At 36.2% G+C, this 115,343-nt stretch carries 94 protein-coding genes (2 of these 94 cut by a window edge); 55 read left to right on the top strand and 39 right to left on the bottom strand.

Translation table 11 applies throughout. The annotated features are described in order from the left end of the window. The 3 genes in view from galK to JKP34_RS09615 are tightly spaced (at most 3 nt apart) and all read right to left on the bottom strand, a layout consistent with a single transcriptional unit that may run on beyond the window. On the bottom strand, positions 1–1,135 hold the 5' portion of the coding sequence (gene galK, locus JKP34_RS09625) for a galactokinase (protein WP_201920277.1). It extends 17 nt beyond the left edge of the window; the window shows 1,135 of its 1,152 coding nt (coding positions 1–1,135); the start codon lies at positions 1,133–1,135; its stop codon lies beyond the left edge, outside the window. Further along, a complete protein-coding gene (locus tag JKP34_RS09620; RefSeq protein ID WP_201920274.1) occupies positions 1,135–2,706 on the bottom strand; it encodes a sodium/sugar symporter in 1,572 nt (523 codons plus the stop codon). The genes galK and JKP34_RS09620 overlap by 1 nt, the downstream gene beginning before the upstream one ends. A gap of 3 nt (positions 2,707–2,709) precedes the next feature. Continuing rightward, a complete protein-coding gene (locus JKP34_RS09615) occupies positions 2,710–3,777 on the bottom strand; it encodes an aldose epimerase family protein (RefSeq protein WP_201920272.1) in 1,068 nt (355 codons plus the stop codon). 100 nt (positions 3,778–3,877) lie between these two features. Between JKP34_RS09615 and JKP34_RS09610 the strand changes: the two genes are divergently transcribed. Then, positions 3,878–4,588, top strand: coding sequence for an NUDIX hydrolase (locus tag JKP34_RS09610; RefSeq protein WP_201920269.1), 711 nt, complete (start codon positions 3,878–3,880; stop codon positions 4,586–4,588). A gap of 2 nt (positions 4,589–4,590) precedes the next feature. Here the strand turns inward: JKP34_RS09610 and JKP34_RS09605 are convergent, their stop codons facing one another. The 5 genes from JKP34_RS09605 to JKP34_RS09585 form a co-directional block, all read right to left on the bottom strand. After that, positions 4,591–7,020, bottom strand: a complete 2,430-nt coding sequence (locus JKP34_RS09605; RefSeq protein ID WP_201920267.1) for a glycoside hydrolase family 2 TIM barrel-domain containing protein — start codon at positions 7,018–7,020, stop codon at positions 4,591–4,593. A 6-nt stretch (positions 7,021–7,026) separates the two neighbouring features. After that, positions 7,027–8,178 carry a glycoside hydrolase family 53 protein gene (locus tag JKP34_RS09600; protein ID WP_201920264.1) on the bottom strand — a complete coding sequence of 384 codons (1,152 nt, stop codon included), beginning with the start codon at positions 8,176–8,178 and terminating at the stop codon, positions 7,027–7,029. A 64-nt stretch (positions 8,179–8,242) separates the two neighbouring features. Next, positions 8,243–9,394 (bottom strand): SusF/SusE family outer membrane protein, encoded by a 1,152-nt coding sequence (locus JKP34_RS09595; protein ID WP_201920261.1) that lies wholly within the window; start codon positions 9,392–9,394, stop codon positions 8,243–8,245. A 26-nt stretch (positions 9,395–9,420) separates the two neighbouring features. Then, positions 9,421–11,022, bottom strand: coding sequence for a RagB/SusD family nutrient uptake outer membrane protein (locus JKP34_RS09590; RefSeq protein WP_201920258.1), 1,602 nt, complete (start codon positions 11,020–11,022; stop codon positions 9,421–9,423). Positions 11,023–11,033: 11 nt separating this feature from the next. Beyond that, positions 11,034–13,982: a SusC/RagA family TonB-linked outer membrane protein gene (locus JKP34_RS09585; protein ID WP_201920255.1), complete on the bottom strand. Its 2,949-nt coding sequence runs from the start codon at positions 13,980–13,982 to the stop codon at positions 11,034–11,036. A 266-nt stretch (positions 13,983–14,248) separates the two neighbouring features. On the opposite strand from JKP34_RS09585, the gene JKP34_RS09580 reads away from it, so the two are divergent. The 5 genes from JKP34_RS09580 (at position 14,249) to crcB (ending at position 20,881) form a co-directional block, all read left to right on the top strand. Further along, positions 14,249–16,810: a glycoside hydrolase 5 family protein gene (locus tag JKP34_RS09580; protein ID WP_201920251.1), complete on the top strand. Its 2,562-nt coding sequence runs from the start codon at positions 14,249–14,251 to the stop codon at positions 16,808–16,810. 131 nt (positions 16,811–16,941) lie between these two features. Further along, positions 16,942–17,424, top strand: a complete 483-nt coding sequence (locus JKP34_RS09575) for a DUF4293 domain-containing protein (protein WP_201920248.1) — start codon at positions 16,942–16,944, stop codon at positions 17,422–17,424. 228 nt (positions 17,425–17,652) lie between these two features. Further along, on the top strand, positions 17,653–19,539 hold the full coding sequence (gene htpG, locus JKP34_RS09570) for a molecular chaperone HtpG (protein WP_201920245.1): 1,887 nt from the start codon (positions 17,653–17,655) through the stop codon (positions 19,537–19,539). A 76-nt stretch (positions 19,540–19,615) separates the two neighbouring features. After that, positions 19,616–20,497 carry a toxin-antitoxin system YwqK family antitoxin gene (locus JKP34_RS09565; protein ID WP_201920241.1) on the top strand — a complete coding sequence of 294 codons (882 nt, stop codon included), beginning with the start codon at positions 19,616–19,618 and terminating at the stop codon, positions 20,495–20,497. A 6-nt stretch (positions 20,498–20,503) separates the two neighbouring features. After that, positions 20,504–20,881, top strand: coding sequence for a fluoride efflux transporter CrcB (gene crcB / locus JKP34_RS09560; RefSeq protein ID WP_201920237.1), 378 nt, complete (start codon positions 20,504–20,506; stop codon positions 20,879–20,881). Here the strand turns inward: crcB and porU2 are convergent. Beyond that, on the bottom strand, positions 20,874–25,880 hold the full coding sequence (gene porU2 / locus JKP34_RS09555; protein WP_201920234.1) for a putative type IX secretion system sortase PorU2: 5,007 nt from the start codon (positions 25,878–25,880) through the stop codon (positions 20,874–20,876). The genes crcB and porU2 overlap by 8 nt on opposite strands. Continuing rightward, complete coding sequence (locus JKP34_RS09550; protein ID WP_201920231.1) at positions 25,867–26,958, bottom strand: putative type IX sorting system protein PorV2; 1,092 nt, start codon at positions 26,956–26,958, stop codon at positions 25,867–25,869. The genes porU2 and JKP34_RS09550 overlap by 14 nt, the downstream gene beginning before the upstream one ends. 353 nt (positions 26,959–27,311) lie before the next feature. Here JKP34_RS09550 and JKP34_RS09545 point away from each other — a divergent pair, with 353 nt between their 5' ends. From JKP34_RS09545 to JKP34_RS09525, 5 genes are all read left to right on the top strand, one after another. Beyond that, positions 27,312–27,647 carry a PadR family transcriptional regulator gene (locus JKP34_RS09545; protein WP_236664955.1) on the top strand — a complete coding sequence of 112 codons (336 nt, stop codon included), beginning with the start codon at positions 27,312–27,314 and terminating at the stop codon, positions 27,645–27,647. 55 nt (positions 27,648–27,702) lie between these two features. Beyond that, positions 27,703–30,168 carry a GIN domain-containing protein gene (locus JKP34_RS09540; RefSeq protein WP_201920225.1) on the top strand — a complete coding sequence of 822 codons (2,466 nt, stop codon included), beginning with the start codon at positions 27,703–27,705 and terminating at the stop codon, positions 30,166–30,168. A gap of 216 nt (positions 30,169–30,384) precedes the next feature. Beyond that, a complete protein-coding gene (locus tag JKP34_RS09535; RefSeq protein ID WP_201920221.1) occupies positions 30,385–30,963 on the top strand; it encodes an RNA polymerase sigma factor in 579 nt (192 codons plus the stop codon). After that, on the top strand, positions 30,950–31,633 hold the full coding sequence (locus tag JKP34_RS09530) for a hypothetical protein (RefSeq protein WP_201920218.1): 684 nt from the start codon (positions 30,950–30,952) through the stop codon (positions 31,631–31,633). The genes JKP34_RS09535 and JKP34_RS09530 overlap by 14 nt, the downstream gene beginning before the upstream one ends. An 18-nt stretch (positions 31,634–31,651) precedes the next feature. Then, the gene (locus JKP34_RS09525; protein ID WP_201920215.1) at positions 31,652–32,941 is read left to right on the top strand and encodes a porin family protein; all 1,290 of its coding nucleotides are present in this window, start codon (positions 31,652–31,654) and stop codon (positions 32,939–32,941) included. A gap of 53 nt (positions 32,942–32,994) precedes the next feature. On the opposite strand, the gene JKP34_RS09520 is transcribed toward JKP34_RS09525, so the two are convergent. The 7 genes from JKP34_RS09520 to JKP34_RS09490 form a co-directional block, all read right to left on the bottom strand. Continuing rightward, positions 32,995–33,504, bottom strand: coding sequence for a hypothetical protein (locus tag JKP34_RS09520; RefSeq protein WP_201920212.1), 510 nt, complete (start codon positions 33,502–33,504; stop codon positions 32,995–32,997). Positions 33,505–33,586: 82 nt separating this feature from the next. Further along, positions 33,587–34,450 (bottom strand): substrate-binding periplasmic protein, encoded by an 864-nt coding sequence (locus tag JKP34_RS09515; RefSeq protein ID WP_201920209.1) that lies wholly within the window; start codon positions 34,448–34,450, stop codon positions 33,587–33,589. Positions 34,451–34,497: 47 nt separating this feature from the next. Continuing rightward, entirely contained in the window at positions 34,498–35,187 is a 690-nt protein-coding gene (locus JKP34_RS09510) for a tetratricopeptide repeat protein (protein WP_201920207.1), read from the bottom strand. Then, the gene (locus tag JKP34_RS09505; protein WP_201920204.1) at positions 35,184–36,602 is read right to left on the bottom strand and encodes a CCA tRNA nucleotidyltransferase; all 1,419 of its coding nucleotides are present in this window, start codon (positions 36,600–36,602) and stop codon (positions 35,184–35,186) included. The genes JKP34_RS09510 and JKP34_RS09505 overlap by 4 nt, the downstream gene beginning before the upstream one ends. 167 nt (positions 36,603–36,769) lie before the next feature. Beyond that, positions 36,770–37,381: a bifunctional nuclease family protein gene (locus tag JKP34_RS09500; RefSeq protein ID WP_201920201.1), complete on the bottom strand. Its 612-nt coding sequence runs from the start codon at positions 37,379–37,381 to the stop codon at positions 36,770–36,772. Positions 37,382–37,392: 11 nt separating this feature from the next. Then, complete coding sequence (locus JKP34_RS09495; protein ID WP_201920198.1) at positions 37,393–38,349, bottom strand: electron transfer flavoprotein subunit alpha/FixB family protein; 957 nt, start codon at positions 38,347–38,349, stop codon at positions 37,393–37,395. A 53-nt stretch (positions 38,350–38,402) separates the two neighbouring features. Beyond that, positions 38,403–39,140 (bottom strand): electron transfer flavoprotein subunit beta/FixA family protein, encoded by a 738-nt coding sequence (locus tag JKP34_RS09490; protein ID WP_201920194.1) that lies wholly within the window; start codon positions 39,138–39,140, stop codon positions 38,403–38,405. A gap of 187 nt (positions 39,141–39,327) precedes the next feature. Here JKP34_RS09490 and JKP34_RS09485 point away from each other — a divergent pair, with 187 nt between their 5' ends. Together JKP34_RS09485 and JKP34_RS09480 are read left to right on the top strand one after the other, a co-directional pair. After that, positions 39,328–39,651, top strand: a complete 324-nt coding sequence (locus tag JKP34_RS09485; RefSeq protein ID WP_201920191.1) for a tetratricopeptide repeat protein — start codon at positions 39,328–39,330, stop codon at positions 39,649–39,651. Positions 39,652–39,730: 79 nt separating this feature from the next. Then, the gene (locus JKP34_RS09480; protein ID WP_201920188.1) at positions 39,731–40,963 is read left to right on the top strand and encodes a nucleoside recognition domain-containing protein; all 1,233 of its coding nucleotides are present in this window, start codon (positions 39,731–39,733) and stop codon (positions 40,961–40,963) included. Between the two features lie 53 nt (positions 40,964–41,016). Here JKP34_RS09480 and JKP34_RS09475 read toward each other — a convergent pair whose 3' ends face one another. After that, positions 41,017–41,214 (bottom strand): hypothetical protein, encoded by a 198-nt coding sequence (locus JKP34_RS09475; protein ID WP_201920185.1) that lies wholly within the window; start codon positions 41,212–41,214, stop codon positions 41,017–41,019. A gap of 9 nt (positions 41,215–41,223) precedes the next feature. Continuing rightward, a complete protein-coding gene (locus JKP34_RS09470) occupies positions 41,224–45,540 on the bottom strand; it encodes a T9SS type A sorting domain-containing protein (RefSeq protein WP_201920182.1) in 4,317 nt (1,438 codons plus the stop codon). Positions 45,541–45,906: 366 nt separating this feature from the next. On the opposite strand from JKP34_RS09470, the gene JKP34_RS09465 reads away from it, so the two are divergent. From JKP34_RS09465 to JKP34_RS09455, 3 genes are all read left to right on the top strand, one after another. Next, on the top strand, positions 45,907–47,739 hold the full coding sequence (locus tag JKP34_RS09465; RefSeq protein WP_201920179.1) for a cation:proton antiporter: 1,833 nt from the start codon (positions 45,907–45,909) through the stop codon (positions 47,737–47,739). 45 nt (positions 47,740–47,784) lie between these two features. Further along, positions 47,785–48,150 (top strand): BlaI/MecI/CopY family transcriptional regulator, encoded by a 366-nt coding sequence (locus JKP34_RS09460; RefSeq protein ID WP_201920176.1) that lies wholly within the window; start codon positions 47,785–47,787, stop codon positions 48,148–48,150. A gap of 170 nt (positions 48,151–48,320) precedes the next feature. After that, positions 48,321–48,776 (top strand): hypothetical protein, encoded by a 456-nt coding sequence (locus JKP34_RS09455; protein ID WP_201920173.1) that lies wholly within the window; start codon positions 48,321–48,323, stop codon positions 48,774–48,776. On the opposite strand, the gene JKP34_RS09450 is transcribed toward JKP34_RS09455, so the two are convergent. From JKP34_RS09450 to JKP34_RS09440, 3 genes are all read right to left on the bottom strand, one after another. Further along, the gene (locus tag JKP34_RS09450; protein ID WP_201920170.1) at positions 48,760–49,254 is read right to left on the bottom strand and encodes a hypothetical protein; all 495 of its coding nucleotides are present in this window, start codon (positions 49,252–49,254) and stop codon (positions 48,760–48,762) included. The genes JKP34_RS09455 and JKP34_RS09450 overlap by 17 nt on opposite strands. Before the next feature lie 50 nt (positions 49,255–49,304). Further along, entirely contained in the window at positions 49,305–50,828 is a 1,524-nt protein-coding gene (locus JKP34_RS09445) for a SpoIIE family protein phosphatase (protein WP_201920167.1), read from the bottom strand. Between the two features lie 62 nt (positions 50,829–50,890). Further along, the gene (locus tag JKP34_RS09440) at positions 50,891–53,068 is read right to left on the bottom strand and encodes a carotenoid oxygenase family protein (protein WP_201920164.1); all 2,178 of its coding nucleotides are present in this window, start codon (positions 53,066–53,068) and stop codon (positions 50,891–50,893) included. A 188-nt stretch (positions 53,069–53,256) separates the two neighbouring features. Here JKP34_RS09440 and JKP34_RS09435 point away from each other — a divergent pair, with 188 nt between their 5' ends. Then, positions 53,257–53,982, top strand: coding sequence for a head GIN domain-containing protein (locus tag JKP34_RS09435; RefSeq protein ID WP_201920162.1), 726 nt, complete (start codon positions 53,257–53,259; stop codon positions 53,980–53,982). Between the two features lie 13 nt (positions 53,983–53,995). On the opposite strand, the gene hisB is transcribed toward JKP34_RS09435, so the two are convergent. After that, positions 53,996–55,093: a bifunctional histidinol-phosphatase/imidazoleglycerol-phosphate dehydratase HisB gene (hisB, locus tag JKP34_RS09430; protein ID WP_201920160.1), complete on the bottom strand. Its 1,098-nt coding sequence runs from the start codon at positions 55,091–55,093 to the stop codon at positions 53,996–53,998. A gap of 218 nt (positions 55,094–55,311) precedes the next feature. Between hisB and JKP34_RS09425 the strand changes: the two genes are divergently transcribed. From JKP34_RS09425 to gldC, 20 genes are all read left to right on the top strand, one after another. Beyond that, entirely contained in the window at positions 55,312–57,528 is a 2,217-nt protein-coding gene (locus JKP34_RS09425; protein WP_201920158.1) for a sodium-translocating pyrophosphatase, read from the top strand. A gap of 146 nt (positions 57,529–57,674) precedes the next feature. Continuing rightward, the gene (locus tag JKP34_RS09420) at positions 57,675–59,606 is read left to right on the top strand and encodes a GAF domain-containing protein (protein ID WP_201920156.1); all 1,932 of its coding nucleotides are present in this window, start codon (positions 57,675–57,677) and stop codon (positions 59,604–59,606) included. A gap of 360 nt (positions 59,607–59,966) precedes the next feature. Then, complete coding sequence (locus tag JKP34_RS18290) at positions 59,967–60,092, top strand: hypothetical protein (RefSeq protein WP_262895657.1); 126 nt, start codon at positions 59,967–59,969, stop codon at positions 60,090–60,092. A gap of 12 nt (positions 60,093–60,104) precedes the next feature. Then, positions 60,105–60,620 carry a glycine-rich domain-containing protein gene (locus JKP34_RS09415; protein WP_201920153.1) on the top strand — a complete coding sequence of 172 codons (516 nt, stop codon included), beginning with the start codon at positions 60,105–60,107 and terminating at the stop codon, positions 60,618–60,620. A 142-nt stretch (positions 60,621–60,762) separates the two neighbouring features. Beyond that, the gene (locus tag JKP34_RS09410; protein ID WP_201920151.1) at positions 60,763–64,029 is read left to right on the top strand and encodes an ATP-binding protein; all 3,267 of its coding nucleotides are present in this window, start codon (positions 60,763–60,765) and stop codon (positions 64,027–64,029) included. Between the two features lie 41 nt (positions 64,030–64,070). Next, on the top strand, positions 64,071–65,669 hold the full coding sequence (locus JKP34_RS09405; RefSeq protein ID WP_201920148.1) for an ATP-dependent DNA ligase: 1,599 nt from the start codon (positions 64,071–64,073) through the stop codon (positions 65,667–65,669). Continuing rightward, positions 65,662–68,094: a ligase-associated DNA damage response DEXH box helicase gene (locus JKP34_RS09400; protein WP_201920145.1), complete on the top strand. Its 2,433-nt coding sequence runs from the start codon at positions 65,662–65,664 to the stop codon at positions 68,092–68,094. Before JKP34_RS09405 ends, JKP34_RS09400 begins: the two co-directional genes overlap by 8 nt. A gap of 67 nt (positions 68,095–68,161) precedes the next feature. Further along, complete coding sequence (locus tag JKP34_RS09395; protein ID WP_201920141.1) at positions 68,162–68,587, top strand: DUF2147 domain-containing protein; 426 nt, start codon at positions 68,162–68,164, stop codon at positions 68,585–68,587. Positions 68,588–68,590: 3 nt separating this feature from the next. Further along, complete coding sequence (gene pdeM / locus JKP34_RS09390; protein WP_201920137.1) at positions 68,591–69,256, top strand: ligase-associated DNA damage response endonuclease PdeM; 666 nt, start codon at positions 68,591–68,593, stop codon at positions 69,254–69,256. A gap of 189 nt (positions 69,257–69,445) precedes the next feature. After that, positions 69,446–69,991: an RNA polymerase sigma factor gene (locus JKP34_RS09385; protein ID WP_201920134.1), complete on the top strand. Its 546-nt coding sequence runs from the start codon at positions 69,446–69,448 to the stop codon at positions 69,989–69,991. A gap of 6 nt (positions 69,992–69,997) precedes the next feature. Further along, positions 69,998–70,891, top strand: coding sequence for an anti-sigma factor (locus tag JKP34_RS09380; protein WP_201920131.1), 894 nt, complete (start codon positions 69,998–70,000; stop codon positions 70,889–70,891). A gap of 142 nt (positions 70,892–71,033) precedes the next feature. Continuing rightward, entirely contained in the window at positions 71,034–71,930 is an 897-nt protein-coding gene (locus tag JKP34_RS09375) for a cell division protein FtsX (protein ID WP_201920128.1), read from the top strand. A 2-nt stretch (positions 71,931–71,932) separates the two neighbouring features. After that, on the top strand, positions 71,933–72,139 hold the full coding sequence (locus JKP34_RS09370; RefSeq protein WP_201920125.1) for a DUF3098 domain-containing protein: 207 nt from the start codon (positions 71,933–71,935) through the stop codon (positions 72,137–72,139). Then, the gene (locus JKP34_RS09365; protein WP_201920122.1) at positions 72,140–72,937 is read left to right on the top strand and encodes an undecaprenyl-diphosphate phosphatase; all 798 of its coding nucleotides are present in this window, start codon (positions 72,140–72,142) and stop codon (positions 72,935–72,937) included. Further along, complete coding sequence (truB, locus tag JKP34_RS09360) at positions 72,934–73,623, top strand: tRNA pseudouridine(55) synthase TruB (RefSeq protein WP_201920119.1); 690 nt, start codon at positions 72,934–72,936, stop codon at positions 73,621–73,623. Before JKP34_RS09365 ends, truB begins: the two co-directional genes overlap by 4 nt. After that, positions 73,620–74,552 carry a bifunctional riboflavin kinase/FAD synthetase gene (locus JKP34_RS09355; RefSeq protein WP_201920116.1) on the top strand — a complete coding sequence of 311 codons (933 nt, stop codon included), beginning with the start codon at positions 73,620–73,622 and terminating at the stop codon, positions 74,550–74,552. Before truB ends, JKP34_RS09355 begins: the two co-directional genes overlap by 4 nt. 10 nt (positions 74,553–74,562) lie before the next feature. After that, positions 74,563–75,258: a CoA transferase subunit A gene (locus JKP34_RS09350; protein ID WP_201920113.1), complete on the top strand. Its 696-nt coding sequence runs from the start codon at positions 74,563–74,565 to the stop codon at positions 75,256–75,258. A 2-nt stretch (positions 75,259–75,260) separates the two neighbouring features. Continuing rightward, complete coding sequence (locus JKP34_RS09345) at positions 75,261–75,923, top strand: 3-oxoacid CoA-transferase subunit B (protein ID WP_201920110.1); 663 nt, start codon at positions 75,261–75,263, stop codon at positions 75,921–75,923. A gap of 2 nt (positions 75,924–75,925) precedes the next feature. Next, on the top strand, positions 75,926–76,738 hold the full coding sequence (locus tag JKP34_RS09340; RefSeq protein ID WP_201920107.1) for a M48 family metalloprotease: 813 nt from the start codon (positions 75,926–75,928) through the stop codon (positions 76,736–76,738). Between the two features lie 20 nt (positions 76,739–76,758). Then, positions 76,759–77,097: a gliding motility protein GldC gene (gene gldC / locus JKP34_RS09335; RefSeq protein WP_201920104.1), complete on the top strand. Its 339-nt coding sequence runs from the start codon at positions 76,759–76,761 to the stop codon at positions 77,095–77,097. Between the two features lie 78 nt (positions 77,098–77,175). Here gldC and JKP34_RS09330 read toward each other — a convergent pair whose 3' ends face one another. The 4 genes from JKP34_RS09330 to JKP34_RS09315 form a co-directional block, all read right to left on the bottom strand. Next, on the bottom strand, positions 77,176–78,579 hold the full coding sequence (locus tag JKP34_RS09330) for a sodium-dependent transporter (protein WP_201920102.1): 1,404 nt from the start codon (positions 78,577–78,579) through the stop codon (positions 77,176–77,178). 835 nt (positions 78,580–79,414) lie between these two features. After that, the gene (locus JKP34_RS09325) at positions 79,415–80,746 is read right to left on the bottom strand and encodes a dihydrolipoamide acetyltransferase family protein (protein ID WP_201920099.1); all 1,332 of its coding nucleotides are present in this window, start codon (positions 80,744–80,746) and stop codon (positions 79,415–79,417) included. 144 nt (positions 80,747–80,890) lie between these two features. Beyond that, entirely contained in the window at positions 80,891–82,141 is a 1,251-nt protein-coding gene (locus JKP34_RS09320) for a competence/damage-inducible protein A (protein ID WP_201920096.1), read from the bottom strand. 2 nt (positions 82,142–82,143) lie between these two features. After that, a complete protein-coding gene (locus JKP34_RS09315; RefSeq protein WP_201920093.1) occupies positions 82,144–86,364 on the bottom strand; it encodes a S8 family serine peptidase in 4,221 nt (1,406 codons plus the stop codon). Positions 86,365–86,661: 297 nt separating this feature from the next. Between JKP34_RS09315 and paaN the strand changes: the two genes are divergently transcribed. Next, on the top strand, positions 86,662–88,329 hold the full coding sequence (gene paaN / locus JKP34_RS09310; RefSeq protein ID WP_201920090.1) for a phenylacetic acid degradation protein PaaN: 1,668 nt from the start codon (positions 86,662–86,664) through the stop codon (positions 88,327–88,329). Positions 88,330–88,499: 170 nt separating this feature from the next. Here paaN and JKP34_RS09305 read toward each other — a convergent pair whose 3' ends face one another. Both JKP34_RS09305 and JKP34_RS09300 read right to left on the bottom strand, forming a co-directional pair. Continuing rightward, positions 88,500–89,954: a prenyltransferase/squalene oxidase repeat-containing protein gene (locus JKP34_RS09305; protein ID WP_201920087.1), complete on the bottom strand. Its 1,455-nt coding sequence runs from the start codon at positions 89,952–89,954 to the stop codon at positions 88,500–88,502. Positions 89,955–89,970: 16 nt separating this feature from the next. Then, positions 89,971–90,597, bottom strand: a complete 627-nt coding sequence (locus JKP34_RS09300; protein ID WP_201920084.1) for a MarR family winged helix-turn-helix transcriptional regulator — start codon at positions 90,595–90,597, stop codon at positions 89,971–89,973. 96 nt (positions 90,598–90,693) lie between these two features. Between JKP34_RS09300 and JKP34_RS09295 the strand changes: the two genes are divergently transcribed. Further along, positions 90,694–93,066 carry a TonB-dependent receptor gene (locus JKP34_RS09295; protein WP_201920082.1) on the top strand — a complete coding sequence of 791 codons (2,373 nt, stop codon included), beginning with the start codon at positions 90,694–90,696 and terminating at the stop codon, positions 93,064–93,066. A gap of 184 nt (positions 93,067–93,250) precedes the next feature. Beyond that, on the top strand, positions 93,251–95,005 hold the full coding sequence (locus JKP34_RS09290; RefSeq protein WP_201920079.1) for a DEAD/DEAH box helicase: 1,755 nt from the start codon (positions 93,251–93,253) through the stop codon (positions 95,003–95,005). Between the two features lie 75 nt (positions 95,006–95,080). Here JKP34_RS09290 and JKP34_RS09285 read toward each other — a convergent pair whose 3' ends face one another. From JKP34_RS09285 to proC, 3 genes are all read right to left on the bottom strand, one after another. Further along, a complete protein-coding gene (locus JKP34_RS09285; RefSeq protein WP_201920076.1) occupies positions 95,081–96,280 on the bottom strand; it encodes a glutamate-5-semialdehyde dehydrogenase in 1,200 nt (399 codons plus the stop codon). 76 nt (positions 96,281–96,356) lie between these two features. Beyond that, entirely contained in the window at positions 96,357–97,145 is a 789-nt protein-coding gene (proB, locus tag JKP34_RS09280; RefSeq protein ID WP_236664954.1) for a glutamate 5-kinase, read from the bottom strand. A gap of 1 nt (position 97,146) precedes the next feature. Further along, on the bottom strand, positions 97,147–97,971 hold the full coding sequence (proC, locus tag JKP34_RS09275; protein WP_201920071.1) for a pyrroline-5-carboxylate reductase: 825 nt from the start codon (positions 97,969–97,971) through the stop codon (positions 97,147–97,149). A gap of 340 nt (positions 97,972–98,311) precedes the next feature. Between proC and JKP34_RS09270 the strand changes: the two genes are divergently transcribed. Then, on the top strand, positions 98,312–98,689 hold the full coding sequence (locus JKP34_RS09270) for a PH domain-containing protein (RefSeq protein WP_201920068.1): 378 nt from the start codon (positions 98,312–98,314) through the stop codon (positions 98,687–98,689). Between the two features lie 26 nt (positions 98,690–98,715). Then, positions 98,716–99,882: a hypothetical protein gene (locus tag JKP34_RS09265; protein ID WP_201920065.1), complete on the top strand. Its 1,167-nt coding sequence runs from the start codon at positions 98,716–98,718 to the stop codon at positions 99,880–99,882. Between the two features lie 2 nt (positions 99,883–99,884). Here JKP34_RS09265 and JKP34_RS09260 read toward each other — a convergent pair whose 3' ends face one another. From JKP34_RS09260 to rsmA, 6 genes are all read right to left on the bottom strand, one after another. Beyond that, positions 99,885–100,277, bottom strand: coding sequence for an HIT family protein (locus JKP34_RS09260; protein ID WP_201920062.1), 393 nt, complete (start codon positions 100,275–100,277; stop codon positions 99,885–99,887). A 9-nt stretch (positions 100,278–100,286) separates the two neighbouring features. Next, positions 100,287–100,760, bottom strand: coding sequence for a transcription elongation factor GreA (gene greA, locus JKP34_RS09255; RefSeq protein ID WP_201920058.1), 474 nt, complete (start codon positions 100,758–100,760; stop codon positions 100,287–100,289). A 129-nt stretch (positions 100,761–100,889) separates the two neighbouring features. Then, on the bottom strand, positions 100,890–101,726 hold the full coding sequence (locus tag JKP34_RS09250; protein WP_201920055.1) for a pentapeptide repeat-containing protein: 837 nt from the start codon (positions 101,724–101,726) through the stop codon (positions 100,890–100,892). 80 nt (positions 101,727–101,806) lie between these two features. Beyond that, positions 101,807–102,733, bottom strand: coding sequence for an NAD(P)-dependent oxidoreductase (locus JKP34_RS09245; protein WP_201920052.1), 927 nt, complete (start codon positions 102,731–102,733; stop codon positions 101,807–101,809). Between the two features lie 12 nt (positions 102,734–102,745). Continuing rightward, complete coding sequence (gene mgtE, locus JKP34_RS09240; RefSeq protein WP_201920049.1) at positions 102,746–104,113, bottom strand: magnesium transporter; 1,368 nt, start codon at positions 104,111–104,113, stop codon at positions 102,746–102,748. Then, on the bottom strand, positions 104,100–104,882 hold the full coding sequence (gene rsmA / locus JKP34_RS09235; protein WP_201920047.1) for a 16S rRNA (adenine(1518)-N(6)/adenine(1519)-N(6))-dimethyltransferase RsmA: 783 nt from the start codon (positions 104,880–104,882) through the stop codon (positions 104,100–104,102). Before rsmA ends, mgtE begins: the two co-directional genes overlap by 14 nt. Before the next feature lie 90 nt (positions 104,883–104,972). Between rsmA and pdxA the strand changes: the two genes are divergently transcribed. The 7 genes from pdxA to accC all read left to right on the top strand — a co-directional run bounded on the left by pdxA (position 104,973) and on the right by accC (position 110,567). Continuing rightward, entirely contained in the window at positions 104,973–105,983 is a 1,011-nt protein-coding gene (gene pdxA / locus JKP34_RS09230) for a 4-hydroxythreonine-4-phosphate dehydrogenase PdxA (RefSeq protein ID WP_201920044.1), read from the top strand. Positions 105,984–106,045: 62 nt separating this feature from the next. Then, positions 106,046–106,576: a YceD family protein gene (locus tag JKP34_RS09225; RefSeq protein WP_201920041.1), complete on the top strand. Its 531-nt coding sequence runs from the start codon at positions 106,046–106,048 to the stop codon at positions 106,574–106,576. A gap of 18 nt (positions 106,577–106,594) precedes the next feature. Then, on the top strand, positions 106,595–106,786 hold the full coding sequence (gene rpmF / locus JKP34_RS09220; RefSeq protein WP_201920039.1) for a 50S ribosomal protein L32: 192 nt from the start codon (positions 106,595–106,597) through the stop codon (positions 106,784–106,786). 205 nt (positions 106,787–106,991) lie between these two features. Continuing rightward, entirely contained in the window at positions 106,992–107,987 is a 996-nt protein-coding gene (locus JKP34_RS09215) for a beta-ketoacyl-ACP synthase III (protein ID WP_201920036.1), read from the top strand. Positions 107,988–108,004: 17 nt separating this feature from the next. Further along, positions 108,005–108,571 carry an elongation factor P gene (gene efp / locus JKP34_RS09210; RefSeq protein ID WP_201920033.1) on the top strand — a complete coding sequence of 189 codons (567 nt, stop codon included), beginning with the start codon at positions 108,005–108,007 and terminating at the stop codon, positions 108,569–108,571. A 118-nt stretch (positions 108,572–108,689) separates the two neighbouring features. Then, positions 108,690–109,169, top strand: coding sequence for an acetyl-CoA carboxylase biotin carboxyl carrier protein (accB, locus tag JKP34_RS09205; protein ID WP_201920030.1), 480 nt, complete (start codon positions 108,690–108,692; stop codon positions 109,167–109,169). Positions 109,170–109,217: 48 nt separating this feature from the next. Then, positions 109,218–110,567: an acetyl-CoA carboxylase biotin carboxylase subunit gene (gene accC / locus JKP34_RS09200; RefSeq protein WP_201920027.1), complete on the top strand. Its 1,350-nt coding sequence runs from the start codon at positions 109,218–109,220 to the stop codon at positions 110,565–110,567. A gap of 232 nt (positions 110,568–110,799) precedes the next feature. Here the strand turns inward: accC and JKP34_RS09195 are convergent, their stop codons facing one another. Next, the gene (locus JKP34_RS09195) at positions 110,800–111,408 is read right to left on the bottom strand and encodes a TetR/AcrR family transcriptional regulator (RefSeq protein WP_201920024.1); all 609 of its coding nucleotides are present in this window, start codon (positions 111,406–111,408) and stop codon (positions 110,800–110,802) included. Between the two features lie 54 nt (positions 111,409–111,462). Here JKP34_RS09195 and JKP34_RS09190 point away from each other — a divergent pair, with 54 nt between their 5' ends. The 6 genes from JKP34_RS09190 to JKP34_RS09165 form a co-directional block, all read left to right on the top strand. After that, a complete protein-coding gene (locus tag JKP34_RS09190) occupies positions 111,463–112,587 on the top strand; it encodes an FAD-dependent monooxygenase (RefSeq protein WP_201920021.1) in 1,125 nt (374 codons plus the stop codon). Beyond that, complete coding sequence (locus tag JKP34_RS09185; protein WP_201920017.1) at positions 112,584–113,048, top strand: GNAT family N-acetyltransferase; 465 nt, start codon at positions 112,584–112,586, stop codon at positions 113,046–113,048. Before JKP34_RS09190 ends, JKP34_RS09185 begins: the two co-directional genes overlap by 4 nt. Before the next feature lie 154 nt (positions 113,049–113,202). Then, on the top strand, positions 113,203–113,754 hold the full coding sequence (locus JKP34_RS09180) for a CPBP family intramembrane glutamic endopeptidase (RefSeq protein WP_236664953.1): 552 nt from the start codon (positions 113,203–113,205) through the stop codon (positions 113,752–113,754). 243 nt (positions 113,755–113,997) lie between these two features. Next, entirely contained in the window at positions 113,998–114,837 is an 840-nt protein-coding gene (locus JKP34_RS09175; protein ID WP_201920011.1) for a class I SAM-dependent methyltransferase, read from the top strand. Continuing rightward, positions 114,827–115,042 (top strand): hypothetical protein, encoded by a 216-nt coding sequence (locus JKP34_RS09170; protein ID WP_201920009.1) that lies wholly within the window; start codon positions 114,827–114,829, stop codon positions 115,040–115,042. Before JKP34_RS09175 ends, JKP34_RS09170 begins: the two co-directional genes overlap by 11 nt. A 275-nt stretch (positions 115,043–115,317) precedes the next feature. Beyond that, positions 115,318–115,343: the 5' portion of a DUF1272 domain-containing protein gene (locus JKP34_RS09165; RefSeq protein ID WP_201920007.1), read on the top strand. 256 nt of this gene lie beyond the right edge of the window; the window shows 26 of its 282 coding nt (coding positions 1–26); its start codon is at positions 115,318–115,320; the stop codon falls past the right edge of the window.

The raw sequence follows: 115,343 nt of genomic DNA, 5'->3' as shown, positions 1-115,343 counted from the left end.
TTCCATTGGCTGTTTTAACTGAATAGATAGAAGGTTGTATTTCGAATTTCTCTAGGTACTTTCTAGAAATTTCCTCTTTAAATTCTTCAACATGTTCAGACTTGACTAAGTTAATAGTACAACCTCCAAATCCACCTCCCATCATTCTTGAACCAACCACATAGGACATTTTCTTGGTTTGCTCTACAAGAAAGTCAAGTTCTGTACAACTCACTTCAAAATTATGTTGAAGACCACGATGAGTTTCATACAATAACTCTCCAAAACAATCTACATTATTATTTGAAAGCTCTTTAGTAGCCTTTTCAACTCGTTCAATTTCATTAATAATGTAGGCGCCTCTTTTGTAAGCCTCTCTTGAGATATCATCTTTTACATCGTTAAGACTCTCATGATCTGCATCTCTTAAAGAATTGATTTCACTATTCACTTTTTTCATAGCACTTACAGCTTCCTCACATTCAATTCTTCTTGTATTGTATTCTGAAGAAGCTAGAGAATGCTTAACCATAGTATCAACTAATACAAATACATGAGATGAAACATTTACTGGATATGCTTTAAATTCCAGACTTCGGCAATCCAACTTTAGTGCAGCATTTTCCTGCCCAAATACACTGGCAAACTGATCCATTATACCGCACATTACTCCCACATAGTTATTCTCAGCCGCTTGAGAAATCCTTACTATATCCCATTTAGAAAGCTTCAAATCAAATAATGCATTATAAGTGAATGTGGTAACACACTCTAAAGCTGCAGAAGATGACATACCAGCGCCCATGGGAATATTTCCAGTAAATACAATATCTAAATTATTCAGCTTATAGCTAGCCTTGAGTAACTCATCAATTACCCCAATAATGTATAATGCCCAATTGATTCTAATAGATTTATAATTTTCTAAATTGAATATCACTTCAGAATTTTCATCAATAGAAAATATGCGGGTTTCATTCAATCCATTTGGTGCCGCTAGCATACAAATTTCCTTATCAACAGCTGCAGGTAAAACAAAACCATTATTATAATCAGTATGCTCACCTATTAAATTAATTCGCCCTGGAGAACGAAACACCCGAGCTTCCTTATCGTACTTTTCTTGATATATTTTTTTTAGTGCTCCGTAATCCATTACCAAAAAATTGCATAAAGTGCGGCCAATATCAGTATAATACCCATGGCCAATCCATTAAAAATAGCTGTGGTTTTAAAGCTATCTTTATTGATACTGATAGCCTTCGGTGATTTATCTCCCTTTAATGTAGCCTTTGATAGAGCGACTATTAGAATGGTAAGAGCAATAAATACAATACCCATTTGATCTAAAAAAGGCATGTTAGGAAAAACCAAATCTACCGTAATGCTAAAGGGAACGGAAGCAATGGCTGTCCAAAGAGCTGCTGTTCCAGTAGTTTTCTTCCAAAACAGGCCAAATAAGAATAACACTACTATTCCCGGACTTACATATCCGGTATATTTCTGAATGAACTGAAATACTTGATCCTGACCTCCCAACAATGGTTGAGCTACCAATACTGCTATGAGCATGGCACTAAAACCAATGATTCTTCCGGTTGTTACCAAACCCTTCTCGCTAGCATTTTTATTGATAAATGGTTTGTAGATATCCATGGTAAATATGGTCGCTGTACTATTCATCATGGAACTTAAAGAAGAAAGTGCTGCAGCAATAAGTGCTGCAAAAGCTAATCCTTTAATACCTGTAGGAACCAAAGTACTCAGTAGCCAGGGATATGCTTCATCATATTTGCCAATATCAGCTTGTAAAACATAAGCCGCTATACCCGGAATAACTACAACCAGCGGAATAATCAGTTTTAAGTAACCAGCAAAAGCTAATCCCTTTTGCGCTTCTTGTATATTTTTAGCAGCTAAAGCCCTTTGAATGATGTATTGGTTACAGCCCCAATAGCTTAAATTGGCAATCCACATACCACCAACCAAAACACTTATGCCAGGCAGGTCATTGTAAAAAGGATTATCTTTACTCAATATCATATCAAACTTCTCAGGGGCTCTCTCCCATAAAGTAGATAATCCTGCCAGCACGCCTTCACCGTCACTAACTGCGTCTAATGCCAAATAAGTTGTAATAAGCCCTCCAAAAACGAGGAAAATAACTTGAATAACATCAGTCCATGCAACAGCTTTTAATCCTCCATAAAGTGAATAAGCAACTGCTACCACTGCTAATCCAATAATAGATTGTGAAATACTAATACCCAGCACCACGGAAAGTGCTAAAGAGGATAGATAAAGTACGGTTGTAAGGTTAACGAAAGTGTATAACAGTATCCAGAATACGGCCAATATGGTTCTAATTCTACTATCATATCTGATTTCAAGAAACTGAGGTAAAGTGAAAATACCTTTGTTTATAAATATTGGCAGAAAATATTTAGCAACAATTATTAAGGTTAATGCGGCCATCCACTCATAGGTAGCAATGCCAAGTCCCAAGGCATAACCAGAACCAGACATACCTATAAATTGCTCTGCAGAAATATTTGATGCGATAAGAGAAGCTCCAATTGCCCACCATGGGAGAGTATTACCAGCAAGGAAATAATCGGAAGAATTCTTCTCATGTCCTTTCTTCTCTCTTGAAATCCAAAAGCCGAAACCGACAATCAGCAGCACGTAGGCTATAAAAACGATGATATCAATAGTTGAAAGCTCCATATATTAAGCTATGCTAAAAGTGTAAGATGTATTAAATTTATATTTCTTTCCAGGTTTTAAAATTGCTTTTTCTGCCCCCTTTAAATTTGGTCCATTGGGGAAATATTGGGGTTCAAGACATACAGCATTAAACATGTTTGGCTGAGCTTCATTTTTACATGCTGTGTAAAATTGTAGACCTTCCTGATCAGTTTCAATTGACATTTGAATACCGGTAAGTGGAGAGTTCAGTACGGCAGCTGGTTTCTTCTTAGTATTTAAATTAAAGCAATGATCAAAGCCAGCACATATATCTAGCTGTTCATGCTCTCCTTTTAACTGTTCTCCTATTTTTCGGAAATCCGTGTAATCAAAAACTGAGTTTTTCACTGAACGAAACTCCGCTGTGGGAATCATACTTGTATTGACTGGTAAAAAACTATCTGCATTTATCATCAGATTATGATTCTCAATACTGGTATTTTCAGATCCGTTCAAATTAAAATAACCATGATGCGTTAAATTAACCGGTGTATCTTGATCTGTTTCGGCTTCCATAAGTATATTGATTTTATTCTTATAAAAAGTGAAATACGCCCAAACCTTTAAATTACCCGGATAACCAGATTCGCCAGCTTTACTAAAATGATAAAGTGATATTTTAACTTCATCTTTAAGCGTCTCAATATTATCAATATCCCAAACTGCTTTATTAAAACCGTAAGCCCCACCATGCAGATGGTTTGGTTTTTCATTTAAATCCAGTTGAAATCGCTTCCCGTTGATTTCAAATGCACCATTATTTATTCTATTAGCGTACCTGCCAACTATAGCACCCATATAAGTATCATCTAGCATATAATCCTTAACATTAGGTAAGCCAAGCAATACATTAGTGGCCTTCATATCTTTATCGGGTACCTCAATAAATTCTAAAATACCTCCATAATTCAGAAGAGAAGAGCGAAGGCCATTACCAAAGATAACCTCCAACCTTTTTATCTCTTTACCCAAGTGTTTTCCTATAACCGCTTCCTTAAAGGTTGGTCGCAATTGGGTATTTGTCAGGTTATGCGTTGTAGTCGAAGTCAAACTTATAATTTTATAAACGTAATAATAACGTTTATATTGATAAATTTAAAATGTTGTTCCATTTTAATTAACTTAAGCTTTAAGTTTGTGGTAAGATCTTATGAACGATAAAATTAAATCAAACATACAGTATACTAATGCAGCCCCTATTTTGGCCGCAGTGGACTGCATTATTTTTGGTGTACAAGAAAATGAATTACAGCTTCTTGTATTTAAAAGAGAGGTTGAACCATTATCAGGACAGTGGTCTTTAATAGGTGATTTTATCAAAAAGGATGAATCTGTTGCTGTGGCAGCCAGAAGGGTTTTAGAGGAAGTAACTGGCTTTAATGATATTTACATGAAACAACTCCATTTATTTGGAGAATTAAATAGGGATCCAGGTGATAGGGTACTATCTGTTGCTTATTGGAGCTTAATAAGAATTGATCAGGTACATCAAAGTTTTAAGGCTAGAAACCACGAATCGAAATGGGTATCATTTAATAAAATTCCCGATTTGGTACTCGATCACAACGAAATGGTTAATATGGCCATACAAACTTTAAGAGAAAAAGCCCGCTTCCACCCCATTGGGTTTGAACTTCTACCTGCAGAATTTACTATTCCACAATTGTTGATGGTTTACGAAGCTATTTACAATAGAAAAATAGATGACAGGAATTTTAGAAAAAAGATTCTTAAATCCGAGCTATTGGATAGGTTAGAAAAGAAAGATAAAAGCACATCTAAGAAAGGATCCTTCCTTTACAAGTTTAATAATGAAACCTATAAAAAACTTCAAAAGGAAGGATACTATTTCGATTTTTAAAATTACTCTATTTGGATAGTCACTGAATCTAGTTTAAGCCCTTCTGCTGAGGCAGTTAATTTAGCCTTACCGCTTTTATATCTTGATTTAATGATAACTACCGCCTTACCATAAAACAGATCCACATAATTTGCTTGAAAAGGTTCAAATGATTGTGGATTTCCATTTCCAACACCTGCAATTTCAGCATTGCCTGTCAGTTTAAGTTTCACTCTATTCATAGCTAGAGGATGGGTATTACCGTTTTCATCTAAGCCTTCAACTGTAACATAAGCTAAATCTAAACCATCTGCTGTTATAGTCTTTCTGTCAACAGTCAACTTTAATTGGCTGACCTCTTTAGTTGTTGAAAGGGTTTCTTCCCCTATTTTGACACCATTTTTATAGGCAATCACTTTTAATGTGCCAGGCTCATAAGTAACATTCTTCCACATTAACCTAAACCGCTCAGTGGAATTCTCAGACATTGGGTTTTTAGCTCGTTTACCCAAAGATTTATCGTTAAGGAACAACTCTGCTTCATCTCCATTTGTGTAAACAAATACAGGTACATTTTTACCTACTCTCTCAGGCCAGTTCCAATGTGGTAGAATATGAATTGTATTAACATTCGGAACCCAATAACTTTTATACAAGTAAAATCTATCCTTTGGTAAACCGACTAAATCAACCGCTCCAAAATAAGAACTACGAGATGCCTCTTTATCTGTCATGCCCATTTCTTTAACTGATTGATTATCATAAGGTGTGGGCTCACCAAGATAGTCGAAACCAGTCCACACAAATTCACCTGCTATGTAAGCTTCATCTTGCTGCCACATAAAATCGTCATCGGCAATTTCGGCCCACCACGGGGCATTTAAGTCGTAACTACTGACCTGCAGAGACTTTGTGAAATCGGTTTTTTTATCAGGTAGAGGAAATTCATAAAAACCTCTGGTACTAAGTGTAGAAGCTGATTCGCTAATAACTACAGACATGTCAGGCTCTAATTTACGGGCTATTCTATAGCGCTGACCATAATTCCAGCTATGCACATCATAATATCTAAAATGGCGTAATTTGGCACTTTCCATTTGGTCGTTAACCAGTGTTACCGGCCTGAAAGGATCATACTTTTTTACATAATTCACCATAGTATGTAAGCGATCAAAGCCATTATTAATATTCCATTGAACATCTCCTATCTCATTACCCACGCTCCATAAAAATACCGATGGATGGTTTCTGTCACGCATGACAAAATTCCGAATATTTCGATGGGCAAAATTCTCAAAGTTGGTTGTGTCAAGAATATCGGCTTTAGCATCATACTTATCAAAAACCTCATTAAAGAACAGCAGGCCCATTTTATCACACATTTCCAGTAATTCAGGTGCAGCCACATTATGGCTATTCCTAATTGCATTCACACCCATATCTTTCATGATCTGAAGCTGTCTTTCCATTGCACGAGGGTAAAACGCGGCACCTAATGGTCCGTGCCCATGATGTAAATTAACACCTTTGAGTTGTACTCTTTTATCGTTCAGGTAAAAGCCATCATCAGCAGTAAACCGTATCGATCTAATCCCAAAGGATGTATTTAATTCATCAGACACCTCTCCATTCACATAAACTGTACTTTTAGCTGAATACAAAGTAGGACTTTCAATACTCCACAAGGACGGGGCATGAACTGCAAGTGTTCTTTCAAATTTCTTTGCAGTATTGGCCGCGAGCTCATAAGAAATTGTATCCTCCGATAGCTTGTTATTATTCGGGCTGTAAACAGATTGAATTACCGTAACCTTTTGATCACTATTTGAGCTGTTCTTAACAGATGAACTAATAGTTACTTCAGCATAGTGTGGTTTAATAATAGGTGTATGCACATGATTACCCCATATTTCTACATACACAGGATTTGTCACTAATAATCGAACTTTTCTGTAAATACCTGCACCAGGGTACCAACGACTATCGTGCTGTCTGGTATCAGCCTTTACAGCTAAGAGGTTACTACCATCTACATTCAAAAAATCTGTTATGTCAAAGTAGAAGGAGTTATAACCATAATCCCATTTACCAACCAATTGCCCATTGATATATACTTCAGGAAATGCCATTACGCCATCAAAAATGATATGGACTCTTTTTCCTTTGGCTTCTTCTACAATATTAAACTCCTTCCTGTACCAACCTATACCCTTCCAAGGTAATTTTGCGGTACTTCCGTTACCTTCCAGTTCAAATGGACCCGAGATAGCCCAGTCATGAGGAATGTCAACTTCTTCCCAAGCTGAATCATCAAATTCAGGTAACGCTGCAGATGCAGTCTCGCCAAGTTTAAATTTCCAGTCTCTTTGCAGGTTGATGTAATCTCGTTCTTGTGCCACCAAATTGTATGAGAGTGATACACAAAAAAACAGAAATATAATTTGCTTGATCATAGGGCTTTAATCATTTTGGCTATTATAAAAATCCAGGGCAATTGTAGCTTGGTTATTATGATCAAACATGGTGGCATTATCCCAGTGTGAGCCTTGTCCCCATTGCGTACTGCAGGTTGTTGATACCCAGGCAGGCTCCCAATATATAAGGCCTGAACCTCCACCAGCTTGGATTTTCTCGCTTAGCGTATTTAAATACTCCAACTGACCTTCAGGGCTAGCGGGAATGCCTTGCACAAGTGCATCATTATTAAGAATGTTGTTTGCAGCATCAGCATTTTCAAAAGTGAAGGGATAAGCTGTTTCTACAACCATAAGCTTTTTATTGTAAGTATCAACCAGAGTTTTGATTGGTTCATTAACATTTTCCAACTCATATTCAGACCAGATAGGATAATATGACAATCCAATCCAATCAAAATCTGTGACTCCATTCGCTGTAGCTTGTTCAAACCACCATAAGGCATTCTCAGGTTGAGCGATGTGTAACATGAGCTGTATGTCAGCATCTGCTTCATTGGAAACTTTTCTTACAGCTTGAATTCCTTTATTAATTAGAAATGCATTTCTTTCCCAGTCTATCGGCCATTCAAGTTCCTCTTCCTGAAGAATCATGGGATTGATTTCATTACCAACTTGAACAAAATCAGGTAATAATTGACTTGATTTTAAATCATTTAAGGTTTGATAGGTATAATCATACAACAGTTCACCGAGCTTCTGAGTATCGTTAATATGAGGCCTCCACTCAGCCGGTATTAATTGCCGACTTGGGTCCGCCCAGGTATCCGAATAATGGAAGTCGAGCATTATTTTCATGTTTAATTCTTTCGCTCTTCTTATAGATTTTTTAACATCTTGAAGAGTCGAATAATCTGTCCAATCCGGATCATACCATAACCTAAGCCTTACTAACCCTGTACCTGCATCAGCAAATATTTTGTATGGATCTTCCTCAACTCCTTCCCTATTTTTATAGATAGCGCCACAATCTTCCATCTCATTGACATAAGAAAGATCAGCACCTAAATAGAAACTATCATCCAATATCAGCTCTTCCTCATTCTCACGAGGACCTGTTTGGATATCATCATCTTCAGATGAACAAGCACATGAAAATAAACCTATAAAGAAAAGTGAATAAAATATATTTTTCATAATAACATTCTTTTAAAAAGAAAGGGCCGTTTCCAGCCCTTTCAACCCACACAATCTAAATGAATTATTCTAGTTCAATTGTTTTATTTACTTCGTCAAGTCTGAAGGTATAAGTTCCTGCAGCACCTGTGAATGAGAAATTGGAATCTCCATCTTCAGCATTAGTCAAATCAGAATTAATGGTGTAGCCTTCATCATTATAATAAGGATAATTTCTACCTGAATCCCAGTTACCCTCTTCTGTAAAAACTCTGAAGGCACCTGTTCCACTTAAAGTCACCGATCCACTATAAATATAGGGAGCTTCCTGAACTAATTCTACAGGGTTATCCCAGTTCCAGCCAGCCTGAGTACCATCACCTACAAGAAAATAAGATCCACTAGCATCTGTAAGTGTAATGGTTTTATTTCCTTCATCAATTATTAATTCATAAATACCAGGGGTTCCTACAAAACGGAAGTTATTATCTGCATCATCGGCATTCAATTCAAAATTTTCATCAATTGTATAGCCTTGATCAACAAAATACTGATAATTCAAACCCGAATCCCAATCGCCTTCATTTTCGAAAAACCTAAAGATATCATTTACTAACTCTACTCTTACTGAGTAAACGTTATTTTCGCAGGTAAGCTCAATTGGTGAATTCCAATTCCATCCTGCTGCCGGAACACCATCACCAACTGCCCATAATGAAGGACACGCACCATCATTAACCTTCTCAATTACCTCTATTTCCAGGCTTGCAGTATTTGTCCACTTCTCATTTTCAGTTGTTCCTTGTGTACCTACAAAACCTCTAGCTCTAAAATAAACTGTGCCTGTATTGTTTGGCTCATCATTAACTGTAGTGGTAGGATCATCATCTAAACCAAGAGAATCTGCAAAAACCAACATTTGGGCCACGGTAACGGCTGCATTGTTGTTAGCTGTAGTAGCCACATTTACGCTTGCCGACATATCTTCATTCACGGAAGCGTATAATTCGTAAGTCAGGTTAGTAGCAACTCCTAAATCAAGTTCGTTCCATACAAAACGTTCTGCTACATTATCTTCTGTTTGATCACTCAAATAATAGGTAGATTGAAAATCGTTCTGAAACATTAAAGAATCAGCGTTTATATCAACCATAAACTCGGGACTTATATTCTCATCCTCACAGGCTGAAAACGTTATGAATGCCCCAATAAATAAAACGTATATTAACTTTTTCATTTTTCTGAATTTTAATTTCCTTTTTATTAATACCCTTCGTTTTGGGTTAAATTTTGATTTGCTCCTAAACTTTGAGTTGGTATAGGGTACAACCCTCTATAATTATCAATGGCAGCCCCATCAGGTGAATTACCCTTCCATGCCCAATTATACCTGGCTCCTGTAAAGCTTTCAAATCGAATTAAGTCTTGTCTTCTGTGTGCTTCCCAGTAGAGCTCTACTAAGCGCTCATCAAGGATAAGATCAAGTGTTAAGTCAGCAGTTGTGATGAGTTCAGGATTGTTGGCTCTGGCTCTTAATGCATTTATTAAACTCGCTGCTTCTGCTGCAGTACCCCCTCCACCTCTAAGATGTGCTTCAGCATACATCAGATAAACATCTGCCAGTCTGAACATTGGGAAATCTATGTCAGCAAACTCCTGATTCTTTCCAGCTGTATTATCTGGATCGGTGGATGGAACATTTGACCACTTTTGAATGACATAACCAGCGTCATCATCTGAAATAGTTGAAACCTCTATGTTTCTTTCCGCGGTGAGGAGTGTATTTCTGTCGTCTGTACTATATGGTCCGTTGATAAACGTTTCAGAAAATTGTTGAGTGACCCTCAAAGCGCCTCCCCAACCACCAGAACTTACACCAAATTGAGCTCCGTTTGACTCTATTGCACCTATCTGCCCGTTAACAGCAACCGTTGTTGGCCCATAGTTTTGCACTACAGTTCCATCAGAAATAATCGGGAAAATGATTTCTTGTCGGCCGCTATTGGTATTATTGTCCGCTCTGAACAGATCAAGATAATTAGGACTTAAATCATATACTGAATTTATTATCTGTTCGCAATAGTTCACGCATTCAGTATATTTATCCTCTCCAATAAAAACTTCAGCATTTAAGTATAGCTTAGCCAGTAACATCCAGGCTGCCGCTTTATCAATACGTCCATATTCATTTTGTAAAGGATCGAGTAACTCTTCCTCTATAGCTACTAGTTCAGATTCAATAAATTCAAATAACTGAGTTCTTGAATATTCAGGAGATTGATAAGCACCTACAGGATCTGTCTCCAAAATGAAAGGAGACTTTCCAAAAAGGTCCATCATATGATAGTAGGAAAGTGCTCGCAAAAATCGGGCTTCAGCACGATACACCTGAATGTCGGCTACTACATCAGAAGCGACTCCCCTTTCACTGAGAACCGAAGCTTCTGTTTGTCTCAAATACTCATTTGCAAAAGCAACTGAAAGCATTACCCTCCCAAAAACACCTCTGATCACAACATTATCTGCTGCCCATGTTGTTCGATTAAGTTCTCTCAAACCAGGGTCATTTTCCCATTTCCAAATCGCTTCATCTGAAACAAGTGTTTGTAAGTTCCATAGGCCACGTCCGTATTGACTAGTTCCAGCATCAAGACCTGCAATAAAAGAGCTGCCGGGCCCATCGGTACCGGTTATGCTAAGGTTAGCATAAACAGAAGCTAAACCTTCTTTATAGGATTCAGGACTATCATAAAAATCTTCATCTAAAAATAGGTTAGGATCCTCCGGTTCCACATTCAAATCGTTGAAACAGGCTGATAAAAAGATGCCTATAAAGAGTAATATTATATAATTAAGAGTCTTCATATTTCGAAATTTTAAAATCTAATGTTTGCTCCCAGGAAATAGGTTCTCGCTCTTGGATATATTGTGTTATCTATCCCTCCAAATACTTCAGGGTCTAGTCCTGAATAATTTGTAATGGTAAATACATTTTGAACACCAGCTGATACTCTTAAACTACTATTTTTCACAAGTAAATTCTCAAAAGTATAACCTAACGTAATGTTATCCATTCTTAAGAAAGAAGCGTCTTCTATGTAATAGTCTGAGAGTATCACATCCTCAGTTTGAACAAAACCTGTATTTTGAACAGAAGTAGGAATGTTAGAAAGATTAGAATTCAACGTAATTAAGTCATACTGAGCTCTTGCTGAATTGACATTGTTGTACATATAGTTCCCTGTATTAGCCCTGATATTAAAGGTGAAGTCTAGTGGTCCGTAGCTCATATTTGATAGGAAACCAAAATTCCATTTAGGTGTAGCGTTATGATAAATATACTTATCATCATTGTTGATAATATTATCACCATTTAAATCAGCATATGCACCCTCAATTGGATCACCGTTTGTATCGTATAGCTGCTTATAAACGTAAAAACTATAAGGATCATAACCAGGACGGTATATCTGAACAGTACCACCTGTACCACCCCCAATACCACCTACGAAAGCATCTTGATCAAAAGCTAATCTGGTAATTTCAGTATTTAATGTTGTTGCGTTTAGATTAAAATCCCAGTTAAAACCTTCACTATTACTGAACACAACTGTATTAATTGCTAATTCTAAGCCCTTTACGGTGAAGTCACCTAGATTCTGAATACCTGCATTACTAAAATTTGAGCCTTCGGCAATAGTAGCATTATAAAAAAGGTCCTGGGTTTCCTTTATAAAATAATCTACGGTCCCTGTAAATCTTTCATTAAACAATCCATAGTCAAGTCCGATATTATAACTTGTGGTTTCTTCCCATTTCAAATTAGAATTCCTGAAAGCCGGCACTCCAATGGTATAAGCCTGATTGCCAAACTGATATTGTGAACTTGGTAGTGACGTTCTGTAAATAGGTAGATAAACCTCCTCGTCACCAGGTATCTGCTGCTGACCGGTAACACCATAGCCTAGTCTTAACTTCAACGAGCTTATTTGATTAACTTCTTTCAAGAATTCCTCCTTAATTTGCCAGGCAAATGCTGCTGCAGGAAAGAAACCCCATCGGTATTCATCTAAAAATCGCGATGAAGCATCATTTCTAAAAGAAAGCGTTAATAAATATTTACCATCATATGAGAAATTAGCTCTCCCAAATAAACCAATCAATACAACATCTGTAGGGATAGTAGTTACTGGCTCAGTATCTTCAGTGTCTAATAATTTCTCACCAGAAGTATAATTCTCCAACTCAAAAATCTGATATGAATAACCAGCTGTTGCATCAACATTTAAATTACCAAAGCCTTCTTTATAATTGAGGTAAAAATCAAATAGTCTATTTTCTCTTATATTATAATAATCGCTCTCAGAACCAATAATAGAACCATCATTTTGAGCTAACGGATTCTGGTTTGAGACCTTAATAGAACCTTCTCCACGTTGATAATCTATTCCTGTATTAATAGTTGCTGATAAACTTGGAAAGAAGGGCATGGTATAATCAAGCTTTAGGTTTCCATAGAATCTATTAACATCTGAAACATCTCTCCTTTGAAGCAATTCAGCAACAGGATTAAAAGGCGCCAAGCTTAAAAAATCGCTTTCATTTAACTCATCGTCATTAGGATCATAAGTATCAGAGAGATATTGGAAAAACCCTCCAAATGGGGAATTAGGATCATATACAGGTTGAGTTGGATCATAAATTAATGCATTACCCTCTTGTCCACTAGCAAATCTATTTTGCTCGTTCGCGTAATTAGCATTTAAATTCACTTTTAAATTATCATTCAGTAAAGATGGTGTCATATTAAGATTAACCGTATTCCGCTCGAAGCGAGATGTTAACCGAATACCCTCTTGGTCTGATCGACCCACTGAGATTCTTGCCGGCAAAAAATCAAAGAATGTTCCTTGTACGGAAGCATTGGCGTTGTACATATAAGCCTGTCTATATATCTCATCTTGCCAATCTGTATTGGCGCCTCCTAAGTCCTCAACTCTATCCGGCAATCTTTCTTCAATTAAAGAGCGGAATTCTTCAGCTGAAAAAACATCTATTTTATTGGGTAATTCGCTCATACCCCCTTGTAAGTCAAGAGATACCTTTAAGTCGTCAGTTCCCTGTTTAGTTGTAATCATTATCACACCATTAGCTGCCCTAGAGCCATATATAGCTGTTGCTGAGGCATCCTTTAAAATGGTAAATGATTCAATGTCATTAGGGTTTATAGTACTTAGTACTGACCTACTGCCACCAACAGAATTCTCATCGATAGGCAAACCATTGATAACAATTAAGGGATTGTTAGATGCTGATAGAGATGAGCCTCCTCTAATTCTAATAGTTGATCCCGAACCTGGAGCACCTCCAGTACTTACATTAACACCTGCTACCCTTCCTGATAGAAGGTTTTCAGGTGTAACGATATTACCTTTATTAAAGTCAGATTCATCAATAGCAGTTAATGAACCGGTTGCATCTTTGGTAGTAGTTGTACCGTATCCGATTACTACCACCTCACCTAGCTGGGTTATATCAGTTTGCATTTGTACATCTATGGTACTCCTACCATTAACAGGAATTTCAATCGTTTGCATACCGATAAAACTAAAAATCAAAATAGCATCACTATCAGAAATAGCTATTTTGAAATTACCATCTAAATCAGTTACAACTCCATTGCCTGTACCTTTTTCTCTTACTGTAACACTAGGGAGTCCCTCTCCTGCTTCAGCATCAGTAACCTTTCCGCTCACCACCAATTTTTGAGCACTAAGTTGAAAGCTTACAGCAAGCATCAAGCATATCGTAAAAATTTTCCTCATAGTTTATTATTTTAATTACTAATTGACATGGCTTTCTAATCAATTATCACACTCAGATCTTGCATGATTTTCAACCAAACAATGGAGAGATGACCACATCTTATTACCATAATTAGCTTGAATATAATAAATGTATTTTATACGTTTATAAAAATAAACGTTTTTTTTACGTTATTTAAAAAATAAATTAATGAGGGCTTCATAAGTCTGTGAATTTCGAACCTATTTAAGGTTGCAGAGAACAACTATTTCTTAAACATATAATCATGCGATACATCTTAATATCCCTATTATTCATTCATTTTAATTCACTTGCCCAGGAAAGAGCTAGTACTTATGTAGATAACCAAGGAGTTATTAGATGGAGTAATTCTGAGGAGGAGGTTAAAGGTTTTGGAATTAACTATACCGTCCCTTTTGCCCATGCCTATCGAACTGCTGAAAAATTAGGAATCAACCAAAAAGAAGCTATTGAAAAGGACATTTACCATTTCAAAAGGCTTGGTTTTAATCTCTACCGTATACACGTTTGGGACACAGAAATAAGTGATACACTTGGCAACCTTATTAACAATGAACACCTAGATCATTTTGACTACCTCCTACACAAGCTCAAGCAGAATAACATAAATTATGTTATAACACCAATAGCTTTTTGGGGCAATGGTTGGCCGGAACCTGATCAGAACACCTCAGGGTTTTCTAATAAATACGGAAAAGGAGATTGCCTTACTGATCCAAAATGCATAAGTGCCCAGCAAAATTATCTTACCCAATTCATGAATCATGTGAACAGCTATAATGGCATTTCCTACAAAGAAGATCCCAATTTGATTGCTATTGAAGTGAGCAATGAGCCCCACCATAGAGGCGAAGCTCAAGAGGTAACAAAATTTGTAAAAGGAATGGTACAAGCCATTAAAAAGTCAGGATGTGAGAAACCTATATTTTACAATATGAGTCATGCTGTACATTTTGCCGATAATTACCTTGATGGTGGCATTGATGGCGGTACCTTTCAGTGGTATCCAACAGGTTTAGGCTATGGCAAAGAGCTTACAGGAAACTTACTTCCTAATGTGAATGACTACAAAATTCCATTTGATTCATCTTTTAAATCATATGGAGCAGCAAAATTAGTTTATGAATTTGACGCAGCTGATGTAGGCCGATCATACATATATCCAGCAATGGCCAGAAGCTTCCGATCGGCTGGCATCCAAATAGCCACTCATTTTGCATACGATCCAACTTTTATGGCTCGCTACAATACTGAATACAATACACATTATATGAATTTAGCCTATACTCCTTCAAAAGCACTAGGTTTAATGATTGCAGCTAAAGTTTTTGAAGAGGTGCCTATGTATAAATCTTTCGGTTCCTATCCTGATAATAAGACTTTTCAAAACTTTCAGGTAAATTATCAAAATGATTTAGCTGTCTATAATTCTGAAAGCACTTTTATATATACGAATAACAATGATATTTTGCCAAAGAGTATAAAAAGCTTAAATGAAATAGCAGGCTTTGGCAACTCAAGCATTATTGAATACAAAGGGAAAGGCGCATACTTTCTAGATAAACTTGATAAAAATAGCTGGAGATTAGAATTAATGCCAGATGCTGTTTGGGTTAACAATCCATTTGGTAGAAATAGCCTCAGCAAAACTATTGGCGTAATCAATTCAGTGAAGCACGATTTAAAAATAATCCTTCCCAATTTAGGAAATGATTATTTTGTTCAAGGCATCAATAAAAACAATACATACCAAACTCAAGCTAAAGAAGGAGTCATTCAAATTTCTCCAGGCACGTATATCCTATCATCTGCAAAGGATACGAAAATACAAACTGGTACTCCATTTAAAGGAGGCTACATAAGCAGTTTTATTGCCCCTAAGGATAATGTTGACAAAGTATACTTTAGCCATAAGCCTTATGAAGAAGTAATTATTGGAGACTCAATAAAAGTTGAAGTTCAGTACATTGCTCCCGACAAGCCTGACTCCATTTATGTTTCTTATTTTAAGGGATGGAGACCTCAAGCCATAACACTAACTGAAACTACACCATACATATATACAGGATATATTCCTGTTGAGTTAGATCATGCAGGCTTTCTTAATTATTATGTAATAGCCACGCAAAATGGTAAGCATATAACCTATCCTGCTCAAAAAGAAGGACTCCCCTTTCAGTGGGATTTCTATGAAAGAGCAACTTATAATGTAAAAGTAATTCCTAAACACTTTCCATTGCATTTATTCAATGCTAAAGATGATACAAACGATTTAGTGAGACAATGGAGAAAAGGCTTTCAGCTGGTTCCAACTACTGAAGAAAATGAATACGAGGCTCAAATGTATATTGAGAAACTCTTTATAATAGATAATGAAAACCTGAATGCCGAACCTATATATGATTATACCTTCAAGCATTTCATTAAAGACAATATAGATAGTAGAGAAGACAACTTAGCACATTTTACAAGAATCAACATTAAAGCTAGGTCATTAACCAATACCCCCTTAAAGTTGCAAGTAGCATTGGTCATGGATAATGGAATATCATTTGGTGGTTTGGTTGAAATCGCAGATAAAACTGATATTTACAGCATAGAGCTTAGCAGCTTGAAGCTAGTAAAGACAGTAACACTACCAAGACCCTACCCTAGTTTTTTACCATACTATTTTGATCATGAATTAAGTGATTCATTCGATATAAACAGGGTTGAAAGCATTCAATTTTCAATTGGTCCTGGCTTAAATGATGAAGAGCAAAAGCAAGCTCATGGTTTAGGCTTAATAGCAGTAGATTTAAAATAATTTTCAAATTGCATAATTTGCTTAATCATTTTAACATTACAGAGGTATTGTCCATTTGAAACTTTATAATAAGACTCTAATTTCATTAAAACTCAGTTTTATAATTATCTTTGCCGCTAAACCAAAAAGCAATGATTCAAAGAATACAAAGCATTTTTTTATTAGTTGTAGGCCTCTGTCTTATCATCTTTCTTTTTGCACCTATCTGGGAGAAACAAGATGTTAATTCTGGACAGTCTTATTCCCAAACAGCTTTCTATGTTGAAAAAGTAGCGAACATAGAGTCAGAAATTCAATACGTTTTTGTTCCATATTTTATTCCGGGTGCGTTAGCCTTAATAGCAGCTTGCCTGGCTCTTTTCTCTATAGGAATGTACAAAAAGAGAAATCGACAGATTATGATTTCAAGTGTTAATTCATTGCTGATGGGTACTACCTTAATTCTTTCAGCCTGGTGGGCCTCAAAAGCAGAGTCGAGTATACTGGCCGGTGCCGATAGTGGTTATCAATACGGATTATTTTTACCGGCCATCGCCTTAATATTCAACTCCTTGGCAATACGCTTTATAAGAAAAGATGAGAAATTGGTACGATCAATGGATAGATTACGATAAGCTAATTATAAAGAATCATATACCTAAAAAGGGTTGAATGGCTATTCAACCCTTTTTTTGTTCCTTAATCTCTGGCAGATATAGGCTGCAAACTTTACAGACTGATTTGTCAATATGTGCTAATTGCTGTCAGCCTGACAGAAAATTACCATTAATCAAGACAGTTTGAGAAATGGAATAGGCTTTGATATATGGCAGGCAGACTTAAAATTAAACTGAAAATATATTATGCAAGAGAAAGGTACCATTTCAATACATTCGGAAAATATATTCCCGATTATTAAGAAATTCCTTTATTCAGATCATGAGGTTTTTCTTAGAGAATTAGTTTCTAATGCTGTTGATGCCACTCAAAAAATCAAAAGCTTATCAGCATTAGGTGAATACAAAGGTGATTTAGGTAATACCAACATCGAAATCAAAATCAACAAAAAGAAGAAAACTCTTCATGTGATCGACCGAGGTATTGGGATGACCGCTGAAGAGATCAAAAAATACATTAACCAAATCGCCTTCTCTGGTGCTACTGAGTTTGTAGAGAAGTATAAAGAGAAAGGTGAAGGAGCTGGTATTATAGGTCATTTTGGTTTAGGCTTCTACTCAGCTTTCATGGTGGCTGATAAAGTGGAAATTAAATCTCTCTCGAGGGAAGAAGGTGCCAATCCTGCACATTGGATTTGCGATGGAAGTACTGAATTTGAAATTAACGAGGGTGAAAAGAAAGAAAGAGGTTCTGAAGTAATCCTACACATCAATAAGGATTCTGAAGAATTTTTAGAAGAAGCCAGAGTTAGAGAAATTCTTAATAAGTATTGTAAATTCTTACCAGTACCAATTGTTTTTGGTGAGAAAGAAGAAACCATTAAGGAAGGTGAAGGCGATGATGCTAAGGAAAAAACTATCAAGAAGCCAGATGTAATTAATAACCCTGAGCCACTTTGGACCAAATCTCCGGCAGATTTAAAAGATGAAGATTATAAAGAATTCTATAAAGAACTTTATCCATTCAGCGAAGAGCCTTTATTCTGGATACACCTAAATGTGGATTACCCTTTTAATCTGACAGGTATCCTTTACTTCCCTAAAATCAAGAATGAGTTAGAGATTCAGAAAAATAAGATACAGCTTTATTCTCGTCAGGTATTTATTACTGATGAAGTGAAGGATGTAGTTCCTGAATTCCTGATGCTTTTACATGGTGTTATTGATTCACCTGATATTCCTCTAAACGTATCGAGAAGTTACTTGCAAGCTGATAGTAATGTGAAGAAAATCAACAACCACATTACTAAAAAAGTAGCTGACAAACTTTCTGACTTATTTAAAAAGGACAGGAAAGGCTTCGAAGAGAAATGGGACAGCATCGGCTTATTCATCAAATATGGCATGATGAGCGATGATAAATTCTATGACAAAGCTCAAAAATTCTGCTTACTAAAGAGTATAAATGAAGATAAGTACTTCACTATTGATGAATACAAAGAGCAGGTAAAAACCAATCAGACTGATAAGGATGATAATGTAAACATCATTTACGCGACCAATCCTGATAAGCAAGATGCATTTATCACATCAGCTGAGAAAAAAGGTTATGATGTAGTTTTATTGGATAGCCCTATAGATAGCCACTTCATTAATATGTTGGAACAAAAGCTTGAGAAAACCAGCATGAAGCGTGTAGATGCTGATATTGTTGACAAGCTTATCGATAAAGATGAAAAAGCTGAATTAGTTTTATCTGACGAAGAAAAGGAAAAGTTAAAAGGTATTTTTGAGAGTGCTGCTGACAATCAGTCAATGAATGTGACTATTGAAGCATTATCACCTGATGAATTACCTGTAACCATAACGCTTCCTGAGTTTATGAGAAGAATGAAGGATATGGCGCAAACAGGCGGTGGCGGTATGCCCTTTATGGGTACTATGCCTGATCAGTTTAATATGACGGTAAACGGTAATCACTCCGTAGCCAGTAAAATCTTAAAAGAAACTGATGAAAACAAACAGAAGGCAATGGCAAAGCAAGCTTATGACTTAGCGCTATTGTCGCAAAATATGTTAAATGGTAAAGATTTAACCTCATTCATCAGCAGAAGTGTTGATATGATGAAATAACATTTATAAGATCAATTCTTTAATTTTGAACAGCCTGAAGATTTCAATATCTTCGGGCTGTTTTCGTTTCTGAACCATGCGCAAATTAATACTATTTCTTTTCTGCTTTACAGGATTACTCTTTTATGGCTTTACTCAAGAGAATAAACCGGCTGACACAACCAAAACAGCTAGCGACAGTGTAAGAACAACCTTCCAGTTCTTAGATGGTGCTCCTGTAAATATCGACCTTGAAACTCCCGAAGAGGAAGAAGAGGAAGATGACAAGGATAAGAAAGAGAAAAAACCAAAAAGGAACTTCTATTATGGCAAGAAAACCAGAAAAGGCTTTAGCATTTCAGGAATTGGAGGTGGAACAAGGGAATTATTTAATACACTTAAAAAAGAGTGGGCTAAACCTGATCCTTTTGTAAGAGATTTTTATTGGTACGATTACCGCAGAAAAGCCATCAGAAATAATAGAAATCCTGACAAGAAATTCTCAGCTATTTTACATGGCCCTTACGAAAAAATAGTTGATGATGTAGTGGTTGAATCTGGCATGTATTGGAACGGCCTAAAACATGGCCGATGGATGCGACATGATAAAAATGGAATTCTACTTAATAAGCAGGTTTACTTTAAAGGATGGCCTATCGAATCTGAAATCATCTATTATGATGCCGAGCGAACTAAAGTAAAAGAAGTTACCCCTATTGAGTATGGAGAGAAAGAAGGTACTTACTTATTCTTTCATGAAAATGGAGAAATAGCAGTGCAAGGTGAATACAGGTTTGACAATAAGGTAGGTCTTTGGGTTGAATATTACGATAATCGTAGAAGAAGAAAGAAAACTATTGAATACGGCAACGATCCATTCGCTAAAGATTTCAGGCCTTACATAAAACAGGAATGGAATGCCGGTGGTAAGCTGGTGTATGACAGAAGTCGTTGGGAAAGAAAATTTTCTTCTAATTAAAATGACATGCTGAAATCATTTATTCTTGTTGGCTTAGGAGGCTTTTTTGGTAGCGGATTCCGCTATCTTCTGTCTTATTATCTCAATGGTAGCAAAACTATATTTCTGCCAATAGGCACTTTGCTGGCTAACCTGCTAGGCTCTTTTCTATTTGGTTTCTTAATTGCCTATTTAATAAAAACTAATGAACCTAATTCGTTTTGGGCTTTACTTTTAGTAACAGGATTTTGTGGCGGTTTTACTACCTTCTCAACCTTTACTTTTGAGAATTTTAGCTACTTACAAAATGGGGATTATTTGTACTTCATCTCCTATACATTAATTAGCCTATTAGTAGCATTGTTACTGATAACAGCTGGATATTGGCTTGGTAAGTCTATCTGAGGATATAAAGCTTACCATATCCTTTCTTGAAAGCCTTATCAGCACTAGTAGCTCGCTGTTCCATAAAGTTGCCATTATTTCTGACTAATACTCTATATAAGTAAACACCATTGGCCAGCTTATCTCCGAATTGATCACGACCATCCCAGGCATATTCAGTGATATTATTACCTATATGAATCATACCAATTTCATCTTGAAGTATTTCTCTAACTACTCTTCCGCTTACTGTTAAAATCTGAATTTTGATTTCATTAGGAATTTCAGAACCAGTTAAGGTAAATACAAATCTAGTCTGTGTTGAAAATGGATTAGGATAAGGATAAAAATTAGTAATAGTTGAAGCATTAACCACCTCAAAGCTCACCTGAAAAGGCTCTTCTCCGGCACTATTACCACTTGCATCTTCCGCTGATGCCCTCAAAGTATAGGTTCCATCATCAAATTTTTCCGGATTATAAGTAACTGTAAAAGGTCTTTCATCAGTAGCGGCTTCAAAGGAAACCCGTGGATTTGAAAAATAAATAGGTTGACGCTGACAGCTCTCACATTGCTGTTCTATGCTGAGTGAAAGGCCGCTGGTGTCTGTTCTAAGAATAAAATCGTTCTCATCTTTTAACACCATCTTTATGATTGGTGATGGTGAAACAATATCTCCATCCAGAATATTAATTCCATCGAAAGTAACATCAATAAATGGTGGTAGTGAATCTCTTTTAACATCAATTAAATCGTTAAGACTTATTTGATTATTAACTGATCTATACTCCGAACTTTGATTATTACTATTTAAAATAACCGCAGCATTATTTACCCCTACTTTCCCACGAGTATTAATACCTACTGAAAAATTAACGGTTTCTTCAGCCTCTAAAGCTTTAAGTTTAAAATTGTTTATTTCTTCAGTTCTGGTAGTTTGGTTAAAAATTCGTTGACTGTAGGTAATACTATCGGTAAAACTATTCGGTGTAACATTAACTGCTGAATAAGTACGCTCATAATCTTCTCCCTCTGCTAAAACAGGTTGGGTGGTAGGTACCTCATCGTTTAATAATAGAACAGCATCTGGCAATTCCTCGTAAGTCACTTGCCATTGTACCAATCTTGGAGGTGTTAGTTCAACACTATCAGTCAAAACAGTTCTTAATCTTAATTGAGGATATATAGAAGCATCTACACTTTCAATTGAAGCAGGTAAACTCACATCGGAAAATAAAAGGGTTTGATTATTGAGTGTATCAATTCCAAAAACATCTACTCTTATATCATCACTTGCTTCAACACCATCAAAATTAGCATCTACACTTTTCCAGCTTCTTGCCGGCCCAACTACCGTAGAAGTAACGGAGCCTGATTGAAAACTAATATCAATTGTTTGATTCAAACTTATTGTTAATTGCTTACTGGGATCATTATCAGGTTGATCAAAAGAATATGATTCAATTCCCTGTCCCTCTCCTATTCCCTTTCTTCCAAATAAAATATAAGGGTTCCCGTTTTCAATATTATCAAAAACAGCAGAGCTAGCACCCAGGTCTAGTACTTCTTCCCGATTATTAGCTCTTAAAACATTCCATGCCGCACTATCAAAAGAGAGCATCAACACATAATCGCCTGCAGGCAATTGATCATAATAACTCTGAAAATAAGTAGTCGGGTTATTTAACTGGCTGTTGGGTATTTCGTTAATAACCTGCGGACTTCTTCCACATGAAAACGGATCGGTCCTATCAAAACCTCCATTATTAAGAATTCTATACGGCTCACCTGAGAATTGATCAAAAGCTACTAAGTGTACGGCCTGAGGTGCGCATTGGTCTACCGCAAAACCATATGGTGAAAATTCCTCTGAATTAATCCTGATACTCATTCTTTGAGCTCCTGAATCAGCTGGACTAATCACATTAAGATCAATAGTATTTTCTTCATATGACCAATCTGAATTCTCTATGACCAAGCCACTAACCTCACCGGCATTAAACTGATCAGTTTTATTTTGCGCCCAACCTTTTTCTAATGCTGAATTAAATATAAAACTTGAAGTGCTCCATTGATCGACCTCTCCTTCCTCAATAGCAGCAAACTTACTTCGCCAATAGTATGACTGATTGCTATTATTCAATAAAGAAGTACTCCACTTAGCAATAACTTTAGCAGTAACTGTTTCTTGCTTTAAGAAAGGAGAATCGAAGGTTGGTGTAGTGTCAATTTCAAATAAATAATTACGTTCTTTTGAAAGCAAATCAATAGACTGAGCAGTTAAAGTAACATCGGCTTCATTAACAATAGAAAATGGATAAGGATATAAGTTTAATGTAGTTCCCAGACTAAAGAAGTAGTTAAAACTAGCCATATTATTGTCCTCTCTCATTTCTGAAATGCTATCTAAAGGATCTAGCTGAAACTCAAAAGTACTTTCTCCGAATTGACCTAAAGAGGTATTTTCTACAAAAAACCTAATAGTGTCCTGATTATAAGGTGAGTCATAGTATTGGGTATCAAGTGGAATTAGAGAGTTGTCAGGAAGCCTTCTGTTTACAGTTATTGCTAATGAATCATCTGTTGTAATACCATAATTCTTTATAATGAGATCAAAAGCAAATTCTGCCGTTGTTGCATCAATTGGCAGTCCATTTAAAGAAACTAGGTCAATAGCATTATTGGTTATTTCAAAATCAGGTTGATTTGTAGGAAAAAGCCTATAACCAGGATCTCCCATTAAGTTAAATTGCTGTGCCTGGGCTATAAATAATTCAGCAGGATTATTACCAAAAACCTCCAAATAAGCTTTAGAAGTTTCTAAATGTACTTTACCAATTGGTTCATCAATAAGAGCTGAGTCACCAAAAGCCTTGGCATAAAAAATATCTGAATACCTTTTTAGCTCGTTTTGTAAGCCTAAGGCAGTATGAGCCATTACATGTAATGCACCTTTGTTCGGAGTATTTACCCAATCTTCTCCAAAAGTTATAGCATTTCTTTCAATTTGATATATGGAGCCGGCATTGCAACCATTAATGTATATCAATGGATACTTCCCTTGATTTTGGTACCCTAAATCATCGTTACTTACGAACCCAATATCGATATCAGAAGAACTTGTTTCAGAATGACCGAAGAAAGTAATCATATTCACTCCTTGATTAACTTGTTCTGATACGTTTAAACTTTCGATAACTTGAGTACTTTCTTTGGTTATTTCCTCGGCACTACCACCTATATATGGAGCTCTTGCAAAACTTGAGAAATCATCAATATATCCACTAAACTCGTTAATTTCATTCTCACTTAAACCACCAGATAAGTGGAGAAAAGCCTTTCTTCTCAAATTATCAATCGGTTGAGTCTCCATTTCTATTATCTTATCCAAATAATTAGCTACTATTTCAGGTGAATGAGCATTTAATCTTCCGTAAGCCAAAGTAGGTCGATTATTTTCTAGAATATTATAGCCATAAAGATTATCTGCCCCAGGATAACCTGCACTTGGTACATACTCGCGGTAACCAGTAGTATCATTAATTACTCGGTAGGGTTTATGAAACCAGTTCAACCCCTTTCCAATTAAAAAGACATATTCCGCCTTGGTATTTTCTACTAAAAACCTACTAAATCTGTAAATGGCTAAAGGCGAAGTTTCTCCATAATTAAATTGGTTAAAAAGCTGATCCATAAACACTGTCAAAGTATCATAACCTCCTCCTGCCATGGTAGCTCGGTAAGAACTGTAAGCCTTAACAGGGTTATTATACTCACCAAATGGTCGGTCTAAAAGTTTATTGCTAATGATGATGTAATCAGGATTAGCACTATTGAGGTTTCTAAAACTGACCTTTTTTAGATTGGCTGAAATTGTACTTTGATTCTGCACATAAATTGGAACATTATTAGCTGCATTTTGAACAACAGTAGAAATAGTGCTTCCTATACGATTAGTTTCCAGAATCTGAGGGTCATTAAAATTATCTATTCTAAATAATCTAGCGGTACTATTTGTGTTAGTAAACTCAGTATAGACTGAACCCTGGGAATTACCTATTAATTCAAGTCTGCTATTTAGCTCATTGTTCATATCAAAAGACTTATTATAAGTCAATTGAAGAAAAGAAACTGAAACGCGATCGTTGCCGCTGGCACTGCTAACTATTCTAACATATAAGTCACCATTGGAGTTAATATCCGACCAGTCAAGCTCCGCACTAATTCTATCAAATTCAAACTTTTGAAAGTTTGTGTTCCCTATGCTTCTAAGATTTGTCGAATTTGGTCCAACAAATACTTCTACCTCATGAAGCAAGTTATTCCTTCCTTGAACCAGTATTTCAAAATTGAGATTATCATCGGTTCTAACTTGCTTACTTATATTGTTAAGCACTATATTTCTTTCTCCAATGAAAAAACCTCCGGTCCATCCTTCACCATAATCAAAAGCAGATTTTAGTACTTCATTAGCTGGTGGGTAAGTACTGCCTGCTACATCCGCCCCTACATAAAGATTTCTAACAGTTTTTAAATAAGAACTCTGAATTGGTAAACCACCGCTATTACTAATAGGGTTGATTCGCTCCATGCGTTTACCAAAACTGCCATCTAACGACCATGTTAAAAAATAGGATGTGGTATCATTAAAAAGATTGTAGTATGTATGAGGCTGCGCGTCAGGCTCTACATAAAGCGGTGTATCACTTTCTCCATCGTTTGGTTTGCCTAAAAACTGTATCACATCACCTTGGTTTATCCTTCCATCACTTTGACCGGTAACATTGAGTGCAATTTCCTCTCCCCGATGATACATTTTAAATGTACGGGCATCAATACTGTTTAAGTTAATTTGAGCAGCATTAAGCGAATTGAAGTCTAGTTGATAAACACCTTCCTGTGCAACTTCAATTTTGTAATAAGTCTGATTGAAATTGATCCACTCGTTTCCATATTGGGCTTTTAATGAAAACAGTGGGGTGATGATAAAAATGAAGTAAAATAATCTATTCTTTAGCATCCCAATTAAGTATGATGGTAAAAATATGAGAGTAAAGAGATTCGGAAGCATCTCCTAAATCAGTATAGGCATAATCTATCTGTAGTATTTTGTACTTAAATCCCATGCCAATATTGGATTGTCCATTCCAACGCTCGCTCCCGTTAAAATTCCTTATCTTCTGTAAATTATTACCTCCAAACCTTAAAAAAGCTAAGTTCTTGTAGGCTATTTCAATACCGAATTTTGGATCAATCGAATACATATCTTCTGATATATAAGTATTTCTAGGCCCATCAAATGTAGTTTCCAGATTAATCTCACCTAATATAGATAAGTTATAAGGTAATTGTTGGGTATAAGCTGCACCAAGAACTAGACGAGGCAGTGTCATCTCAGTAGTGTTCTCCGGAATTTCGTTTCCCGTTTGTAAATAAACATCCTCTATAAGGCTGGTATTATGATACCAGGTAGTGAAAGTTCCAAATATATCTTTACCGACTAAGGCAAAATCAAAATTATTCAATTGGTAGGCTAAGGCTGCATCTAGCCCAAAACCCCAGGCATTGGCAAATTTACCAACCGACCGATGCACCACTTTAGCATTTGCACCAAAGTTCAGTCCTTCTAGCAAGCTCAGCGGACGAGCATAAGAAAATTGAAAAGCATAATCTGCCGCTGAAAAGAACCTTATATTATCATAGTTAATAGCTCCATTGGCATCATACAAATACCTTGTATCCGGTATGTCGTCAACACCAAATCGAATAAATGAGATGCCCATTACTCCTTTTTCATCTATTGGAGTAGCATAACCCACATAATCATAAGCAGCAATTCCAGCAAAGTACTCCGCATGTTGTATGGTAAGATTATTATCTGCTTTAACCCTTACCAAATTAGCCGGATTCCAATAAGTGGCAGAAGCATCAACTGTTGTAGCAACCACTGCATTACCCATTGCTAATCCTCGAGCACCTACCCCAATGGCTAAGAACTCATTGGCATATTTGGGTTTGCTCACCTGAGCCCTGGTAGAATTGATACCACCGAGCACTGTGATAAAGCAAATTAAAATATGTTGAACTTTGATTTTCATCCTGAATTAAAACTAATAAATATCTATTGATTTTAGAGAATGCATAATCATAAATAAACCAACAGCATGCATAATTAATTTCAATTGTGTACGTAGGCGTACAATTTTCATCCTTATGCTTGGCAATTACGAACACCTCATCATTCCATTTCCACAAGGCCAACACCTTCATCTTATAAATAAATCATGCAATAGAGGCTTCAAATGGGTATTACGCTTGAAAAAATTCATTTTAAAAAATCGGTAAAAAGACTTGGTACACATCTTGGCATAGAAGCAATGATGAGAACGGTGGCAACACCAAGGTTGTATTTAATTTAAATTCTATGATAGCAGAACAAATAAAATCACAAATGAGAAAAGGAATTCTCGAATATTGTGTGATGCAGATACTACTTCGAGGAGAGGTTTATGCATCTGATTTAATTGAGGAGTTACAACAAGCCAATCTATTGGCTGTTGAAGGGATCATATATCCACTTCTGCTCAAATTTAAACATGAGGGACTTCTTACATATGAATGGGTGAATTCAGAAAGTGGCTTACCGAAAAAACACTATCAATTAACGGATGAAGGTAAGCAAACAGCCAATCTATTAGCTGATGAATTACATGCTCTGCTCAATACTACAAAAGCATTTGAAGCAAAGTCTGTAAACGATAAACCTGAAACAAACCAAGAAAAATAAAGACACATCTGCTAATTAATGGCAGCATTCATTCAAAAAACTTAATTTTAAAGCAATGAAGAAGAACGTAAGTATAAATATAGGAGGCATCATTTTTCATGTTGAAGAAGATGGCTATGAAAAGCTAAAGAATTACCTCGATACAATTAATAGCTATTTCGCTGATTTTCAAGAAAGTCAGGAAATCATAACAGATATTGAAAATAGAATAGCCGAGATCTTTTTAAGTAAGCTTAAAGACGACAAACAAGTTATCAACCTGGAAGACGTTGAAGCCCTAATTGCTACATTAGGTAGTATAGAAGACTTTAAGAAGGCAGAAAAGGAAAGCGAGCCGGGTCAAGAGGAATATACAACAGAAGAGAAAGAATTTTACGAAACGGAAGGTTCAAAAAAATTATTCAGGGATACTAAGCGCAAAATAATTGGCGGTGTAGCTGCTGGCTTAGCACATTATTTTAAGGTAGATGTACTTTGGATCAGGTTAGTTTTAATACTTCTGGGAGCTCTTACTTTCTGGAATGGTGTTGGCCTAATCGTGGTGGTTGCCTACATTCTTAGCTGGATTTTCCTGCCTGCCGATCCATTTTTACCGGAAACAGAAAAGGTTAAGAAGCTATATAGAGGAAAAGATGGAGTTGTAATAGCTGGTGTTGCTAAAGGTCTGGCAATCTACCTTGGTGTTGAAGTAGCCATAATAAGATTACTATTTGTATTACTACTTATCCCTGGATTTGCGGGTTTCTTCATCTATCTGGTTTTATGGTTAATTACACCTAAAGCCAACTCTTTAACAGAAAAAATGCAAATGGAGGGTACTCCTATTACTTTATCAAATATTGAGAAAAGCATAAAATCTAATTTTAAAGATAAAGATGGTGAAGAAAGCGTTTGGGCAAAGATTTTACTATTTCCATTCAGATTAATTGCGATCATATTAACAGGTCTTGCCAAAGTACTAGGTCCTATTCTAAACGTAGTGGTTGATATAATAAGAGTAATAGTTGGTCTTGTATTTATAGTGCTGGGTCTGTCATTTGCAACTAGCGCATTTAGCCTTGTACTATTCAACGAAGGATGGTTGATACCTGAAAGATTTATGAGAGAGCTAGATGCTCCTTTACACATATTCGCTAATACAGTAAGTGTCGAGCAGAATATCGTTATGTTTTTACTATTGGTAATTCCTGCTGTATTCATTACAATAGCTGGGATTAGTGTATTAGCAAAAAAATGGGTACTTAATAAAACATTCGGTTTCTCATTATTGGGTCTCTATATAGTTTCGTTAATAGTTGCGGGGTTCATGATTTTTAACACTGCCATGAATTTTAACAAAAAAGGAGTATTGACTGAAACAACAGAATTTAACCTTAATGGCAAAGAAACATTGGTGCTTGATGTAAGACAAATAGGCTATGACGATTATGATGAGCCATCCCTAACAATTTTTGGATACGATGGCAATACTATAAAACTTGAGCAAAATTTTGACGCAAGAGGATTTTCAAGGGAAAACGCAATTGAAAATGCTGGAATGATTATGCATGAAGTAATCCAGAAAGATGATTCAATATTAGTATTCGATTCTGACTTGAGATTCAAAGAAAATGCCATTTTTAGAGCACAGGATCTTGAAATGAACCTTTACATCCCTTTTAACCAGAAATTTGAAATGGATAACTCGCTGAGGGATATTTTAAGAAACACTATTTATAGAAATGGATATTCTGCTTATCAGATACCAAATAACACCTGGGTATTTACAGAAGAGGGGCTAGAGTGTTTGACATGTGAAGAAAATGCCTTTGATAAGCCAAATTCTAATGATAATGCACTAAATAATGACTATAGCTATAATGGCGATTTCTATAAAGCTCCATTTTCAATTGATGATGCTTATATAAGAAGATACAGTAATAGTAACTTTAGCAAGTTAAATATAACTACAGGCATTTTTGTTGAAGTAAGTGAAGGAAGTAACTATTCAATCACTATATACAGCGAAGAGGATGATTTTGAAAATCTTGGACTAGAACAATCAGGAAGCACATTAAAAATGTATCAAGAGCATAACGGTTTCTGGGATGGTGATAACCATAAAATCAAAGCAGTAATAACAATGCCAAATATAGATGTGATAAGTGCTTCTTCGGCTGCAACTGTTCACCTATTTGGTTTTGAAGAAGAATCTTTTGACATAGATATAAGCTCTGCCGCAAAAGTTTATGCAGAAGGAAGGTATAAGAACCTCGATGTAGATGCTTCCAGTGCGGCAAGTGCATATTTAAAAGGTAGTGCAGAAAAGCTTGAAGCAAAAGCAAGTAGTTCCGCTTCTATAAGAGCATTTGAACTTAGTAGCAATACCATCGATGCTGATGCTTCCAGCGCAGCCCGTATTGAAGTAAATCCTGTTAGAACACTTAATGCAGACGCTTCAAGTGCAGGAAGAGTAAGATATAAAGGGAACGCAAATGTTAATGCAAACAGTGGCAGCGGTGGAAGAGTAAGCAGGGATTAAAACCTAAATAAACTATTTTTGAGCACCAGTCTTTAAGCTGGTGCTTTTTTATTGCCAAATTTTTGGTTTTCCATACAAACTTAAAAATTACCTAAACAGCTGTTTTTCTGACATTTAACTATCTTTATAAAAATAGATTCAATAATATTTAAAAAATCTTAAATACTGACGCAACGCTTTCAATAGCTCGTGCATCTTCCTTATGTAACCATAAAAATGAAAGTGTTTATCCAAAAATCCACCACCGAAGAAAGCTTAATTGCCGGGTGTAAACGTCAGAAGGCAAGTGCACAAAAAGCACTATTTGACAAATACTCCGGAAGAATGCTTAGCATTTGCTGCAGGTATATAAAAGATAGACTTGAGGCAGAAGGAACAATGGTTACAGCCTTCGTTAAAATTTTTGAACGCATTGATCAATATAGTGGTGAAGGAAATTTTGAAGGCTGGATGAAAAGGATAATGGTGAATGAGTCATTAATGTATTTGAGGAGAAACAAAAATATGGCTTTAAGTATTGACATTGAAGAGGCATATGATAATCCAAACTTTGAAAGACTTGAAGACCACCTTGAAGCCAATGATTTATTAAAACTTATTAGTGAGCTGCCTGTAGGTTATAGAACGGTTTTCAACCTCTATGCCATTGAAGGCTACTCACATAAGGAAATAGGAGAACAATTAGAAATTAGTGAAAACACTTCCAAATCGCAGTTAAGTAGAGCGAGAACATTGCTTCAAAAAAGACTGGCTGAAATGGAACAAAATATACAGCTTAGCCATGGAATCAAATAAATTAGATACCCTATTTAAGAATAAGCTTGACCGACATAGTGAACAGGTTTCAGCTGATGCCTGGGCTCAGTTACAAGCTCAGCTCGGTAATAATAAAAAAAATAAAAAACCTTTAGTGTGGTATGCGGCAGCTAGTGTAGCCCTACTATTTACTTTAGGTATAGGCTATACATCTTATCAATCCGGAAATACAGAGAAAGCAGTAGCTGTACAGCCAATTGAGTTAAACAACAGCTTAAACATGGCACAAAATACTGATAATCAGCTTCTGATACCTGCCACAAAAACAGAAACTGTTGATAATAAAACAAAGCAATCAGCAAAGGTTAACACACAACCGAATACAACAACCTTGAAAAATATGGTGCCCAATAAAAACGAAATAATGTTGGCTACCAATAACATTACCTTCAAAAAACTGGAAGCAAAATCAACAACACTTTTCGCTGTTATTGATGATAATTTTCAGCCAGATTTCAGAAAAATAGAATCTGAGATTGTAGTAGAAATGAACTACAAGCCTGTGGAAGGTGATAAATTTAATGAGTTCAAACAAAAGACAAACAAATTAAAATCACTGGCCAGTGAGATTTCTTTAGCAGATTTAAGATCTGCAAAAAATGAGCTTTTCGCTTCAGCTCTTCAATTTGAAAAGAAGCGTGTTAATTAATTCTAAATGAACAAAAAGATGAAAAAGATAAGTACAATACTCGCTTTAGCATTATGTATGTTAATTGGCCAGTCGGCACAAGCCAAAAACTGGCAGTCTGATACTTTAAAAGTAATCAAGCAAGATGGTGAAATGGTTTTCTTAATACTTAAGAATATTAGCAATAAGGCTGATGTAAAATCAATGGACCTGAGTAAAATCATATCAGGAATAGAAAAAAATAAGGATAAAATTGGTGAAGATGCTGTTGTAGTACATGGTTCTAATAAAAGTTACAACCTTAAAGCAAATGGCGACTATTATTACCTCTCTGCCTTAAGCAATAAAAGTAATGATAGTTTTACTGTGAGAATCTTTGAAAACACCACTAGAAAGCAACTAGAGGCTTTTAAAGAAGACGCTGAAGAAGAGGGTATAAACGTTAAATACACCAATTTACAAATTGTTGATGGTAAAATAGACGCTATCAGTATGGAGGTTGACTGCAACGATGGTTTTTCTGGAAACCTATCCGTAACAAATATACCTGAATCAGGGGTAGGTTTTATAAGGGATTACTCAGCAGATGCAGATGCACCTTTTGTAATAGGCAAAGTTTTTGATGCAAATGATGACTCATACAACTGGCTAAGTAATGATGACGATTATTCTGAAGCCTTTAATAAAGAAAGCAGCGTAACCCGAGATGACAAGAAAAAAGGTATTGATTACAATCACGACTTTGAATTTATGATTGGCTTAAACAACTATCTAAATTCAGATAATCAACTACCGGATAACGATAACGCAGTGTATAGTCTTGATCCAATTACCTCATGGACTTACGGTTTAAATTCAGTACATGAAGTAGAGTTTTCGCCTTACTTTAAATCGCTATTCCAGTTTGGTTTACAGTGGTATAACTTTGCTCTGGCTGATTCGAAATACCAAATTGTAAAAGGTGCTGAAGAAGTAGAATTTGTAGACCGAAGCGCAGACTTAAGTGCCACCAGAAGCAAATTGAATATTACTTACTTAAATGCGGCAGTAGTGCCTATGTTTAAACTTGGCAAGAAAAATTCTGCCTTCAGATTTGGAGCTGGAGTATACGGAGGTTATAGAATTGGAAGTAAGTCAAAATTTAAATATGAGGATGATGGAAAAGATGTTGACAAAAATAATTTCCACCTAAACAGTGTACGCTATGGAGTCAAAGCTCAAATAGGCTGGAAAGGTGTAGACTTATTCGCTACTTATGATCTTAACTCACTTTATATTGAGAATAGAGGCCCTGAGTTAAATGCAGTCTCATTCGGATTAATTTTCTAATACATATCAAACCAACATAAAAAAGGGAAGCAAATGCTTCCCTTTTTTATTGACTACGGTAAAATATTAGTCTTATAATCAATTTGCCTAAATGTCTTTTCACTCATTCTTAATGAACGTTTTGCCGTCTGTAGCTCAGGCCTAAAGAAGGAAGCATAAAGTAATAAACCTGTAAAAAGCCCCATCAGCCCATTATGATAAGTAGCTGCATAAGCTATAACAACTATCAACTGTAACACACATAAAACAATATACTTCGTCATAGTAGCTTGTCTGTACGCATTCATTTTAGGTCTTATTTCTTCTATGCGGGCTATCAACTTATACTTTTGCCTGATGTATAACAACAGTATGAGCGCAATTACAACTGACACAACTGATACGGAAACAACTAAGTATGTTTCTTCGTCCAGTCCAAGATTTACTATTTTGTTATTCCCATTTTCAGCCCTAAGAAAGGCAATCGCAAATAGAAATAATGGAGCAGCAAGTAAACTGTAGTATGTCATTTGTAATGACTGAAAAAACCTTTCCCAGTATTTGATGTCTTTATTGTCTTCCATATTAGTAAATTAAGAATTGTAAAAGCTAAGACAAAAAAAATGCGCACCATAATGTGCGCATCTCTTTAATGACTTAATGAGATCATTCAGAGGTAGTATCCAGTAATTTCACTGCACTTAAACCTAAATGATTAACCAATATTTTTTTGTATTCAGTAGTATTCTTATACCCACCGTTTGCTGCAAAAAACTCATCCATTATCGGTTGCCAATCACTTGATAAAGGCATAATGAAGGCAAACTCTTCAGAACCTTCATCTCCTACCTGGTGCCTTTTAATAGGGTCTCTATCCTTTACAGCATCAAAATAAAAGGCTAAATCCAGAAATGAGAATGACTGCTTATCTGCAAGTATTTTATCAAGTACTTCAGGACTTGAGTTAACGTACTCTATTTTTAAACCTGGGTAGTACTGATCCTTAATTGCATTAATTCTTTTCTCATTTAATGTTCCTTTAGCGGTGTAAGCTGTAAAACCATTAAACTTTTGAGGTATTTCTGACTTTGAGTTTAGTGTAGGAACACTATTGTGTGTTACCAGAATTGCAAAGTTCTTTATAAATGCCGGACTAAACTTGATCTCAGATTTTCTAGCTTCGGTCATAGTAATATTTCCTAAACCGAAAACACCTTTAGAGCCATTTTTAACCCCATTATACATGGCACGGAAACTGCTTCCATTACCAACAAATCTGGCATTAACATTAATACCATAAGTTGATTTCACGTAAGTCAAGAAATCGTCCATGATATCAACACATATACCTGTTAACTTACCACTAGCATCTTTATAAACGAAGCCCGGTGTTTCAACATAAGCAAAAGTAACCGTTGCTTTTTTAGCTTGATTAGCGGTAGCGAAATTATCACCAGATAAGTTTTGTCCTGTAGCAGAAGTACCGATAATCAGTACTAAAATTGCCGCTCTAAATAGTAATCTCATCATTCTATTAGTTGTTAATTAGTTTGAAACTAAACATGTAAAGAAAATAATTACTTTGATGTATTCAAATTTTCTTTAACTAAAGCATAATCAGGAGCTAATTCAAGTGCACTATTGAAATATTTTTTTGCACTCTCCTCATTACCCTGAGCTCTTGCTATTAAACCTTGCAAATTGTATACCACTGCTTTAAACGGCACCTGAATTTCTTTATTCTCTGCATTTTTAACGACTACCATGTTATTATTAACGACAGACTTACCTAAAAGAAGTTCTGTATTTATCATGGCTTCATCATAATTTTTTAATTCATACTGTTGATTAGCAATCTCGAATAACACAAATGCATCATCAGATAAGTTATACAAACGTTGATACATTTTTAATGACTGATCGATAGCACCTAATTGATCAAAACTTTGAGCAGCAACTTGTAAAAGCACCTGATTTTGGGAGTTGTATTTTAGCGCTTCCTTACTAGTCAATGCTGCTGAAGCATATTGTCTAAACTCGAAATACATAAAAGCTAGCGAATCGAGGTATGAATGGTTAGTTGGCTCAAGTACCATTAGATCATAAATAGCACTTTTAGCCTGAGCATAGTCATTAAACTGAAGAGCCATTCTATACTTTATTTTGGCTCTATCAATTGATTCTGACTTAGCGTCTTGTGCATTGACATTACTATTCAATAAAAATAAACCCAGTACTAAAACTGATACTCTTAATAAATTCTTCATTTCACACTTTTTAAATTAAGTTTTTCACCGAGGGTCAGCATATAGGCATGTGCCTCTTTATAATTATTTTGAATCACGCCATCTAATATGGCCTCTTTTATGTCATTCTTGATTATTCCTACCTCTCTGCCTGGAGGAAGCTCAAAGGTATCCATAATTTCCTCACCTTTTATAGGTGGTTGGAAGTTACGAACATGGTCTTTAGCCTCCACCTCTTTCATTTTCTGCTCAACTATATCAAAGTTCTTTAAATACTTCTGAACTTTGTTAGGATTTTTTGAAGTAACATCAGCTCTGCAAAGCGTCATTAAATCCTCAATATCATCACCCGCATCGAACAACAACCTCCTAACAGCTGTATCAGTAATATTGTCCCTTACAAGAGGAATAGGCCTTAAATGAAGTAAAACCAATTTCTGTACATACTTCATTTTCTCGTTCATGGGTAATTTAAATCGCTTGAAAATTTTCGGAACCATACGAGCTCCTTTGTCCTCATGCCCATGAAATGTCCACCCTTGTTTAGGATGAAAGCGTTTTGTTGCTGGTTTAGCAATATCATGCAATATAGCGGCCCATCTCAACCATAAATCACCACCATATTTAGCGGTATTATCCAGAACCTGAAGTGTGTGATAGAAATTGTCTTTATGTTTTAAACCATTCTTTTCATCAACACCCAGTAGATTTTGAAATTCAGGAAAGAATTTATCCAACAAATTAGCATGGTACAGCAACTTAAAACCATAAGAAGGTGTATCTGATGAAATAATTTTATTGAATTCATCAGTTATACGTTCCTGAGAAATAATTTGAAGTCTATCAGCATTTTTGATAATACTATCAAAGGTATCTGGTTCAATATCGAATTTGAGTTGAGAAGCAAAACGTACCGCTCTCATCATCCTTAGGGGATCATCAGAAAAGGTCACATCCGGATCAAGAGGTGTTCTAATGGTCTTCCTTTTTAGATCTTTAACTCCATCGAAAGGATCAACTAAATCTCCATAGGTCTCCTCATTTAAGCTTATAGCTAATGCATTAATTGTAAAATCCCTTCTGTTTTGGTCATCAGCCAGAGTACCGTCTTCAACTATGGGTTTGCGGCTGTCACGCTGATAGGACTCTTTTCTTGCACCAACAAACTCAAGATCATATGACTTATATTGAATACTTGCAGTCCCGAAATTCTTAAATACCTGAATTTTCTTTTCTGCGTGTATAGCACTTGCCACCGATTTGGCTAGTTCTATGCCACTTCCAACACAAACAAAGTCAATGTCTTTGGAAGGTCTTTTTAAGATTAAGTCACGCACAAAGCCTCCCACCACATAAGTTTCAACGCCTAACTTAGCAGCGGTAGATTTTACTTTCTCAAAAATGGGCGAACTATCAAGAACTGATCGGAAATTCATTATTTATGGAACTGACTCAAGGCTTTACTTAAGAGATGTCAAATTTAGTATATTCTTTGAAGAAGCCTTATTTAAAAGACTATGATTTCTAAAATACTTTTGTTGAGAAATAAAAAAAGGCTGATTTTGAAATAATCAAAACCAGCCTTAAGGCAAAATTTTAACTCTTAATTTCTACGGTTAATTTCATCCCTGATTTTAGCAGCCAATTCATAATCCTCATCTTTCAGAGTCTTATCAAGCATGTCATTTAATTTATCCATAGACATGTTTTTTAACTGTTCATTTTTGTCAGTGCCTTTGTCACTAGATTCTTCACTTCTGGCGATTGGCTTTTTAAGCTCAGAAATATCGCCTTCCGGTGAATCATCAGATAATACTATTCCAGCTTCTGACATAATCTTCTCATAAGTGTATATTGGTGCATCGAACCTTATACCAATAGCTATAGCATCCGAAGGACGAGAATCAACCTCTATGGTGTCCACGCCATTATCGCACACAATTTTGGCATAAAATACACCTTCCTTAAGATCGGATATGATGATTTCTTTAACCGTGAAATTAAAGCCATGAGCAAATGATTTAAACAAATCATGCGTCATAGGCCTATTAGGAACAATTTTCTCAATCTCGATAGCAATAGCCTGCGCCTCAAACATACCTATTATAATAGGTAGTCTTCTGTTACCCTCAGACTGCCCCAAAACTAGAGCAAAGGAACCTGATTGCGATTGACTCGATGAAAGTCCTAATATTTCAAGTTTAAGTTTTTCCACAAATACAAAAATTAATTTTGAGCGGCTTTAAGCGCCTCAGTTAATTTTGGTACTACTTCAAAAGCATCTCCAACTATACCGTAATCGGCAGCTGCGAAGAAAGGTGCTTCAGGATCCTTATTAATTACCACTATATTTTTAGAAGAGTTTACACCTGCTAAATGCTGAATAGCACCAGAAATACCTATTGCAACATATAACTGAGGAGAAACCTTAACTCCTGTCTGTCCTACGTGCTCATGGTGAGGTCTCCATCCCATATCAGATACTGGCTTAGAGCAACCTGTAGCTGCACCAAGAGTTTTAGCAAGCTCTTCTATCATTCCCCAGTTTTCTGGTCCTTTCATTCCTCTACCTCCAGAAACTACTAGTTCTGCTTCAGGAAGAAGAATTTCACCCGTTGCCTTGTCTTGAGATGTAATTGTTACTTTGAAGGAATCATCAGATAATAATACATCAAATTTCTCAACCGTAGCTTCACTTCCATCAGTTTTAAGCTCAACTGCGTTCTTCTTTAGACCTAATATCTTTTTATCTGTTTTGATTTCTACGTTAGCAAAAGCTTTCCCTGTATAAATACTTCTCTTTACTTTGAAGCCATTTGAAGTATCAGGTAAATCACTTACATTAGAAACAAAGCCTGCTCCTTGCTTGGCTGCTACCCTAGCTGCTACAGGATCACCCAAAGATGATTTAGCCAACACTAAAATCTCAGCTCCAGTGCTTTCCATTGCCTGGTTTATTACCTGCGCATACGCCTGTATAATTCCTTTTTCTAATTTCTCATCGGTTACGTGTAAAACTTTAGAAGCTCCAGCATTTCCGGCTGCTTTTAAAGCACCCTCATCAATACTTCCAACAGCAAGTCCGATAACCTCATCACCCATTGCAGCTGCGTAAGAAACAGCTTCTAAAGAAGATTTTTTTACCACGCCTTCTGCGTGTTCTATAAATACTAATATTGCCATTTTAATTTTTTTAAAGTTGAATTATAAATATGTGATCGAAATAAGAATGTTACTTATAATACTTTGGCTTCATTCTTCAATAACTGAACAAGCTCTTCAACATTATCAGCATCAATCATTTTCACCTCACCTTTTGCAGGAGGCATCTCATATTTCTCTAAGGTTGCAGCTTCTGTGGCATCGGTAGGTTCTATCACCTCTAGCTTTTTACTTCTTGCCGACATAATTCCTCTCATGTTAGGGATTTTCCATTCAGCAATTGGTTCCTGACATCCGGCAACAAATGGAAGTGATAATTCTAAGTATTCTTTACCACCTTCAATCTCGCGAGCTAACTTAGCTGTTTCACCTTCGATATCAAGTTGCATTACAGGTGATATTGCAGGCATACCAAGTAATTCACCTACCATACCGTGCACCATGCCACCATTAAAATCAATAGATTCTCTTCCCATCATGATTAAATCATAACCACCGTCTTTTGCATGATTAGCAATTTGCTGTGCAACAAACATAGAATCAGTTGGCTCTGCATTAATTCTAATGGCATCATCAGCTCCTATAGCCAATGCCTTTCTGATAGTTGGTTCTGTTTCAGCTGTTCCTACATTAAGAACAGTTACACTTCCGCCACTGGCTTCTTTTAACTCTACTGCTCTTGCTAAAGCATAATCATCGTAAGGACCAATGATAAATTGAACACCATTTGCGTCAAATTTTGTATCATTATCCGTGAAAGAAATTTTAGCCGTAGTATCAGGTACGTGTGTAATACAAACTAATATTTTCATATATTTTAAAAGTTATATTATAGATTTACGCTCTATTTTTTAGAGCATTATTAAAAACAATTAATTTTAAGCTAGAAGGTTAGCCATATTTAACTAACCTTTGATAGTTAACTAGAATTAGGGCTCGAAGTTAAGTAATATTGAAAAAAATAAAAATTTGTTCCACCATTCAAATTTGTATTAATTGATGAATGAAGCGAGAATACAACAACTTCTCAAGTTTTTAGAAGAAACTCCTGACGATCCTTTCTTGATCTATGCGCTGGCAACAGAATATAAAGAAGACAACAAGCAAAAATCAAAACATTATTTTGATATGTTGTTAGCAGAGCATCCGGATTATGTTGGTACATATTACCATGCCGCAGCGCTTTATGCAGAAGAGTTCGACATCAATAAAGCTGAAGCAATTTATACTAAGGGAATAGAAGTCGCAAAAGCACAGGGGGATCATCATGCATTAAGAGAACTTCAAAATGCCTATACTAATTTTCAATTCGAAAATGAATAAATCGTTTAGCCTTTAGGAAGGAGTAATCGTACGGACTTTAAATTTTGATTTATATTTTTATTCTCTCTTATTTGCGCTTATGGTTTTGAATTACATCTGGGTAGCATTCTTCGTAATTGCTTTCGTCTTTGGTTTAGTCAAATGGATTTTCATGGGTGATATGGAAATATTCCCGGCAATGACCAATGCCACTTTTGAAATGGCAAAAACTGGATTTGAGATATCACTAGGACTTACCGGAGTAATGACATTATGGTTAGGTATTATGAAAGTTGGCGAAAAAGGTGGAATGGTTGGCTTACTTTCCAGGGTTACTTCTCCCTTATTTTCAAGACTTTTTCCGGAAATACCCAAGAATCATCCTGCCATGGGTGCTATGTTGATGAATATATCTGCTAATATGCTTGGGCTTGATAATGCGGCTACTCCATTAGGAATAAAAGCTATGCACGGGCTTCAGGAACTGAACCCCGATAAAAATAGGGCTAGCAATGCTCAGATTATGTTTTTAGTACTCAACACATCTGGCCTAACAATTATTCCTATTAGTATTATGGTTTATAGGGCACAAATGGGTGCTGCTAATCCCGCAGATATTTTCATACCTATTTTGCTAACAACTTTTTTCTCTACGCTGGCTGGCCTTCTGGCTGTTGGTATCGTTCAGAAAATCAACTTCTTTAATAAGCAAATATTAATCTCTTTAGGCTTGGTAAGTGGTTTTATAGCTTTTGTTATTTGGTACTTTACTACACTTAGTCAATCAGAGATTGGTACCATATCATCGGCAATTGCCAACTTCATTATTTTTGGAGTAATAGTATCATTCATCATTATGGCTTTCCGAAGAAAAGTAAATGTATATGAGACATTTATTGACGGTGCTAAAGAGGGCTTCAATTATGCCATTATGATCATACCTTATTTAGTAGCCATGCTAGTTGCCATAGGTGTGTTCAGGGCTAGTGGTGCCTTAGATTTGGTTGAAGATGGAATGGCATGGCTTTTTGTACAAATGGGTGTTAACGCTGATTTTGTACCAGCTATTCCCACTGCCACAATGAAACCGCTAAGTGGTAGTGGAGCTCGTGGGCTAATGCTTGAAGCAATGGAAAATTATGGTGTAGATTCATTTGTTGGTAGAGTAGTAAGCGTAATGCAAGGCTCCACAGAAACTACTTTTTATGTATTGGCTGTTTACTTTGGAGCTGTTGGAGTGAAAAACACACGTTATGCAGTTAGCTGTGGGTTAATTGCTGATTTAACAGGAATTGTAGCGGCAATACTTATTAGCTACCTCTTTTTCTATTAAACACAAAAGCCAGCAATAGCTGGCTTTTTAATTCTTACACTTCTATATCTAAATTATTTAGATTTCTTTTTATCATAAATCTTCTTCGCACCAAATGCAGCACCTGCAGCAATTAAATACTCTATTCCGGTAATAGGAACCGGATTATCATCTGGTGGATCCGGTGGACCAGGTTGAGCACTAGCTACTGATATATTAACGACTAATGTTATTAAATATCCTAAAATTATATTTATTAGTATCCTATTCATTGTTCTTAACTATTGCTTCACAATTCGCTTGGTTACTACACCTTTTTTTGTGGCAATTTCAATTAAATATATTCCTGATTCTAAATAACTCATATCTAACTCAGAGTGATTGCTTAACTTTTTGTTAGATGAAATAAACTTCCCTGAAAGATCAAATATAGTAATTTCCATAGAATCAATTTCACTATCCTCGAAATCTACCGTCATATTATTTTCTACCGGATTCGGATAGATTGATAATTTATTACTTAGTTCTTTATTAACAGACAAGACACTTTCATCAAATGTAATTGCGTCACTCACATGACTACATAACTTACTAAAGACCTCAACTTTGTATTCTCCCGAATTTTCTACTATTAAGATTTTGGATGTTTCACCTTCCAGCAAAACATCATCTTTGAACCATTGATAGGCTTCTGCATTTATCGAGGCTTCCAGAATGTTATCAGAAACAATAACCTCAGGTTTATTTATTGAGTCTAAGGTAACATTAAAGGTCAGCTCATTTGAAATACAACCATTCTCCGAAACTGCATTAACAGAATATGTACCACTTACTTCAGGAACAAACTCCATAAGCCCATTTGTGCTTGTTAAAATTGTCTGATTTTCATTACTCAACTCGAATGACGCTGCGGATACGTTATATTGTACATCTAACACTATCTCTTCACCTTTACAGATACTGATATCATCTACTCCATTGATCGTCATTTGCTCATGGACCATTACGCTAATTGGCTGATAATTAAAACTCTGACAATCTCCATATTTAGCAATTATTTCAATCTTGTTTTCTCCTATGTCTAATAATGAATCAGGCAAAGAAACAACTAACTCACCACCATTTCCCTGAACTGTTTGAATTTCAACACTACCTATTTTGAATAAGTATGAAACTTGAGCTTGTGTACGTAATGATATATTTGCAGCAGTGATATCACAGCTCTCACTCCCTTTTATTGAAATAGATTCATCTATTTGGAAAGTATCATAAAAAATGTCAACCGTTTGATCCAAATACACAGCATTACAGTTTTCTTGAACAGCCAAAACATCAATACTATTATCTCCTGATTGTAATAAGTTAACATTTAGTCGCCCTTCAAACATTTCTCCATTGCCATTAACTGTATCTATGGTGTCGGAACCTTGAATTAGGTAATAACTAATACCATTCTGCGTATTTATAGAATAATCTGCATTATCTGCACTATAACAAATATTTGATCCAGAAACAGCTCTACTCTTATCAATTGGGGAAGATACTTCAACAGTAAATGAATCAATTTCAACAGTATCACAAAGAGCATTAGAAGCTTTAAGAGTGTATTGGTTTAAACCTTCATTTAATTCATCAGCTAATAAGCTTAATTCCGTTTGTCCTGAATCAAATGACTCAACTAATTGACCTGATTCGTTGAAAACATAATAATTTGTATTATTCTCTAAAGTTGGTAAATCAATATTAATTGATTCGTCAAAACAGCTAGTTACATCCGAAATATTGAAGGAAGTAGGTGCATTTTTTACAAAAACTAACTCAAATCTATCTTTATTTGCGGTTTCACCTGAATCCTCAATTTCAAAACTAACCAAGCTTTCATCATCAATGAACTGAGAGTTTCCCGTTTTGTGATCAATAAGCTCAAACTGATATTCTTCAATATTTGCTAATCCGTTAAAGTCAATTTGATAATTCACTCCAACTTTTAATTGTTCTAAATCAATAAATAAAGATCTTCTGCAGCTGTCAGATGAATTTATAGCCGCCATTCTATTTACCTTCAAAGACTTTCCATCATTAGACAGCGTAGAGATTGTTTCATAAGTATTTAACAAACGCGTTGCATCAAAAGCTGGCTCATAATTATCTGTTGCACCTTCTGTAAAATGAACTATTGAAATATCATCATAATTTGGAGTCTTCAAAATTATTTCAAATCTCTCAAGAGATTCTTCTCTATAAAAGGTTGGAGTAGTACCTACCACTTTTGTCGATTCACTAGCAGTAACTTCAGCTGAACCACTTGTTGCTCTTACCCAAAAGCCTTGTCCCTGAGGAATTAATTGTTCGCTACTAGCATCATACGCTATGAAGTTCCCATTATTTGAGTTATAGACATAAGCAGTAGACCCTTCAATATCAGTCTTTCCCCAATTTTGCCAATCAGATGGGGCTGGATAAGGATTTGCCACTATATGCCAACCTGCATCAGGGTCAGTTCCTGTAAAGGAAAGTGATCTTGAAAAGTCCCCTGAAAATACTGAACCGGAACCATCAATGGTCACTGGAATTATTCCTGGATACGTATATAAGTAATATCCTTCTCCTACACTAAATGATTCTGAGTTGTTCGAGTTTGGAAATGCCACATAACGTTCATTGAGATTTAAACCAGCACCAGCTGATTCGTTATATGCATAAAGTGATGGATTATTGTCAAAACCAGTACCAGTACTTCTACCTGTAAATGTACCCGTAATAGGCATCTCAGCTTGAACGTCAGAAACTGTTACCCCAGTCATCGGGAAACCGATCACATGATAAGCATTATCACCAGCATCCGTGGCATATAGCGCTCTTTGAACAGTTAATTCTCCTGTTAGTGAAGAGGTACCTGGAATTTGGCCTATATAAGCATCTTTACTAGATGTAGAAATTAAGATCACTTGACCTGAGCCACTACCATCTAAATCTAATATTGTATTAGCATCAACAGTAATTCCGTCTTCAACAGCTACTGAGGCGTTATTAACATTTACAGTACCTCCACTTACATTTAAATTGAACAATGAAAGTGCACTAGAACCACCAATGCTTCTTGTGCCAGTTCCTGTCATATTAACAATACCGCTATTATTATTAAAAGTACCATTATTAATAAATACGCCAGAAATATTTAAATCACCAGAAACAGGATTCGGAGCTGTTAACGTATTTGTCACAGTCAAATTCCTAAACTCTCTAGATCCAGATCCAAGAAATTCTGTTATACCATCAAATTCGAATATTCCTGGATCACTACCTGCAATCAAAGTGCCATCGATCCTCATATTGCCAGAAACATTAATATCTTGATCACTTGGATCGAATGAACAGCTCGGATCAACATCTAACTCACCATTAATGTCAACTCCAATATTGCTTAAGCTCAGACCTAACGTATTACTTACCCTTAAACCAGCTCCGAAAGTTGTTAAATTATTACCATTTATAGATTGGGCACTTGTGCCGTTAAATATAACTAACTGTGTAGCATTCCAAGTACCATTATTCACGTAGCTTCCTGATAAACTTATAGGATTACTGTTTGACGAAGAGTTGAAAGTTACATTGGCTGAATTAATCCTGAATGCTCCCGAAACAACAAATGTATTTCCAGACTGTAAAGTTTTAATAGATGATGATGCCGGAGAGCTTAAAGTTAAATTTCCATAGGTAGTAGCTCCTACTACTTGATCAGCACTTGCTCTGTAATTGACAGTTGAAGCGGCATCTATATTAAAAGACCCTGTTGGGAAAGTAGATTGATACCACCATCCTTGTGTTTGATTTGAGCCGTTAAAATTAACGTTAAATAAACCCGAACTGCTTAAGTCAAAATCAACAGAATTTATATAACCAGAAACACCAGTACTGACTGTACCATTAATTGTAACATTACCAAACCGAGAGCTATTAGAACCATCTCCATTTATTGCTCCATTAACTGTTAAAGTTGCTCCACTTTCTACTACTAAATTAGAATTTGCATTTGGGTTTGAAAATATATTTGATGCTCCTAAAGTTAAATTTGTTCCACTGGCAATTGTTAAATCTCCTCCATCAACCGCAATATTAGAATTAATTGTCGTAGAGCCTCCAGTATCGAAAGTCAAATTATTAAAAGGTGACGCTGATGACCAGTTGTTTATAACAGCAGACCCAGTTCCAGCAATTATTACAGAAAGATTTGGCGTATTCTCTATTATTTGAGCTGAAGGACTACCTGTGCTTGAAAGACTTAAATTAATTGTAAGGCTGACCGGAATAAAGGTAAAAAAAGGGTCATTGTAATAAATTGAATTGGCCACTGAATTGGTTACAGTCAGTCGATCCACAATTATATCCCCATCTATTGGATTTAAACCAATTTGAAACCCACTAGTTATCGCTACATCCCCCGAACCAGGTATTCCTGCACCCGGAGTACCACCAGGACTAGAAGCCCACGTATTAGGATTACCCCAATCACCGTTTGCAACAGCAAAAAAAGTTGCTGCTTTTAGATTACTAGTTAAAATAAAAAGTAAAAAAATGAGAATGCTCCCCTTCTTCATAATATTTTATATAATTAACAAAGGCTAAATAATAGCTTAATCCGTAAAGGTAAAATAAATCTTACCCAAGCCGTAAATAATAAGCTAATAAACCTTACATCTTATCGAAAAATAGCAAAATATCTATAATAGTTTATCCAAAACCATAATTATCTACGAATAAAGTACTTTTACAGATTTCTATTTTGTCAAGTAATCAGAGGAAAACTAATTTTAAGATATGTTTCTTTTTAAAATACTATATAACAATTAGCCTCCTTATACATTCTTATTGATTCAGTTCTCCTACTTTGATTTCAAAACAATAATCAATAGTTACAGAATTTTACTTATTTTAGGATTTACTTTTTACAAAAATCAATAAGAATGTTAGAACTAGCGGGCATTTTAGTATTAGGAGTAGTTGCACAGTGGCTTGCATGGAAAATCAAGCAACCTGCCATTTTACCTCTAATTATTATAGGCTTGTTAATAGGACCTATTTCAACCTTTTTCACGCCTGATGGCAGTAAGTTGCTTGATGGTGATCAAATCTTTTCGGGAGATTTGTTGTTCAGCTTTGTTTCACTATCAGTTGGTGTAATACTATTTGAAGGAGGCTTAACCCTTAACCTTAAAGAAGTAAAAACGGTAGCTTCAACTGTTAGGAATTTATTAATTATAGGTGTGCTTATCACTTTTATTGGAGGTGGACTAGCAGCTTACTTAATACTTGACCTTAGTGTTTCTATAGCTTTATTATTTGGTGCACTCATAATTGTAAGTGGGCCAACGGTTGTGCTCCCAATTTTAAGAAATGTTAAACCCAACGCAAAAATAAACACCATCCTTAAATGGGAAGGTATTTTAATCGATCCTCTCGGTGCCTTAATTGCTGTATTAGTTTATGAATTTATCAAAAGCTCATCAGATGGTAATTACTACACCGTTGAAGCTCTCAAAGACTTCTTCATCACCATTTCAATAGGATTCTTTATTGGTGGAATTGGTGCTGTGTTTATATGGTATTTAATCGGTAAAAATAAAATCCCTGATTACTTAAAAAATGTCTTCACTTTAGGCATGGTAATATTAGTATTTACCGTTGCTGATATCCTTCAAAAAGAAGCCGGTCTTTTAGCAGCAACCATTATGGGTATTGTATTGGCCAATCTAAAACTCGATGATTTCAAAAAAATACTCTCCTTTAAGGAAGATATAAGTCTTATTCTAGTAACCTTATTATTCATTCTGCTGTCATCCAGAATAGAAATTGTTCAGATAGAAAAGCTTGGTACAAGAAGCCTTTTATTATTTGCCGTAGTTATTTTTATCATAAGACCTTTAGGTGTTTGGTTAAGCTCAGTAGGTTCAAATTTGAGATGGCGAGAAACCTTGTTTATTGCCTGGATTGGTCCTCGAGGAATAGTAGCAGCCGCTGTTGCTTCTCTATTTTCTCTTGATTTGATAAATTCAACAACTAATTCAGCAGAGATAAGATCAGATGCCGAATTACTGCTACCATTGGTATTCTTAGTAATTGTGGGAACTGTAGTTATACAAGGCACAAGTGCTAAATGGATTGGTAAACTTTTAGGTGTATTAAGAAAGGAGCCTCAGGGTGTACTATTTGTAGGAGCCAACGAGCTATCTAAAAAATTGGCTAGTTTTCTAAAAAAAGAAGGATTCTATGTGCTTCTGGCTGATACAGCCAAACATAATGTAAAAGAAGCTCGCAAGCTTAACCTACCTGTTTATGAAGGTAATGTGCTTTCTGAAGAAATTTTTGAGGAAGTGGACCTATCTCAAATTGGTAAATTGATGGCCGTAACCAGCAACTCAGGCCTTAATACATTGGCTATGAACTGGTTCGATTCTGAGCTTGGAGAACAAAACACCTACAGACTTGTAAGTAAAGAAGAGGCTGAAAATGAAAATATCCCATTACCGAAAAATGTGCTCTTCAAATCCAGGTTAGATTATTTAAGCCTCAATCAGCTTATGCGTAGCAATGAGGATATTTCTGAAGTCAAATTCTATGGAGAAGCTGAATATGAAGAATTCATTGAAGAAAAAGGGAAAACAATAATACCGCTATTTATTATTGATGCTGATAAAAAGTTACATATTATTTCTGGCTATCCTCATGAGGTAAACAAAGATGATCGTTTAATTTTTCTGAAAAATAAAAACTATAGTATGGATGAGGTTTCCAACTAGCTAAATTGTTGAAAACACTACCAAAAGTTAAAAATAAAAATACCCGTGTCACAATTAACAAAAGCTGAAGAACAAATCATGCGAAAACTGTGGAGCTTGAAAAAAGCTACTGTTCGTGAAGTTCTTTCAGAATTACCAGAACCAAAACCTGCATACAATACCGTAAGCACAATCATTAGAATACTTGAAAAGAAAGGAATTGTAGATCATGAAGGATCAGGCAAGACTTTCACCTATTTCCCTTTGTTAAAACAAGAGGATTATAAAAAGCAGAGCTTAAAAGAACTTATTACAGGCTACTTTGATGGATCCTTTAGTAAAATGGCCTCGTTCTTTGCAAAAGAAGAAGACTTAAGCACTCATGAAATAGATGAATTGATGAAGCTACTGAATGAAAAGAAAAGTGAATAAATGCTGAAAGCTAGTTAATTAAAGCTTACATACTCAGTATTCCTTTAAATAGATGCTACAAACGATTAGATTCGAATATTAGTCGAATAACCAGACAGATTAAAAGAATAAATTAGCCTACATTTACATCTAATTAAAAAATTATCTATATTATTTGAAATTTTAATTTTATGATAATCAGGCTATTACTACTCACAACATTTCTTTTCAACATCACTTTAGATAGTAAAAAGAATTTAGCCGATGATGCTTTGCAAAAGGTTCTTGAGCTAGATGAAGTTGAATCGTTTTTCTCTAAAGCTCCCAGATTTAGTTCAAGCAGTGATCGTCAGGTACTGCTTTTAAAGAGCAAAGAAATTGAGTTAGCCAAAGAACATAAGATCAATCAAATCCCTCTTCTAATTGCTAATGAAGATGCCAAAACAGATAAAGCATTAACTGTATTTCTGCATCTAACAGAATTTAACCTAACAGAAAAAGAGGCCTTTTTAGAGTTGAAAATTCAAAATGCGGCTCTATTATATGAGGAAAAGAAGAATGTTAGACTTGAGGCACAGTTAGAAAGAAACGGTAACAAATGGGAGGTGAAAACTTATAAATTAGATAAGGTTAATATTTCCTATTAAATATCTCTGAGTAAATAAAAGCCTTTTTAACAGTATCAGGATTTTCAAAATCTTCGCGTATCTCTGCCGCTAAAGAATTATCAGACGAAGCTTGACTATAAGCTGAAAAGCGACTTTTCGTTTCCATTTTCTCTATATCAACAAGTTCATTAAGGGTCTTTAGTTTTTCTCCTTTTTCATAAAGCTCCTTTAATGTACTATCAGCATTTTCATATTCAGCTCGGCTAATTTCCTGATCTAAAGGGCGCTCTTCTGTTTCTATCCTATCGGTTTCTTCTAACACACTTTTACCTGCTTCTTTATTTTCCCCACTTAGCTCTGCAAGTATCTCTTCAAATGTTTTAGGGCTAGACTGTTCATCTTGATTCGATGATGGCCTTTTCTTTCTTGTGACAGGTTTATTCTTTTTGTTAAACGCTTTAAAGAGCGAATAAAGAATAAAGCCTACAATATAAATGAGAAATTTATAGTCTTCCATAATGGATTAAAAGTAGCAATTTGCTTCTTTAAATAATAATAGATTGACGATTAAAGCTTAAAACCTATTACCATTACATCATCTGTTTGAGCAAAACCATTTTTCCATTGTATAAATGACCGGTCCAAAACATTATATTGTTCAATGATAGGCAGCTTACTGACTTCTACAAGTAGCTGTTTAAAGCTACTAAGCATAAACTTCTTATCCTTAGTTCCGCCAAATTGATCCGCGTATCCATCAGAGAACAGGTAATAATGCATACCTTTTTGGAAAGGTACAGATTGCTTTTTAAAAGATAACAAATTCCCGTCTTCGCGTTGGCCACCTATCGTTACTTTATCACCCTTGTAAACATTAAGTTTTCCATTGACATCAATGGTTACTAAAGGACTTTTAGCTCCGGCAAATTCAATCTGCTGGTTTTCTTCATCAATAACAACCAGAGCCACATCCATACCATCTTGATTTTCACTTTCCGATTGGCGCAACATATTGTATACTCCTTCATGTAAGGCTTCTAAAATATACTCTGGTGATGTTATTTGATTACCTATTACAATTTCATTAAGGTTGGTTTCTCCTATTAAGGACATGAAAGCTCCAGGCACACCATGTCCTGTGCAATCAACCGCAGCAATCACTTTCTTACCATTTACTTCAGCAGCATAATAAAAGTCCCCAGAAACAATATCTCTAGGTACATAGTAAATGAAAGAATTAGGAAGGATAGATTTAAAATATTTTTCGCTAGGTAGCATAGCATTCTGTATCCTCTTAGCATATCTTATACTACCTATAATATCCCGATTCTGGCGTTCAATGTAATCCTTCTGCTGCTCCATAGCATCACGCTGCGACTGAATTTCCTCCTTTTGCATTTGAAGCTCCTCATTCTGCTCAGATATTTGATTACTCTTAAACCTCAAATCCTGTTGTGCTTTTATTAAGCTTTGATTTCTTTCTTGTAGCTCAAAGTGTGCCTCCTGCAAGGCTACACGATGCATAAAGTTATTCTTTAGAATATAATACCTAAATGCGGCAATCGAAAAGCAAGCGACTCCGATTACTATGAGGATGTTAACACCTCTCATTAAAAAATAATCAGCTACTGAAGCATCGCAGAAGTATGAATGCACCATGACTTGGATGGCCATTACAAAAATAAAATTAATGATGAAGTAAAAAGGCCTGAGGATTACAAGAACAGCACTTGTAAAAAATATAGTAGAAACTGAAATGATATAACCCATCCAGTCACTACAATCTACCATATAAGCACCTGAAGTGAATAGACAGAAGGCAATTATTTCAAAAAGTAGTTCGTGACTAAATTTGAATTTTTGATGTATTAAGAATACAACCGCCATTATAACGGATGGCCCAAATCGAAATAAATACCAAATATTGATATTTGGTTTTGGAACTGGTAATTCGGGAATAACACTTAATGGAAATAAAAATATAACCAATAAAGCCCCCCACTTGGCATAAATAGAGCCAATTCTTATATACTCCTGCTTCCAGGCATCAACAAGGTTTATTCCGAAACTATCAGTGAGGTTTAACTTCATTTAATCCAAGATTACTAAAATCTGTACAAATTTCTAATCATTTAAAGGCTTTTAAAAACTTTTTATCGAAAGTGTGGATAAACATGCTGATTCATTAATGATTGCACTTTTCTACGTATCCGCCTTCTTCTGATGTGTTTTATTTGTTCATTATAATCTTTCCTAATATCTAATTTATATGGAGGCTCATCAACTTCCTGAGCCTCAGCTACCCATACTGAATGTATAGTGAAAGCAAATTGTAGCTCTTCATGCTCTAGCTTTACTACGGGCCCTTTTTTCAAATTATTAGCATCAAAAAGCCATATCTCGGAAAAATAACTATCTGTATGATTATCAGAATTATCCTTACCTATTACTGTAGTTAAAACATATCCATTAAGAGATTCTGGAATATCACTATTCTCATTTCGAGACGGCACGAATTGTAATGACCACATATAGGTATCTTTCGGAAAAGAGTAGTGATCTGTCACATTCATCGAATCGGTATCAACAGTTTGTAAAATAAATGGTGCTCCCTTACTCGTGAACTCTAAGATTTGTTCTGCCTGATAAGTACGGTTTCTCTTCGGATCTTTATAAAGGTTATACATGAAATTTGTAAGCATATCATCTTGCAAACCATATGCCTGCCAGAAGATGTGTTTTATTTCCCCAACATTCTTATCAGGAGATAACATGTCACGATACGTATACAAACCTATAGCCCAGGTATGTGGGCCTGGATCGGTAGGATGATCCAAATCACCAGTTAAATGAAGAAATTTAGATTTATTTTCCCAAACGTCTCTATTAGGAACATCAATAATCACTTTACCAATCTTACTAATATCCATTTCACCGACAGCTATTAAACCGACTTTCTGGAGGTCAATAGGTTGATCATCACATTTTCGGGTATCGTAATATCTGATCCACTCAGCAGGACATGCACTACAGTTATGAGCAGTATGCACTGTTAAAACACCATCAGGATTATCATAATTAGCAGAAAAGTGAACGGTTTCAACCGGTAGTACGACTTTATGGGCTTTTACTTCCTTTTTAGGGTCAACCAAATCCTTTCTATGGATAATATATAAGGATGAATAATCATTTTGCTCACCATCCAACAAGTCTCTTAGAAACTCATCAATCTTTTGATTATTAGGAAAAGGATTATTTTGCATCACATCAAGTGTAAACTTGAAGTTTGTATCAGCTAGTAAGACGTAATCTTTACTAAAGCCAATTTGATGCATATTATGCTCAATTTCTATGGCCGAACCATCTTCATTAACAATTTTGAAAGTTTCCGGTGTTTTCTCTCCCTTCCATTTTACCAAATAAACCGCATTCTCATTAGAAAACTTACTACCAATTAAATTCCAGTAAATTCTTTTCAGCCATGCCCAGAAACCGTTCTTTTTAGGTGCTGCCTTATGTGTATAAAAGAAATCATTCACCTCCTGAACTACCTGCTCTTTACTTTCGAGTTCCTTCCACTCTTCAATACGCTCTTCTAATCGTCTTTCAATATCGGCTTCTTCATCAAAAATTAAATGGAAAATCTCTGTAGCACTCAATAAGGCTTTTGTTGTTTTAGTAAAGTTTACACTAAAAACCTCTTGAGTCTCGGGGTCATAAACCGGATGAGCACTTGTTAGCACCATCGGGAAAGGATTAGTCAAGAATGGAGGTGTTCCAGCTCTCCAAAACTTATTTTCACCAATCGGTGTGATTAGTTTTAATGAATCAGGATCAAATTCAAAAGGCCTGCCAGCGTCAAAAGTAGCCAATAACCTACTTTGCTTATCACCTGGCCGTCTGAAGGGCGTAATGGCGGTATTAAGCTGGTTTCTTGTTCCTAATTTATTAGACATCCGGGCAATTCCTTTGTTTTTAAATGCTATATCTGCCCAGGGATTATCAGCACCACTCAATTCAGGACTAGAAGCACGATCAGCATAATAACAAGGCGTTTTTAAAATACTTGTTTTAAGCTTTACCTTACCTGCATCAGTTAAATCAAACCGGTACATGTATCCATCCCCATTTATTACAGGACTACCAAATTCTTTGTTAGACTCCCCATTAGGTAGCGTTTTTGGATAAGGCAAACCTCCGGAATTTACAGTACCAGCACCTGAGTTTATAAAAACAAATCCAGATAAATCCTGAGGTATTTCGCCTTCTTTAACTTTTAATTCAACATCTAATGCTTTTCTTGTTTGGGTAAGTAAGTGTGGATGACTCATGAATTATTAATATGGTTGAGTTTTTTGGTTATGTTAGCCCCACATAAATAGCAATTTTTTTATAATAAATTAGGGTATAAACAATAAAAAGAATCGATTAAAGGTAAAAACTTACTTGGCCTTAAGCAGTTACATTATTCATTCATCGAATTATTTAATAGATTCATCTTATCAAAAACACAACTCATATGAAAAAATTAACGCTTAGTTTATTGTTCATTTTCGCAGTTATTTTTCAATTGACTGCCCAAGTAAATAGTCATAACCTTAATATTGTTGATTTCCATAGTATTAGCTGTAACTCTAAATATACTGTATATGTGAAGCAGTCAAACAAGGTGGAGGTTAAGGTAGAGGCGGTAAAAGAAATTTATGAAATTTCAGAATTTGTAGTTAAGGAAGGCGTGTTACACATTAATATCAATAAAGAGGAAAGTAACGATAAAAGTGTGCTACGTCAGATAGATGATATAAAAATACTACCTACTCTTAAAGTATATGTGTCTATAAAAGATGTTAAAGCACTTAGTGTTAACGGAACAGGCAAGATAATTACAGAAAACTCCATCGCGGCCGATGATCTAAAACTTCTGGTTGCCGGATCAGGTTCGTTAGAAGCTGATATAAAAGGCAAAACTGTGGATGCCAAGGTTGCAGGGCCAGGTCGTTTGAAGCTTTCAGGTTATGCCAATAATTTAAGACTGGATTTATCAGGCTCAGGTGATGTAGAAGCCTATGACTTTGAGGTAAGTTCTGCCGAAGTATTAAGTTATGGCTCTTCATCAGCCAATATTAATGTAACAGATAAACTAGATGCTACCATTTATGGCAGTGGGAGTATAGATGTAAAAGGAGCTACAAAAGAATTAAGTAAGAAAATTTATGGTAGTGGTAGTATTGAAAGGACTTACTAGAAGTCCTTTCCTTTTATAAAGTGCCTTTTGTTGATGGTAAATCCTGAAGACGACTTTCGTCTCGCTTAACCGCCATCTTAATAGCTCTTGCCCAACCTTTAAAAATAGCTTCAATTTTGTGATGCTCATTATCACCCTCTACTTTAATATCAAGATTACATTGAGCAGCATCACTAAATGATTTAAAGAAGTGAAAAAACATTTCAGTTGGCATATCTCCCACTTTTTCTCTTTTAAACTCGGCATTCCAATTGATCCACGGTCTTCCTCCAAAATCTATAGCCACCTGAGCTAAAGAATCATCCATAGGTAATAAAAATCCATAGCGGTAAACACCTTTCTTGTTACCTAAAGCTTTCTTAAAAGCTTCTCCTAGCGCAAGAGCCGTATCTTCTATTGTGTGATGCTCATCTACTTCCAAATCTCCTTTTACAGTAATGGATAGATCTAAACCTCCATGTTTACCCAACTGATCAAGCATATGATCAAAAAACTTAAGACCAGTATCAACTTCTGCCCTACCCTGGCCATCCAAGTTCAAAGCAATCGAAATATCCGTTTCATTAGTCTTCCTGTTTATTGAAGCCTCTCTTGCCGGTAACACTAAATATCTGGCTATTTCACGCCAATCTTTTGACGAAAGAGTAGCCTTTTCATAATCTTCTCCTATAAAGATTGATTGAGCACCAAGATTCTCTGCTAGCTGCACATCGGTTTTTCTATCACCAATAACGTAGCTATTTTCTAAGTCATATTCTTCAGAAAGAAAGTGTTTTAAAAGACCTATTCCTGGTTTTCGTGTATTCTTACCCTCATGCTCAAAGGTTTTATCAATAATGATTTCATCAAATTTAACTCCTTCAATTTCTAACTGCTTAAGCATTTTATTTTGTGCTGGCCAGAAAGTATCTTCAGGAAAAGAATCAGTACCTAAACCATCTTGATTAGTAACCATAACTAAATGATAGTCACTATTTTGCACAACAAACTGTAGTGCACTTATGGCATAAGGAAGAAATTCCAGCTTTTCCAGTGAATCAACCTGATAATCAGTTGGTGGTTCGTGTATAATAGTGCCATCTCTATCAATAAAAAGTATTCTTTTCTTCATCTGCTGTTAAATTGAAATCAAAAATAGATAAAACTTTGCCAGATGAAAAAAGCTTATTTACAATCAGTCATTATTTTATATTTCATTGGCAATATAAAAATTTACAAAAGCAATCTTTTGTAAATGACTTTAGCAGAATAATCATCTTTAACCATATTTCATTTCCATTTAATATTCATACTCCTATATTTGCAGGGTTTTGAAAAATTGTAAGAATTATGAGTAATATTATTTGGACAATACCTATCCTTGGTATTGTAGGCCTTATCGTAATGGCTATTAAATCTTCATGGGTAAGTAAACAAGCTGCTGGTGACGAAAGAATGCAGGAATTAGCTGGTTTTATTGCAAAAGGAGCCATGGCATTTCTTCGAGCAGAATGGAAGGTGATGACTTATTTTGCTATCATAGCAGGATTGTTATTAGCCTATTCAGGTACTTTGGTAGAAACTTCTTCATGGACAATCTCTATCTCATTCTTAATAGGAGCCGTATTTTCTGCATTTGCAGGATGGATAGGAATGAACATAGCTACCAAGGCCAATGTAAGAACTACTGAAGCTGCGAAAACAAGCTTAAAGAAGGCATTAAGTGTCTCATTTTCGGGCGGCACTGTTATGGGACTTGGCGTGGCTGGTCTTGCTGTATTCGGTTTAGGTTCATTATTCATTTTCTTTTATAACCTCTATGTGCTTCAAACCGGTGGTGATGTTAATGGTGTTGCCATGGAAAAAGCGCTAGAAGTTTTAGCTGGTTTCTCTTTAGGTGCTGAGTCAATTGCGCTATTTGCTCGAGTTGGTGGTGGTATTTATACAAAAGCTGCCGATGTTGGAGCCGACCTTGTTGGTAAAGTTGAAGCTGGGATTCCGGAAGATGATCCAAGAAACCCTGCTACGATTGCAGATAATGTTGGTGACAATGTAGGAGATGTTGCAGGTATGGGTGCTGATTTATTCGGATCTTATGTAGCAACAATATTGGCTACTATGGTTTTAGGTAGGGAAATTTCTTCTGCCGATGAATTTGGTGGAATAGCTCCAATCCTACTTCCGATGATTATAGCTGGTTTAGGATTAGTATTCTCTATTATAGGAACTTTCTTTGTAAGAATAAGCAAAGAAACTGACAGTGTACAAAAAGCACTAAACTTAGGTAACTGGTCATCCATTATCTTAACAATAGCCGCTTCCTATTTTCTTGTTACCTGGATGCTACCAGAAACACTATCAATAAGAGGTTATGAGTTTTCAGCGATGGATGTATTCTGGGCTATCTTCACAGGTTTAATTGTGGGAGCACTCATGAGTATCATAACAGAATACTATACTGCTATGGGTAAAAAACCTGTTCTTTCAATAGTTAAACAATCTAGCACAGGTGCCGCAACTAATATAATTGGCGGATTAGCCGTTGGTATGCAGTCAACTGTTTTGCCTATTTTAGTTCTAGCTGCAGGTATCGTAGTATCTTACACTTTTGCTGGCCTATATGGAGTGGCAATTGCTGCAGCAGGTATGATGGCTACTACGGCCATGCAATTAGCAATTGATGCTTTCGGACCAATAGCTGATAATGCCGGTGGTATTGCCGAAATGAGCGGTTTACCAGAAGAAGTAAGAGGTAGAACAGATAATTTGGACGCTGTTGGTAATACAACTGCAGCAACAGGAAAAGGATTTGCCATAGCTTCTGCAGCCTTAACTGCACTTGCTTTATTTGCAGCATTTGTAGGGCTTTCTGGAATTGACTCAATTGATATTTATAAAGCACCTGTTTTAGCTGCTTTATTCATTGGTGGAATGATTCCATTTATCTTCTCATCACTCGCTATTGCTGCTGTAGGTAGAGCTGCGATGGATATGGTTGAAGAAGTAAGAAGACAATTCAAGGAACTTCCTGGTATTATGGAAGGTACTACTCAGCCTGAGTATGAGAAATGTGTAGATATCTCTACAAAAGCCTCTATTAGGGAGATGATTTTACCAGGCGCCATCGCTTTAATAGTTCCTATTGCAGTTGGCTTTGGTTTTAAAGGAGTGTTTGAAGATACCTCTTCAGCAGAAATTTTAGGTGGATTACTAGCAGGTGTTACTGTTTCAGGTGTTTTGATGGGTATCTTCCAAAACAATGCTGGTGGTGCATGGGATAATGCAAAAAAATCATTTGAGAAAGGTGTTGAAATCAATGGTAAAATGGAATACAAAGGATCTGATGCACATAAAGCCTCAGTAACTGGTGATACTGTTGGTGACCCTTTCAAAGATACTTCAGGACCTTCAATGAACATTTTAATCAAGTTAATGTCCATTGTTGCCTTAGTAATTGCACCTCATATTACAACTATTGATCATTCAGCTCAGGCTTCGAAAGAAGATAAAGCTGAAGTTGAGATTGTAAAACCAAATTCAGAAACTGAAAAAACAGCTCAGTTTTAAAACTCGAAAAAGTTTATTAAAACTTAAAGGCTGATTCCGACTAATAGGAATCAGCCTTTTTTATTTTTATTGTATTTTCATAGGTATTATCTTATTTTTAAAAGAAGTCTAATATTTACAAATCCTATTTGTTTTAAACATTCTTTATGAGCAAGAAAGAGCAGCAAGCTACAGGTACTAACAAAGAATTTAATAGAAGAAAAATTCATAGATACATCAGAGCCGATTTCAAGACGTTACAAGGAAGAATAACTATCGGCTTCCTTTTGATTGGTTTTTTTGCCATTATTATGCTTCTTAGCAGTCACTTCATTTGGAAAAATCAACTTAAAAAAAGTCGGAATCTAATAGCCTTAAATAAGAATAGTGCTACCAGATCTGCAGAAATTCAGCAACTAGTTGATTTGACCACCATATTGACCTTTAGATATATTTCTACACAAGACGATTTCTTTCCGAAGGATATCGAAAAAAGATGGAATAAAGATATAAATGCCAAACTGGATGAGTTAGACAGCTTAACTCAAAAACTCGGTAATGATGAGGTTATTCTTTATGTAACCAAACTTACAGAACACCTACCAAAGATCAGAGCTACACAGCAAGAAGCTCTTGAGCAACAGTCTACTGAAGTGTTAAATAGTGAAGAGACGATTAATGACATCATTCATCTCACATTCCTTTCCACTAGTTTAAAAGACAAACTCAACCAACTTGAAGCCCAAGTACTAGCAGAAATAGAGGCAACAAAAGACCGGATACCCTACATTCTGGGTGTTGAATTCATTATTTCATTGATCGTTAGTACCCTGATTGCACTTTTCATCATACAAACAGTACTTCGCAGAATTAAATACCTTAAAGTCAAAATTCGTGAAATGTCGGAAGGTAATTTACCGGAAGAATTGCCTCACTCTCAAGACGAATTGAACTCTATCATCAAAGCACTAAACGAATTAGTAAGAAACTTAAAGGGAATAACACACTTTGCTGAAGAAGTAGGCAAAGGTCAGTTTGATACTGAAATTACTGTTTTTGAAAATCAGGGACACTTAGGTGAATCATTGGCTGAAATGAGAACCAAACTACAAAATGTTGCTGAGCAAGATAAAAGGCGTGTTTGGTTTAATGAAGGAGTAGCTAAGTTTGGCGATATCCTCAGGAAAAACAATGATAATATTGAAGACCTTTCAGCTAAATTGATAAGCGAGCTTGTAAATTATACCAATTCTAATCAAGGTTCTATTTTTATCGTTGATAACCAAGACGAAAGAAATATTAAGTTAGTGCTAAAGGGCGCTTACGCCTATCAGAGACAGAAATATGTTGAGAAAGAATTAGCACCAGGTCAGGGATTAGTTGGGCAAGCTTACTTAGAAAGAGATCACATATATCTTTCTGAGATTCCGGAGGAATATATTTCAATTCGTTCCGGTTTAGGAGAAGCACCTCCTACTCATTTATTGATCAGCCCAATGAAGCTAAATGATGAAATATTTGGTATAATAGAACTCGCTTCTTTTAAGCCTTTTGAGCCATATCACATTGAGTTTATTGAAAAAGTAGGTGAAAGTATAGCCTCAACTATTCAAGGTCTTCAAGTTTCCTTAGAAACAAAGAGCCTGTTAGAGGAGTCACAAATGAAGGCTGAACAGCTACAGGCTCAGGAAGAAGAAATGAGGCAGAATGCCGAAGAGCTAGAAGCTACTCAAGAAGAAATGGAACGACAAGGGCGTGAAATTGGTGCATTCAAAAATGCTATTTCTCAATCAGCAATGATTTTTGAAATGGAGCAAGACGGATCGATTACTTCTGCCAATCCGGTGGCTGAAAGTAAAACCAAATTCACAAGTGACGACCTCATAAATAAACAGTTCAGTTTACTTGATAGTAATTTCATCACTGATTTACCGGAAAAAGTACTTCCAGCACTTCAGGCAAACGAATCATTTAAGAAGATCGATAAAATATCCAGAAAGGATGGGACTACATTTGAAGCTTATTTTGACTATATGCCTATTGTAGACGAAAACCAGCAAATGAAAAAAATTATGTGTATGGCATTAGAGTTGCCTTAACTACTATCTTAAAGAACCATCAAAATAAAGGGCAGCATCACAGGATGACTGCCCTTTTTTATACATATTATTTTATTTAGGCCAAGTTCAAATCTTGAAATAATCCTTTTATAACTAATCAAAGATTGAAGTTATTTTTCAAAAAAAATATACAGTTCTGTATTTTTCAATTCAGCAGAAATAATTACATGTATAATTTAATATCTATCTGTTTTAATTTTGCCAAAATTAAAAATATCAGAATTAAATAAATCAAAATAAATATCATAAAAAACTGATTTTCAACAACTTATTTGTATTTAAAAAAGTGATAGCTACTTTTGCACCCGAAACAACACAAACCAATAAAATTAACTTAAAATGAACAACATTACATCAAAGGGAGCACAAGAGGTTAAACTTTCAAAAGAAGAATTAATCGACAGATTAACTAAAAAAGCACAGCCAAATCAGGCACCAGTTTGTATGCCAGTATGTACAGCATAAAGCTTTAAAGCTATGTTTTTAACAGAAACCGTTAACAGAACTTGTTCTTTAGAGGAAGCTTTGGATTTTGATAATAGTTCTGATGTTATTGCTGGCTTTATGAACAGGTACAATGTTAGTGAAGCAGAGGCTGAAGCGATTTTTGAAGAAACAAAAAAGTGGCTCTGGTTAGCTGCAAAAGCTAGTGAAGAAGAAAAATTTTCACTATCGATTGATAAGCCTTTGGCGATCATCGATGAGATGTGGCATAATTTTATTCTACATACTAGGTCATACCATAAATATTGTATGGAGAAATTTAGAAAATTCATACATCATGAGCCAACCTCTACAAAGGCTAAATTAGCCTATCAGGAAAAAGTTAGCGAAAACCCTACAGCAGAAATTAAAGCTTGGAAAGATCGCTATCAAAAACAGCTAGCCTACATTTATGATAATTTAGGAGCTGAAACTGTAGTTAAATGGTATGAAGAGTTACCTTCAAAATATAATCCAACATACTTAGAAACATTAAAAAAGAGATCTTAGGGTCTCTTTTTTTATTATTCTTCCCAAAGTATTCGATTTATTTTTTTGCAAGCTAAGAGTTAAATCCTACCAATTTTATCCTTAGATTACGATTTAAAATTCTTTAAAAGGGTTTATCAAATACGTAAGTGAGATTTATACAATGCGGATATTTATAACTTTAGTAATAGCGTTATTTATTATTAACAGTTGTTTTAGTCAGTCGTTTAAAGCACCCTTTACTACAAACCTCAGTACAGATCAATTAAATCTATCCCCATCAAATATTGATCTCCAGCAAGAATCAACAGGTAAAATATTTATAGGCAATATTGAAGGTTTGATTGTGAAATCAGGTAAAAACTATGAACCATTCAATATAAATCAAAACTCGGTCATTAATGGATTATTCTGTACTTCTTTAAACCAAATTTATTTCGCTTCTAACAAATCATTTGGTTATTTCAAATCAAACTTAAGAGGTCAGCTTAAAACTCAATTTATTGAGACAAATGCTGAAACACGAATTAGAAGAATTCAAGGTTTAAATGATTCAATAGTTTTTTTATCAAGAGAAGCTCTTTATATATATCATAAAGGTAATTTAAAAGAATTAAAGTCTTACTCAAGGCATAATCAGAATATTCTTGTTTCTGAAAACAAGATTTATGTTAAAGAAGTAAATGAACCTATCAAATACATATATAATGATAAATTAATACTTACAAAAGACACTCTTTTCAAACCAGAATACTTATTGGCTGTCCCCTTTTCATTTGGTGGTAAGTCATATTTCTTTTCCCATCCAGATTATGAGTTATTCGTCTTGAATGACTCCCAATTAACTATTAAAAATATTTTTCTAGACCGGTTATTAAGAAACCAAATAAAGAAAAGCATCCCATACAATGCATTACAAATAGACTCAACCCTGGCAATTAGTACTAGAAAAGAAGGTGTTTTAATACTTGAAGAAGATAGCACCTACTATTTCCTTAATGAATCTAATAGATTAATTTCAAATATTACTGCCGGTATTACAAAGGATACTCAGGATAATTTATGGATATCTACGCAAAATGGTATAGCCATAAGTGAAATTATATCTAGATGGCAACATTGGAATACGTCTAATAATCTCCCTCTTTTTATTAACCGCGTCATCAAAGCTAATGGTAATACTTATATATCTAGTATGGAAGATATGTTTCTAAAGAAAAATGATAAATGGGTTAAAGTTGATAACCTAAAGGGAAGAGTTTTTGGACTTGGAGTATTAGACTCAATATTTTTGGCTGCAGCTCCTGACCAAGGTTTATTTCAAATCAAAGATTCAGTAGCGGTAAAGGTTACCGACATTAACAATCCCTGGACTACAGACTCTTATGAAAATGGTAAAACCATAATCCCTTCAGAGGACAATGGTGTTTACGTCTTGGATAAGAATCTTAAAACAAAGTTAATAAATAACACTAAAATAGGAACGCCTTATACCGTTAAATACATAAATGATTCCACAGCCTGGCTATCCATCAAATGGGAAGGACTTTACAAAATAAATTTAAAACAAGATACAGCGACATTAGAGTTCTTTAATGAAAAGCATGGAATCCCAAAGACAAGCGAAATAGATATTATAAAGCTTGAAAATAACTTGGCAGTATTTGCCACTTCTAAAGGCTTCTATCAGTTAAACCCTCACCCTAATAAAGACTCAACAGATTTTTTTATCCCCGTTCCTTATCTGAATATTAAAAAACCTATTCTAAAGGCTGCTGTAGACAACCAACAAAACATATGGTACGCTACTACCAACAGCTATAATGAACAAGTGATCAAAAAACTAAAACACCTTGCACCTAATAAATATGAGGATGACAGCCAAGGACTTCAACGGTTTCCTAATCAAATTGTGAATCACATATATCCTGACCCTGATGAAGTTGGTGTTATATGGATAGCAGGAACTAAAGGCCTTTATAAATATGATGAAAATATTGATGTAGACTTTACCCTTCCGTTCAAAACAATCATGAACAGAGTTTCAACTGGTGATTCGATCATTTTTCATGGATTTTATAGTGTAGAGAATGAAACCGGTGCACCCTCTTTTGTAGATTATCAACCCGATGCCTACATCCCAACTTTAAGCTATTCCAACAATAATATTAAATTCGAATTTTCCAGCAGCGCCTACACTTATGAAGAAAAAAACACTTATTCCTACTATTTAAAAGGAGTTGATGAAAGCTGGTCAAACTGGAACAGAAGAACCCAAAAAGAGTACAGCAACCTCGCTCCCGGTAAATACATTTTCCAACTTAAGTCAAAGAACTTGTATGGAACAGAAGGCAAACCGACTTCCTATACTTTTATTATTGAAGCTCCATGGTATCTTACGACTTGGGCTAAAATTTTCTTTATAGTTGCAGGTCTCCTAGGTATCTGGGTAATTGTGATGCTATATAATTACAGGTTAAGGAAACATAGAAAACACCTGAAACTATTGGTTGCAGACAGAACTTTTGAAGTATTATCGCAGAAAAAAGAAATTGAACTTCAATACAAGAAGCTCTCCGAGCAAACTGAGGAGCTAAAACTTCAAAGTGAACAAATAGAATTAAAAAATCGAGAACTTGAAGAGAGTCAGGAAGAAGTGCTTCAAATTAACGATACTCTCGAAGAACTCAACAAACAGCTAGAGAAGAAAGTTGAAAAACGGACGGCTAAGATTAAGTTGACGCTGGAAAAACTAAAGCAAACTAACAAAGAGCTCGACACATTCATTTACAAAGCCTCACACGATTTAAAAGGACCACTAAGTAGGATATTAGGCTTGGCTAGTCTTGCTAAAATTGAAACGCCTTCTGTTAAGAATATACAGTATCTAGACATGATTGAACATACCTCAAAAGACATGGATCTATTGCTGTCCAAATTGACCCAGGTACATGAAATATTCAATCAACATCCTAAAATTGTTCCGCTACTTGTAGAAGAAATTATAGAAGAAATAAAATTAAAGCTTAATTATTTATATTCATCAGAGGAGTCTGAGTTCGTTTTCAACTCTACAGTAAATGAGCCTATTTATGCGGATCATCAGTTACTTTACACTGTTCTATTTAACCTAATTGAAAATAGTCTGATCTATAAAAATCCTGATGCACAAGAGCCTCATCAAATAAAGGTCTCCATTTCTAAGGAAGGTGGACAAATAAACATCAAAATAAAGGACAATGGCATAGGTATAAAAAGTGATTTGTTAGACGCTATTTTCGACATGTTTTATCGTGCTTCGGATAGATCAAAAGGTAGCGGTCTAGGTCTCTACCTTGTAAAAATAGCAGTTGAAAAGATGAAAGGATCTATTCAGGTTGAGAGTACCTATCTCAAGCATACTACATTTAACATTAAATTACCAGGCTAAAACAAAAGACTTTTCATACAAGTTAGGGTCTAAAAATTCTCTTGAAAGACTTTGCAGCTTTAATCACAGCACTTGATCAAACCAATAAGACCAATCTAAAGGTAAAAGCCTTAAAGGAGTATTTTCAAACCGCTCGAGATAGCGATAAACTTTGGGCTTTAGCGTTATTCACTCACCGCAGACCTAAGCGAAAAGTAAACAGTACCTTATTAAAAGAATGGGTTACCAATTGGGCTGGAATTCCTGATTGGCTTTTTCAAGAATCCTATCAAGTAGTAGGTGACGTGGCTGAAACCATTTCACTTTTGCTGCCAGACAATTTAAATACAGTTGCTAAAGACAAATCATTAACCTATTACATAGATCAGCTTGTAGCCATTGGTGAATTAGAAAATGATGAAAAAGAAGCTCGACTAAAAGACATTTACCGCTCACTTAATAGGCAGGAGTGCTTTGTTTTCACCAAACTGATGACAGGAGGATGGCGATTAGGTGTTTCACAAAACCTAGTAACAAGGGCTTTGAGTGAAACCTATGATATAGACAAGTCCATATTGGCTCATAGGTTAATGGGCGATTGGACTCCTGACTCCACCACATTTAATAGATTAATAATTGAGGAAGATAAATCAGACGACCTTGCCAAACCATACCCGTTTTATTTAGCGCACCCCATTGAAAATGAGGAAGTAAAAGCACTTGGTCAACCAAAGGATTGGCAGGCAGAATGGAAATGGGATGGTATTAGAGGGCAATTAATCAATAGAGAAGGTGAAATTTCCATATGGAGTAGAGGTGAAGAATTAGTAACTGAGAAATTTCCAGAGCTTGTAGAAATGGCTAAACAGTTACCACAGGGAACAGTATTAGATGGGGAGATTCTACCCTTTAAGAATGATGAGCCCCTGCCCTTTGCCTTGTTACAAACGCGTATAGGTAGAAAAAATCTAACTAAAAACATCCTTGATAAAGCGCCAATAATATTCAAAGCATATGATTTGCTGGAACTGAACAGAAAAGATTTCAGAAATATTTCTTTAACAAAACGACATAATCAACTTAAGAAAATAATAGAAGAAACAGACCATAATAACCTTCACTATTCTGCTCCTGTAGCTTTTAATACATGGAATGAGCTTGAAGCTCTTAGAAAGGAATCTCGCAACCGCAAGGCTGAAGGATTTATGCTTAAAAAGAAAGATTCACCATATGAAGTAGGTAGAAAAAGAGGAAATTGGTGGAAGTGGAAAATTGCTCCTCTCACCATTGATGGTGTCATGATTTATGCACAGAAAGGACATGGTAGACGAGCCGATTTATATTCAGATTACACATTTGGCATTTGGAATAATAATGAATTAGTACCTTTTGCGAAGGCCTATTCCGGATTAACCGATGCCGAGATGAGAAAAGTAGATACTTTCGTAAAACGAAATACAAAAGAAAAATTTGGACCTGTAAGAACTGTAAAACCAGAATTGGTCTTTGAAATAGCATTTGAAGGTATACAAGAGTCTAAAAGACACAAATCAGGTATAGCTTTGCGTTTCCCGAGAATAAGCAGATGGAGACAGGATAAACCCATGCAAGAAGCCAACAAACTTTCAGACCTTCAAGAATTATTAGAGAAGTATGGCTAAAGTAATAGATCCAGCACTGCAATGGTTTAATCAAAAAAATTGGAAAGCCTTTGACTTCCAACAGGAAACCTGGCAACATTACCTAAATAATAAATCAGGCCTGCTCAACGCCCCTACAGGAAGCGGTAAAACCTACGCACTTTTTTTAGCCTTCCTAATGGAGCAAGAGAGAAAGAAGAAAATTAATAAAGGCTTAAAACTACTCTGGATATTACCTCTTAGAGCATTGGCTAAAGATATCCAGCAAGCCATGCAAGCCGCCACTCACGATTTCAATTTAGACTTAGAGATCGCTTTGAGGACTGGTGATACATCTACCAAAGACAGACAAAAACAGAAAAATTCCCCGCCTGATGTACTTATCACAACTCCCGAGAGTCTTCACCTATTACTAAGCCAGAAGAATGCTCACAAATACTTTAGTAAGCTTGAAGCTTTTGTGGTAGATGAATGGCACGAATTACTTGGAAGCAAACGGGCCATACAAGTAGAACTTGGATTAACTGTTCTAAAAGAATATGCTCAGAATAGATTAAAAGTCTGGGGAATATCAGCCACAATTGGAAATTTAGAAGAAGCTCAGGATGTACTGCTAGGAGTAGAAAATGAAGGTGTTTTTGTCACTGCCAATATGGATAAGTCTATACAAATAGAATCCATTTTACCAGATGAAGTGGAAAAATATCCATGGGCAGGTCATTTAGGTATTAAACTCATTGACAAGGTTTTACCTATCATCAACAGTAACAAAACAACTTTAATATTTACCAACACACGGTCGCAAACAGAAATCTGGTATCAACAAATACTGGAAAAAGCACCGGAATTAGCAGGTGCAATGGCTATGCATCATGGTTCACTCAATAACCAAATTAGAATATGGGTGGAAGAAGCCTTGCATTCTGGTGCTATCAAAGTAGTGGTATGTACCTCAAGTCTCGATTTGGGTGTTGATTTCAGACCAGTTGATACCATCATTCAGGTAGGTGGCCCTAAAGGCGTTTCAAGATTTGCCCAACGTGCCGGAAGAAGTGGCCATAGGCCTGGAGCTTTAAGTAAAATTTATTTTCTACCCACACACTCTTTAGAGTTGATTGAAGGTGCAGCTCTAAGAGAAGCGGTAATCCAAAAAGATTTTGAAGCCAGAATTCCCATTACGCTTGCCTTTGATGTACTCATTCAATTTTTGGTAACCTTAGCTGTTAGTGATGGTCTTCAACCAGAAGAAATAAAGCCACTCGTAAAGTCTACTTTTTGTTTTAAAAATATGACTGATGATGAGTGGGATTGGTGTATAAACTTCATTCAATTTGGAGGAAAAAGCTTGGGGGCTTATGACGAATATCAAAAAGTTGTAGAAGAAAATGGTGTACTTAAAGTGACAAGTAGAAAGATCGCCATGAGACATAGGCTTTCTATTGGAACCATAGTAGGCGATCAAATCTTAAATGTTCGATACATTAAGGGTGGTTACCTCGGCACCATTGAAGAATATTTTATCAGCAAGCTTAAACCAGGTGATGCATTCTGGTTTTCTGGCAGAAACCTTGAGTTTGTCAGATTAAAAGACATGACCGTACAAGTGAGAAAGAGCAAGAAGAAGAATAGCCTCGTACCTCAATGGATGGGAGGAAGAATGCCACTATCATCACAGCTCGCCTATCATATTCGCAAAAAGCTAGAAGATTTCAGCGAAGGAAAGATTGAAGATATCGAGATTGAAACGATAACACCACTGCTAAAACGGCAACAACAACTTTCTATATTACCAAAAAGAAATCAGTTATTAGTAGAGTCATTTATATCTAAAGAGGGATTTCACATTTACTTCTATCCTTTTGAAGGCAGATTTATTCACGAAGTGCTGGCTGGCTTAATAGCATACCGAATCAGCATTTCTCAACCCATTACCTTTAACATTGCAGTGAATGATTATGGTTTTGAGTTGTTAACAGATGAAGCTTTCGATGTCGAAGAAATGCTCTCCTTAGATTTACTGAATGCTCATAATCTTGAAGAAGACATGATCAAAGCAATAAACGAAACCGAAATGTCAAAAAGGAAATTCAGAGATATTGCTGCAATTGCTGGCCTCACTTTTAAAGGATTCCCCGGCAAGCCAATCAAAGAAAAACACCTGCAATCATCTGCGAGTATTATGTACGGAGTTTTTGAGGAGTACGAGCCTGACAACCTGTTACTAAAACAAGCACACAGAGAAGTTATTCAACAGCAACTGGAACAAGAAAGATTACTAAAAGCTCTTGACAACATCAACCGACAAGAAATTGTCTATAAAAAAATAAGCAAACCAACACCACTATCATTCCCAATTATGGTTGATAGACTTAACAGACAGACTTTTTCTACTGAAACACTGGAAGAAAGAGTTGCAAAAATTCAGGCACAATTAGAGAAATCGTGAAAAATCTTATAGTTTTATTGGCCAAATATTTGATAACATTGCTTTACTAGCATTTAAAACAAAAAATATGAAAAGAGTATTATTAATAGCATTACTTATTGCTTTTACCTTTGGGGTTAAAGCTCAAGACAACATTTTTGGTAAATGGAAAACCATTGATGATGAAACCGGTAAAGCCAAAAGCATAGTTGAAATCTATGAAAAAGATGGTAAAGCCTATGGCAAAATTGTTAAACTATTCCGCTCACCTAACGAAGAGCAAGACCCTATTTGTGACGAATGTGAAGATGATAGAAAAAACAAGAAAATCATCGGCATGGAAATCATAAGAGAAATGGAGAAGGATGGTGATGAATGGGAAGATGGTACGATCCTAGACCCTAAAAGTGGAAAAATTTATGATTGTGAAATTTGGAGAGATGGTGAAGAACTAAAAGTAAGAGGTTATATAGCCTTTCTTTACAGAACTCAAACCTGGTTAAAAGCAGACTAATATTTGATTATACAGTTACAAGGAGAAGATTTTCTACTAACTCCTGAAAAAGCACTCGTTCAATTAAATACTAAAACCGCATTCATGGCAGACTTACATTTAGGTAAGTCTGCTCATTTTCGTAAATCAGGTATTCCGGTTCCTTCAAATATAATTCATGATGAGCTTGATAGATTAGAAGCCATCATATTGAAATACGAGCTGCAAAAAGTTTTCTTTCTTGGTGACTTATTTCACAGCGACTTAAATAATGAGTGGCAACTATTTGAAGATTTTCTTTTAAAATATAATGATATCCAATTCACGCTGGTAAGGGGTAATCATGATATACTTCCTGATGAACTTTATAATAAAAAGCTTATTGAACTAGTTGATGAGCCATTTAACTATGGGGCATTTACGCTTTCCCATCATCCGTTAGCTAAAGAAGAGTTAGTTGCTATAGCTCCCCAATTCAATTTATCAGGCCATATTCACCCGGGAATCAGTGTAAAAGGAAAAGGTAAAACCAGCCTCAAACTTCCTTGCTATTTCAAAACAGAACGGCAAATGATTCTTCCTGCTTTTGGCAGATTTACAGGATTAGTTATACAAAAGGGTGACTCGAGCTTAACCAAACATTATGCTATTACAACCCAAAAAGTAATGCTACTCAAGCCCACAAAATAATAAATTGATCATCGCAAATAGCGCTAGAATCAGCGGTTGGCAGGCATGAGGTAAGACACACTCAATTAGCTTAAAAAGACTAAATATCTTACAGTCAAACAGTTTAATGAACTTAAGTCCGATTTTTTCACTATTTTTAACAACAAAGTAAACTTTGGGTTACTATTTTGATGTAACTCGTATTAATAAATGAAAGTTAGCGACCAATCAATTCTTAATAGGATACAAAGCGGTGATGAATCTGCTTTGGATTACCTGTATAAAAAGAATTACAGGGCTATGATTGGTTTGGTATTGCGAAACAATGGCACTGAGCAAGAGGCTCGTGATATTTTTCAGGATGCTTTGATTGTTTTCTGGCAGAAAGCTGTTTCTCCGGATTTTGAGCTTACTTCTAAAATTAGTACTTATCTATACAGCGTTTGTCAAAACCTGTGGAGAAAGGAATTAGAACGTAAGAAAAAATTTGAAGAAAGTGACCATGAGGATAGCGAAGAGAATAATCTTGAGCAACAAGAGATGATCCAGATAGTACATGATTGTATTGACCTTTTAGGTGATTCATGTAAAGAGGTGTTAACACTCTATTATTTCGATGGATTGTCGATGGATAAAATTGCTGAAAAAATGGGTCTTGCCAATAGCGATACTGCTAAAACAAAAAGATACAAATGTAAAAAAAAGTTGGACAGCTTGATTAGATCAAGATATACTGCCAGTGATTTTTTAGACTAGAATATTATGAGTGAAATAAATTTCTTTCGCTTAATTGATGCGTATTTTGATGGGACTATAAGGCCTTCTGAGAGAGTTATGCTTGAAAATAAAATTCAAACAGACCCTCTATTAAAGGCTGAATTCGATCTACAACAAAATATAGTAAATGGCTTAGGTGACGCCAGAAAAGCAGAATTAAAACAAAGGCTTTCTGCAATAGATGTGAGCGCACCGGTAGGTATAGCTTCCACCGCAGCAGTAAAATGGATTACTGGTTCTTTAATAGCCGTGTCACTTATCGGAGGTCTCCTTTACTGGAATATTAACCATTATAGTTCAATCATACCTCTTGATCTTAAATATCAAGATGCTGTCACCTGGAAGACCATTGATAATCTGGACATTTCAGAAGCCAAATCAATTGAGACTCAAATTAGTAAAGAGCAACCTGCTCCACTTGAACGAAAGAAATCAGATGCTGATTTAACGGTAGTGGTTGAAAATGCTGAAATTAAAGCAGTAGATGCTAAAGAAAGTGCCAAGGTAAAGCCTCAATCTTTACTATCTTTTGAAGATGATGCTTTGTTCCAGCAACAACAATCTGAAGGAATTGAAAGGCTTAATACTCTTGCTATTTTAAAAGAAACAACAACAGATACCGAAATAGAAATTTTCGCACCTGTAATAGAAGAAAAATATCATTACAGATATTTCAACAACAAACTTTACTTATACGGCAATTTTGATCAAGAGCCTTATGAAATTGTTGAATTAAACAATAAGGGGGACAGACAACTTTTCTTGAGTTACAAGAACAACACTTATGTAATTGAACAAAATGTTACTGAAACGGCTCAACTTAAAAAGCTTAATGATAAAATGCTTACTAAAGAGCTTATGCTTATAATTAATGAGTAAATCTCTGTCATTTAAAAAAGGCTCACTTTCATAAAAGTGAGCCTTTTTTGTTTTTAAGCAATTGGCAATAATTAATTATTGAGTCGTTAGCATGGAATCATAGTTTTTTTCAGTGATTTAAATTACTATTTTTGAGCTCAGCATGAGCAAAGAGAAGAAATATAGGAAGAAAAAGAAGCTTGGAAGTTATCCATTCGTTAGTGTCATTTTTAGTATGTCGCTGGCGCTCTTCGTGTTAGGCTTATTTGCCTTGCTCCTATCTGCTACTAATTCACTCACCGGTATTATTCGAAATAATGTAGAAATGCAGGTTTACCTAAATGGTAATCTATCTGATACAGAAATTGCCAGATTAAATAAATCATTGGCTGAAAAAGAATTCACATTAAGAACAGAAAATAATACCAGCGTGGTCTTTATACCAAAGGAGGAAGCCGCTAAAGAATTCATTGACAAAACAGGTGAGGATTTTATGCAGTTTTTGGGTGAAAATCCTTTAAAGGATGCCTTCACTATTAAAATAGCTCCGGAGTATCATTCAAATGAGCAAATGCTCGCCATTAAGAATAATTTAGAGAAAACGGGAGGGATTTTTGAAGTAGTTTATGTGGAAAATATGATCCAGAGTATAAACGAAAATATCACTAAAATAAGTCTTGTATTGTTGGCAGTAGCAGCAATACTTTTAATAGTTATCATAATACTTATCAATAATACCATCAAACTCGCTTTATTCTCTCAAAGGTTTTTAATCAGAAGCATGCAATTGGTGGGCGCAACAAATAGCTTTATCAGAAGTCCATTTCTTTATAGATCAGCGGCTCACGGTATTATTGCAGGTCTAATTGCATCTGGTGGTCTTTATGGATTATACTTTTATGCTTCACAAGAAATAGATGGAATAGCTCAGCTGGAGCAGGACAATATCTTATATATTATCTTTGGGGCATTAGTAATTGTAGGAATTACTATTGCAATTTTTGGAACATTTAGGGCTATACAAAAGTACTTAGCCATGTCATTAGAAGAACTCTATTAAATATGTCAGACAACAAACTAGCATTCGGTAAAAACAACTATAGATTGATGATTGCAGGAATGATTACTCTTGCAATTGGCTTTATTATTATGACCCTTGATAAAGAACAATACGGTTTCGGATTTTTAGGACTTACACTTGGTCCTATTATCGTGGTTCTTGGTTTTATTGTTGAAATATTCGCTATTCTGGTTAAACCAAAAAAATAAATGGGTCTACTTGAAGCTATAATCCTTGGGATTATTCAAGGTTTAACGGAGTTTCTGCCTGTAAGTAGTAGTGGTCATCTTGAAATTGGTAATGTACTGCTCAATGTTCAGGCAAGCAACAACTTATTGTTTTCAGTAGTAGTACACGCAGCTACTGCTTTATCAACAATTATAATTTTCAGGAAAGATATCTGGGCAATTATAACAGACCTTTTCAAATTTCAATGGAATGAATCAGTGGAGTTTGTCTTGAAGATTATCATCTCCATGATTCCTATTTTTGTAATTGGGATGTTATTCGAAAAGCAGATAGAACAATTTTTTACAGGTAATCTGTTATTGGTAGGCAGCATGCTTTTAGTAACAGCTGTACTGCTGGCCTTTACCTATTTAGTAAGAAATAAAGAAGGTGGAAAAGTTGGCTACCTTCAAGCTCTGATAATCGGTATAGCTCAATCCATAGCCATACTACCTGGTATTTCCAGATCAGGTTCAACTATTGCCACTGCCCTACTGTTAGGCGTTGAAAAAGAAAAAGCGGCCAGATTCTCATTTTTAATGGTATTGGTCCCAATCCTAGGTGCTTCTTTTCTTAAGCTTCTGGATTACCTTGATGCACCTGTTGCTGAACAAGCTGTTAGCGGAAGCGTTCTTATTGTAGGTTTTCTCATGGCGTTTGTTGCAGGCTTAGTTGCATGTAGACTCATGATTAGCCTGGTAAAAAAAGGTAAGCTCATCTATTTTGCCATGTATTGTGGCATAGTTGGGTTAATAGCGATAATTAGTCAGCTTATATGATCATCAACTCGGAAAATACAGTTCAGGAAGGTCAGGTTATCCTTATAGATAAACCTCTGAATTGGACTTCTTTTGATGTGGTTAAAAAATTGAAATATACCTTAAAGGCAAAAAAGATTGGTCATGCCGGCACTTTAGATCCATTAGCTACTGGCTTATTAATTCTTTGCACCGGCAAAAAGACTAAGTCTATTGAAAGCTATCAAGCCCAGCTAAAAGAATATACCGGCACCATAACTTTAGGAGCCACCACGCCATCATACGATTTAGAAACAGATCCAGAAGATTTTAAAGATTATGATCATATCAATGAAGAAGCGTGCGAAGAAGTAGCAAAATCATTTTTAGGAGTAATTCAGCAAACACCACCGATCTTTTCTGCCGTTAAAAAAGAAGGAAAAAGAGCGTACGAATTAGCCAGAGCTGGAAAAGAGGTCAAGCTTAAATCGAAAGAAATTGAAATATTAGCCTTTGACATTACGCGCTTTGAGCTTCCTGAAGTAGACTTCAGAATCTCATGCTCAAAAGGTACTTATATTAGAAGTATAGCCAATGATTTTGGTGAAAAATTGCAGGTTGGTGGCTATCTATCGAGCCTGAGAAGAACTAAAATTGGAGATTTCGATGTGAATGATGCATCTGACTTAGCCCAATTTGTAGAAGCTAATAAAGTAGAACGCACATGATCATACATAATGGTACCGCCTCTATAGAACCCATCAAAAATGCCGTGGTAACAATTGGTACCTTCGATGGTGTGCATTTAGGTCATCAAGAAATTCTGAAGAGAATTATTGAATTATCAAGAAAGAATAATGGGGAGACCTGCCTGGTAACATTTTGGCCACACCCAAGATTTGTATTGAAGCCAGATGATGATAAGCTTAAGTTACTTTCTACTTTCGAAGAAAAGGCAGAGACCTTAAGGCAAATAGGCCTTGACCATCTTTTAAAGATTGAATTTACTAAGGAGTTTTCCACCTGGAGCTCTGAAAAATTTGTTCAAGAGGTACTAATCAAGGCTTTGGGTACTCAGAAATTAGTGATAGGCTATGATCACCACTTTGGTAAAAATAGAGAAGGTGGTTTTGAATATCTACAAAAGAACGCTTCACGCTATGGCTTTACTGTAGAAGAAATTTCAAGACAAGATGTTGATGATGTAGGTATAAGCTCTACCAAAATAAGAAATGCACTTTTATCAGGAGACGTAAAAGAAGCAGCCACCTTTCTAGGTCGAAATTACAGACTAAGTGGTGTTGTGCAAGAGGGAGACAAAATTGGTAGAACAATAGGTTATCCTACCGCCAATATAGCTATTGATGCTAATTATAAGCTCATACCTGCTGACGGCACTTATGCGGTACAAGTGAATTTACATGACACGCAGTATCAAGGTATGCTAAACATCGGTAGCCGGCCGACAGTTAATGGTAAAGAGAAACGAATGGAGGTAAATATTTTCAATTTCAACAAAGATATTTACCATGAGAGATTGCAAATTCAGTTTGTAGAAAGACTTAGAGCGGAACAAAAATTTGATTCAAAAGAGGCACTTGCCGATCAATTAGCTAGAGATAAGCAACAGGCCCAAAAGATATTAAACACTAATTAAGTCAATAAAAATGATTAATAAAGTTGTAAAAAATGCGGATGAAGCTGTAAAAGACATTCCTAGTGGCGCTGTGCTTATGCTAGGAGGATTTGGCTTATGTGGAATTCCGGAAAATTCCATTTCAGCTTTGCTAAAAACCGGAGTAAAAAACCTCACCTGTATTTCAAATAATGCCGGGGTAGACGACTTTGGTATTGGTTTGATGTTAAAAACACATCAGGTGAAAAAAATGATCTCTTCCTATGTGGGTGAAAATGCCGAGTTTGAAAGACAATTATTATCAGGAGAACTTGAAGTAGATCTTATCCCTCAAGGTACACTTGCTGAGAGAGTAAGAGCCGGTGGTGCAGGTATTCCTGCCTTTTACACACCTGCTGGTTACGGTACTGAGGTTGCCGAAGGTAAAGAAACCAGAGAATTTGATGGCAAAATGTATTTGTTAGAAAGTTGGCTTCGTGCTGACTTTTCACTGGTGAAAGCCTGGAAAGGAGATACTGCTGGTAATCTTATTTTTAAAGGTACAGCGCGTAATTTCAATCCAATGATGGCCGCAGCGGGGAAAATCACGATTGCAGAGGTAGAAGAATTGGTACCTGCTGGTGAGTTAGACCCAAATGAAATACATACTCCGGGTATTTATGTACAAAGAATATTCAAAGGAGTTGATTACGAGAAAAGAATTGAGCAAAGAACTGTAACTTCATAATTATGGCTTTAGACAAAATTGGAATTGCTAAGAGAATAGCGCAGGAAGTGCAAGATGGAATGTACATTAATTTAGGAATAGGTATCCCCACACTGGTTGCCAACTATATTCCTGAAGAGCTAAATGTAGTATTGCAGTCAGAGAATGGTTTGTTAGGTATTGGCCGTTTCCCTACTGAAGAAGAAGTAGATGCAGATCTTATCAACGCAGGTAAGCAAACTATCACTATGCGCGATGGCTCGGTGCTGTTTGACTCCTCAGAGAGCTTCGGAATGATCAGAGGTGGTCATGTGGATTTAACCATTTTAGGTGCCATGGAGGTTTCAGAAAATGGTGATATTGCCAATTGGAAGATACCGGGCAAAATGGTAAAAGGTATGGGCGGTGCTATGGATTTAGTTGCATCAGCAAAAAACATCATTGTAGCCATGCAACATACCAGTAGAAGTGGTGATTCTAAGTTGCTGAAAGAGTGTTCGCTACCTATTACAGGTATAAACTGTGTAAGAAAGATTGTTACTAATTTGGCAGTTCTGGAAGTTCAGGAAGAAGGAGGTTTTTTATTATTAGAAAGAGCTCCAGGCGTTACGGTTGATGAAATTAAAGAAGCTACTGCTGGCAAGCTTATTGTGAATGGTGACGTTCCTGAAATGAAAATTAATTGATTATGAGAAAATTTAGTATCTACATACTAGGCCTATTTTTAACAATAGCCATCTCGTCTTGTAGAGATAAGAACGATAATTTTGTTGCGTTTTCATTAGAACAAGATTTAGAACTGGGGCAACAAGTATCAAATGAAATAGAAAGTGACCCTGCGACCTACCCTATCTTAGATGATTCGGAATATGCTGATGCCTATGCTTATTTTGGTAATTTAGTTGATGCCATTCTAGAGTCAGGTGAAGTTGAATACAGAGATGAGTTTGCATGGGAGTTTAAAATAATTGCCGATGATTCTGTTCTAAATGCTTTCGCTACTCCTGGTGGTTATATCTATGTATACACAGGACTCATTAAATACCTTGATCAGGAAGATGACTTGATGGGTGTACTTGGTCACGAAATTGCTCATGCAGATCTTAGACATACCAGTAGAAACCTTCAAAGGATTTATGGTTTACAAATTCTACTGTCTCTACTAGTTGGAGAAAATCCCTCACAGCTAGAAACTATTGCTGCACAGATAGCTGGAACAGCCTCTGGCCTTGCATTCTCAAGAGAGTTTGAGTCAGAAGCTGATGACAGATCGGTTGAATATCTAGCTGAAACCAGATACGCCTGTAATGGAACTGCAGGTTTCTTTCAGAAACTTGTTGATCAAGGACAGGCTGGGGGAACTCCAGAGTTTTTAAGCACCCACCCTAGTCCTGATAACCGTGTAGAAGATATCAATAAAAAAGCAGACGAAATTGGCTGTTCTACCACACCTTTAAATCCTACTACTTATGAGGATTTTAAAAACATGTTACCACAATAATTGAATAGATAGAAGAGAGAATGAAGAAATCAAAAATCAATTTTGAGATTGAATTAGATAAGGATAGCGTACCTGAAAAAATTGAGTGGAACGCTACTGATGCAAGCGAAGAATTAAAAGAAACTAAAAGTATAAGCATCTCTTTATGGGATCATATAGAGAAGAATTCAATGCGCATAGATCTTTGGACTAAAGACATGCCTGTTGACGAAATGAAGCGTTTTTATATAGATTGCTTAGGCGGTATGGCTCAGAGTGTACTTAACGCTACAGGAGATGAGTTTATGTCTCAGGAAATGAATGACCTATGTGATAAGCTGGTTGCTCATGTGGAAAGAGAGATGAGAGAGCAGAAATAGTTCTATCAGGCAAGTTTATACCAAACAAAAAAGGAACTGAAAAATCAGTTCCTTTTTTTATGTCTATGCGTGACTTACTTAAAACAGCAACTCACCTAAATTAATGTTAAAAAACTTAGACAGTACAGTAGTAATAAACATGATTCCTAAAACTATAGGACAAAATACGGTAATAGCAAAATTGATGTATTTCTCAAGAAATGAACCTTTGTAGCCATCAAATCCATTGCTAATTTCATCACTAAGATTCTCCTTTTTCCATACATAAGCAGCAAATATTACTATTAAACATCCTCCTAAAGGCAGGAAGGTATCATTTGCTACATGGCCAATGAACGTCATGAAATCAGTAGGATTTTCAGCACCAAAATAAGTAATGAAATTAGAGAAGAATTCTGAGTAGCCATTACCTACTAATGATGGTAAACCAATGAGGAAAATAACTCCAGCTACTAACCATACAGCCTTTCCTCTTTTCATGTTCAATTCATCTACCGTATAAGCCACCGGAACTTCCAATAAAGAAACTGTAGAAGTTAAGGCTGCAAAAGATAATAATAAGAAGAAAGCTGACCCTATCACTACGCCAAGTACTGGGCCTAATGTTTCAAATGCTCCCGGTAATACTGCGAATATTAAACCTGCTCCTTGTCCTGCTCCTTCCATAGTACCATCTGTTAGGTAAGCTACTAGAGGGAACATCATCATACCTGCAATAACTGCGATACCGACATCAGTAAGAGTGATAAAAGCCGCTGAAGAAACGATATTATCCTTTTTACCCACATATGATCCATAGGTAATTAGAGCGCCCATTCCTAATGACAAAGAGAAAAATGCCTGCCCCATTGCGCTACCAATCACCTTAGTAGTAAGCTTTGAGAAATCAGGAACCAGATAAAACGATAAACCTTCCAATGCATGAGGAAGCGTTAATGAATAAATCACCAAGCCTATAATCATGATTAAAAGTGTAGGCATCAATATTTTCGAAGCTTTTTCTATACCTCCAGAAACACCTTTTGATACGATAAAGGCTGTAGTTAGCATAAATACTATGGCGTACCCTCCTACTTTGTAAACATCTTTGATGTAATCACCAAACTGATTACCAATATCAAAATTACCGCTAAGCATTTCAAGAAAATATCCAAAGGCCCAACCAGCTACTACATTGTAAAAAGATAATATGAGGAAACCACTAATAATGCCTATTTTACCAATGAAATTCCACTTTTTATAACCTAAAGAGTTGAAGGCTCCCACCGGATTTTTTGAGGTTTTTCTACCCATCGCAATTTCCGTAATCATTACGGGAAAGCACAGGATAAAACAAAATATAAGGTAAACGAACACAAAGGCAGCACCACCACCTTCACCCACTTCAAATGGGAATTTCCATATATTTCCTAAACCCACAGCGGAACCTGCTGCAGCTAAAATAAAACCGATTTTACTAGAGAATCCTCCTCTTGATGCCATATCTAACTTAAAATTTAAAAGGCTGTAAAGATATTAGTTTATTCCTTTTTGGCAATGGATAGCTTACAGTTGTTAGCAAAAAATACTGTAGAGCCATATTTAATACTAGAATTGCCATACAGTAGCATAGGAAATACGGTTTTGTAAATGATCTTGTAATGTGAGGTATTTAAGAAACTTCTTTTGAATTATAATTTCAGAAGTATGTTGATAGATCTCTCCGGGATGACAGAACCCACACCCACACTATTGGTTGGTATAGTCATGCTGGAAGCATCTATTTGGATGTAACATAATCGCTGAGATATGTACAAAGATTCCTACGGAATGACTGAACTAACACACTGGGTTGGCACAGTCATGCTGGAAGCATCTAGCCCTTTAGCTCCATTAGCCCAAAACAAAAAAGGACTCGTTAAAAACAAATGCTTTCAATGTTAACTATTGTAAGTTTAAAATGTCACGAGCTACAAGCTCGCGCCAGCGGGAGGGTTATTACTAATTAAAGAAGGAAATTTCACTAGCTTTAAATAGGAAGTAAATACCAAAAATAAGAACAAAAATTAGTCTTACTCGGATTTTTCTTGATTTAGATTCGTTTAGAAATTCATGATATTCCTGTTCTGTTTCACTCGAATATCTAAATCCACCCCAATAGCGAAATAATCCAATAATTGAACAAATATTAAACAAGAGGATAAAAATAAATATTATTACACCGTACATAAGCTCACATGTTTTCTCCCTTTCGTTGGTGTTATCACCAACAAAAACCTGAAGATATAAAAAAAGCGAGTCTTTCGACTCGCTTCTTAAAACCGTAAACTATATAAAATTATAAATCTCTTTTAGGATCCCATTTTTCAAGGTAATCGGCCACTCTGCGAACCACCATACCTCCTAATGAGCCGTCAACCACTCTGTGATCATAAGAATGAGATAGGAACATTTTGTGTCTAATAGCAATTACATCACCTTGTGGTGTTTCTAAAACTGCAGGCTTTTTCACTATAGCGCCTAAAGCAAGGATACCTACTTGCGGCTGCATAATGATTGGTGTACCCATCACATTACCGAAAGAACCAACATTTGAGATAGTGAATGTTCCACCTTCTAGCTCTTCTGCTTTTAATTTATTATCACGGGCTCTTTTTGCTAAGTCGTTTACTTTGTTAGCCAATCCTGTGATATTTAGTTGATCCGCATCTTTAATAACAGGAACAATCAAATTACCTGATGGTAAAGCTACTGCCATACCAATATTGATACGCTTCTTCTTGATAATTCTATCACCATCTACCTGAACGTTGATCATTGGGTAATCTTTGATGGCTTTTACAACAGCTTCTATAAAGATTGGAGTGAAAGTCAGGTTACCACCTTCTTTCTCTTTAAAAGCATTTTTATGCTTGTTTCTCCATTGCACAACACTGGTTAAATCAGCTTCCACAAAAGAAGTTACATGTGGAGAAATACGTTTAGAATCAACCATTCTTCCGGCAATCATCTTACGCATTCTGTCCATCTCGATGATCTCATCTTCAGCGCTGATGCTAACAGGTACACCCTGAGGAGCAGGAGATGCCGCAGGTGCAGGAGTGCTGGCAGGAGCAGCAGAAGTTTGCTGAGTAGTTTGAGCCGGTTGACTATCTTTATTTTCAACAAAAGCTAAGATGTCTTTTTTAGTTACTCTACCATCTTTACCGCTTCCATCAATGCTTTCAAGCTGGTCCATGCTTACATTCTCTTCTTTAGCGATATTTCTCACTAGCGGAGAATAAAATCTACCTGAATCAGATCGGGCAGGAATTTCATGACCGTTTGTAGATTGACCATTACTGCTTTGCGTTGCTGCAGGAGCAGCTTCCTTTTGAGCTTCAGCTTTAGGAGCATCATTACTAGGTGCGCTATCACCAGAAGCTTCGCCTTCCGTTTCGATGATGGCTATCGGCTTACCAACCGCTACAATATCACCCTCTTGTGCTAATATTTGTTTTAATACACCGCCTTCTAATGCAGGAACTTCTGTATCTACTTTATCAGTTGCTACTTCTAAAACAGATTCATCTTGTTCTATGGTATCGCCTTCTTTTTTGAGCCAGGTCAGTACCGTTGCCTCCATTATACTTTCGCCCATTTTGGGCATAACCATTTCTACAGTTGCCATGTATTTTTAATTTATATGCTTTTAAATAAGATTGATACAAGTAGCGCTTTCCACTCTTGAATTTTACTCATTCACCAACAGATATTTCTATGGTAAATGCGAATATTATTTGTACAAAATTACGATTTATCGCCTTTTTCTCAATTATTTTGCACTTAAAGTTTGTCGAACCAAATTTAATACTGAATTAGCTGTAATATCAATATTACCCTCTCTATCAAAAGGGAAATTGAACAATTTAGTTTGGGTATTTTCACCATCTGCCAAAGCTACCCAAACTGTACCTACCGGCTTCTCTTCTGTACCACCTGAAGGTCCTGCTATACCACTTGTAGCCACTCCAATATCAGCATGCATCAATTGGCGTACATTTTCTGCCATTTCAATAACAGTTTGTTCGCTAACAGCACCAAACTTTTCGATGGTTTCTTGCTGCACACCAAGCACTTTTATTTTTAACTCGTTATGATATGGAATAACCGTACCCTGATAATAAGCTGAGCTACCAGCATTTTCAGTAATCAATTTTGACAAATATCCTCCTGTACAACTTTCAGCACATGCTATTGTTAATCCTTTAGATTTAAGCAGTTCACCAACAGCTTCTGCGTGATTGATATCCTCAGTCGCGAAAACATATTTACCTATCAGCTCGTCCAGCTTTTCAACTTCTGCAGAGATCAGTTTCTTTAAACGATTTTCATCAGCACCGATAGCTGTCAGTCTCAGTTTTACTTGCTTAAGCCCAGGCAGATAAGCCAGTTTAATTTCTTTGGGAAGGTTATTCTCCCAGTCTTCAAGCTTTTCCGCTAATTCACTTTCTGGAACTCCACTGGTTTTCACCATTTGGTGGATGATAACAGGCATCTGGAACTGCTCCTTCAATTTAGGAAGTACAGTATCCTGCATCATATATTTCATCTCCTTCGGAACACCAGGCATGGAAACAAATACTTTTCTGCCTTTATTGAACCACATACCCGGGGCTGTTCCATATTGATTAAAAACAACCTCACATTTTTTAGGCAACTCAGCCTGCCCCTTATTGAGTTTGTTAAGCGTTCTTCCACGCTTGGCAAATCGTTCTTTCAGTGTTTGAAGGATTTCCTCATTCAGGTACATTTCTGAATCGAAATATTTTGCCAAACAGGGTTTAGTCAGATCATCCTTGGTAGGGCCCAGACCGCCTGTTATAAGAATAATATCAGCATTTTTCTCTGCCTCCTCAAAAGCTTCCAGAATAGCCTCTTCTGTGTCGGCTATGGTTACTTTGCGTTTTACTTTTACTCCTATTTTATCTAATTCAGCACTTATCCAATGTGAATTAGTATCTAAAGTTTGACCGTACAAAATCTCATCCCCTATGGAAATAAGTTCAGCAAATATATTCTTCATGTTTATCTTCTGATTAAGAAAAGGAAAGATGCCTTGTGCTTTTTCTTATGTATCACCAAGTAATAGACTCCTTCCGGCAATGAACTTACCGAAATAACTTCAGCACGCTGCTTTGGTTTATCATTTACCTTTTTTAGTACTTCTTTGCCATCTATGTTGAGAATGGTATAACTATCATAATTAAAATTATCGATAGCTTCTAAGTGGATAAACTGATTGGCAGGGTTAGGAAATAAAGTGAAATATTCCCTTAGTTGCTCTCTGTTACCCAAAACAGGGTCATCATAAACAACGATTCTGCGCTCCATACTTTCTACACACTTTAGTGAATCTTCCACACTTAAAACCAGGTAATAGATTCCTGCTTCCTGATAGTCTAAAGTAATTATTCTACCCGTTTTCTCCACTCCATTACCCAAATCCCATTTCCATGAAATGGCAGAAGAAGAATCCGCTGTCACACTGATTGCTTCATCATAAGCAAGGTTTAAAGTATCCGATGGCAGTTCAAAATTTGCCACTACGTGAGATATTTGCAAAGGTATTTTTACTGCCTGTGAAGGAACTATGTTGGCTACATTAACCGCCCAAATTTCGGTAGAAGCTTCCACTTCAGTCATAAATAATTGACTACCCTTTCCTAAAAATTGACTGAGTGCCTCATCAGCAAAAAAGTACAAAGCACTTGTATTAGAAGCTTTAAAAGTAACAGATTGCCCCTGGCAGAGAAAATAATCATCAAAAACAGGGCTCTCACTTTGGGTCTGATTAAAAGTTAAAGTATCGGTACAGCCAAAATCGTTTACAGCCACCAATTGCAAATCACCTGAAGTAAAACCCTGTAAGTTGAAATAAAGAGAATCACTAGTACCAACATTTTCGCCACGTACGAGCCAGGTGATGTCTGTTGCTATGCTATTATTAACTGCCAAAGCACGCATTTCAGCATTAGTCGTTGATAAATCATCATATACTTGAAAGTCTGCTTTTATTTCTGCTATAGTTAATTCCACCTTTACCATCTCTGAAGGATAGGTTTGCTGCTCATTTCGCACGTAAAAAGTGCTGTCAGTTTGAATATTCTCTATGGTAAAAGTAGCTCCTCTGTAGATTAAAGAAGTAGCCTCGGCATCTTCATAGACAGAGATTTCACTGATAGCCGGATCAGTAATAACCACATCACTGCCACTACAAACCAGCTGATTGGTTGCTAAATCAGGTGTAATTCCTCTAAACGCAATTTCAATGCCCTTCATAATGGTATCAGTACAACCAATGGCATTGGTAGCAACCAATTGTATATCAATTGTTCCCTCCTGACTAAAGGGGATTCTCGGATTTTGTTGAGTGGATTGATAACCGTTGCTAAAAGTCCAATTCCATTCAACAGCTTCTTTACTTGAGTCATTAAAGGAGATTAGGGTATTGCTATTTGGTGTGATTAAATAAGGAGTTGATGTTACCTCAAAATTTGCAGTAGGTTTAACAACCGATACAATTAACCTCTTTCTTATTGAGGCAAAACCCTGGCCATCAATTACTTCATAATAGAAAACGGAATCAGATTGTAAAGGGCTAACATCAAAAGTTCTTCCTTTATAGGCAACGGAATCAGCTGTTGGCGTCAAATAAATATGAAGCGAATCTGTACTTGCTGTCTGAAATGATGGTGTTTCATTTTCGCATATAAACAATTGAGCCCCAAAAGGTCTGTTTTGCTTAGTTGTGGTCAACTTTTCTTTAGCTGTGTTTAACACATTTTGCAATTGGCTTAAATCATTGGCAGCTAAAAGTGCAAAGTTTATCATTTGGCTTTGTCCAGGTTGGAAATCTTTCAACAATACACCAAGTAAAGAACCTACACTGTTTCCTTCATTATTAATACCAGCCTCTTTTTCAGAAAATGCATTAATACTAGACTCCCAAATCAATGAATTGGTTAAGGTATCATTTGCTAAATCTGAAGTATTGCCATTGAGATTATCCAGGTCAAAAGGATAAAATACAGAATCCTGATCCGCAATAAGGGCTAGGCCTCCATATAAGCTTTGATTATTGTCATATGCATACACCATTTCATTTACAGAATCGTATTTAAGTGTATTGGCATCGTCATCAATTACTGCCCACTCTGTAAAAAGCTCAAAGAAAAGACTGTCATAATTTACATCTCCCCTATTTTCAAGCTCGTATTCAAACAAAATAAATTCATTCTCACCAGAAGCCTCCCAGCCTAAAATCCTTTGTCTTATTTCTAAACCTAAAGTGGTATCCAAAGTAGCTTGTTCCTTAAAAGTACTTCTTACATCGAAATCTGCAGTTATGTCATCGAAGCGCTTTAGTTTTTGCATGCTTTCAAAATCCTCCTCAAAAGCAAACTCAAGTGGGTTTATTAAGGTGTTTTTACTGATACTATCTGCAGAAGCAGCCAGAATGATTCCTGAATGTCCTACCAGAGTTGAGCCGTTGTAATTTGTCGAGAAAGTGCTGAAGGGATATTGCTTATTACGGCCCAAAACTCCGGTAGAGTTTAAGCCGAACCTCCAATTTGCAAAACTGAATATCTCCGTTCTGGGACTGGAGAAAATGACAAAATTTTGGTAGTCCTCATAAAAAGCTCCTTCATAATTCAACCTAAAATATAGTTTCTCATTTTCTGGTAAATTGTCGGAAAGAATTACTCTAAAAGGGACTGAATTATTATCAAAAGTGTTATTTCTTGCAACAGACCCTATTTGCAATACATTGTCGACCAATGTCACATATGGATTGTCAGAACTCAATGTAATTGATAAATCTTCTACATCATTCAAGTAAGTTTGAAATTCAGCGTATATTGTAAGTGTATCTCCATAATAAGCCGCTTCTTCAAAGCCATTGGAATATTCAAAAGACTGCATTCTTACAGAAGGATTTTCATCGTTACTTACAGCTCTTGAAATATTTAGTCTTCCTTTTCCAAATAAATATTCGAATTGCGTATTAGAGGAAATATCATATATATCATCAGCATTTACCCTTAGCTGCTCCATAATTTCAACTGCTGAATAATCAGGGTATCGCTCCCGCAGTAAAGCAGCCGCTCCTGCAACAATTGGTGCTGCTAATGAAGACCCGCCTTCAGTACCATAGCTGTCATTATTAAAAGTGGTATAAATATTAACACCAGGAGCAACTAGGTCAATAAAGTTACTGTAAGTTGAATTAGGATCGCGCTGATCAGCATTATTTACAAAACCTACCGATAGCACATTATCGTATGAAGCAGGATAGAAATCCAAATTAGCATTTGTATTACCGGCTGCAGCAACCACCGCAGCATCTTTCTCTAAAACTGCATAATTGATCACATCTTGTGCATATTGAGAAAAACCTGACACACCTCCCCATGATAAATTGATCACATCAGCTCCTTGATTGGCTGCATAAATCACTCCTTCATAACTGTTGCTAGAGAAATTATTTTCCGTCTGAAATATTTTTATAGGTAAGAATTTACATCTGTACCCCATACCAGCTATACCAAGGGCATTGTTAGTCGCTGCCGCTGCAACTCCTGTTACCAATGTGCCGTGCTGGTCGCCATCGGCTTCAGGAGCGTTATCATTGTCTGCAAAATCCCAACCCCTATAGTTATCAATAAATCCGTCTCCATCATTATCAATTCCATCATCAGGTATTTCATCAGCGTTTATGTACAAATTGCCTTGCAGATCCTCATGATCCAGGTCAACACCCGTATCCACGATGGCAATTACCAAATCTTCATCGCCTTGTGTAATATTCCAGGCATCATAAGCCCCCACCTGATCTAAATGATACTGCGGTCCATTTCTCCTTGCCTGTGGATCGTTAGGTACCAAAAAAGGCTTTACATTAGGATATCTTTCAGCATAAATGACATTTGAAAAGCTACTTAGATTATTTATGAATGTTAGTTCATCAACTTCAGTATTAAGCCTGATTTTATAGATGCCATCCAAAACGCTTTTTGTATTAACCCCTCGCTCCTGCTGTGTTTTATACTGTGCAATGTTCTCTATTTTTCTGACTGATGTTAATGAGGCTAGATCAGCACCGCTTAACAGCTTTTCGTTGGCACCTTTAGCAGTTGTGGATTCATCCAACTTTATTATAACTGTATGTGGTACATAGTCATCTGACTGTGCGAAAACCTGAAGTGAGAATAAGATTGATATACTGAATAGTAGAATTTTCCTCATAAATAATAATCAACTTACATCAGAACAAAGCTGGAGAACCTATGTTCAGCCATATCTATAAAAGCTTAGTCCTTCTTTTTATGCTTTAAAACTTAAATGTATCTTTACCTTAAATCTGCTAAAAGCAGCAGATTAGATATTTATGAAGCTTTAAAGCGCCTTTTTAGTCAAACGATTGCAAAGGCCATATTTTACAAGCTGCAAAAATATCAAAAATTAAACACTTTAGTTGATAACTTACATCATTTAGAGCTTGTTACTAACAAACATTCTAAAAGGATCAAAAATTTAACATTGATGAGTTTATTCGAAAAACACAAAGAAACTATTGACAAGGCTGTTGAAGCCATCCATGACCGTTCTTTTTTTGCGGCTTACCCTGAACATCCTTCTCCGAAAATTTATGGCGAAGATGCAGATAAGGATGGCAGAGAAAAATTTCAGGCCAGCTTAGATAAAAAATTTGAAGACCTTTTACAGGAAAACCCTGAAGCATGGGTTGGTGAAGAGCAATCACCATACTTGAACAAAGCTTTAGGAATCTTGTATCCATCTTTCAGTGCTGACACGCTTATAGAAAGAAGCCAAAAAGCATGGAGCCAGTGGAGAAACCTATCAGTCGATGAAAGAGCTGCTGTTTTGGTAGAAAGTCTTGATGGTTTTAAAGAGCGTTTTTTCGAAAATGCTTACGCTACAATGCATACAACTGGTCAGGGTTATATGATGGCATTTCAAGCTTCCGGCCCTCATGCGGCAGATAGGGCATTAGAATCTCTGGCGATGGGCTATGAAGAGCAAAAGCGTTTCCCTGAGCATCAATCATGGACCAAGCCGATGGGCAAATACGAAATTAAGCTTAATAAAAGCTGGCGAGCTGTACCAAAAGGAATCAGTCTGGTAGTTGGTTGTAGCACCTTCCCTACATGGAATTCAGTACCAGGACTTTATTCTTCTTTGGTAACTGGTAATACTTGTATCGTAAAGCCACATCCAGGAGCTATTCTTCCAATGGCGATTGTAGTAGCCGAAATTCAAAAAGTACTTAAAGCTAATGGCATCGATCCTAATGTATGTCAACTGGCACCAGATACTTACAGCAAAATGATCACTAAAGATTTAGCTGAGCATAAGGCGGTAAAACTTATTGACTACACAGGTGGCTCTAAATTTGGAAGTTACCTTGAAGGACTAGCTGACAAAACAGTATTCACTGAGAAGACAGGAGTAAATTCTATCATTCTTGATTCTGCTGAAAATATTGATAAGGTAGCACAAAACCTTGCTTTCTCTGTTTGTCTTTACTCCGGACAGATGTGTACCTGTCCTCAGAACTTCTTTATTCCTGAAGAGGGCATTAACACACCTAACGGTAAAGTGAGCTTCGAAGATTTTGCACAAAAACTAGCTGATAACATTAACGGCTTAGTTGATAATCCTAAAGCAGGTCCTTTTGTGTTGGGTGCCATTCAGAACCCAAATACAACTGGGCACATTGAAGAAGCCAAGAAATTAGGTGGCAAAATCTGGCTGGAAAGCAGAAGCATTGACAACCCAATGTTTAAAGAAGCCAGAACAGCAACACCAATAATTGTAGAAATGAGTACTAAGGATAAGGATAAGTTCACACAGGAATTATTCGGTCCAATAGTTTTACTGATTAAGACTAAGAATACTGAAGAATCAGTAAATATGGCTGCTGAACTAGCAGAGAATCATGGTGCAATTTCTTGCGGTGCTTATACTACTGATGCCACTACCAAAAATATGATTATGGATAAAATGGCTTTATCAGCTACTCCTGTAAGCTTCAACTTAACAGGTGGTATTTATGTAAACCAAAATGCCGGTTTCTCTGATTTCCATGTTACAGGTGGCAATCCTTCAGGCAATGCTTCCTTAACAAACCCTGAATATGTAATTAAAAGATTTACCTGGGTAGGCTTTAGAGAACCTGTTGAAGGTTAAAAGAGTAATTGACAATTTTTAAAGCCGATGTAGTAATTCATCGGCTTTTTTATTGTGGTCATTCAACAATAGAATAATTGCTTATTCCTCTCAATAACTAGCTTTTGTCAACATTATATTCATCCTATGACTTCAAGTCATAAGATGAATTATCTTTTATGGTCTAAATTTTATTCTATTAATTGAGCTTCACTAAAGTGCTTTAATGAGTCTTTCTCCTCCAAATAACCTTTCATCCCTAACAATGCCTCCAAGGTAAGCGCAGTAGTAAAAGCATCTGATTTCCAATGTAAAATATGGCGCACAACTGTTCCGCCTGCAAAGAAAACGCCCCCCTTCCAATAGTAACCGTTTAGGGTTTTTATTTTATGACTTAAAATATATTCGAGTGCTTTAAAAGCGGATGTTCTAACCCTTTCATTATCTAACATGTCAAAATGTAAATAAGTATTGAGCGCATAAATGGTTGACTGCAAGGTATCATGATCGTTTATCAAATCTCTTGAAGACCAGCTTCCATTCTCATGTTGATTCTCCAATAAGAAATCTACTATAGGCTGCTTTACACGCTCAAGCTCCTTTACGCCCAACTGCCATGATTTACTGATATAGTAGGGCATGTGATATCTGTTAGGATAATAGGTAGCAGCAAAGTCATAATCCTCTCTTGCTACACACTTCTCAATAAAATCCAGGGCATCATTAAATCCTTTAGGATTTTCGATATTCAACAACTCGAAAGCACTCAACACATTGGTATTTACAATAGGGTCTAAATCATTGGTCCCGTAAGGGATATAAGGTTTGTAAGCATGTGGATACATCTTGCTAATCGGAAGATAAAAAAGCTGTGCATGTATATAATCCTTTAATAAATTCCAGTTACCTAAATATTCATGTTCATCTGCCAGCCAAGTAAGATAAGCACCAATATCATACCCGTGAGATCGAAAAACGTTATACCAATGTCTGTTTCTTCTGTCAAGGTCTCTGTATTGGGTAACCATTTGTCCAAACTGAGTCAAGCTATCAGGAATAGAACTCTTGAATATTTTGTTGTGGTAATAAAGTGCCATATAGCCCGCAGCCGTATCATCATTGTCGTTCGGTACATTAGCAGCTTTGCTGATGAAGTTCAATGAAAGTTTAAAATTGTTAGGTCTTCGAACTAATGGATTGTCTGGCTCAAAAATAACTCTCATTTTATGGGTGGGAGGCAACGCATTCCAGAAATTAAAACTACCATCACTCTCATAGGCCATTATTCTGGGAAACGCCAAATTCAGCATTTCAGGAATTTCTTCATACTCAGGATGCTCTAAATATAGCTGTGCAAGAATATTATAAGTACCCGCCACCGCAAAGCAATTAGAGTCATAAGCCCGTTGATAGCCACCAAGAATAGGAAACCAAAAATTCATTTCCATGATGCTACCCCACTCCCCTTTAAAATATCTTGGCGAGTCGCTCTCCTGTTTTTGAGAGGTTTTGAGATAATTAATCGCCATCTGGCTGGCATGTTCAACCTTCTTTTGCAATTCTTGATAATTCACAGAATCAAGCGTTTGTGCCCTTGCAGGAATATACAGGATAATAAAGATGATAAGCAATAAACAAATGCGCATAAGAGGCAATTTCTACTTAGTTCTGGAGATTATACAATTCCTTAATATCCACTTTATCTTTATTGGCATATAAGTCATGATGAAAATTACTTAATTTCTTCAGAATTGGGATCATCGATTTCTTTTCCATATCACTAAGATTACCCATTAGCAAATTACTCAGTGCCATCATCCGTTGATCAATCTTAGGGACTAAGGCCTTTCCATTCTTACTAAGCTTTACTCTTTTTATCCTTTTATCTTTATCATCGGTTAATTCCTCCAGCAGACCTGCCTTCATTAAACGCTTCATTGATTCAATGCAGGTGGTTCTTTCCATTATTTGTTTATCAGCTACTTCCTTTTTACTTGGAGTCTGCATCATCTCTATGGTTTTAATAATGCCAAAATCTCCTAATGAAAGTAAGGGTAAATCTTCATAAGATAATTTAATCCAGGTTTCTACAAAGCTTGTTAAACCACCAAGAATATGTGAAGCAATCACATTAAGCCCTGCCTCATTTACGGTAGGCTCATTTGTTTCATAAGTATCAGGTTGACTGTATTTTTGTTTTAAAGTTTCTCCGAACAAAACAAAATCATCAGTTCCATGCTTATTTGTGAATTCTTGATAGTCCCTAAGTAGCTGAATGATATTATCCATTCCAATTTTTTTATTAAAATAACAATTTTGTTATAAATATATAACAATAATATTTTATTTTTGTTGAGTCAACCCTAAACATAATGTAACAAAGAAATGAAAAAACTATCATTGTTTGTTTTAAGCATATTGCTAATTAGTTTATCAAGCAGGCTTTCGGCTCAAAATACTGGTACTCTTAAAGGAACCGTAACAGATTCAAAAACCGGAGAGCCTTTAATAGGAGCTACAGTTGTATTAGAAGGTACTTCCACAGGTGCCTCCACTAATTTAGAAGGAAATTACACTATAAAAGACATTGAAGTAGGGTCTTATAATATTCAATGTTCCTTTATTGGTTATGTAACTCAAACAAAATACAATGTTGTAATCCGCTCCACCGGTAACATTGATATAAATTTTGAATTGCAAGAAGATGTAGAACAAATGGGTGAAGTTGTTGTAACGGCTAATCCTTTCAGACAATCAGAAATAACCCCTCTTTCACGTCAAAAACTCAGCCAAGAAGAAATTGTATCTTACCCAGGCGGAAATAACGACATAGCAAAGGTAGTGCAAACCTTACCAGGTGTATCTGGCTCAGTAGGTGGCTTCAGAAATGATGTTATTATCCGTGGTGGAGCACCTAATGAAAATGTTTATTTTCTTGATGGTGTTGAAATCCCAAACATCAATCACTTTTCTACACAAGGAAGTGCAGGCGGGCCCGTAGGGTTATTAAATGTTTCATTCTTTGAAGGAGTTACGCTTTCTGCCAGTTCCTTTGGAGCCCAGTATGGCAACGTTCTCTCAGGAGTTTTACAATTTGACCAGCGCACGGGAGATGATCAGAATTTTGCAGGTAATTTTCGCTTGAGTTCCAGTGAGGCTGCCCTTACGGTAGAAGGACCGCTTTTCAAAGGCAGTAAAGAAAGTGCCAATACAACTTATATCGCATCAGTTAGAAGATCATACCTACAACTCTTGTTTGGTGTAATTGGTCTACCTTTTCTGCCTGATTACTGGGACTATCAATACAAAGTGAACCATAAAATTGATAAGTACAATGATATCTACGTCACTGGAGTTGGATCGATAGATGATTTAGCTATTAATGAGTTAGACGAGTTTGATGCAGAGCAGCAAGCCGTACAAGATCAAATACCTGTCATTCGTCAAAGAAGTAACACCCTTGGAATAGGTTGGAAAAGCCGATTTAAAGATAATTCAGGATACATGCTCACTGTTTTGAGCAACAACTATCTGAATAACCAATTTCAGAGATTTGAAGATAACGTAAATGAAACCGGTCTGATCTTCAAGAATGATTCTGAAGAAATGGAAACCAGATTACGTTATAATCTAACCAAATTTAATGGCGACTGGACCACAACTTATGGTTTAGATTTAATCAACGCAGATTACCAAAACACCACCGAGGATCTTGTTAATAATGTTACTTTCGGAACCGATCTAAATTTGTTCAGGTATGGCTTATTTGCCCAAACCTCTACTCGATTACTCAATAACAGAATGGGGCTAACTGTAGGGCTTCGAGCTGATGGAAATAGCTTTACTAAAAATGGCAATGAAATATATAAAACTATTAGCCCCCGAGCTTCTATAACCTATGATCTTACTGCAGACAAAAAGCTTACAGCAAATGCTTCAGCAGGTAGGTATTATAAAATATTACCCTACACCACTTTGGGCTATAAAAACAATGCTGGTGAGTACATTAATGAAAATACAGAGTACATCAGAAGTGAGCATTTAGTGGCAGGACTTGAATATCTGTTGACAAAATCTTCGCGCCTAACATTAGAAGGCTTCTTTAAATATTATTCTGACTATCCTGTTTCTACTATTGACAGTGTTTCTTTAGCTAATAAAGGTGGAGGTTTCGAAGTGCTGGGTAGTGAACCTGTGGTGAGCAACGGTCTTGGAAGAACATATGGTGCTGAACTTCTCTATCAGCAAAAATTTACCGGAAACTTTTACAGTATTGCCGCATTAACTTTATACAAAAGTGAATTCTCAGCCGGAGATGATGCAAATTATGCGCCTGCCGTATGGGACAATGGCGTATTGGTTTCTTTACTGGGAGGCTACAAATTTGGAAACAACTGGGAAGTAAGTGGACGCTATCGTTATTTAGGTGGTTCTCCCTATCCTCCTGTTGATCAACAGGCAACTCTTAATAACTATCCAGCTATCATAAGAGATTATTCACGATTAGGTGATGTCAGATTAGGTGGTTTTAGTCAATTGGATATCCGAATAGACAAGAAATGGAGTTTTAAGAATTTCAGTCTTGATCTGTTTCTAGATATTCAAAATGTACTGGCGCAACAGCAACCTTCAGAACCACAATTCGGATTAGAAAGAAACGATCAGGGCGAGGTGGTAAGTCCTAAAAACTTAGTTCGCGTTGATACTAATGCTGACGGCTCCGTTCTGCCATCTATAGGAATTGTAATCAATTTCTAATACTTACCCTCATATAAGCTCCTGAAAAATAAGGGAATACATATTTATGCAGAATATTCACCTTATTTTTCAGGACTTGCAATATATCCAAATACTTAACGTACCTTTGCATCGGAAATAGGCCCGAGGCTAGTCGAAAAGTTCGTGAGTTAAGCTTTGGGTTTATAAATTTATAAACATACAAATGCTTACATTCGAAGAAACTGGGCTTAAGCCGGAGATACTCCGTGCTATTGCCGAAATTGGTTTTGAAGCGCCTACGGCAATTCAAGAAAAAACAATCCCTCATTTATTAAACACCAAGCAAGATCTTATTGCTTTGGCTCAAACAGGATCAGGTAAAACTGCTGCTTTTGGTCTACCGGTTATCAATCAGATTGATAGCGACTCTAAAAAGACACAAGCTTTAATTTTGTGTCCTACAAGAGAATTGGCCATTCAGATTGCTAATGATTTTGACGCTTTCACTAAATACACTACTAAACTAGATGTAGTGCCTGTTTATGGTGGAGCAAGTATTGAAACACAGATTAAGCAACTTAATAGAGGTGCCCAAATTGTAGTAGGTACTCCTGGTAGAGTAGTTGATTTGATCAAGCGTAAGAAACTTAAGCTTGAAGATATTGAGTGGGTAGTGCTTGATGAAGCTGATGAGATGCTTAACATGGGCTTTAAAGATGATTTAGATTTCATCTTATCTCATACGCCAGACGAGAGACAAACCTTATTATTCTCAGCAACCATGTCAAAAGAGGTACTGAGAATCTCTAACAATTACATGAACGATCCTGAGGAAATTTCATCAGGAAAGAAAAACCAGGGAGCTGACAAAGTAGAACATTTCTATTATGTAGTGAATGGTAAAAATAAATACTTGGCATTGAAGCGTATAGCTGACATGAACCCAAACATTTATGCTATCATTTTTTGTCGTACCCGTAGAGAAACTCAAGAGATTTCTGATCAGCTCGTTTCTGATGGTTATAATGCAGATTGTTTGCATGGTGATTTATCTCAGGCACAACGTGATGCTGTAATGGGCAGGTATAGAAAAAGACATCTTCAAATGTTGGTAGCTACAGATGTGGCAGCAAGAGGCTTAGATGTAAATGACATTACTCACGTTATTAACTATAACATTCCTGATGAATTGGAGACTTACACTCACCGTAGTGGTAGAACTGGTAGAGCAGGAAGAGCAGGTATCTCAATTGCCATCATAGGCCCGAGAGATACTAATAAAATAAAGCAACTAGAGAAAGTATTAGGCAAATCATTTACTAAAAGTGAAATACCTTCTGGTGAGGATGTTACCAAAATACAGCTTGAAGCATACATCAATAAGGTAAAATCTACTGAAATTGACACGCAGCAGCTTGCTAAATATTTACCAAGTATTTCAGAGCAACTTGATGACTTAGATAGAGAAGCTTTAATTATGAAGTTTGTTTCTATGGAATTCAACAAAATTCTGAGCTACTATAAAAACTCCGATGATATCAATGCTTCTGCTAAGGCCGGACGAGATGACAGCGGAAGAGGCAGAAAAGATGGTGACTTCAAAAAGCTATTCTTAAACATTGGAGAGAAAGATCATTTGACATCGGGGACTTTATTAGGTTTCATGAATAACCTTCCTGAAATGTCAAAAGGTGTAATCTTCGGCAAGATTGATGTGCAAAGAAGCTTTAGCTTTTTAGAGGTAGAAGCCAAGCATGAGCAAACTGTATTAGATGCGCTTAACGGAAGTAATTTTGATGGACGCACAGTTTCAGCCGAGCCTAAAGCAGGTGGTGGCCCAAGAAGTGGTGGCGGTTCAAGAAAACGTAAAAGTGATTCCGGCAAAAGCCCTAGAAGAAGTGGCGGCATAAAAGGTGGCGGCTCTAGAACAGGGGGACGTTCCCGTGTGAAAGCTAAATCAGGAAGAAGAAGGTCTTAAGATATGCCATAGAAAGCACAAAAAAACCTCAACAGTTCTCACTGTTGAGGTTTTTTTATTATAGTTAGTAAATAATTATTTTCTTATTTGGCCTTCGCCATGTACGTAATATTTGTTAGTTACTAACTGCTTCAATCCTAAAGGACCTCTATGGTGTAGTTTATCTGTACTAATAGCTAGCTCTGCTCCTACACCCATTTGACCACCATCAGTAAATCTGGTTGAGGCATTATGATAAACAGCAGCACTATCTATTTGCTGCATAAAAGCATCAGCATCATCTTTTGTCTCTGTTAAGATAATATTAGAGTGACCACCCGAGTATTTGTTAATAAACTCAATCGCCCCATCTAATCCATCTACTGCTCCAATAACAGCTTTCATAGCTAGGAACTCCTCATACCATACATCTTCAGAATCAATTTTCTCTGATGTATTTAAATCTTTCAGCGTATCATCAGTTCCTAAAATTTCAACCCCTTTTTCACTAAGTATAGATTCAACTGTTGTGATAACCTGACTGTAATTTGGATGGTTTTTATCGACAAGAATTTTATCTAGTGCGTTGCATCCAGATATTTTATCGGTTTTGGCATTAACGATTACCGGAATCACTTTTTCCATATCAGCATCAGGTGCGATGTAGGCAAAGTTGTTACCTCTACCACTTACCAATACAGCACACTTGGCATGCTCCTTAACAAACTGAATTAATCTTTCGCCACCGCGTGGTACAATCAAATCTAATGGTTGGTCAGGGTTTCTTAAAAACTCCTGCGTAGTTGGTCGATCCATTTTAAGGTATTGAATCCACTCTTCACCCAAGCCATGATCAGCCAAAGCTTTATGCCAGCATTTCACTAATTCTTCATTACTAGCATGGGCTTCTTTACCACCTTTTAATAAAATCTTGTTATTTGCCTTAAAGGCAAGTACGGCCGCTTCAATAGTCACATCTGGCCTTGACTCATAAATAATCATGATCGTACCAAATGGAGCCGTTTTATTAATGATGCGCAGGCCATTGGCTAAGGTATCATCACTAATTACACCTCCTACAGGATCTTTCTGATCTTTCACTTCACGAACAGCACGAATCATATCATCAACTTTAGCATTATCAACTACTAGTCGATCATATAATGCCTGATCATCACGATCAAAAGCTTCCAAATCTTTTTTGTTAGCTGCGATGATGGCATCTCTGTCTTGATCCAAGTACTTAATCATACTTTCAAGAACAGCGTTTTTTATTTCTGTATTTAATAGCTTCATATAGTTTCTAATATTTCAATTTTGAGTTAATGTTTATTAAAAACACAAGCTTTTAACTTATGCAGGAAGATTTAAATTAATCCTCCTTGTATATTCTGGTACCTACATCTTTACCATTAACGATGTCTACAATGACATTTTCGCGCTTACCATTGGCAATAAATGTGGTGATATCCTTTTGAGCAGCTGCCTTAGCTACACCTATTTTGGACTCCATTCCTCCTCTACCTTCACCTTCTTTTTTATCAGATGATTGTACAAACTGCTCAACCTCCTGATCGGTTGTTACAGTTCTAATCACTTCAGATTCATCATGATCTGGATGACCATCATAAATTCCATCTGTATCTGTTAAAAGGATTAGGGTATCTGCATTTACCAATTCCGCTACCAAGCTAGCCAACTGATCATTATCAGTAAACATTGACATTGATAAAGAAACTGCATCATCCTCATTAGCGATTGGCACTATACCTTGGCTCAATAAACCAGTGTAACAGTTTACCATATTATCTCTGTGAGGCCCTGGGTCAAAATCTCTCTTAGTTGCAAGAACTTGCGCACAACGCATTCCATAATCATGGAAAATGCTATAATAATGGCGCATCATCCTTGGCTGACCCACTGCAGAATAAACCTGTCTTCTTACAGTTTTATCAGTAATGGTATTTTCATCAAGCACTTCCATACCGGCAATCACTGAACCTGAAGAAATAAGTACAGTCATTACGTCATCTTCATACAGTCGTGCAATTTGGTCTACCAATCTTTTCAAAATAGGCACCACAATGCGGTTATCCTTATTGGTCATTACATTGGTACCAACCTTAACAACTACTACTTTCTCGTATTGCTTACTTTCCATGTTATTCATTGTCTGAGTCAGAGTCATTACCACCTAACTCAACTGCTCTGTTAAAAGCAGCGTAGGCAGCTTCTTCAATTTGATCCTTCACATTATTGTCATCCATTGAATCAAGCGCTGCACGTGTAGTACCACCTTTAGATGCTACTCGTTTCATCCATGATTCTGGAGATAAATCAGACTTATTGAACAATTCAATTGCCCCTTCAAACGTCTGACTAACCAATACTTTTGAGTCATGATCGGAGAAGCCCATTTTTTTAGCTGCGTCCATCATTGACTGCATAAAATAGAATACATAAGCTGGTCCACTACCAGAAATACCAGTTGAGGCATCAATATCATTTTCAGTATCAAGCCTTACTGATTTACCGGTAGTGCTCAATAAGTTCTCAACTGTTGACAACTCTAATCTGGATACTTCGTCAGAGGCTGTAAAAGATGTTAATCCTTTACCTACCTGAGCCGGTAAGTTAGGCATGGCTCTTACTACCTTTCTGATTCCCAAACCATCTTGCATTGTTTGAATAGTTACACCTGCCATAATTGAGATAACAATTTGATCAGGCTGCATGAGGTGTCTAATTTCTTTAAATAAATCCTCTGTGTGATAAGGTTTTACCGCAAAGAAAATAATATCTGCGTGAGGCAAACAATCCTCTAAATTTGTAAATACGTCAAAACGACTAATCTTTTTTAACTCTTCAGTTTTTTTGGCATCAGTATCTGAAATCATCAAGTTTTCACTTTTCAGGTATTCAGATTTAATGAGTGCTTTAGCATATGCTAACCCCATATTTCCTGCGCCAATTACTAATACTTTCATGTTTAATTGTTTGGTTTTACTTAAATAAACAGTCTATCTGTTCTAGTTTAATTCAATAAATCTTACTTATTAAAAAGCAAGATTGATGCAGTTTTGTTTAAAAAAAGTAGCTCAATTGATTTCATACACCCTTTATTAACTACTATTTTGCCCTATATGCTTATTTCAAAAAATTTAAAAAATATATTGAGTGATTATTGGCTACTGTCAAATAGGTAGCTTTTGCGCCATATCGGCAAAACTGTGCAGATATGACAGTTTAATATTAGCTTCTAGTGTATGTATTCTGTTTACGGTTTGTATATTCATGCTTTAATGAAACTTAAATTTCAACTAAACTATGGGACTTTTATCATCACTTCTGGGCAATGCCGGAACAGTAACATCAGAACAATTAGCTAAAGAATATGCTCAGTTGTTAATACAAGAAGAAAAAATAGAGCTGGGTTTCAAATTGTTTCGAGATACATTCATTTTCACCAATAAGCGACTCATACTTGTAGACAAACAGGGGTTTTCAGGTAAAAAAACTGAATATAAGAGTGTGGGTTATAAAAGCATTTCTCGATTTAGCATCGAAACAGCAGGTACATTTGACTTGGATGCAGAACTGAAAATTTGGATAAGCAGCGAGCAGCACCCTAGTATTACAAAGAAGTTTAATAAATCAGTAAATGTATATGAAGTACAGCAATTATTAGCACAATATGTTTTGTGAGTTAGGTAGCACTTCAAAACCGCAATATGGTTAAAACTAAAGTAAAAATTCTTTTTCTTATAGCTTCATTTTGTCTTGCCTCGCAAATGGGGAAAGCTCAAGATATATCCATTCTAGATACATTGCAGAAACATCAAGTTGAAGAAGATGAACTTTACAAAAATGGGCTTTTTAGAACACAACTAATCAGGAAGAATGGCAAGTACTTTCCTGAAGACAACAATGTTTTCTTTACCGCACTAATTGCATACAGTTTACAAGAGCTTATACCCTACTTCAATGCAAAGGACAAACAAAAGGCAGAGAACATTATTCTAAAAGCTAAGCAAGCATATCCATTTTATAGTAACAGAAATGGAGGCGTAACCTATAATTTCTACCAAACAAATCCGGAAATGCCTTTTCCGGCAGCCCCCCTATTTTCCAACAACCTGTTACCAGATGATTTAGACGATACGGCCATCATCTATCTGAGTCTATTAGATGAATTTGATCTCTTTAATCACCTTTTCAAGTTGATAAATGAACAAAGTTTAAAGCATCAGCATGTTAAGTCAACGCTAAAACAGTATCAGAATAGTAAAGCCTACAGAACCTGGTTTGCCAATAAAATGAAGCAGGATTTAGACATCTGTGTAATTTCAAACGTAATGCTGTTAGGTGCAAAGCTTGAAAGAAAGCCAGATAGTATTGCGAAAGCCTCTTTAAGTTTTATCAATTCTGTGATTCAAGAGGAACTACATGATACGAAACCACATTTGGTTTCACCACATTACCAGAGCACTACTGTTATTCTATATCATTTAGCAAGGTTACTGGAGGCAGGATATTACCAAGAAATCAGTCAATTACGAGAAATTATAATCGATGACCTCTACTTTCAGCTAAAAATTGCCGAATCGTCTGTAGATCAAATTATCCTGCTGACCTCTCTCATAAGACTAAATGAGCAAATAGCATTTGAAATCGACTTAGAGGATTTCGAAAATGATATAAAAACCTATGCCTGGTTTAAGGGAAATCCGTTTACAGGGTCAGCTCTTTTCTGGAAGAAATTGACAGGGAAGAATCGTCTGTTGCAGTATAAACACAGAAGCATCCCTTATTATTGGATGCTTCTGTTAGAATTAAAAACTATGTCTAAAGCAAGCTTTACTCAGTCAGATGACGGAATAAAACTCGTTAATAATTAATCTTAAATATTAGATTTGATTTTTTCGGCCATAGAGGCTAACTCATCTTGCGAAGGGTTAAGCTTTGGCTTGCTGAAATTGATGTCGTTCATGCTATTCATGGGTACTAAATGAATATGAACATGAGGCACTTCAAGGCCAATTACCGCTGTCCCTATTCTTACGCAGTTAATACTTGCTTTAAGTGCAATTGCCACTTGCTTAGCGAAAAGATGCAGACCTGAATAAACCTCATCGGACAAGTCAAAAATATAATCTACTTCTTGCTTTGGTACAACAAGCACATGCCCCATTACTAACGGATTAATATCCAAAAAGGCGATATAATCGTCATTTTCTGCCACTATATGCCCTGGAATCTCTCTATTAATAATTTTGGTGAATATGCTTGCCATAATGCTTTTTTATAAACTGATGTCTAATACTTCAAACTCCATTTTGCCAACAGGTGCTTCCACTTCTGCTTTCTCACCTACTTTCTTTCCTAATAAGCCTTTGCCAATTGGTGATTTGATTGATACCTTTCCTTCCTTCAAATTAGCCTCCTCTTCTGAAACCATTGTGTAAGTTACTTCCATGCTGTTTTTAAGGTTTTTAATTTTCACCTTGGTTAATAAACCTACTTTAGAAGTATCAACATCTGATTCTTTAATCACTCTGGCGTTAGCCACAACCGTCTCAAGTTTGGCTATTTTCATCTCAAGTAATCCTTGAGCATCCTTTGCAGCATCATATTCTGCATTTTCACTTAAATCTCCTTTGTCTCTCGCTTCAGCGATATCAGCCGATGCCTGAGCTCTTCCTTTGGTTTTTAATTCATGAAGCTCATCCTTCATTTTTTGCAAACCTTCTTCTGTGTAATATGATACCTTACTCATTATCTAAAAAGTTGAATTATTTATAAATAAAAAACGGCACAATTCGCATGAGCCGTTTTATCCGATTTTTCTTATTTCGAATACAAATATACTGCATTCAGTAATCGAAAGCAAGCAATTAAGGTTACGCTACTTGCCTAAAATATCTGGATAATTTTCTTGAATTTCCCTTAAAATATCATCGTCAAGCTTAGCGAGGTATAAGGTTTTAACGTTCTTAAGTTGCTCCGCGGTAAGCCCCTCTACTCCTCGTAAATCTGCTTTGTAAAGACTGGCCTCATCAAAAATAGCACCTGTCAAATGGCAATCTCTTAAATCTGCTTCCATTAAATAAGCGTTCGTGAAATTAGCCTTAATTAAGAATGCTTTATTAAACTGAGCCTTAATCAAAAACGCATCTTTAAAATTGGCACCACTGGCATAGGCCGTGTTGAAAATCGCCTGGTTCATCTTGGCATTTTCAAAATTAGTTTGATTGGCCCGTGCGTCTGAAAAGTCACACTCTATTGCGTTACAATGACTTAAATTGGCTGAGTTAAGATTCGAGCCATTAAGCATTACCTGATTAAGGTTAGTTTTTGTTAAATGGCAATTAACCAGGTTAATATTAGATATATTATGCCTGTTTAATCTTTTAATATTACCAACTGTTCTAAAGGCTGCCTCCTCAGATTCCCACTGACGGAAATCATCAATTTCATCTTTGTACATTTTAATACGTAGCTGCTTTTCACCGTTGGCATTTAACCAGAAGATTAAAATACCGATGATAGCAATATCGAAAAGCATACCATGCGCTTCCGCCAACACCTCTTTGAAGAAATCCTTAAAGTTTGCCAAATAGTAGGGTGCGCTTAAGCCTAGCACTAATACAGAAAGCAAAATAAGCACCATAAAAGAAGTTAAAATCGGCTTCTCGATTATCCTTTTAAAACGCTCTTCAATTTTAGCTCTCCACTCTTTCATAAAATTTCAAAAAATTACAATTAAAATACTGTGCTATCGGAGGACGAGTTTAGCACTTTGACCTTAAATTACATTAAAATTCACACAATATTTTTAATTTTTTCTACCAATACCTGATTTATCTTTTCGTAGGACTCGAAAGTCCAGCCAGCAACATGAGGACTTAAAATAACATTATCTAATGAAATCAATTCACCGAACACCTTGTCTTCATCGTTATTAAGCTGCGCTAATTTTTCGTTCTCCAAAACATCTAAAGCTGCCCCCTTAAGCCTTCCATCTTTCAGCATTGCTACCATATCTGATAGTTTAAGCACTTCTCCTCTCGAGGTATTTACCACATATTGTAATTTAGGAAACTGTGATAAATAATCTGTATTGATAAGCAATTTGTTTTCAGTGTTTAAAGGAATATGAATACTTAAAATTTCAGTGTCTCTCTTAAAAACATCAAAATCGACAATCTCTACATCCTCATAAGCATGTTTTTGTGGAAAAATATCAAAAGCTAATATGCGACATCCGAAACTGCTAAGCCTTTTTGCCACAGCCTGTCCCATATAACCGAAACCTAATAGTCCCACAGTTTTGCCCATCAACTCATATCCTCTATTACCTTCTCTATCCCATACTCTGTTTCTTACCTGCTGATTTGCCAAGTGAAGTTTATTCATCAAAGAAAGTAACATGGCCAGGGTATGCTCGGCAACAGCATCTCTGTTACCCTCCGGAGCATTGAGTAATTGAATACCATATTTACTCATAGCCTCCATATCCACATTATCAATACCTGCCCCGGCCCGAGCAACAAATTTCAAATGTTGAGCACGCTCCAAAAATTCAGCATCCATAGGTGTTTTGCTTCTAACGATAATCCCATCGTACGATGAGATGATGCTAAGAATAAGGTTGCGATCTATCTCAGGTTTGTAATCTGCGCGGCACCCAATCGCTTCCAATAATGGAAGGATGGAATCATGCATTTTATCAATGATTAGAATCTTCATTTAATTTGGTACTTACAGATTTGAATACAACAAATGGGCTACAGAGAAGTATACCAAAAGACCTAACAAGTCATTGGCTGTAGTAATAAATGGACCAGACGCTATTGCCGGATTAATACCAAATCTATCAAGAATAAGGGGGGTGATAGTTCCCATTAATGAAGCTATTAATACTACTCCGAATAATGCGATAGATACAACAAGCGCTAAAGTTAAATCCTGACCTAAAATAAGATTCATTCCCATTACAATACCAGCTATAACTATACCATTCAGTAGTGCTACAAGAATTACTTTAGTCATCCTTTTAACAAATGAGTTATCAAAAACTGATTTGCTTGCTAAACTTTGTAGCACAATCGATGATGATTGTATACCAACGTTTCCTCCTGTTGCTGTAATCAGTGGAATAAAGAAAGCCATGGCAGGAACCAACAAAATATCCTTCTCAAATACTCCAATAAACTGGGCGCCTAGCAAGCCACCAAACATACCAATGATTAGCCAAGGCAAACGAGCTCTTGTTAGCATCCATACGCTGTCATCTTCCTCTACATCTTCTGAGATACCAGCCATCATTTGACGTTCTTCTTCGGCTAATTCTGTAATTACATCTACGATATCATCAATGGTAATTCGACCCATCAGCTTACCTTGCACATTCACCACAGGCACGGATTCCAAGTCATACTTACGCATAATTTCGGCTACATCCACCTCATCCATATAAGTTTCAACAGCAATTACATCATCTTCATAAAGCTCCTTTACCTGTATATGGTCATCTGCCAGAATGATGCGCTTTAATGACACTCTACCTATCAGCTTATTCGTGTCACTTACAACGTAAACTGAGTAAATCTTTTCAACATTTTCAGCTTGTCGCCTGATCTCTTCAATGCACTGCTTTACCGACCAATTTTCATTTACCTTGATCAGCTCCTTGGCCATCAAACCACCTGCTACATCTTCTTCATACCTCAACAGGTCAAGAATATTATCTGCTTTCTCCCTATTATCGAGCGAGGCGATTACCTCTTCCCTATCCTTCAGAGGAAGCTCATTGATAATATCCACTGCATCATCAGAATCTAGCTCATTGAGCATAGTAGCAATTTCAGCGCTCTCAAAATTCTTCAGAAATTTTGCACGAATATCCTCATCAAGGTCATTGATTACTTCTGCACTGGTTTCATTATCCAAAATATCCAGCACATATTTTGAATCTTCTGTAGAGAACTCAAGTAAAAGAGTAGATATATCGGCAGGATTTACTCCTTGCAAAGTGGAAACGATAAAACGTTTATCGTGCTCATCTATAGCCTGCTGAAGTCTATCAACATATTCTCTGGAAAGTTCAAACTGGTTAATTGTTTCCACTACTAATTGCTTTAGTTAATTCAACAAAATCATCAACACCTAACTGTTCTGCTCTTTGGTTTAAAATAGGTAATTCCTTTACCTCATCTGCTAAACCCAAAGGTTTAAGTGCATTTCGTAAGGTCTTTCGCCTATTATTAAAACCTTGCTTTACAACCCTAAAAAATAACTTCTCGTCACAGTCCAATTGCTGCACATCATTCCTTATTAATCTTATTACACCCGAGGTCACCTTAGGTGGTGGGTTGAAAACATTGGGTGGCACTGAGAATAAATACTCAACCTTATAATAGGCTTGTAACAACACGCTTAAAATACCATATGTTTTGCTTCCCGGAGGCGCAGCAATTCTTTCAGCCACCTCTTTCTGTATCATACCGACTACCTCAGGTATTTGATGCCGATAATCGAGTACCTTAAAGAAAATTTGAGATGAAATATTGTAAGGAAAATTACCGATTACACCGAAAGGCTCTTTAAAATATTCTTCTAAACGTTGATGTAAAAAGTCAGCTAAAATAAACCTATCTGTTTGGGATGGGTGCTTCTCATTTAAATAAGCTATGGAATCTCTATCAACATCCCAGAATAACGCATCATACTGATTATCTTCTATTAAGATATCTGTTAAAACACCTGTACCAGGCCCAATCTCAATTAACTTTTTGTAATTGTTATGACCAGTTAAAGCTTTTACAATTTTGTCAGCAATTTGCTGATCTTTCAAAAAGTGTTGTCCCAGATGTTTTTTGGCCCTTACTTGATTCATTTTTCAAAGCAGATAAAAAAAAACTAAATTGCACAGAATTTAAGTATTTTAATTTCACTAATAGCCCTAATATTTCTTTAGTTTTCAATTATGGAAGAAGAAAAAAAACCAGTAGTAGCCATCACCATAGGAGATGTTAATAGCATTGCCCCTGAAGTTATCATTAAATCATTAGAAGATAGCAGGGTGCTTAAGATGATGACACCTGTGGTTTATGGTTCCGGAAAAGTTCTCTCGTACTATAGAAAAGCGCTGAACATAAGGGATTTTAATTACTTCCAATTAAAAAAGCTTGAAGACTTAGATCAACGTAAACTCAATGTGCTTAACCTTTGGGATGAAACGGTTAACATTACAATGGGTGAAGCGGATAAAGAAGTAGGTAAATATGCCTTCCAGAGCATCAAACAAGCTACTGAAGATGCTATTGAGAAAAGGGTAGATGCTATTGTGACGGCTCCTATTAATAAACACACTATACAATCTGATGAATTTAAGTTTGCGGGTCATACTGAATATTTAGCACAAACTGCAAAAGCCAAAGACAGCCTCATGCTATTAGTTGATGGTAGTTTGAGAGTTGGAGTAGTAACAGGCCACATTCCTATAAAGGAAGTAAGTCAGCAGATTACTAAGGAAAAGATTGAAAGCAAGCTAGCCATTATGGAGCGCTCGTTAAGAGTTGACTTTGGCATTTCCAAACCAAAAATTGCCTTGTTAGGCCTAAACCCTCATGCAGGTGATAATGGTGTTATAGGCAATGAAGATGATGAAATTATCAAACCACTTGTAAATGAGTGGAAAGAAAAAGGCAAGCTGGTGTATGGCCCCTTCCCTTCTGATGGTTTCTTCGGAAATGGTACTTTCAAAAAGTTTGATGGTATACTAGCCATGTATCACGATCAGGGTTTGATCCCTTTCAAAACACTGGCTTTTGCTAATGGAGTGAATTACACTGCAGGTTTACCCTTTGTAAGAACTTCTCCTGACCATGGAACAGCCTACGATCTTTGCGGAAAAAACGAGGCAGATGAAACTTCTATGCGACAGGCCTTGTTTCTGGCGCTGGACATCATTAAAAACCGTAAAGAATATTCTTAATTCAGTTTAGCAGATTAAAATAAATTATTTATCTTTGCGGTCTTAATTCGGAAGGGATTGATATGTTGAAGGAATTTGATATTCAAATATACAAGCTCAGTAATAAGCTACATGTTTATGAATATGAGGTTTCAGATGCGTTTTTCGAACATTTCGAAGGCGATATAGTCGAGCATGGAAAGATTGATGTAACAATTAATCTTGACAAAAGAGAAAACCTTATTGAGGCTAACATTGAGTTCAAAGGCTATATTGATTTAGTTTGTGACAGAAGTTTAAGAGATTTTAAACATACTGTTGATGTAGAGAAAAAAGTTCTCTATAAATATGGTGAGGAAGAAGCAGAGTTAGAAGACAACGTTTTTATAATCACCAAAAACACACAAGTGATCAATGTATCACATTTTATATATGAAACCATCGCTTTAGAGATTCCTTTGAAGAGGATTCATCCTGAAGAGTTGCAGGAAGATGAAGAACACAATCAGTATTATTATATTGATGAGGAGTTTGAAAGCGAAGAAGATAATATAGAAGAAGACGAAGTAGATCCGAGATGGGCTGCTTTAAAGAATTTAAAAAACGAGAAATAAGAATTAAATAGAAATACAATGGCGCATCCTAAAAGAAAAATCTCGAAAAGCAGAAGAGATAAAAGAAGAACACACAAAAAAGGAACTGCAAAATTATTGGCAACTTGCCCAACAACTGGCGAGCAGCATTTACCACACAGAGCTCATTGGCATGAGGGTAAACTTTACTACAAAGGTAATGTAGTAATGGAAAAAGAAGTATTGGTTTAATTAATACCAAATCAGATATAAAGCTTTGCTCTTAGCAAAGCTTTTTTTGTTTATAACATTTAATACTCGGCATACCTACTAATTTCATGATCTGCTAATCGGCACAACTAATCATCAGCTTGCAAATTCTATTGATTTTGTCGGGCAAAAGTGCAATAATACATATATTAGCATCTGAAAAGATTGAATAGCCATTAAATACACTATGAATAAAATCACAGCCGCTATAACAGGAGTACACGGATGGGTTCCTGATTACGTGCTCACCAACAAAGAGCTGGAAACGATGGTTGATACCAATGACGAATGGATCACCTCGAGAACCGGTATAAAAGAAAGAAGAATTTTAAAGGGAGAAGATCAGGGAACTTCAGTAATTGGTACTCAGGCTGTTAAAGGCTTGTTAGAGAAAACCAATACCGATCCTAAAGAAGTAGATTTAATTATTTGCGCTACCACAACGGCTGATATGCTTTTCCCGGCAACAGCAAATATCATATCAAATAATGTAGGGGCTACCAATGCCTTTAGTTATGATTTACAAGCGGCCTGCTCAGGTTTTTTATATGCTGTAGCTACAGGATCACAATTTATTGAAACTGGTAAATACAAGAAGGTAATTGTAGTTGGTGCAGATAAGATGTCATCAATAATAGATTATCAAGATAGACAAACCTGTATTATTTTTGGTGATGGTGGTGGCGCCATAATGCTTGAGCCAAATGAAGAAGGTTATGGTGTAGTTGATAGTATTTTACGTTCTGATGGTTCAGGTGAGCCTTTTCTTCATATGAAGGCAGGCGGTAGCAGAAGGCCCGCTTCTCCTGAAACTTTAGCAGCAAGAGAGCACTATGTTTACCAGGAAGGTAGCCAGGTGTTTAAATTTGCCGTTACTAATATGGCAGAAGTGGCTGCTGAGATAATGGAGAAAAACAACTTGGTAGCTGATGATGTTGCTTGGTTAGTTCCGCATCAGGCCAATAAGAGAATTATTGATGCTACGGCCAATAGAATGGGCGTTAGTTCTGATAAAGTTATGCTTAACATCCATAAGTATGGAAATACCACCAGTGGTACTATTCCTCTTTGCTTGTGGGAGTATGAAAAGCAAATGAAAAAAGGTGATAATATTGTTTTAGCTGCATTTGGTGGGGGCTTCACATGGGGTTCTATATACATCAAATGGGCTTATGATTCTTAATTATTCTATAAAATAAAATGGCAGATACTTCAGATTTCAGAAACGGACTTTGTATCGAATATAATAATGACCTATTCGTCATTACAGAATTTCAGCACGTGAAACCAGGCAAAGGTCCTGCTTTCGTGAGAACAAAATTGAAAAGTTTAACAACAGGAAAAGTGCTCGATAACACTTTTACTGCCGGTCATAAAGTAACCACAGCGCGTGTGGAAAGAAGACCTCAACAGTTCTTATATAAGGATGATATTGGTATGCACTTTATGGATACCAACACCTTTGAACAAATTTCTATCCCTGAAGAGATGATTGACAATGTTGATCTTTTCAAGGAAGGACAAGAAGTTGAGATTTTATTCCATGCGGAAACAGAAAAGCCTTTAAGCTGTGAGCTACCTCCCTTTGTTGAAATGCAGGTAACTTATACCGAGCCAGGCTTAAAAGGTGATACAGCTACAAACGCTACTAAACCTGCAACAGTAGAAACAGGTGCTGAAATAAAGGTACCTTTATTTATTGATCAGGATGAGTGGATAAAAGTAGACACCCGTACCAGATCATACGCTGAGCGTATAAAGAAATAATTTTTTAACGATTAAAAACCGACAATAAACCATAAGGCTATGAAATGAATCCCAAAAACCCGATAGCAATCGGAGGGATAAATTCCATTTGTGCCTCACACATTTAAACAATACACAAATGAAAGCAAAAGAAATTCAGGACTTAATAAACTTTATCTCAAAGTCAGGTTTAGACGAGGTAAACATTGAAACAGAAGAGTTTAAAATCAAGGTAAAAAAACAATCAGAAGTTAAGCAAGTGGTTCAGGCAGCTCCTGCTGCACCAAGCCCTGCTCCTGCACCTGCGGCTGCTCCGGCACAAAGCGAAAGCAAGCCTGCTGAAAGCAAAGAAGCTGCTTCAGGTGGTGATGATTCTAAATATGTAGAAATCAAGTCACCAATGATTGGTACTTTCTACAGAACACCAAATCCTGAGTCTCCGTCATTTGTGAATGTAGGTGATAGCGTAAAAGCTGGTGATACCGTTTGCATTGTTGAAGCCATGAAGCTTTTCAATGAAATTGAATCAGAAGTTTCAGGTAAAATTGTAAAAGTACTTGTTGAAAACGCGACCCCTGTTGAGTACGATCAGCCATTATTTTTAGTGGATCCTGCTTAATTAAGCAAGGAGATTTTATTCAATTAATTTTCACAAAAATAGAAAGTCGTGTTTAAGAAAATATTAATTGCCAATAGAGGAGAAATTGCCCTTAGGGTTATTAGAACCTGTAAGGAAATGGGCATTTCTACAGTAGCAGTGTACTCTACTGCTGACAAAGACAGTTTACACGTTCGCTTTGCTGATGAGGCTGTATGTATAGGCCCCGCCCAAAGTAAGGACAGTTATTTAAATATTCCGAATATTATTTCTGCAGCAGAAATTACGAATGCAGATGCCATTCACCCGGGTTACGGATTCTTATCTGAAAATGCCGAATTTTCGAAAGTTTGCGGTGAATATGGTATCAAATTTATCGGTGCTGCTCCGGAGATGATCAGCAAAATGGGTGATAAGGCTACTGCTAAAGCGACCATGAAAGAAGCTGGCGTGCCTGTAATTCCCGGTTCTGAAGGACTATTGGAATCTATTGAGGAAGGTTTAAAACTTTCTAATGAAATGGGTTACCCGGTAATTCTAAAAGCTACTGCCGGTGGTGGTGGTAAAGGAATGCGAATCGTGAAGGACGATAATGGTTTCAAAAAAGCGTGGGATGATGCCCGCCAGGAAGCAAGTGCTTCATTCGGTAATGCAGGCCTCTATTTAGAAAAATTCGTGGAAGAGCCTCGTCACGTAGAAGTGCAAATTGTAGGTGATAAAACAGGAAGAGCTTGTCACCTGTCTGAAAGAGATTGCTCTATCCAGCGAAGACACCAGAAATTGGTTGAGGAAACTCCTTGCCCGGTAATGACCGATGAGCTTCGTGAGAAAATGGGTGAAGCTGCTATCAAAGGTGCGGAAGCCGTAGGTTACGAAGGTGCCGGTACCATTGAGTTCCTTTTGGATAAGCATAACAATTTCTACTTCATGGAAATGAATACGCGTATTCAGGTGGAGCACCCTATTACGGAAGAAGTAACAGACTTTGATTTAATAAAAGAGCAAATTAAAGTAGCTGCTGGTCAAACTATTTCAGGGCAAAACTACAAGCCACATTTGTATGCAATGGAGTGCCGTATCAATGCGGAAGATCCAGCTAATGGCTTTAGACCAAGTCCGGGTAAAATTACTAACCTGCACTTACCAGGCGGACATGGTGTACGTGTCGATAGCCATGTGTATGCCGGTTATGTGATTCCTCCTTTCTACGATTCAATGATCGCTAAACTAATAGTTTCAGGTCAATCAAGGGAAGAAGTGATAGTTAGGATGAAGCGTGCTTTGGAAGAGTTTGTGATTGAAGGTGTAAAAACTACTATACCTTTCCATATTAAACTGATGGATGACAAGCAATTTCAATCAGGTATGTTCACCACTAAGTTTTTAGAAGATTTCGACTTTTCAAGTCTGAAGAAATAAAACCAAGTAAAATTGATATAAGAAAAGCATCCTGTGAGAATGGGATGCTTTTTTGTTTTAGAGGAAACTTATAAAAGGAATATAACAACCTAAAGTTGCTATATCTGCTGGATATAGTAACTAATAGTTTATATATTCGGGTGCTACCAGCAATAGGGCACGAAAAATGAGCAACAAACTTTAAATTAAATACACCCTAAAATCCTCCAAGAATTATCATCAATGTGGATAATTACAACGATTTAAGATACTGCTCTTTCCCTTTTTGTGTCAAGTATGGAAAAATCACCTCAAATAATAAAGAATGATAATGAGCTACTTTTGACGAACGCTCTTGGAAAAATAGGTTTGCAGAATTAATCCAATTATCACCGAGAATGTTCATGCGCTCGTAAAGTCGTTCATATTCATTTTTCAATTCCTCTTTTCTCATTAGGTCTTCAGCGATCATGTTTTGAAAAAGAAATAGAAATTGTTGCTTACGCATTTTTTGTAATGCTAAATAATGCACCTTCAATTCACTATTACTTTCCAAAACACTATGTAAATCTTGAGCAATGAATTTGTATTTGTATAGAATATTCATGGAAACCAGAGAACTTTCATATAGTAATGAAAAAACAGGCTGATCCAGTGTGATTTTCTTCATTGCTTCGTCCATTTCCTCCACTAGGTTGTAGTATAACTCCGATACAATTTCTGATTTGGTTCTGAAATGATAATTCAAGTTTCCTTGACTCATCCCAACATTAAGTGCTATCCCTCTTAATGTGACTTCATTGATCCCTTTTTCATTAAATAACTCCAAAGCTGTTTGAAGAATTCTATTCTTTGTTTTCATAAAATTAGTATACTTGACCTATTTTAGTATATTTGACCTAAAATACGATAAATAATGGAAATAGTAATCATAGGAGGTGGAATTACAGGCCTGTCAACTGCTTTGGCCTTAAATAAAGTTGGCATTCCTTCAACAGTTTACGAACAAGCTGAAAACTTGAATGAAATTGGAGCAGGTGTATGGTTACAACCCAATGCTATTCAAGTTTTACAATGGTTAGGGATCTATCGGGATATACTAAAAGAAGGGTGTTTGCTGAACAAAATGGAAATTACATACCCTAATTTAAAACCCATCAAAAGAATCAAAAATCAAGTGGTGGCGGATCGTTATGGGAATCAAACCATAGCGATTCATCGATGGAAGCTCCAGCAACTTCTCTACAATAAATGTGACCATTTGGGGATTGTAAAACTCGGAATGCCATATACAAAACACGAAACAAATAATGGTAAAATTGAAATCCATTTTAAGCATACAACCATTCAGGCAGATTTGCTTATGGGTGCAGATGGGATCAAATCAAATGTGAGGAAGTCAATGGGCCTACCTTCTGATTTTCATACTTCCGGACAAATCTGTTGCAGAGGGATAGCCAATATAGAACTACCTACTTACCTTAGAAATGAAGGAAAAGAAGTATGGGGGAATAAAGTCCGATTTGGATTTTCTCAATTATCTTCAGATTCCGTATACTTTTTTGCTGTGGTTAACAAAGAAATAGCTCCAAAGGACATTACCAAAAAATCACTATCGACACTATTTAAAGATTTTGACTTAATAGTGAAAGACATAATCGAGGCATCAGGTGACATGCACGTAGCTGAGCTTATGGATTTAAAAAGACTGAGCACATGGCATGATTCAAACACCTGCCTAATAGGTGATGCGGCTCACGCCACCACACCAAATATGGGGCAGGGAGCTTGTCAAGGTATTGAAGATGCATATTACATAAGCAACATTCTGAAAAACACTAACACTTCGTTAGCTGCTTTCAAAGCCTTCGAAAATCAGCGAAGAAAAAAAGTTGACTATGTGGTAAACAATTCGTGGACTTTTGGAAAAATGGCACATAGTACATTAGGACAACTGGCTCTCAGAGGTATTATGAAATTGACTCCTGAAAAGGTAATGAGTAAGCAAATGAATAAATTATACACTGTTGAAGGGCTATGAATCTAGCAGGATTAAGTCTTTATAAAATACCTAATAGTGCTCCTATTCCATATGAACTTTTATTACTAGCCGATGAATCAACAAATGCTATTGACAAGTACGTTCATGACTGCAAAAGTCACCTTGTAAAATATCATCTGAAGACAATTGGCGTTTGTGCCATTCAAGAAATTGACAGCCAAACGATTGAAATAAAAAATCTGGCTATAATCAACGATTATCAAAATAAGGGAATTGGGAGCTGGTGTCTTCAGGAAATCGAGAAGATTTATAAAAGAAAATATATACTTGTTGGCACTGGAGATAGCTCTTTAGATGCATTGAGGTTCTATAAGCGAAATGGTTTTGAACAAGACGCTATAAGAAAGGACTATTTTCTGGCCAACTATGATCAGGCCATTATTGAAAATGGAATACAGCTTAGGGATCAAATAGTACTAAAGAAGACGCTTATATATTGATAATATTATGATAGGAATATTAATAGCTGTTCTGATCTCTTGGTTACTTTTTTACCTTCTTGAAAAGAAAAGTGTATTAGCCTTAGGGTTACTGCCTTTTAAAAAACGGGTCACACAATTTTTAAATGGTTTTTTACTCTCGGCCTTACTCTGTTTGCTAACACAGTTTCTAGAGGCATTTCTAAAATCATCTAGCTGGGAAGTAGCTGACAATATTAACCTTCATAGCATCTTGCAATCCTCATTGTGGGATGTAAAGTCAGTATCTACAGAAGAGTTGATTTTTCGAGGAGTTCTGCTATATATTCTGATTGGAAAGGTAGGCAGCCGAAAGGGAGTCATGATATCTGCAATTGCGTTCGGAGTGTACCATTGGTTCTCTTACGGAGTTATAGGAAATGTGATGCCTATGATCTTCGTTTTTATTGGGACTGGATTAATGGGTTACGGATGGGCATGGGCGTTTGCTAAAACAAAATCTATCATGCTGCCATTTGGACTTCACCTCGGCTGGAACTTTACGTACAACACAATATTCTCTAAAGGGCCTTTGGGGGAAATGCTTCTGATCTCTCATGGTGGAAGTGAATTGGGAGATTGGGCTTCCTTATTAAACTTCCTGAGTGGATTGGTTATTGTTCCCCTTATTATCCTAGCTTATGTGCATTTATTTGTTCGTGAAAAAGGCGAAACAACTAGCCAATAATTCTTATCTTAGCCATCTGTTTTACTAACATCAAATATTATCTGAAGCCTTGCACAAAAGGCAAACTCTTCAAAAAGAGTAAACAAGACATTGGAGTTGTCTAATTCTTAATGACTGGATAATAATACCCTTCCTTGTAATCAAAAATTTACAGTAACAACCAATTGGTCATCGTACCAATTGCTTCATCATATTGCTAAATGTGACACTTCTAGCAGTCTGTTGAGATTGAATAATCATAAGATGAATAGTAAGCAGTTAATAAGTAGAGATATAGAGCTTTTTTATAGCAGAGCATCCGAAGAAACCAGACTCGACAAAGGAATGGGAGTATTCGAGTTTGAAAGAATTAAGTCACTAATTGAAAAATATATAAACTCCCCATCTTCCACCATAATTGATGTGGGTGGTGGGACAGGTAAATATTCCGAATGGCTGGCAAAAAAAGGGCACAACGTTCACTTAGTAGAACCAGTACTCAAGCATGTTCACCTGGCCAGAAACCGAGCGAACAAATTGAAAAACAAATTTACTGTTCAGTTAGGTGAATCCCGTAATCTTGATTTACCTGACCAATTTGCAGATATGGTTATTTTACATGGTCCTCTATACCACCTCCAAAGAAAAGAAGATAGAGAGCGAACCATTAGTGAAGCACAAAGGGTTGCGAAAAAAGGTGGTGTTATACTAGGGTTTGCAATAAACTATACTGCTTCAACTCTCGTGGGTCTTTTAAACGGTATGATCCATAAAAAACCATTTTTTAGCCTCTGCGAGAAAGAATTAACAAGTGGAATTCATAACCCTCCTGATGATTTCCCATGGCTCTTGGCAGAAGCATATTACCATAAACCGGAGGAATTAAAAGACGAATTTCTTGGACAAAATCTAATACACCTCAACACTTATGCTATTGAAGGTATGATTTGGTTAGATAAAGATTTTTTTGGAAATATGATGAATGGTAAAAAAAGAGAAACACTTAAGAACCTTCTCCGAATCACAGAAAATGACAGGACTCTCTTACCATTTAGTCCACATATGATGATTGCTACACGAAAACAACCGAATTATGAAAAATAAAAATCAGTATTACATTGCCCTGAAAGAAGATAATGGTCAATTGAATGAAATTGATTTAGGAGAAAAACTTGGATTTAATGAGGAAGAAACAAGGCTAATTATTATGAAGCTTTTGTCCGAACATAAAATCGAGTACATAGAAAACGGGACATGTAATTACAGCACAATGAAAAGGTCAAAAGGAAAGAATCATGAAAAAAGCTAGTAACATATGCTAAAATCCATAGGCTTAGTGAGGTACTTGCAAAGTTTTGCGGGACAGGATACTTTGCCGATAATTACAAGTGTCCAGCCTACGGATTTTAGCTGGTCGTTACCTTTCCCGTATTATCCCCAAAAATTCACCCCAACAATACCTTTGCTGTTTCAAATGGGCTATGTATTTTCGTAGGCAGTAATAAGCCATGCAGTTTCAACGACAATTCTTTGAGGACCATGAGTAACCTGTTAATTTTAATTCATATTTACTGATAAAAAAGTATGCTTGAAATAAGAACCACCTGTGA

Source organism: Marivirga atlantica, assembly GCF_016734805.1.
GTDB lineage: Bacteria > Bacteroidota > Bacteroidia > Cytophagales > Cyclobacteriaceae > Marivirga > Marivirga atlantica.
The sequence above is the reverse complement of the archived record's forward strand: the minus strand, read 5'-3'. Positions and strand labels throughout refer to the sequence as shown.

Excerpts from the sequence above, each read along its gene's own strand:
- JKP34_RS09620 (WP_201920274.1), bottom strand. The coding sequence starts at position 2,706 with ATGGAGCTTTCAACTATTGATATCATCGTTTTTATAGCCTACGTGCTG.
- JKP34_RS09610 (WP_201920269.1), top strand. The coding sequence starts at position 3,878 with ATGAACGATAAAATTAAATCAAACATACAGTATACTAATGCAGCCCCT.
- JKP34_RS09605 (WP_201920267.1), bottom strand. The coding sequence starts at position 7,020 with ATGATCAAGCAAATTATATTTCTGTTTTTTTGTGTATCACTCTCATAC.
- JKP34_RS09600 (WP_201920264.1), bottom strand. The coding sequence starts at position 8,178 with ATGAAAAATATATTTTATTCACTTTTCTTTATAGGTTTATTTTCATGT.
- JKP34_RS09595 (WP_201920261.1), bottom strand. The coding sequence starts at position 9,394 with ATGAAAAAGTTAATATACGTTTTATTTATTGGGGCATTCATAACGTTT.
- JKP34_RS09590 (WP_201920258.1), bottom strand. The coding sequence starts at position 11,022 with ATGAAGACTCTTAATTATATAATATTACTCTTTATAGGCATCTTTTTA.
- JKP34_RS09585 (WP_201920255.1), bottom strand. The coding sequence starts at position 13,982 with ATGAGGAAAATTTTTACGATATGCTTGATGCTTGCTGTAAGCTTTCAA.
- JKP34_RS09580 (WP_201920251.1), top strand. The coding sequence starts at position 14,249 with ATGCGATACATCTTAATATCCCTATTATTCATTCATTTTAATTCACTT.
- JKP34_RS09575 (WP_201920248.1), top strand. The coding sequence starts at position 16,942 with ATGATTCAAAGAATACAAAGCATTTTTTTATTAGTTGTAGGCCTCTGT.
- htpG (WP_201920245.1), top strand. The coding sequence starts at position 17,653 with ATGCAAGAGAAAGGTACCATTTCAATACATTCGGAAAATATATTCCCG.
- JKP34_RS09565 (WP_201920241.1), top strand. The coding sequence starts at position 19,616 with ATGCGCAAATTAATACTATTTCTTTTCTGCTTTACAGGATTACTCTTT.
- crcB (WP_201920237.1), top strand. The coding sequence starts at position 20,504 with ATGCTGAAATCATTTATTCTTGTTGGCTTAGGAGGCTTTTTTGGTAGC.
- porU2 (WP_201920234.1), bottom strand. The coding sequence starts at position 25,880 with ATGCTAAAGAATAGATTATTTTACTTCATTTTTATCATCACCCCACTG.
- JKP34_RS09550 (WP_201920231.1), bottom strand. The coding sequence starts at position 26,958 with ATGAAAATCAAAGTTCAACATATTTTAATTTGCTTTATCACAGTGCTC.
- JKP34_RS09545 (WP_236664955.1), top strand. The coding sequence starts at position 27,312 with ATGAGAAAAGGAATTCTCGAATATTGTGTGATGCAGATACTACTTCGA.
- JKP34_RS09540 (WP_201920225.1), top strand. The coding sequence starts at position 27,703 with ATGAAGAAGAACGTAAGTATAAATATAGGAGGCATCATTTTTCATGTT.
- JKP34_RS09535 (WP_201920221.1), top strand. The coding sequence starts at position 30,385 with ATGAAAGTGTTTATCCAAAAATCCACCACCGAAGAAAGCTTAATTGCC.
- JKP34_RS09530 (WP_201920218.1), top strand. The coding sequence starts at position 30,950 with ATGGAATCAAATAAATTAGATACCCTATTTAAGAATAAGCTTGACCGA.
- JKP34_RS09525 (WP_201920215.1), top strand. The coding sequence starts at position 31,652 with ATGAAAAAGATAAGTACAATACTCGCTTTAGCATTATGTATGTTAATT.
- JKP34_RS09520 (WP_201920212.1), bottom strand. The coding sequence starts at position 33,504 with ATGGAAGACAATAAAGACATCAAATACTGGGAAAGGTTTTTTCAGTCA.
- JKP34_RS09515 (WP_201920209.1), bottom strand. The coding sequence starts at position 34,450 with ATGATGAGATTACTATTTAGAGCGGCAATTTTAGTACTGATTATCGGT.
- JKP34_RS09510 (WP_201920207.1), bottom strand. The coding sequence starts at position 35,187 with ATGAAGAATTTATTAAGAGTATCAGTTTTAGTACTGGGTTTATTTTTA.
- JKP34_RS09505 (WP_201920204.1), bottom strand. The coding sequence starts at position 36,602 with ATGAATTTCCGATCAGTTCTTGATAGTTCGCCCATTTTTGAGAAAGTA.
- JKP34_RS09495 (WP_201920198.1), bottom strand. The coding sequence starts at position 38,349 with ATGGCAATATTAGTATTTATAGAACACGCAGAAGGCGTGGTAAAAAAA.
- JKP34_RS09490 (WP_201920194.1), bottom strand. The coding sequence starts at position 39,140 with ATGAAAATATTAGTTTGTATTACACACGTACCTGATACTACGGCTAAA.
- JKP34_RS09485 (WP_201920191.1), top strand. The coding sequence starts at position 39,328 with ATGAATGAAGCGAGAATACAACAACTTCTCAAGTTTTTAGAAGAAACT.
- JKP34_RS09480 (WP_201920188.1), top strand. The coding sequence starts at position 39,731 with ATGGTTTTGAATTACATCTGGGTAGCATTCTTCGTAATTGCTTTCGTC.
- JKP34_RS09475 (WP_201920185.1), bottom strand. The coding sequence starts at position 41,214 with ATGAATAGGATACTAATAAATATAATTTTAGGATATTTAATAACATTA.
- JKP34_RS09470 (WP_201920182.1), bottom strand. The coding sequence starts at position 45,540 with ATGAAGAAGGGGAGCATTCTCATTTTTTTACTTTTTATTTTAACTAGT.
- JKP34_RS09465 (WP_201920179.1), top strand. The coding sequence starts at position 45,907 with ATGTTAGAACTAGCGGGCATTTTAGTATTAGGAGTAGTTGCACAGTGG.
- JKP34_RS09455 (WP_201920173.1), top strand. The coding sequence starts at position 48,321 with ATGATAATCAGGCTATTACTACTCACAACATTTCTTTTCAACATCACT.
- JKP34_RS09450 (WP_201920170.1), bottom strand. The coding sequence starts at position 49,254 with ATGGAAGACTATAAATTTCTCATTTATATTGTAGGCTTTATTCTTTAT.
- JKP34_RS09445 (WP_201920167.1), bottom strand. The coding sequence starts at position 50,828 with ATGAAGTTAAACCTCACTGATAGTTTCGGAATAAACCTTGTTGATGCC.
- JKP34_RS09440 (WP_201920164.1), bottom strand. The coding sequence starts at position 53,068 with ATGAGTCATCCACACTTACTTACCCAAACAAGAAAAGCATTAGATGTT.
- JKP34_RS09435 (WP_201920162.1), top strand. The coding sequence starts at position 53,257 with ATGAAAAAATTAACGCTTAGTTTATTGTTCATTTTCGCAGTTATTTTT.
- hisB (WP_201920160.1), bottom strand. The coding sequence starts at position 55,093 with ATGAAGAAAAGAATACTTTTTATTGATAGAGATGGCACTATTATACAC.
- JKP34_RS09425 (WP_201920158.1), top strand. The coding sequence starts at position 55,312 with ATGAGTAATATTATTTGGACAATACCTATCCTTGGTATTGTAGGCCTT.
- JKP34_RS09420 (WP_201920156.1), top strand. The coding sequence starts at position 57,675 with ATGAGCAAGAAAGAGCAGCAAGCTACAGGTACTAACAAAGAATTTAAT.
- JKP34_RS18290 (WP_262895657.1), top strand. The coding sequence starts at position 59,967 with ATGAACAACATTACATCAAAGGGAGCACAAGAGGTTAAACTTTCAAAA.
- JKP34_RS09415 (WP_201920153.1), top strand. The coding sequence starts at position 60,105 with ATGTTTTTAACAGAAACCGTTAACAGAACTTGTTCTTTAGAGGAAGCT.
- JKP34_RS09410 (WP_201920151.1), top strand. The coding sequence starts at position 60,763 with ATGCGGATATTTATAACTTTAGTAATAGCGTTATTTATTATTAACAGT.
- JKP34_RS09400 (WP_201920145.1), top strand. The coding sequence starts at position 65,662 with ATGGCTAAAGTAATAGATCCAGCACTGCAATGGTTTAATCAAAAAAAT.
- JKP34_RS09395 (WP_201920141.1), top strand. The coding sequence starts at position 68,162 with ATGAAAAGAGTATTATTAATAGCATTACTTATTGCTTTTACCTTTGGG.
- JKP34_RS09385 (WP_201920134.1), top strand. The coding sequence starts at position 69,446 with ATGAAAGTTAGCGACCAATCAATTCTTAATAGGATACAAAGCGGTGAT.
- JKP34_RS09380 (WP_201920131.1), top strand. The coding sequence starts at position 69,998 with ATGAGTGAAATAAATTTCTTTCGCTTAATTGATGCGTATTTTGATGGG.
- JKP34_RS09375 (WP_201920128.1), top strand. The coding sequence starts at position 71,034 with ATGAGCAAAGAGAAGAAATATAGGAAGAAAAAGAAGCTTGGAAGTTAT.
- JKP34_RS09370 (WP_201920125.1), top strand. The coding sequence starts at position 71,933 with ATGTCAGACAACAAACTAGCATTCGGTAAAAACAACTATAGATTGATG.
- JKP34_RS09365 (WP_201920122.1), top strand. The coding sequence starts at position 72,140 with ATGGGTCTACTTGAAGCTATAATCCTTGGGATTATTCAAGGTTTAACG.
- truB (WP_201920119.1), top strand. The coding sequence starts at position 72,934 with ATGATCATCAACTCGGAAAATACAGTTCAGGAAGGTCAGGTTATCCTT.
- JKP34_RS09355 (WP_201920116.1), top strand. The coding sequence starts at position 73,620 with ATGATCATACATAATGGTACCGCCTCTATAGAACCCATCAAAAATGCC.
- JKP34_RS09350 (WP_201920113.1), top strand. The coding sequence starts at position 74,563 with ATGATTAATAAAGTTGTAAAAAATGCGGATGAAGCTGTAAAAGACATT.
- JKP34_RS09345 (WP_201920110.1), top strand. The coding sequence starts at position 75,261 with ATGGCTTTAGACAAAATTGGAATTGCTAAGAGAATAGCGCAGGAAGTG.
- JKP34_RS09340 (WP_201920107.1), top strand. The coding sequence starts at position 75,926 with ATGAGAAAATTTAGTATCTACATACTAGGCCTATTTTTAACAATAGCC.
- gldC (WP_201920104.1), top strand. The coding sequence starts at position 76,759 with ATGAAGAAATCAAAAATCAATTTTGAGATTGAATTAGATAAGGATAGC.
- JKP34_RS09330 (WP_201920102.1), bottom strand. The coding sequence starts at position 78,579 with ATGGCATCAAGAGGAGGATTCTCTAGTAAAATCGGTTTTATTTTAGCT.
- JKP34_RS09325 (WP_201920099.1), bottom strand. The coding sequence starts at position 80,746 with ATGGCAACTGTAGAAATGGTTATGCCCAAAATGGGCGAAAGTATAATG.
- JKP34_RS09320 (WP_201920096.1), bottom strand. The coding sequence starts at position 82,141 with ATGAAGAATATATTTGCTGAACTTATTTCCATAGGGGATGAGATTTTG.
- JKP34_RS09315 (WP_201920093.1), bottom strand. The coding sequence starts at position 86,364 with ATGAGGAAAATTCTACTATTCAGTATATCAATCTTATTCTCACTTCAG.
- paaN (WP_201920090.1), top strand. The coding sequence starts at position 86,662 with ATGAGTTTATTCGAAAAACACAAAGAAACTATTGACAAGGCTGTTGAA.
- JKP34_RS09305 (WP_201920087.1), bottom strand. The coding sequence starts at position 89,954 with ATGCGCATTTGTTTATTGCTTATCATCTTTATTATCCTGTATATTCCT.
- JKP34_RS09300 (WP_201920084.1), bottom strand. The coding sequence starts at position 90,597 with ATGGATAATATCATTCAGCTACTTAGGGACTATCAAGAATTCACAAAT.
- JKP34_RS09295 (WP_201920082.1), top strand. The coding sequence starts at position 90,694 with ATGAAAAAACTATCATTGTTTGTTTTAAGCATATTGCTAATTAGTTTA.
- JKP34_RS09290 (WP_201920079.1), top strand. The coding sequence starts at position 93,251 with ATGCTTACATTCGAAGAAACTGGGCTTAAGCCGGAGATACTCCGTGCT.
- JKP34_RS09285 (WP_201920076.1), bottom strand. The coding sequence starts at position 96,280 with ATGAAGCTATTAAATACAGAAATAAAAAACGCTGTTCTTGAAAGTATG.
- proB (WP_236664954.1), bottom strand. The coding sequence starts at position 97,145 with ATGGAAAGTAAGCAATACGAGAAAGTAGTAGTTGTTAAGGTTGGTACC.
- proC (WP_201920071.1), bottom strand. The coding sequence starts at position 97,971 with ATGAAAGTATTAGTAATTGGCGCAGGAAATATGGGGTTAGCATATGCT.
- JKP34_RS09270 (WP_201920068.1), top strand. The coding sequence starts at position 98,312 with ATGGGACTTTTATCATCACTTCTGGGCAATGCCGGAACAGTAACATCA.
- JKP34_RS09265 (WP_201920065.1), top strand. The coding sequence starts at position 98,716 with ATGGTTAAAACTAAAGTAAAAATTCTTTTTCTTATAGCTTCATTTTGT.
- JKP34_RS09260 (WP_201920062.1), bottom strand. The coding sequence starts at position 100,277 with ATGGCAAGCATATTCACCAAAATTATTAATAGAGAGATTCCAGGGCAT.
- greA (WP_201920058.1), bottom strand. The coding sequence starts at position 100,760 with ATGAGTAAGGTATCATATTACACAGAAGAAGGTTTGCAAAAAATGAAG.
- JKP34_RS09250 (WP_201920055.1), bottom strand. The coding sequence starts at position 101,726 with ATGAAAGAGTGGAGAGCTAAAATTGAAGAGCGTTTTAAAAGGATAATC.
- JKP34_RS09245 (WP_201920052.1), bottom strand. The coding sequence starts at position 102,733 with ATGAAGATTCTAATCATTGATAAAATGCATGATTCCATCCTTCCATTA.
- rsmA (WP_201920047.1), bottom strand. The coding sequence starts at position 104,882 with ATGAATCAAGTAAGGGCCAAAAAACATCTGGGACAACACTTTTTGAAA.
- pdxA (WP_201920044.1), top strand. The coding sequence starts at position 104,973 with ATGGAAGAAGAAAAAAAACCAGTAGTAGCCATCACCATAGGAGATGTT.
- JKP34_RS09225 (WP_201920041.1), top strand. The coding sequence starts at position 106,046 with ATGTTGAAGGAATTTGATATTCAAATATACAAGCTCAGTAATAAGCTA.
- rpmF (WP_201920039.1), top strand. The coding sequence starts at position 106,595 with ATGGCGCATCCTAAAAGAAAAATCTCGAAAAGCAGAAGAGATAAAAGA.
- JKP34_RS09215 (WP_201920036.1), top strand. The coding sequence starts at position 106,992 with ATGAATAAAATCACAGCCGCTATAACAGGAGTACACGGATGGGTTCCT.
- efp (WP_201920033.1), top strand. The coding sequence starts at position 108,005 with ATGGCAGATACTTCAGATTTCAGAAACGGACTTTGTATCGAATATAAT.
- accB (WP_201920030.1), top strand. The coding sequence starts at position 108,690 with ATGAAAGCAAAAGAAATTCAGGACTTAATAAACTTTATCTCAAAGTCA.
- JKP34_RS09195 (WP_201920024.1), bottom strand. The coding sequence starts at position 111,408 with ATGAAAACAAAGAATAGAATTCTTCAAACAGCTTTGGAGTTATTTAAT.
- JKP34_RS09190 (WP_201920021.1), top strand. The coding sequence starts at position 111,463 with ATGGAAATAGTAATCATAGGAGGTGGAATTACAGGCCTGTCAACTGCT.
- JKP34_RS09185 (WP_201920017.1), top strand. The coding sequence starts at position 112,584 with ATGAATCTAGCAGGATTAAGTCTTTATAAAATACCTAATAGTGCTCCT.
- JKP34_RS09175 (WP_201920011.1), top strand. The coding sequence starts at position 113,998 with ATGAATAGTAAGCAGTTAATAAGTAGAGATATAGAGCTTTTTTATAGC.
- JKP34_RS09170 (WP_201920009.1), top strand. The coding sequence starts at position 114,827 with ATGAAAAATAAAAATCAGTATTACATTGCCCTGAAAGAAGATAATGGT.